Below are 115,343 nucleotides of genomic sequence, written 5' to 3' on the forward strand. Positions count from 1 at the left end.
GCGCATCGTTGTAACGTGCCTGGGCCAAGTGCTCACGTTCGACAAAGACCTTGCCCTGCATCGCCATCATTCCTTCGAGGCTTTTGTACACCTCAAGCTCCGCCGGAATCACGCCCTGCTTGAGCTGCGTCATCGCCTCGTCCGTCGCGCCCTGGCGGATCAACGCCTGCACCTGGACGAACGCCGCCACATAGGCCTCGCGACGCTTTTTCAACTCGGCATACGCGGCCTTGCCTTCAGGCTGATCGAACAGTGGCTCCAGCGTGGCGAAGGCCTGGGTAATCCGTTGTCGGGTGGCGTCGATGGATTGCTGGACTTGCACGTTGTTCTTGTCGATCAACAAATCCCGGGTATTCCTGGCGTTATCGCGCACGCCCGTGGCGATCACCATGATCGGATCGATCTTCGGCCAATCCTGCCTGACGATCTGCTCGGCCTGGTCGCGCAGCATCGCCAGGTCGCTCAAGGCGTAAAGCGCCAAGGCAATCAAGGCCAGTGGCGCGATGGCAAAGCCGATCACGATGCGTTGGGCGGTGGTGAGTCTGGTCATATCAAATGCTCCCTGTTCAACTACCTGCCGGCTGGCAGCGCATTTGAAAACCTTAAAAAAGTGTGGTCCGGTCATCTCGGGCCGCTGTCGGTCGTTCATCTCGGCGCTCGCTCAACTGCGTAAGACGAACGAGGGAAACAGCTCGCGCATGGCGGCCCATAGTTCGGGCTGCAAAGCGTGTGCCGAGACGCTGGAAAGGTGGGGATCGAGCATCCGCGCAGTGCGCACCAGTTGCACGGCGAAACGTGTGACGCCTCGCTCACTCAAGCGTCGGGCCAGGGTCAGCAACCGCTCGGGGTCGAACAGATGCCAGTGCACCGTCGTGCGACATTCATAATCCACGCCGCTGGCCAGCAGGTGGTCGAGGCTGCGCCAGTTGGCGGCGCCGCTGCCTTCGACCCGGGTCACGTCCAGGGCATCCTCGGGCAAGGCCTTGACGTCGAAGCCCACCCAGTCGGCAAGCCCGACCACTTTGGCGAAGGCCGCCGGCTTGATGCCGGCGCTGTGCAGGCCGATGCGAAAGCCCATCTGCCGCACTTCCTCCATGGCCGGCGCCAGGCCATCCTGCAAGGTTGGCTCGCCGCCGCTGAACACCACGGCGTCGAGCAGATCCTGGCGACGTTGCAGGAACGCCAATACCCGGCACCAATCCACCTCCTCGCTGCCGCGCGGCGGGATCAGTTGCGGGTTATGGCAATAACGACAACGCCAGGCACAGCCCTGGCAAAACAGTACGCACGCCAGTTGGCCCGGATAATCGAGGGTGGTCAGGGGCACCATGCCCCCGACCCGTAGCACTCGACTCATGGACGCCCGGCCGCGCGTTCGGTGAAGTGCACCCGCTCGCGATGCTCGGACTGCTTGCCTGGGTTGAAGGCCGCCACCGGGCGGTGATAACCCATCACTCGGGTCCAGACTTCGCAACGTTGACGCTGTGCTTGTGGAAGGCTTTGCGATGCATTCATGGGTGAAGCTCCTTGCGGTCGATGGATCGGATCAGTGAACGCTGCCCTGGCGCTGTTGTTGCAGCAGCAAGGCCTCGTCGCATTTGGGGCAAAACTCGTGTTCGCCGGCCAGGTAGCCGTGCACCGGGCAGATGGAAAAGGTCGGCGTGATGGTCAGGTACGGCAGGCGGAAACGTCCCAGTGCCTTGCGCACCAACTGCTTGCAGGCCTGCGTGGAGGAAATCTGCTCGGCCATGTACAGGTGCAACACGGTGCCGCCGGTGTATTTGCATTGCAGTTCGTCTTGCAGCTCCAGGGCTTCGAACGGATCTTCGGTGAAGCCCACCGGCAGTTGCGACGAGTTGGTGTAGTACGGTGCGACCGGGCTGCCGGCCTGCAAGATATCCGGGTAGCGCTTGAGGTCTTCCTTGGCGAAGCGGTACGTGGTGCCCTCGGCGGGCGTGGCCTCGAGGTTGTAGAGGTGACCGGTTTCTTCCTGGAATCGCAGGAGCGTGGCCCGCACGTGATCCAGCAGCTTCAGGGCAAACTCCCGGCCTTGCTCGGTGTGCAGGCCTTGCTGGTCATCGGTGAAATTGCGCAGCATTTCATGCAGGCCGTTCACGCCGATGGTGGAGAAGTGATTGCGCAACGTGCCCAGGTAGCGCTTGGTGTAGGGGTACAAACCAGCGTCCATGTGATGCTGGATGACCTTGCGCTTGACCTCCAGGCTCTCCATCGCCAGTTCCATCAGCGTATCGATGCGTTGCAGCAACGCGCTGGTGTCGCCCTTGTACAGGTAGCCCAGACGGGCGCAGTTGATGGTCACCACGCCCAGGGAACCGGTCTGCTCCGCCGAACCGAACAAGCCGCCGCCGCGCTTGAGCAACTCGCGCACGTCCAGCTGCAAGCGGCAGCACATCGACCGCACCTGATTGGGTTGCATGTCCGAGTTGAGGAAGTTCTGGAAATACGGCAGGCCGTAACGGGCGGTCATTTCGAACAGCCGGTCGGCGTTCTCGCTGTCCCACGGAAAGTCGTGGGTGATGTTGTAGGTCGGGATCGGGAAAGTGAACACCCGCCCTTTCGCATCGCCGGCCTGCATCACCTCGATGTAGGCGCGGTTGATCAGTTCCATTTCCGCTTGCAGGTCACCGTAGGCGAACGGCATCTCTTCGCCGCCAACGATCGGGATCTGTTCGCGCAAGTCCTGTGGGCAGACCCAGTCGAACGTCAGGTTGGTGAACGGGGTTTGCGTGCCCCAGCGCGACGGTACGTTGAGGTTGTAGATGAACTCCTGCAACGACTGGCGGACCTCGTCGTAGCTGAGCTGGTCCTTGCGCACATAGGGCGCCAGGTAAGTGTCGAACGAACTGAACGCCTGGGCGCCGGCCCATTCGTTCTGCAGGGTGCCGAGGAAGTTCACCATCTGTCCCAGGGCACTGCTCAGATGCTTGGGCGGCCCGGCCTCGACCCGCCCTGGCACGCCATTGAGGCCTTCGTGCAACAGGGTGCGCAAGGACCAGCCGGCACAGTAGCCAGCGAGCATGTCCAGGTCGTGGATATGCAGGTCAGCCTCGCGGTGCGCCTCGCCGATGGCCTGGCTGTAGACCTCGTCGAGCCAGTAGTTGGCGGTGACCTTGCCCGATACGTTGAGGATCAGCCCACCGAGGGAATACCCCTGGTTGGCATTGGCCTGCACGCGCCAGTCTTCGCGGTCCAGGTATTCGTTCATCGACGTGGCGACTTCCACCAGCGTACGGCGATCCCGACGCAGGCGTCCGTGTTGCTCGCGATACACGATGTAGGCGCGCATGGAGAGAAAGAAACCGGCGTCCATCAGTACCCGTTCGACGCGGTCCTGGATCTGCTCGACGTTCAACCGCGTCTGCCCTTCCAACCGCGCCAACACTGCCTCCAGCAACGCCTCGGCCTCGGCTTCGGCGTATTCGCCGGTGGCCTTGCCGGCGGCGATCAGCGCCTGGCGGATCTTGTCCGCATCAAAGGCGACCACACTGCCATCGCGCTTGTGCAAGCGGTTACACCCTACTGAGATCAACGTGCTCTGCATTTTGGCTCCAGACACTACATATAGGCTTTTTGAGATCTTCAAACACAATATGCAGTGGATAGTACGGACAAAAGGCAGGGTTGCAATTGATCGACATCAAGAATCGGGAGCGACCGGCATTCAGGCTCGAAAAGTCATTTTTTCAAGCGCCGCAGATCCCTTGTGGGAGCGAGCTTGCTCGCGATAGCGGTGGGTCAGTTAAGTTTGATGTTGACTGGGCCGCCGTCATCGCGAGCAAGCTCGCTCCCACATTGGTTTCCGGCTGACTGCAGGATCTAGACTCACCACAGCCCCCCTGTGGGAGCGAGCCTGCTCGCGATGAGGCCGGTTCATTCAACATCAAGGGTGCGGGTCAGAATGCTTTGGGTCTGCTGCGCAGCCCAGCGGGAGCAAGCTCCCTCGCCACAGGACCCCGTGCGATCCCTTACCCCCCACTCATGTTCATGAACCGCACAATCTGCACTTCCCCACCCGGGTTGAAGTCATGGCGCAGTGGCTTGCCACGCAACGCCTGGTGCACCGCCTGGATCACCGGTTGGTCTTCCAGCGGATAACGCCGCAGCAAGCCGCGCAAATCAAGGGAGTCTTCTTGCCCCAGGCACAACAGCAAGCGCCCTTCGACGGTCATGCGCACGCGGTTGCAACTGGCGCAGAAGTTGTGGGTGTTGGGTGAAATGAAACCGATCCGAGTATCCGGATGACGCTCCAGGCGCACATAGCGCGCCGGCCCGCCGCTGCTCTCGGCACTGTCGAGCAGGCGATGATGGCGGGCGATCTCGGCCCGCACCTCATCGCTGGAACAGAACGACTCGCCCCGGGAACGCCCGACCTCTCCCAACGGCATCTCCTCGATAAAGCTGATGTCGATGCGTTGGTCGATGGCGTACTGCACCAGCGCCGGAACTTCATCGAAGTTGCGTCCCTTCATGACCACGCAGTTGAGCTTGATCCGCTCGAACCCGGCGACCTTCGCCGCTTCGATGCCGGCCAGCACCTGGTCCAGGTTGCCGTTGCGGGTGATCGCCCGAAAATGTTCGCCGTCCAGGCTGTCGAGGCTGATGTTCATGCGTTTGACCCCAGCCTCGACCAGCGGCTGGGCCAACCGCCCCAGCTGCGAGCCGTTGCTGGTCATCACCAGTTCCCGCAGGCCAGGCAATGCCGCGATCTCGCGACACAGCCCGACGATGCCCGGACGGATCAGCGGCTCGCCACCGGTCAGGCGGATTTTCTTCACCCCCAGGCCGACGAACAGCCGCGCCAGGCGCTGCAACTCCTCCAAGGTCAAGACTTGCTGACGCGGCAGGAAAGTCATGTTTTTCGCCATGCAATACACACAACGAAAATCACAACGATCGGTCACCGACATCCGCAAATAATCGATCTGGCGCCCAAATCCGTCCTGCAACACCGCGTTCATGAGGTTCTCCCGATTGAGCCCGTGCTCACTGCACCAGCGGCGAGTCGGCACCCTGAAGGTGAATGCCGCGAATGTCCGCCGCACCGATCAGGGTTTGCAGGTACTGCACCAGCGCTTTTTGCCACACGCCCTGCTGCAACTGGGTACGAATCGCCGTCGCCACTGCCTCATACGGCAATGGCTGGCCATCGATTCGCTGGTCGATGCTGATCACGTGCCAGCCATAGCGACTTTCCAGCGGTTTACCGGCCAGGCCCGCCGGCAGGGTGAACAACTGGCGCTCCAGTTCCGGCACGGTCTGGCCCTTGCTGATCTGCCCCAGCGAGCCGCCCTGCTCCTTTGAAGGACACGCCGAATGCGTCAGCGCCAACTCGGCAAAGCTGCCCGGGAACTGGTCCAGCCGCTCCAGCAGCAGCTCGGCCTGGACATGGGCCAGGCTGCGCGCCTCGGCATCGTCCGGCGCACATTCGAGCAGGATGTGCCGCACCGCCAGCAACGGCGCACTGTGAAAGCGCGCCCGGTTGTTTTCGTAGTAACGCAGGCAGGTTGCCTCGTCGCACTGTGGCACCAGCACCTCGCGTTCGAGCAACAACCGCGTCGCCGCCTCCTCTTCGTTTTCGCCGGCACCGACCTGCAACGCCAGGCCAAGCTCGGCGATACGCTGCTGGAGCAATTCGCGAATCACCAGCGCCCGAGCGGCCTGGTAGACCGCCTCCTCACGGCTGTCAGCCGGGTGATACTGCAGCTCCTGGGCCATCGCCTGCGGGGTGACCGACACCCCGTTGACGCTGATGATCGGCCACTCCTGTTCACTGCTGGCAATCAACTGCGGCGCTTCATCTTCCGCCACCGGCCCGGCCTGGGCCGGCTCGAACTGCACCGCCCCCGCCGGTTCGGCATCGGCCACCGGCGCGATCACCGGTGCCGCTTTTGCCGAAGAACCACAGCCGCCGCTGCCGCCACCACTACCGCCACATCCGCATCCACTCGCCATGATCTTCTCCTCAAAACTTCTGCCGAACGATTTGATAACGACGCCCCAGGTACCAGACCGGCGCACTGACGATATGGACCAGACGAGTGAACGGGAACAGCACGAACAGGGTCAGGCCCAGCACCACGTGGAGCTTGTAGACCAGGCCCACCGGCGCTATCGAGGTAGCGGCTTCAACCGGACGCAACAGCACGGTGTTCTGGGCCCAGTCGGCCAGCATCACCATCACCGAGCCGTCCATATGGGCGGTCGACGCCACGATGGTCATCAGCCCAAGTACCAGTTGCACCAGCAGCACCACCAGCACGAGGATGTCCGAGGCATTGGAGGTGGCGCGAACCCGTGGGTCGGTCAGGCGACGGTTGAGCAGCATCACCAGGCCGATCAGGCCCAGTACGCCGAAGAACCCGCCGGAGACCATCGCCAGCAACTGCTTGTTCTCGGTGCTCAGCACGTGGTGGTAGATCGCCGAGGGTGTCAGCAGGCCGACGAAGTGGCCGGCCAACACGAACAGCACGCCGATGTGAAACAGGTTGCTGGCCACGCGCATGCCGCGCTTGTTCAGCATCTGGCTGGAACCGGCCTTCCAGGTGTACTGGGACAGATCAAAGCGTGCCCAACTGCCGAGCAGGCAAATCGCCAAGGCGACGTAGGGGTAGACCCCGAACAACAACAGATCCCATTTAGACATTGCCCACCTCCCCGGCTGGCGCTGCGGCCAGCCCTTCATGCTGAAAATCCACCCAGTGCAGCGGCACCGCACTTTCGTCTCGCGCCTTGCCCGGCGCGCTGGGCAGTGAACTGCAACGGTCCTGCTGTTCGGCCTTCATGAAGTCCACCGCCTCTTCTTCCCAGATTTTGTCCAGGGCTTCGAGGGAGTCATCCCGTGGCTCGGCCTTCACTTGCTCACGCAACTCGGCCACGGCCACCTGAGGCTCGGCCCCGGCGATTTGCAGCAAGGCCCGGAAGCAACTGGCGTAGGCGCTTTCACGCTCGTCCAGGCGCGCCGCGAGCAAAGCCAGCAGGTGCGCTACATCGGCCAGGCCCTCGCGGGCCTCGATGTCTTCGCGGGTGGAAAGAAACTCCAGGTACAGCGGGATGTAGTCGGGCAGTTCCTTGACGCCGATGGCGAAACCGGCCTCTTCGTACTGGGCCATCATGTCGACCATGGCCTGGCCCCGGTCGCGGGATTCGCCATGGACATGTTCGAACAGCAGCAGCGACAGCGAACGACCGCGGCCGAACAGCGCACCGTAGTGCTCCTGGCCATCCATCAGGTCCTTGCCGCAGATCACCTCCAGCAACTCGAACAACCCGGCGCGCTGGTTCGGACTGATTTCCCGCGTTTGGAGAATCGCTTGTTCCAGCTCATCCCGACCGGCCACCAGGGTCTCGGTCGGGTAGTCGAGCAGCAACGAAATCACCTTGAGAATGCGCATGCTCATTCCTCCCACAACTGCACGGTTTTGATCACGTCGCGGCGGTTGGCCTTCTTGCCACCGAACATGTTGGTGTCGGAGCTGCCACTGCAACCGCTGCCAAAGCTGAAACCGCAACCGGAGCGCTCGGCGAACGCGTCGCTCATGGCGTCTTCGCGGTGGGCGCTTGGCACGACGAAGCGGTCTTCGTAGTTGGCGATGGCCAGGTAGCGGTACATCTCTTCCACCTGGTTCACGCTCAAGCCGACGTCGGCCAGCACTTGCAGGTCCTGCACGCCGTCGACCTGCTCGGAACGTTTGTAGGCACGCATCGCCAACAAGCGTTTGAGCGCAAGCTTGACCGGTTTTTCATCGCCGGCGGTGAGCATGTTCGCCAGGTAGCGCAGCGGGATACGCAGGCTGTCGACGTCCGGGATCACCCCGTTCATGCCCACGGTGCCAGCCGTGGCGGCGTTCTGGATCGGCGACAGTGGCGGCACGTACCAGACCATTGGCAAGGTGCGGTATTCCGGGTGCAGCGGCAGTGCGAGTTTCCAGTCCACGGCCATTTTGTAGACTGGCGAGCGTTGCGCCGAATCGATCACCGACTGCGGCACGCCATCGGCCAGGGCCTGGCGAATCACCGCCGGGTCGTTCGGGTCGAGGAAGATCTCCAGTTGCTTCTCGTACAGGTCCTGCTCATTGGCGGTGCTTGCCACTTCGCTGATGCGATCGGCGTCATACAGCAGCACGCCGAGGTAACGGATGCGGCCAACGCAGGTTTCAGCGCAGACGGTCGGCATGCCGGCTTCGATTCGCGGGTAGCAGAAGATGCATTTTTCCGACTTGCCGCTCTTCCAGTTGAAGTAGATCTTCTTGTACGGGCAGCCGCTGATGCACATGCGCCAGCCACGGCATTTCTCCTGGTCGATCAGGACGATGCCGTCCTCCTCGCGCTTGTAGATCGCACCGCTCGGGCACGACGCCGCGCACGTCGGGTTCAGGCAGTGCTCGCACAGGCGCGGCAGGTACATCATGAAGGTGTTTTCGTACTCGCCGTAGATGTCCGCCTGGATCTTGTCGAAGTTCTTGTCCTTGCGCCGCTTGGCAAACTCGGTACCAAGGATTTCCTCCCAGTTCGGGCCCCATTCGATTTTCTGCATGCGCTTGCCCGACACCAGCGAACGCGGGCGTGCGGTGGGCTGATGCTCGCCCAGTGGCGCGGTGTGCAGGTGCTGGTAGTCGAAGTCGAACGGTTCGTAGTAATCGTCCAGGCTGGGCAGGTCCGGGTTGGCGAAGATGTTCGCCAGCACGCGGAACTTGCCGCCGATGCGCGGGTTGATCGAACCGTCAGCGTTGCGGATCCAGCCGCCTTTCCACTTGTCCTGGTTTTCCCACTCCTTGGGATAGCCGATGCCAGGCTTGGATTCGACGTTGTTGAACCAGGCGTATTCCATGCCTTCGCGGCTGGTCCAGACGTTCTTGCAAGTGATCGAGCAGGTGTGGCAGCCGATGCATTTGTCCAGGTTCAGGACCATGCCGATTTGTGAGCGAATCTTCATCTCAGTTCTCCTCGATATCAGTCGGCAGTGGACGCGGCAAATCATCGCCACTGGAACCATCGAGCCAATCGACCTTGACCATCTTGCGCACCACGACGAATTCGTCGCGGTTGCAACCGACCGTGCCGTAATAGTTGAAGCCGTAGGCCTGTTGGGCGTAGCCGCCAATCATGTGGGTGGGCTTGAGCACCACGCGGGTCACCGAGTTGTGGTGGCCGCCACGGGTCTTGGTGGTTTCCGAACCCGGCACGTTCACGATCCGTTCCTGGGCGTGATACATCATCACCATGCCTTCCTTGACCCGTTGGCTGACCACCGCACGGGCGGTCAGCGCGCCATTGACGTTGAAGCATTCGATCCAGTCGTTGTCCTCGATACCGGCGCGCTTGGCGTCGATTTCCGAGAGCCAGACAATCGGTCCGCCACGGCTCAAGGTCAGCATCAGCAGGTTGTCGCTGTAGGTGCTGTGGATGCCCCACTTCTGGTGCGGGGTGATCCAGTTCAGGACGATCTCGGTCTCGCCATTGCTGCGCTTGCCCTTCACGCCGGCGATGGTGCGGGTGTTGACCGGTGGCCGATAGCTCATCAGCTGCTCGCCGAACGCCTGCATCCACGGGTGATCCTGGTAGAACTGCTGGCGACCGGTGATGGTGCGCCATGGGATCGACTCATGGACGTTGGTGTAGCCGGCGTTGTAGCTCACGTGATCGTCTTCCAGGCCAGACCAGGTCGGGCTGGAAATGATCTTGCGTGGCTGGGCCTGGATGTCACGGAAGCGAATCGCCTCGTGCTCCTTGGACACCGCCAGGTGGCTGTGGTCGATGCCGGTGAATTCCGACAGCGCTGCCCAGGCTTTCACCGCGACATGGCCGTTGGTTTCCGGCGCCAGGGACAGGATCACTTCGGCAGCGTCGATGGCGCTGTCGATTTTTGGCCGCCCTTGGCTGATACCCGCCTCGACTTCCTTGTGGTTCAGTTCGCCGAGGAATTTAACTTCAGTATCAGTGTTCCAGTTGATGCCCTTGCCGCCGTTGCCGAGTTTTTCCAGCATCGGGCCCAGGGAGGTGAACTGCTTGTAGATGTTCGGGTAGTCGCGTTCCACCACGTGCAGGTTCGGCGCGTTCTTGCCCGGGATCGGCGCCACACCGGCACTTTTCCAGTCGGTGCCGCCAAACGGTTGGGCCAACTCGCCGACGCTGTCGTGCATCAGCGGTACGGTGACCAGGTCTTTCTCGACACCCAGGTGGCCGACCGACATGGCGGAAAACGCCTTGGCGATGCCCTTGTAGATTTCCCAGTCCGAACGCGATTCCCAGGCCGGATCGATGGCGGCCGACAGTGGGTGGATGAACGGATGCATGTCCGAGGTGTTCATGTCGTCTTTTTCGTACCAGGTGGCGGTCGGCAAGACGATGTCGGAATACACGCAGGTCGAGGACATGCGGAAATCCAGGGTGGTCACCAGGTCGAGCTTGCCAATGGCGCCCTCGTCGACCCACTCGGCTTCGGTGGGCTTGCACTCGGTGCCATGGCCGATGTCTTCGTTCATCACGCCGTTCTTGGTGCCGAGCAGGTACTTGAGCATGTACTCGTGGCCCTTGCCCGAGGAGCCCAGCAGGTTGGAACGCCAGATGAACATGTTGCGCGGGAAGTTCACCGGGCTGTCCGGCTGCTCGCAGGCAAAACGCAGGGAACCGTCCTGCAGCGACTTGACCACGTAGTCCTTGGGTTCCATACCCGCGGCGGCGGCGTCCCGGCAGATGTGCAGCGGGTTGGTGTTGAGCTGCGGTGCGCTCGGCAACCAGCCGGCCCGTTCGGCGCGGATGTTGTAGTCCAGGGCGTGCTCGGGGAATTGCGATTTGTCGGCCAGGGGCGAGAGCACATCGTGCATGCTCATCTTCTCGTGGCGCCATTGCGAACTGTGCCCGTAGAAGAAGCTGGTGCCGTTCATTTGCCGTGGCGGACGGTTCCAGTCCAGGCCAAAGGCCAGGGGCAGCCAGCCGCATTGCGGACGGAGTTTTTCCTGGCCGACATAGTGGGCCCAGCCGCCGCCGGTCTGGCCGACACAACCGCAGAGCATGAGCATGTTGATCAGCCCGCGGTAGTTCATGTCCATGTGGTACCAGTGGTTCATCGCCGCACCGACGATGATCATCGAGCGTCCACGGGTTTTGTCGGCGTTGTCGGCAAACTCGCGGGCGATCTGGATCGCCTTCTCGCGGCTTACGCCAGTGATCTGCTCCTGCCAGGCCGGGGTGCCGGGCACCGAAGCGTCGTCATAGTCCTTGGCAACGTTGGCGCCGCCCAGGCCACGGTCGATCGCCAGGTTGGCCGCCGACAGGTCGAATACGGTGGCGACTTTCGCCACGCTGCCATCGGCCAGCACCACGCTGTGCACCGGCACCCGACGGAACTGCACCGCGTCACCGGCCACATGCTGGAAGTACTCCTGGGCTTCGCCGGCGAAGTACGGGAACGCCACCTCGGCGACGTCGCCGCCGATCAGGCTCAGCTTGAGGTCGATCTCACGTCCCTCGCCGCCTTCACGGGGCAGGATGTTCCACTTGCCCTTCTCACCCCAGCGATAGCCGATGGAGCCTTGGGGCGAAACCAGTTCGCCGGCGGCATCCATGGCGATGGTTTTCCATTCCGGGTTGTTGTCCTGGCCGAGGTTGTCGGTCAGGTCGCTGGCCCGCAGGAAACGGTCCGGCTGGTAACCCGCACCCGGCGCAGCGCCGAGCATCGGCTTGAGCATCACCAGTACCGGCAGGTCGGTGTAGCGCTTGGCGTATTCGGTGAAATAGGCGCTCGGCTTGTCCAGGTGGAATTCTTTGAAGATCACATGGTTGAAGGCCTGGGCCAACGCGGCGTCGGTGCCCTGCTTGGGGTTGAGCCACAGGTCGGTGAGCTTGGCGACTTCCGAATAGTCCGGGGTGATCGCCACGGTCTTGGTGCCCTTGTAGCGCACCTCGGTGAAGAAGTGGGCGTCAGGGGTACGGGTCTGCGGGACGTTGGAGCCCCAGGCAATGATGTAGTTGGAGTTGTACCAGTCGGCCGATTCCGGCACGTCGGTCTGCTCGCCCCAGACCATCGGCGAAGCTGGCGGCAAGTCGCAATACCAGTCGTAGAAGCTCAGGCACACGCCACCGATCAACGACAGGTAACGCGAGCCGGCGGCATAGCTGACCATCGACATGGCCGGGATCGGCGAGAAGCCTACCACCCGGTCCGGGCCGTGTTCCTTGACGGTATAGACGTTGGCGGCGGCGATGATCTCGTTGACTTCTTCCCAGTTGGAACGGATGAAGCCGCCCATGCCGCGCTTGCTTTTATAGGAGTCGGCCTTGGCCTTGTCCTCGACGATGCTGGCCCAGGCTTCCACCGGCGGCAGGGTCTGCCGGGCTTCGCGCCACAGCTTGAGCAATGGCTTGCGAATTTTCGGGTACTTGAGCCGGTTGGCACTGTAGATGTACCAGCTGTAGCTCGCGCCGCGAGGGCAGCCGCGTGGCTCGTGGTTGGGCAGATCGTTGCGGGTACGCGGATAGTCGGTCTGCTGGGTTTCCCAGGTGATCAGGCCGTTCTTGACGTAGATTTTCCACGAGCACGAACCGGTGCAGTTCACCCCGTGGGTGGACCGCACGATCTTGTCGTACTGCCAGCGCGAACGATAGACGTTCTCCCAATCGCGGGATTCCTTGCGGGTCTCGCCGTGACCATCGGAAAACTCGCCTTGCTTGCGGTTGAAAAACCGCAGTTGATCCAATAAATGACTCACAGTGTGTTCCTCTCAGGCTTGCTCCGCGGGGTCTGCGCCCCGCCCACGCAATAGTTGAATTCGTCTTAGCAGGGAGTCGCCGCGCCCTTGCGGGCGTACCACCACCAGGTCACCACGATGCAGCTCAGGTAGAAGCCGACGAACATGTAGAAGGCCATCTCCGGGCCGCCGGTCAGGGCCATCGAAGTGCCGAATGATTTGGGAATGAAGAAGGCTCCGAAGGCGCCCATGGCCGAGCTGAAACCCAGCACGGCGGCCGATTCCTTGCCGGCGTTCTTGAGCGCCAACTCGCGTTGTTCGGGCTTTTTGCCCAGGGCGGACTTCTCGTGCAGGGTGCGGAAGATCACCGGGATCATGCGGAAGGTCGAACCGTTGCCCACGCCAGTGGTGATGAACAGCAACATGAACATGCCCAGGAAGCCGTAGAAATTGCCGCCCTGGCCGTTCTGCGGCAGGAAGTGCAGGACCCCGAAGACCATCACGATCATCAACACGAAGTTCCACAAGGTGACCTTCGCGCCACCGAGCTTGTCCGCCAGCCAGCCGCCCAGCGGCCGTACCAGCGCGCCCACCAGTGGACCGAGGAAGGCGAATTTCAGGGCAATGACGTCCGGGAACGAGGTCTTGATCAGCAGTGGGAAGGCGGCGGAAAAACCGATGAACGAACCGAAGGTGGCCAGGTACAACCAGCACATCAGCCAGTTGTGCTTGCGCTTGAAGATCACCGCCTGTTCGCTGAACGAAGCGCGGGCGCTGGACAGGTCGTTCATGCCGAACCAGGCAATCAGGGTCACGGCGAGGATGAACGGTACCCAGATGAAGCCGGCGTTCTGCAACCACAGCGAGCTGCCGTCGGCCAACACCTGCGGCTGGCCGCCCATGAAGCCGAACACACCGAAGGAAATCACCAGCGGCACGCTGAACTGCATCACCGACACGCCCAGGTTACCCAGCCCGGCGTTCAGGCCCAGGGCGGTGCCCTGCTGGGACTTGGGGTAGAAGAAGCTGATGTTGGACATGCTCGAGGCGAAGTTGCCGCCGCCAAAACCGCAAAGCAATGCGATCAGCACGAACACGCTGTAGGGCGTGGCCGAATCCTGCACGGCGAAGCCCATCCACAAAGCCGGTATCAGCAACGACGCCGTGCTCAGCGCGGTCCAGCGGCGCCCGCCGAAGATCGGCACCATGAACGAGTAGAAGATGCGCAAGGTCGCGCCGGACAGCCCCGGCAATGCCGCCAGCCAGAACAACTGGTCGGTGCTGAAGCTGAAGCCGATGGCATTCAGGCGCACGATCACCGTGCTCCAGACCATCCACACCGCGAAGGCCAACAGCAGCGCCGGGATGGAAATCCACAGGTTGCGCCGGGCGGTCAGCTTGCCGCTACTGCCCCAGAAAGCAGGGTCTTCCGGGCGCCAGTCATGAATGACCGGGCCCTTTTCAGGCGTTTGCAGAACGGACATGTTCTTCTCCTTGGGCAATGCTGGAAAACGGGGATTGAGTGGCCGGCGGCTGTTTACCCAGCAGCGGGCGCTTGCGCATTTCGCTGAAGTACATCCAGGCCAGGGAGACCCAGACCACGCCGTACATCAACATGAAGCAGGACGAGCGCACGCCGGTGAGATCCACCAGGGCGCCGAACATGATCGGCAGCACGAACCCGCCCAGGCCGCCGGCCAGGCCGACGATGCCGGACACCGCGCCCATGTTTTTCGGGTAGTCGTTGGCGATGTACTTGAAGACCGAGGCCTTGCCGAACGCGAAGGCGATGCCCATCACGAACAGCAGCACGGTGAACAGCGTGGGGGTGAGACCGATGTGGAAATCGACGATGCCGTTGACGGTCTGCACTTGCAGCTGCGTCTGGGGATAGGAGAGCAGAAACAGGCAGATCCAACTGACCCACAACACCCACCAGGTCACGCTCTGAGCGCCCCAGCGGTCAGACATCCAGCCACCGACGGCCCGCAGCACGCCACCGGGCAAGGAGAAACACGCCGCCAGCAGCGCCGCGCTTTGCAGGCTGAAGCCGTATTCCTGCACGTAGTACTTGGTCATCCACAAGGCCAGGGCCACGTAGCCGCCGAAGACGATCGAGTAGTACTGGCAGTAGCGCCACACGGCCGGCTCTTTCAGGGTTTTCAATTGCTCGCGCAACGTCGCGCCGCCGGTGCCGCTGTGTTCCTTTTTCTCGGTGGTGAGAAACCAGAACAGCAGCGCGGTGATGAACAGGATGGCGCTGAACACTTTCGGCACCAGGTGCCAGGTGCCGAACGCGATCAGCGCCGGAGCGAGGAACTTGGTCACTGCCGCACCGGCGTTGCCGGCGCCGAAGACGCCCATGGCAAACCCCTGGTTCTGCTTGTCGAACCACTTGGCGACGTAAGCGATGCCCACCGAGAACGAGCCACCGGCCAGGCCGACGAACAGGCCCAGCACCAGGAACTGCCAGAAGGCCGTGGCGAGGGTGATCATGTACAGCGGCAATACGCAGACCAGCATCAGCAGGAAGAACACGATCCGTCCGCCAAAGCGGTCGGTCAGAAGCCCCAGGGGCAAGCGCACCAGCGAACCGGTCAACACCGGCGTGGCAGCCAGCAGGCCGAATTGGGTTTCATTGAGGGCCAGCATTTCCTTGATCGGAACGCCGAGCACGGCAAACATCATCCAGACCATGAAGCACACGGTGAAGGCCAGGGTACTCATCCCTAGTACCAGCCCTTGTTGCACTTGCGCTCGCATCACGATGCACTCCGTCAGTTCGATGAGCGCAGCCTAGTGATACGAACCCCGCGAAAACTTGACCTGGATCAACGTGCGCCGGGGCGGTCCAGGCCTATGCTTGGCCCGTCTACCTCCAAGGAGGTAGACCCGGATATTGATACAACCCTTTATTTATCAATATCTTGAACAAGTCTGCCGAAGCTTTTATGGAAATGGAGCGGCCGACAACTCTTTAGAGGTAGTGCGCCCAGGATTGGCTGCTACACCCCCAGGTCCAGGGCGCCCCCTATGCTCGGTTCACAGTTTTGCCCCGCAGGCCCGCGTCGATGATGCGTTGGCTGCGCAGTTCCCTGCCCGCTCGCGCCGGGCTGGCGGTGATCCTGATCGCCATCCTGGCCTTGGCCAGTTCCTTGAGTGCCGGGTTGATCGCCTGGTTCAGCCAGGGCGACGCTGCTGCCATCAACACCGCCGGCTCCGTGCGCATGGAGACCTACCACCTGAGCTGGAAACTGGCGGCGGGGGCCAACGACGACATCCCGGCGATCACCGCCAGCCTGCAACAACGCCTCGACAGCCCAGCCCTGCGCGCCGTGCTGGAAGATGGGCCGGAAACCTCCCTGCACAAGAGCTATCGCGACCTTGTGCAACGCTGGAACCAGACCTTGCGCCCGGCCATCGAGCGTGGTGACTCGGCGTTTTTCCAGGCCAATGCCAATGCCTTCGTCAACCAGTTGGACCGGTTCGTCACCCTGCTGCAACGCCAGAGCGAGCACAAGCAAGGCTGGCAGCAGGTGATCCAGGGCGCGGCGCTGTTCAGCACCATGATCATCCTGCTGATCGGCCTGTATGAATTGCAGTACGGCGTGGTCACGCCCTTGCAGGAGTTGGTGGACGCCACCCAGCGCTTTCGCCGTGGCGAATTCCAGGTGCGAGTCAATCACCAGTCCGAAGATGAACTGGGCCAGTTGGCGACCAGTTTCAACACCATGGCCGAGACCATCGAGCAATCGCACCGCACCCTGGAAAACCAGGTCCGGCAAAAGACCCTGAACCTGCAACAGGCCAACGCCGCCCTGGAGCTGCTGTACCAGAGCAGTCGCAGCCTGGCGACGCGCCAGGCCAATGCCGAAGGGCTGGACGAACTGATCCGGCGCTTCCAGCAGCGCCTGCCGGGCCTGCGCCTGACGCTGTGCCTGCAAGGGCAATTGCAGTCACCGGCCAGGCACTTGCTGGCGTTGCATGGCGCCGACAGCCGCCAGGTCTGCGCCAGCAGCGATTGCGCCAGCTGCCATAAACGCAACGCTGCACGCCCGCAAGCCTTCAGCATCAGCAACCAGGGCAACGAACTGGGTGAGCTCAAGGCCCATTTTGTCGACGGCCACGCCGCGCAGCCCTGGGAAACCGCATTGATCCAGGCCCTGGCCAACCTGATTGGTACGTCGCTGTCGCTCAAGCGCCAGCGCGAACAGGACCATCGTCTGCTGCTGCTCGACGAACGCACGATCATTGCCCGCGAGCTCCACGATTCCCTGGCCCAGGCCTTGTCGTACATGAAGCTGCAAGTCAGCCGCATGCAGACCCTGATGCGTCGGGGCGAACCGGTGCAGACCCTGGAGACCGTCACCGGTGAACTGCGTGAAGGGCTCAACAATGCTTATCGCCAGTTGCGCGAGTTGCTGACCACCTTCCGCTTGCAGATCCACGATGACGGCCTGGTCGAAGAGCTCAAGGACACCGCCGAGGAGTTCTCCAACCGAGGGGACTTCAAGGTGCATCTGTTCGTCGACACCCTGGCCTTCGAGCTGTCGGCCAGCGAGCAGATCCACATCCTGCAGATCACCCGCGAGGCCCTGTCCAACTGCCTGCGCCACGCCCATGCCGAAAACGCCTGGCTCGAACTGCGCCAGGAAGGCGAGACCGTGCAGCTGTCGATCGAAGACGATGGCCGCGGCTTCAGTGGCGAGGTGGACCAGCGCGAACACCATGGCCTGAACATCATGAACGAACGGGCCCGTAGCCTGCGCGGCCAACTGCAGATTCACTCCCGTACACCCCAGGGCACCCGCATCCAGGTGCATTTCCAACCGGAATTCCTGGGCCAACACACCGAAGGCCTCGCAACATGAACGCCCCCCTGCGCCACACCCTGCTACTGGTCGACGATCATCCGATGATGCGTCGCGGGATCCGCCAGATGCTTGAACTCGAAGACGATTTGCAGATCGTTGGCGAAGCCAGCCACGGCGAAGAAGCCCTGACCCTGATCGAACCGCTCAACCCCGACCTGGTGCTACTGGACAACAACATGCCGCAGATGAACGGCATCGAGACCCTGCGCCGGCTGCGCGCCATGCACTACACCGGCAAGGTGCTGCTGTTCACCGTGTCCGATGCCGAGGACGACATCCGCGATGCCCTGCGCCTGGACGCCAACGGTTACCTGCTCAAGGACATGGAGCCGGAGCTGCTGATCCAGTACATCCGCGATGCCCTCAACGGCGCCCTGGTGATCAGCCCGGGCCTGACCCGCGTCATGGCCCAGGCGCTACGCTCGCCACCGCGCCAGGCCGATGTGGAACTGACCGAACGCGAACGCCAGGTCCTCAAGACCATCGCTGGCGGCTACAGCAACAAAGTCATCGGGCACAAGCTGGGCATCACCGAAGGCACGGTCAAGGTGCATGTGAAGAACCTGCTGCACAAGCTCGGCTTGCGCTCACGGGTCGAAGCCGCGGTGTGGGCGATGGAGCATTTGCGCGGGGCGGGCTAGCCCTGGTTGGGGGCCATGAATAAACACACAACCTGTGGCGAGGGAGCTTGCTCCCGCTGGGGCGCGCAGCGGCCCTGTTTTTTTGGGGGCTGCTGCGCAGCCCAGCGGGAGCAGCTCCCTCGCCACAGGATCTGTGTTCTGCAGGCATTGATTTGACTGGCATGGCCGCTCCTCATCCCTCTTCCGAGGTAGGCCTGCCGAGGCATAGGCCGGCGGCGATTTGGGCTCTACCATGACGGCACGCGGAGGTACGCCATGCTGACCCACCCTTCCATCGTTTTACTGTTGCGTCGTCATCACCTGTTCAGCCAACTGCCGGAGCGGGTCTTTGAGGATGTCTGCAGCCTGGCTGTCCTCAAACGCCTGGAATGCAACAGCACGCTCATGCACCAGGGCGATCCGGCCAAGCGGTTTTTCTTGTTGGTCAGTGGTCAGATCAAGCTGTTCCGGGTGACCGGTGAGGGCCAGGAGAACCTGGTGGAAATCATCCAGCCCGGCCAGACCTTCGCCGAGGCCCTGCTGTTCAGCCAGGCCCGCTGCTATCCGGTCAGTGCGTCGGCGATCAAGGACAGCGTGCTGGTGAGTATCGAGGGTACCCATTACCGCAAGGCCCTGGAGGACCAGCCCAAGGTCTGCCTGGCGATCCTGGCGAGCATGAGCATCCATCTGCACCAGCGCCTCAAGGACATCGACAACCTGACCTTGGCCAGCGCCAGCCGGCGGGTGATCAATTTCCTGCTGCAGGAACGCGATCCGCGGGATGGTCAGGTGGTTTTGCAGGTGTCGAAGCGGCTGGTGGCTTCCAAGTTGGGGATTCAGCCGGAGACGTTTTCGCGGATTCTGCATCGGTTGGTGGATGGGGGGTTGATTGCCATGGAGCGGCGTAACATTCGTATCCTGGCTGAAGAAGAACTGGCTGGTTACCAACAGTAACCGGGCCAGTCCCGGATTTGACCATGGTCAAGGCGTATTACTGGCGGCCTCGCACACTGGCAGCGTCCATCAGTGGAGAACCCTCATGTCCGATTCAAGCCTTCCCTTGGTCTACTCCTGCTCCGGTTGCTCGAATGTCGCGCAACTGGCCAATACCCTGGCCTTGCGCCTGGATCGCAGCGGCCTGGCCGAAATGTCCTGCATCGTCGGGGTCGGCGGGCATGTGGCTGCGCTAGTCAATAAAGCGCGCTCGGGACGGCGAATCCTGGCACTGGACGGCTGCCCGCTGCAATGCGTCGAAAGCTGCCTGAACCGGCACGACCTGCACGCCGATGTGCATCTGATCTTCAGCCACCACGGTTTGCGCAAACGCAACGGCGAGGATTGCACCGAGGAGCAGAGTGACGATTTGTTTGAGGAGATCAAGCGGCTGATTGAAAGCCAGATGATCGAAGCCTCCGAGACGGCTTGAGAAGGCGAACAGGTGCTAGTGTCGAACACCAAAACCTGTGGCGAGGGAGCTTGCTCCCGCTGGACCGCGAGCGGTCCTAAAACCTGTAGCCTCCGTATGTCAGTTAGAACGCACTGGCTGATTCAATTTTTTGAAATCAGCTCAACTGATACTGCAAACCTAATCTTGAGATAACGCGCCAAGAACTTAAAGCTTACAGAAATTACTTACAGAAACTTCCAAGACCCGTCCTACGACAGCAATATACCTTTCCTAAGAATCAGTAAGCTCATTCCCACAACCAACACGACTAACATTTCAGAAAACTCGCTACCTCTTCGCGATGATGTAAAGCCGCAACATCTTGAAAGTAATATTCAGTTGGCGCGATCTCCACCACCTGCAAAAAATCATCGTCAACGATATAGCCCGCGCCTGGGGATTACCCGAGTGGCCGACACAACTTGGTTGGACCGTATTGGAATTCCGGTGGATCAAAGGTACGTCAATGAGTGCAAATTTTTCAGGCATTACGTGGGGCTTTCCCGGCATCGACCGGCGTCTTCTGAAAGTGCAATTCAGTTTTTTGTTGATGGTTTTGGGCGGGCGGTGCAATCAACTGGCGGTGGCCTGGTGGGCCTTGCAGGAAACAGGCTCTGCGCTCTATTTCGCCAACATGATTGCCTGTTCCATCGCGACGGAGGTGTTAGCCAAACCCCTGCTGGGATGGCTGGGGGACAAGTACAACAAAATCCTGATCATCAAGCTGGCCTCATGGATCAGCCTGCTGACAGCGCTGTTGATGGTGGTACTGTCCGCCACGGGGTCGTTCAACCCCTGGACGGTGGGCGCGCTGATGATGATCAGCAGTGCGATCGTCGGCGTACGCGACCCTCTCCAGGCTTCGATCATTCCTTTGTTTGCAGACGACGATAAAGTCTCCCTGGCCTTTCGGACCAAAAGCGTGATGTCGTCCTTTTCCATTCTGCTGGGACCGGTACTGGCCAGCGGGTTGATTTACGGATTCGGTATCACGTTCGCCTTTGCCGCCGATTTTTTTGCAATTCTCATCGCCGGGGCGTTGATCGCAACCATCCCAAGCCCCATCGGTGCCACTGGCCAAGGCGAAGAAGCCCCGGGTGCCAGCGGCTTCAGCATGATCTATTCCGGCTTCAAAGTGGTTTACGGAGTGAAAGTCGAATTTTACCTGGCCATCATCGCAATGCTGATCAACTTTGCCCTGTTTCCGTTCTTCACCATCCTGATTCCACTGTATGTAAAGGACGTCATCCAGTACCCGGTCACTTACATCGGTCTTCTGGATTCGTGCTTCGGACTGGGCATTCTGGCGGGCAGTTACAAGATCATCGGCTGGTTATCCGACCGGGTCCCCCGTGACATGTGTGTGTCCGCAGGTTTTGCATTACTGGGGGGCAACCTTGTAGTGGTCGGGACCGTTTCATCGTCGTTCATCGTGCCCGCGGCCTTTTTCTGCGGCGGCGTCGGCCTGATGTTGATTAACATCCCCACTTCCGCTGTGAGGTTGCTGGCAACGCCAAAGCTCCATCGCAACCGGATTTTTGCAACGGTTTCATTTCTGTCTGCGGCGGCCAGCCCCTTGGGCAGTTTCGCGATGAACACCCTGCTCGCCTATCTGGGGGTCGCACTGACAATCACGCTGCTGGGTGTCATGGTGCTGCTGTTGTCTCTGCTGGTCTTTCTGGTACCCGACTTCAAATCTTTCATGCGTTCCCAGGATACGCAGCTCAATGATGCCTATCTGGACAAATACCCTAAAGCGTTTGCGCACTGACGTACCTCGCCGTACCAAGATCAAAAGATCACAGCCGCAGCTCCGCAGGAGATCTGTGTACATCCGCAAGAGACAGGTCGGCTGTCAGGCCGCCATCGCGAGCAAGCTCGGCTCCCACATGGATGGGTTACATCCGCAGGAGCCAGGCCGGCTGTGAGGCCACCTATATCGCAGGCAAGCCATACACTGGATCTGCGTCGATCACAGCAACTCAACCTCTCACCCCGCCGCCAACCCCTTGCCCGCCCGCTCCAGATTGCGCCAGAGCCAAGGCGGCAGGACGTCCGGATCAAGACTGTCGATCAAGTTCTTCAACGCCAGCCCCAACTCGGTATCCCCCTCGATCACCAACCGCCGACGAAAGAACAACGTATCCGGGTCTTCCTGCCGGCTGGCCAGCAACAGGAATTCGCGCCAGTTGCCGCTGATGGTGACCTGGGCCTCGGCCCGTTCGGCAATGCGCAATCCGTCCCGTGCCAAAGTCAGGTACCAGCACAACTTCAAGTCCGGCACGCGCAGGCACAACCAGCGCCCACGCAGCACATCAAACCCGCCATCGCGCAGCGGCTCGGCCAGGCAGCGATTGAGCGCCTGTTGCAACGCCAGTCGCTGCACCACGAACGGCACCTTGCCCACCAGCGGCAGCAAGCGGTCGGCGCCTTTGAGCACCCACTTCTTCGGACTCAACACAGGCCCGCCTCCTCTACCTTCAACATGCCGGCATGGCCGTGCCAGTAACCATTGCAACCGTCCACGAACAGCGGCGGTGCCTCGCCCTGGCGAACTTTGTCGAAGGCCGTGACCACCTCGGCCATGCCTTGGGCACGCGGACTCAGGCGCAGCACATCGGCGCCGCAGGCCATCAACGCGTTGTAGTCGGCCAGCAGGTTCGTCACCTCGCCGGACATCGTCTGGATGCCGTTGAGGGTGAACAACTGTTGGCCTTCCTGACTGCTCAACGCCAGGCCGTCGGGGTAGTTGATGCAGCAGAACTGACAGTCGTCCTTGGGGCGGTTTTCGGCTCGGGCGGTAAAGCAGCGCGCCGAGTACGCCAAGGGCAGATGACCGTAGGCGAAGATCTCCACCTCGGGCACCTCGCGGTCCATGTCCCGCACCTGCTCCAACACATCGCCGATCAGCGCCGCCGAACACTCCACAGGCGGCACCCAACGGATCATGCCGCTGTCGAGCAATTGCCCCAGGGCGTGGCCGTTGTACAAGTTCAGCGCCGGTCCGCCGACGAAAGGCAGCTTGCGTTCGGCCATGAACTGCACCGCGCCCATGTCGTTGGCTTCCACCAACAACTGGCCGTTGTCACACAGGCGTCGCAGCGAGGACAGCTCCGAGGCTGCCTCGATCAGCGTCAGGCTCGACAACACAATCTGTGCCTGGCTGCACGCTTGCAGCTCGCGCGCCAACCCCAGCCACTGATCCAGGGAGAACGCCCGGCGTTTCGAACACACGGTTTCCCCCAGGTAAATCACGTCCAGCGGCAATGCCGACATCTCGGCATAGAAATTCCCCAGTTGCGCTTTGTCCCAGTAAAACAGGACCGGTCCCAGGCTGAGTTTCATCTGGCCTCCCCTCATTGCCATGATCGATGGTAGGCACCCAGGGTGGTCTGGCTGCCTTCGGACAAGCCAGCCAGCACCTGGCGCCATTCTTCCTGCACCCGGAACCGTTGCGGCGCGGCCTTATGGGCATCCAGTGCGGCGCGCCAGACCCGGGTCACTTGCTCAACGTAGGCCGGGCTGCGTTGGCGACCTTCGATCTTCACCGCTTCGACGCCGATGGCCGCCAGCTCCGGCAGCAGGTCGAGGGTGTCGAGGCTGGTGGGTTCTTCCAGCGCATGGAAGCGCTTGCCGCCGACCAGGAAGCGGCCTTTGCACAGGGTCGGATAACCGGCCGGTTCTTCGGGGGTGTAGCGGTCGATCAGCACCTCGCTCAGGCGTGCGCTGAGGCCTTGGGCATCCTCGCTCCAGCGCACCGCCTTGGCGGGCGAGCAGACGCCGCACAGGTTCGGCGATTCGCCGGTGATGTAGGAAGACAAGTGGCAACGGCCTTCAGCCATGATGCACAGGCTGCCGAAACCGAAAACTTCAATCGGCACCGGACTGCCCGCCGCCACCTGTCGCACCTGGGCCAGGGACAGTACCCGCGGCAGCACCGCGCGACGGATGTCATAGCGCTGCGCGTAGAACGCCAGGGCCGCGGCGTGTGTGGCCGAGCCTTGTACGGAAAGGTGCAGCGCCAACCGAGGATGGCGCTGGCTGGCATAGCTGAGCACGCCAGGGTCGGCGGCAATCAGGGCGTCCACGCCGAAATCGGCGGCACGGTCCACCGCCCGTTGCCAGCGTTCCCAGCCCTTGGGCTGCGGGTAAGTATTGACCGCCACGTACAGCTTGCGTTGATGCTGACGGATATGTGCGACAGCCGCGTCGAACTGCTTGTCGTCCATGTTCAGCCCGGCAAAATGCCGGGCATTGGTGTCATCGCGAAAGCCGACATAGACGGCATCGGCGCCTTGGCGCACCGCCGCTTTGAGGGCAGGCAGATTCCCTGCCGGGCAAACCAGTTGCATGGGGCATCCTCATGAGAAAAACTCAAGCGCCGCCAGTCTAGCCAGCCCTCGGCCGGCGACCTTGACGACAATCAATTGCCGTCAATGCATCAGCTCGGCGAATGGCAGGTACAGCACCTTGTCGTGCTTGTGCAGTTGCGCCTCACACTCCACCACCGCCAGCCCATCGGCCCAGCAAGCGGCCGTCAGCATCGCCGAACTTTGCTGAGGGTGCAGTTCCACACACAGGTGGCCGTTGGCATCCGGGACCAACCTGGCCCGCAGGTACTGCCGGCGTCGGTTGCGCTTGAGCCAGTCGAACCCGGCTGGAACCTGCAACGGCACAGGTAACACGTCGCCCATGCCCTGGGCCCGGAACAGGAACGGACGCACGACGATCAGCGCGGTAATCAACGCCGCCGACGGGTTGCCTGGCAGCCCGATCCAAGGCTTGCCTTCCACATCGCCAAAGGCCAGGGGCTTGCCCGGCTGGATGGCGAGGCGCCAGAGGTCGATGCTGCCCAAGGCTTCGATGGCATGCTTGAGGTGGTCTTCTTCACCCACCGAGACACCGCCCGAGGTGATCAGCACATCGCATTCGGCGGCGGCCAGGCGCAACGCTTGTCGACTGGCCAATAGCTGGTCGGGCATGACCCCGAAGTCATGCACCTCGACACCCCAACCGCGCAACAGTGCGGCGAGGCTATGGCGATTGCTGTTGTAGATCTGTCCTGGCGCCAGTGGCTCGCCCGGCTCGCGCAGCTCATCGCCGCTGCTGAGCAAGCCCACTTGCAAGGGGCGATAGACGTCCACCTGGCCGACGCCGGCACCGGCGAGCAAACCCAACTCCTGGGCGCGCAAGCGCGTGCCGGCTTCGAGCAGCCGGTCTCCTCGACGCAGTTCCTCGCCTTCCTTGCGAACATGGTCGCCGCCATTGACCGACGGCAACCAGACCCGCTCGCCATCGACGCGACAGCTTTCCTGCGGCACCACCGTGTCGGCCCCCGGTGGCAGCGGCGCGCCAGTAAAAATCCGCACGACGTGCCCGGCTTGCAACGGCTCGCCCGGTTCTTCACCCGCGGCGATCCGCCCACCCAACAGCAGGTTGCCGCCGTCACCCGGCAGGTCAGCGGCCCGCAGGGCATAGCCGTCCATCGCGCTGTTGTCCCAGGCCGGCAGGTTCATCGGGCACACAATGTCAGTGGCCAGCACACGCGCCAGGGCCTGATCCAGGCCAACCCGTTGCACGGGCGGTGGCGGCGGTGCCTGGTCGAGCAGATGACGGATCGCTTCATCCACCGGCATCAGCACGCCGCTGTCGCACACCCGGCCGCTCACGAGCGGGTCTCGCAAGCCGTTGGGGCGATGCCGTCCTGGGGCTTGAGGTGCGGGGTGAAATTGCACGGGCCAGTGCGGCTGTCCAATTGCCCGGCCAGGATCTGCTCCCACCCGGTCCGGCACGCCCCCGGCGAACCCGGCAAGCAGCACACCAGCACACCATTGCTCATGCCCGCCAAGGCGCGCGATTGCAGGGTGGACATGCCGATCTCCGCCAGCGACACCTGGCGGAACAGCTCGCCGAAACCGTCGACGTGTTTGTCCAGCAGTGGCGCCACCGCTTGGGGGGTGTTGTCGCGCGGGGTGAACCCGGTGCCGCCGGTCATCAACACCACCTGCACCTTGGGGTCGGCGATCCATTGGGAGACCTGGGCGCGGATCTGGTAGATATCGTCTTTCACCAACCCACGGTCGATGAGCACGTGTCCGGCCGTTTGCAACAGGTCCGCCAGGGTTTGGCCCGAGGTGTCGGTGTCGAAGGTGCGGGTATCGCTGATGGTAAGGACCGCGATGTTCAGCGGTTGAAAGAGGCGTTGCGTCAGATGGGCCATGATCAGCCGTCCTGTCAGAAAAGATGGCCCAGCCTGAACCGCAATCGTTGCCGGGCCTATTCCTCGTTGGAGGTACCTCCCTTGGCACCCCATGCAAGAACGATCCTGTCCCAGTAGGAGCTGACGAGCGAAGCGAGGCTGCGATCTTTCCCGGGCCACTTGAGTCTCAAGCAAAAGATCAAAAGATCAAAAGATCGCAGCCTCGCTACGCTCGGCAGCTCCTACAAGGCATCCATTCAGGGTGCCAGGCGGCTGCGCTGCCAGGCGCCATCCTGCAGGCGGTAGTCGAGACGATCGTGCAAACGGTCGGCGCGGCCCTGCCAGAACTCCATCCGTTCAGGCCGCAGGCAATAGCCTCCCCAATGGCCGGGGCGCCGCACGGGTTGATCGGCAAAGCGTTTTTCGGTTTGCGTCAGCAAGGTCTCCAGCGCGGCCCTGTCCTTCAGTGGTCGGCTTTGTGGCGACGCCCAGGCACCCAGGCGACTGGCGACGGAACGGGATTCGAAATAGGCATCCGACAGCGCCGGATCGAGTTTGTCGACCGGCCCTTCGATGCGTACTTGCCGCTCCAGCCCCGGCCAGAAAAACGTCATGGCCGCCCAGGGGTTGCCCGCCAGGTCCTGGCCCTTTGCGCTGTCGTAGTTGCCGAAAAACGAAAAGCCCTGGGCGTCGAAGCCCTTGAGCAACAACACCCGACAGTGAGGCCGGCCCTGCTCGTCCGCCGTCGCCAAGGCCATGCTGTTGGCTTCCACGGGTGGGCTTTCGGTGTCGCGGGCCTGTTGCATCCAGAGCGCGAACAACGCCATGGGGTCGTCGGGGGCCTGGGCTTCATCCAGGCCATCGAGGGTGTACTGGCGGCGCATTTTGGCCAGGGAAAGGGGCATGACGGTGATCTCCACGATGGATTTTGGCCAGTGTGGATTCTGTGGCGGTGGCGGGCCTTGATCGTTGTCAATGGCGGTTCTTGTGGTGGGTTGAAGGGCGCTATCGCGAGCAAGCTCGCTCCCACAGGTGATCTGCTGTGTTCACAAGATCCCTGTGGGAGCGAGCTTGCTCGCGATGAAGGCAACTCGGTCTAGCCGGTCAACGGCTACTTAAGCCCCAACCGCCGCGCCAGCTTATGCAGATTGCTCGGGTCAACCTCCAACAGCCGCGCCGCCCCCGCCCAGTTCTGCCCGCAGCGTTCCAGGGCCTTGAGGATCGCCTGTCGCTGGCAACCGTCGACGGCCTCGCTCAAGGGTTGCACGGGCGCATCCAACGCTTGCAGAGCCTGTTCCGGCAGCGCCTGCGCCGAAGCGGCGCTGGCGTTGACGTCAAGGTCCAGCACCTGGGGTTCCAGGGTCATGATCAGGCTGCGACTGGCGCCGCGGCTCAGCTGTTTCAACGCCGCGCGACTGATCACGTGCTCCAGTTCCCGCACGTTGCCGGGCCAGCTGTACGCCAGCAGCGCCTGTTCAGCCGCCGGTGACAGGCGCAACCCACGCAAGCCCAGGCGCGTGCGGTTCAGTTCGAGAAAGTGCCCGGCCAGCATCAACACATCGTGGCCGCGCTCGCGCAGCGGTGGGATCGGCACCGGATAGACCGAGAGCCGGTGATACAGGTCCGCGCGAAACAGCCCGTCGCGAATGCTGTCGGGCAGGTGCCGGTTGGTGGCGGCGATGATCCGCACATCGACGTGCAGCGGCTTGTCCGCCCCCAGACGCTGGATCTCGCCGTTCTGCAGGGTCCGCAGCAACTTGGCCTGGACGCTCAACGGCAATTCACCAACCTCATCGAGAAACAGCGTGCCGCCATTGGCCGCATCGAAGCGCCCGGCCCGGTCGGCGGTCGCCCCGGAAAACGCGCCCTTGACGTGGCCGAACAACTCGCTTTCGGCCAGGGACTCGGGCAACGCCGCGCAGTTGACCTGGACCAGCGGCTTGTGGCCGCGCCGGGACAGGCGATGCAGCCGCCGGGCGAACAGCTCTTTACCGACGCCGGTTTCGCCCAGCAACAGCACCGGCAGTTCGGAGTCCGCCAGCACATCCAGCTCGTTGAGCAACTGCTGCAACCCCTCGCTGCGCCCGAGGATCTCGCCCTCTTCGGCGGGTAGCCGCAGGTCGGTCTGGTCGCTGCGCGATGCTCGCAGACTACGGTTTTCCTGCTCAAGGCGAGTGACCCGCACCGCCGCCTCGATCTGCAACGTACAGCGTTTGAGCTCCTCGCGGGCACGGCTGTCGAAGGTGCCGGCGTGCAACGCATCCAGGGTGATCGCCCCCCACAGCCGTCCTTCCACGTACAGGCTCACGCCCATGCAGTCATGCACCGGCAGTGGTTCGCCGACGTGGTTGTCGAGCAAGCCGTCATAAGGGTCCGGCAAACGGCTGTCCGGCTCGAACCAGGTGGGTTCGCGCGACGCCATGATCGCCGCCAGGCGCGGGTGCTGGGCAATCACGAAGCGCCGTCCCAGTGCCTCGTGGACCAGGCCCACCGTGGCCACGGGCCTGAGGCTGTCGTCGTCCAAACGCAGCAGCCCCACGGCGCCACTGTTGAAGTATTCGCGCAGGGTCTGCACCAGGCGCTGCAATCGCACCGCATTGGGCAGCTCGACGATCAGGTCGGCGGCCAGGCTTTCACGCAGCATGGTAGTGATGACCCTCCAGGGTTCGTTTGACCCTTCACAATCAGGGTGACAATCACCCTGGCAAAAATTTAATGCTTTGTTTTCAATCGGTTGAAACTGGCACGTCGACTGCAAAGTTCGCTCATCCGTCCCTGCCGGGATTCAACCCAAGGAAACATGATGAGCCTCGATTTGCTGGAACAAAGCCTCGGCCAACTGGCCTGCGACATTCCCGGTGCAACCCGTACCTTCCATCATTACAACCTCGACTTCTGCTGCGGCGGGCGAAAGTCCTTGCGTGAAGCGGCGCTGGGCAAAGGCCTGAACCCGCTGCTGATCGCCGACGCCCTGCGCACCCTGCAAGCCGCCGGGGAGCTGGGCCATGACTGGCGCGACGAGCCCCAGGCGACGTTGATTGCCCACATCCTGGAGCGCTACCACGCACGCCATCGCGAACAGCTGCCGGAACTGATCCGCCTGGCCCGGCGCGTCGAGCAGGTCCACGGTGCGCGCCCCAGTTGCCCGAACGGCCTGGCCGATCACCTGCAGGACATGTACCAGGAACTCGAAGGCCACATGCTCAAGGAAGAACAGGTGCTGTTCCCGATGCTGCAACAAGGCTTGGGCGAACGGGCCTCGGCGCCGATCCAGGTGCTGCGCTACGAACACGACCAGCACGGTGAAGCCCTGGAAACCATGCTCGCCCTGACCGACCAGATCACCCCGCCCTCCGACGCCTGCAACACCTGGCGCGCCCTGTATCGCGGGCTGGTGGAGTTTCGTGATGACCTGATGCAGCACATCCACCTGGAAAACAATGTGTTGTTCGTCAATGCGATGAAGCCAGTACGCTGACCCTCAAACATTGCCCATTACTCCTGTGTGACTCCTGTGGGAGCAAAGCTTGCTCGCGATGGCGTAGTGTCAGTCAATATCAATGTTGACTGATTCACCGCCGTCGCGAGCAAGCTTTGCTCCCACAGGCATTTGCAACTCTCATTTGCCGCCCTCATCCGCAGCTCAAAACTGCCAATAGAACATCGCCTTCGCCAACACCACGATCAGCACCATGTGCCCCAGGATACTGCGGCGCAACCAACAGGCGCGGCCGGGTGTCAGGCGACCGTTCTTGAGCCAGTACGCCAGCCACAAATAATGACCGATGATGCTCAGCGCCAGCAGGATCTTCAGGCTCAGCAGCAGGCCGAAGCTGTTGCTCCACGGCTGGCTCAATGCGCCGCGATGCTGCCAGGCCAGGGCCATGCCGGCGCCGTACAGCACCAGCACGACGCCGTGCAGCACGTGCCGCGAGCGCTGGGCGATGGCCTGGTCGGCAGCGTCCTTGACGCCTTGGGCCAAGGGCCGACGGGCGCTATGCCAGATGAAGACCTCGAAAAACAGCGTGCCAATGAAAGCGATGGCCGCCAACAGGTGGGTAACCAGCAAGACCCCGTACATTATCGATCCCCTCTACCCAACCGGCTCATCCCGGATGCCCATCCACCCGGGCCTTGAGCAGCATCGGCCCATAGCGCCAGGCGTATAGACCGAACGCCAGCGTCCAGCACAGCGCCGCCAGCCACAGCCCGGCCAACGGCAACAGCAGCACCAACAGCACGCGGCTCAGGCACGCCAGGTTCAGCAGGATGAACGCCAGGGTCATGCCCGCCGGCGGCTCGAGGGCGCGCCCGGTATGGCCCAGGCTGACACGGGCAACCATCGCCAGGATCAGCCCGGCCATGGCGCCGATGGTCAGGCCGTGCACCGCCAGGCTCGGGTTCACTGGCACGCCGAAGTGCCACAGCGCCATGCCCAGGCAAGCCACCGCCAGCCAGGCATAGGCCAGGTGCAACGACCACAGCAGCGGCACCCGCCACAAATCCCGATCATGCCAACGCACCAGTCGAATCCCGTGGCCCACCGCCAACGCGGCGAACAACAGGCCGACCCAGACGCTGGCCACCAGCGCCGGACCGAAGGCATACAACAACGCCACCAGCGCCGACCCTGCCAGCAACAGGCGATCAAGCCACGGCCACGGGGCAACGCCCTCGACCCGTCCGAGGCCGCGCTGGGTAAAGAATGGAATCACGCGACCGCCGATCAACCCCATCATTGCCGCCACCAGCCACAGGCCGGTGAGCACGCTCTGGCGCTGCAAGCCCTCGTTGTGCTGCACCAGGCCGTATACGGATAACCCATCGGCGGCGGCCAACAGCAGCAATACCAGCACAATCGGGTAATTGCGCTTCTGCCGCACACGCCACAACATCACGCCCATCAACGCGGCGACCGCCAGGGCAAAACCCAGCTCCAGCAGCGTCAGTAACGGCCAGGGCGCATCGACCAACCAGGCCAGCCGCGCGCCCAACCACAACAACGCCAGGGTTGCCAGGCGCTTGCCGCTCAGGCCCGGGATTCCAGTCCAGGTTTGCACCGCCGTCAGCAGGAACCCGGCAATGATCGCCAGGCCGAAACCGAACAACAGTTCATGCCGATGCCAGGCCAACCAGCCGCCGGCCGGCTGCCAGGCGGACAAGCGCCCGGTGAACGCCGCGAGCCAAAGTGGAACGACCAACAGCGCCAATACACACCCGGCCAAAAAAAACGGCCGGAACGCCAGGCGCCACAACGGCAAAATGGCCATGGCCTTGCGACGGTCAAGCACTTGCATACATCACTCCTTTGCCTCGCTGAACCGCCAGCGAGGTACGACAAACCAGGGTTCGAATGATCGGCTATCGACGCCGGCCGGCCTTGTCTCAGATCAAGCCAGCGCATCGCCTCGAACAGGTACTTGCAAGGGGCTTGCCGAACTGGGTCTAACTGTCTGCTAAAACACCTCGGCCCCCTGTGGGAGCGAGCTTGCTCGCGATGGCGGTGGGTCAGGTGGCATTGATGTTGGGTGTGCTACCGTCATCGCGAGCAAGCTCGCTCCCACAAGGACTATAGCCACAAAGGGTATTTATGACCCTTTCATGGTTATTTTTACCCTTAAACGTCAGGGTCATTTGTACCCACCCCAACCTCAACACCCCAGGAATCAACCCCCGCAGGCATGGCCCGTCTCTTGCTCAGGCACGGCATCACCTTTCTTGTCGGGGTCATCCATGAAATCCGTCGTCCTGCCGCTTACCTGGTTCGTCTTGCTCTCCTGCGTCGTGGCGCTTGCCAGCGGCCTGTCCCTGAGCCTGGTCTGACCCCGTTCACCTCTTTCGCCCTTACAAGGATTCCATGCCATGGTGCTCCACCGCGTCCATCACCAGATTCTGCGCAGCCATCACCTGTTCGAGCCGTTGAACGAAGAAGAGCTCAACGAATTGATGAGCAACAGCCAACTGCTGAACATCGACAGGGGCGATCCGCTGTTCCGCCAGGGAGAACCGGCGCAGGCGTTTTACTTCGTGATTTCCGGCGCCGTGAAAATCTACCGGCTGACCCCGGATGGCCAGGAAAAGGTCTTCGAGGTGATCGGCGAGCGCCAGACCTTCGCCGAAGCCATGATGCTGATGGACACCCCCAACTACGTCGCGTCCGCCGAAGCCGTCGGCCCGACCCAGGTCTACCGGCTGTCCAACGCCACCTACATGCGTCTGCTGCAAAGCAACAGCCGGCTGACCTTCGCCCTGCTCGGCAAGCTCTGTGTGCGCCTGCACCAACGGGTCAACGAGATTGAAACCCTGTCGCTGAAGAACGCCACTCACCGCGTGGTACGCTACCTGCTGACGCAACTGGTGCGCCTGCAAACCGTGGACAGCCAGTTCGAATTGCCGATGGCCAAGCAGTTGATCGCCGGACACTTGTCGATCCAGCCGGAAACCTTCTCGCGGATCATCCGCCGCCTGATCGATGAAAAAATCATCACCCAGGACGGTCGCCAGATCGCCATTCTCGATCGCCTGCGTCTGGAACAATTCGAATGAGCGCGCAGCCCACTTGCCTGTATTGCCAACAGACCCAACCCGGTGATGCAACCGAATGCCGCCAGTGCGGCATGCCCCTGCCAGTCGAGGCGGCAAAGGCCGGCGAGCGCCGGTTGCGGCGCTTCACCTGGTTCTGTGTCGGCTTGACGATCTTCTGCATCGTCATGTTCTTCTGGCTGCCCCGCAGCATCGCCTGAGCCCTCAATCCTGAGTCAACTGCCGGTACAACTGCGGTAAACGCAGCGGCAGTTGCTCGGGCTGGCGAATCAAGGTGTAGCCGTTGGCCCCGAACATGTACGGCAGGTAATCCCCCGCTTCGCGATCGATGGTGATGCAGAACGGCGTCAGCCCTTGGCGCCGGGCTTCCAGCACTGCCTGGCGGGTGTCTTCCACACCGTAGCGTCCTTCATAGAGGTCCAGGTCATTGGGCTTGCCGTCACTGAGCAGCAACAACAATTTGCGCCGCCGCTTGCAGCCCGCCAACCGTTGCGTGGCCTGGCGAATCGCTGCGCCCATGCGCGTGTAGTAACCGGGCTTGAGCCCCTGGATCCGCCCCCGGGTGTGGTCGTCATAGCGCTGGTTGAACGCCTTGAGTTCATGCATGCGCACCTGCTGGCGGCGCAAGGAAGAGAACCCGTACAAGGCAAAATCGTCCCCCAGCACCGACAGGGTTTCGCCGAACAGCAACAGGCTGTCGCGGATCACGTCGATCACCCGGTGCTCGTCGTTGAGGTGGGCATCGGTGGACATCGACAGATCGGCCAGCAGCAGGCAGGCCAGGTCCCGACGAGTCTGACGCTGGTCCATGAACAGTCCGCGTTCGCTGCACTGCCCGTGCTGGCGCTCGACATGAAAGTCCAGCCAGGCTTGCAGGTCCAGTTCCGAGCCTTGGGTTTGCTGGCGCAACCATTGGCGATCGTTGCGCAAGTGTTCGAACTGGCGACGCAAGCGCTGGGCCGAGCTTCGCAGGCGTGCGGGCAACGGCTGGGGCTGGCAATCGCGAGGGGTGAAGGTTTGCAGGCTGACGAAGTCGTCCTGCAGGCGTTGTTTGCGGTAATCCCATTCCGGCAACAGGATGCCTGCGCCCAACGGGATGTCATCCACATCGGCCGGCGGCAGGTCCAGGTGCAGTTTCAAACCACCGCCCTTGCGCAAGCGGGTGCGCGACAGGGTCAACTGATCCAAGTCCTCGGCGACGCGAGCGGCGTCCGGGTCTTCGCTGTCATCCGCCCAGCGATCCAGGTCCACGTGTTCGGTCCAGCTGAACAGGTTTTCCAGGCGCACGATCAGCAGCCCACCGTCACGGGTGGTGTCGTCGATTCGCTCGGCGCGCTTGCGCCCGCCCTGCTGTTCACCGGGCGGCGTCGCCAGGTATTGCTCGGACTCCTCAAGGTTGGCGGCCTGGGGATTGGCCAGGTGTTGGGGTGGGTATAGCCACAGCGGCAACGGCCAGGCCGCCCGCTCGCTGCGTGGAAAATATTCGACACTGCCCGGTTCGCGCAAGGCTTGGCACAACGCCCGCTCCAGGGCGGCTTCGGCCGGGTTGAGCGTGGCCGGATCGGGGCGCAGGGACAGGTGCGCGTCCACCAACCGCCGGTAGCGAGGGCGCAGCGCCGGATAGCGTTTCAACACCGCCAGGGTCCAGCGCTGATTGTCCCGCCCCCAGTGCTTCATCGGCCCCGACTGCGCGGCCAGCAAGGCGAGCCAGCGATACAGCTCTTCGTTGAGCCCGACATCAGGGAACGTCGCCAGGCTCGCCGGCAGCCGCAGGTTATCGCCATCGCAACAGGCCAGGGGCACTTGCTTGCAGGTGCCGGCGATCTGCTGCAACAGGTTGCGCCGCAGCAACAGGTCACGGTCGCTGACCGCCTCCACCCCCAGGTGAGGCGCACCGCCGGTGGCGCGAAATAGCACCTGCAACGCGCGTTGCCGGGGGACCAGCTCGACCCGGGCCTCAGGAAAATCAGCACTGGCCCGGCGGGTGATGAAACGGTGCCAGACACTGCCGACCCATTCTTCCAGCTCCAGGGTGAATGCCATGGTTGTTCTCCTATCGACCCATTGCAGTGAAGAGACTGGCTCATACTGCTTTTGTGGCGAGGGAGCTTGCTCCCACTTGGGTGCGAAGCGCCCATCAAAAAGGGTCTGCTGCGCAGCCCAGCGGGAGCAAGCTCCCTCGCCACAAAAGCTCCTTCGCCACAGTCTCAGTGGTGAGGATTTACGAAGGCACCACCGCCGCCGGTGCACGCAGGGCCGCACGGCCACGTTGACGGAAGCTGAACAGGTAGCAGAGCAACCCGGCCAGGAACCCGACGCCGCTGACCAGTCGCGCCCAGAACAGCGGCTTCAAATGATCCATCGTGGCCATGAATGGCAAGGCACTGCCATCCGTCATCCAGCGTTGCAACCACACCTGGACCACACCGGCTGCGGTGAGGAACAAGGTGATCATCACCATCGACAAGGTCATCAACCAGAAGCCCCAGATCTCCAGGCGCTGCGAGCGTTCATCCGCTGCTTCACCCAACCCACGCAAGCGTGGCATGGCGTAGCTGATCAGCGTCATCACAATCATTGCGTAGGCGCCGTAGAAGGCCAGGTGCCCGTGGGCCGCGGTCAGTTGCGAACCGTGGGTGTAGTAGTTGACCGGTGCCAGGGTGTGCAGGAAACCCCAGACGCCCGCACCGAAGAACGCGGTGACCGTGGTGCCCTTGGCCCACAACGTGGCAGCGCGGTTCGGGTGTTGCCGACGACGGTTTTTCACCATGCTGAAGGCGAAGACCACCATGGCCAGGAACGGTAGCGGTTCCATCGCCGAGAAGATCGAGCCCACCCACAGCCAGACCTCGGGCGCACCGATCCAGAAGAAGTGGTGGCCGGTGCCGATGATCCCGGTGATCAACGCCATGGCGATAATCACGTAGAGCCATTTCTCGACCACTTCGCGGTCCACACCGGTGATCTTGATCAGGACGAAGGCAAGCATCGAACCCATGATCAGTTCCCAGACGCCTTCGACCCAAAGATGCACCACCCACCACCAGTAGAACTTGTCGCGGGCGAGGTTCGAGGGGTTGTAGAAGGAGAACAGGAAGAACACCGCCAGGCCGATCAGCCCAGTCATCATCACCATGCTGACCGTGGTCTTGCGACCTTTGAGCAGGGTCATGCCGATGTTGTAGAGGAACCCCAGGCACACCACCACGATGCCCATCTTGGTGATGGTCGGCTGCTCCAGGAACTCGCGGCCCATGGTCGGCAGCAAGTCGTTGCCGGTGAACTTCGCCAGCGTGGCATAAGGCACCGAGAGGTAGCCCAGGATCGTCGCCACACCCGCGGCGGCGAACACCCAGAACAGCACGATCGCCAGTTTCGGGCTGTGCAGTTCGCGGTCGGCCTCCTCCGGTATCAGGTAATACGCCGCGCCCATGAAGCCGAACAGCAGCCAGACGATCAGCAGGTTGGTGTGGACCATGCGGGCCACGTTGAAAGGGATCAGCGGGAACAGGAAGTCGCCGACCACGTATTGCAGGCCCATGATCAAACCGAACAACACCTGCCCCAGGAACAGCATCAGGGCAAACACGAAGTAGGGTTTGGCGACGGCCTGCGAGGCGAATTTCAGATGCGGATTAGCCATGCTCATCTCTCAGCCCTCCTTGTTTGGCGGCCAGCCATTGGTATTGATTTTCGAGCTCCACTTGAGGAACTCGGCGATGTCGTCGACCTCCTGCTCGCTCAGGTTGAACTGCGGCATGGCCCGACGACCCGGAACGTTCAGCGGCTGCATTTTCATCCAGGCCTGCAGGAACGGCTTGAAGGCTTCATCGCCACCGCGACGGTTGACCACGTTGCCCAGCTCCGGCGCAAAGTACGCGCCCTCGCCCAGCAGGGTATGGCAGCCGATGCAGTTGTTGCGCTCCCAGACGCCCTTGCCGCGTATCACCGATTCCGTCAATTGCGCCTGGTTGCTGCGTTCTGGAAAGGTCTGTTCCGTGTGGTAGGTCAGGGCCAGGAATATCAGGAAAAAGAAGATGCTTCCCCCGAAATAAATATTCCTGGCCATGCCTTTGGTGAAAGTATCTGACATGGTCACTTCCTCATTGCTTGGCGTGTTCATTCTAGGAAGCGAGGGGCGGGAAACCGCTTGATGGCGATCAAGAATCTCCGATGGTTTTGGTGGGTTGTTGCAAGGACACCGCGATGATGGAGAGCAGCTTTTGTGGCGAGGGAGCTTGCTCCCGCTGGCCTGTAGGAGCTGTCGAGCGCAGCGAGGCTGCGATTTTTTGATCTTTCGCTCCAGACCCCGTTTGCAGGGGAAAGATCGCAGCCTCGTTGCACTCGACAGCTCCTACAGCGCAGCCCAGCGGGAGCAAGCTCCCTCGCCACAGGGGGGGGAATGTCGGGCGTCAGAGCGTGAACGAGATCGCAATCGCCAGCAGCGCCGCCCAGCTCAACACCAACCGCCGCCACAATCGCGGCGCGTGACGCAGTTCCATGAAGCCGTCGGCGATCAGCCAGGCCTTGGTCACCGCGACCACCAGGATGGCGATGGACACCAGCTCGGTAGCCGCGATCTGGCCCAGGGCAACGGTGCCGGTGCTCAACACGGCCAGCGTCATCCAGCAAGCAATCAAGACACGGGAAGTCGACATGAGCACCTCCGCTCAATCAAGGATGTAGACAACCGGGAACAGCAGCACCCAGACCAGATCGACCATGTGCCAATACAGCACGCCGGATTCCAGCCCACTGTTGCGCTGCGCCCCATAGCGACGTCGCCGACACCCTTCGGCCAGCCAGGCGAGGATCACCATGCCCAGCAACACATGGAGAAAATGAAACGCGGTGAGGATCCAGTACAAAGTGAAGAACGTGTTGTGCTCCATCCCCAGGCCGTTCGCCAACAGATGGGCGTACTCCGTGAGCTTGATCCCCACATAGCCGCAAGCAAGCAACAACGCCACACACAACAACAGTGCGGCTCGACGCGGCCGGTCCTGCCTGACTTGCTCCTGGGCCAGGGCCGCGAACAGGCCAGCGGTCAGCAGGCTGAGGGTCATCGCCAGGCCCGTGGAGCGGTCCAGCAATTGCCGGCCTTCGCTGAAGGTCTGCGGGTACAACGCCTGGGCGACGGTGAACGTCAGGATCAACAACGCGAACACCGACAACTCGGCGAGGATGAAAAACCACATCGCCAGGTCCCCGGGCAAGCGTCGGGGCACGGCAACGGTTTCAGCCAAAGTGGACATCGACCACATCCATCAGCGCGGCGACGGTCTGCGGGTCGTCACTCAATGGCTCGGCCAGGCACGCCAGGCAGGCTTGGCGCGGGTCCATGCCGGAGCCGATCATGCGCGCGGCGAAAATCAGCAAGCGCGTCGAGGCGACTTCCTCCAGGTCATGCTGATCGAGCCGGCGCAGCGCCTGCCCCAATCGCACCACCTGGGCCGCCAGGGCCAGATCGACCCCGGCCTCGCGGGCGACGATGCGCTCTTCATCGGCCACCGCCGGATAGCCAAAACGCATCGCCACGAAACGCTGGCGAGTGCTGGGCTTCATGCCCTTGAGCAGGTTCTGGTAACCGGGGTTGTACGACACCACCAGCATGAAGGACGGCGGCGCCTGCAGTACTTCGCCGGTGCGTTCCAGGTACAACTGCCGACGATCATCGGCCAGTGGGTGCAACACCACGGCCGTGTCCTGGCGCGCTTCGACCACCTCATCCAGATAACAGATGCCGCCCTCGCGCACCGCCCGGGTCAAGGGCCCGTCCTGCCACCAGGTGCCCTGGGCGCCGATCAGGTGACGCCCCACCAGGTCGGCCGCGCTCAAGTCGTCGTGGCAGGCCACGGTGTACAGCGGCAGCTTCAGGCGGTGGGCCATGTGCTGGACGAAGCGGGTCTTGCCGCAGCCGGTCGGGCCTTTGATCAGCACCGGCATGCCGTGATGCCAGGCCTGTTCGAACATCGCCTGCTCGTTGTCCTGGGGTTGATAAAAGGGTTCGTCGGGGTGCTGCAAAGTGTGGATAGCGTTCATGGCAAGGCCTGATCAGACAACACGATTGCAGGCAACGCTACGGTGCCCTGCGACAACCTGGCAAGGGCTGCGGCCGGCAAACTTGATCGCCGTCAAGCGGCTAACCACCGGCCTGGGCATAGCCTTGCACCGCACCAAGAACCTGCGCGCCGAACGTCAATTACAGCGCAGCGCGGGTCACGCCTGAGGAGAAATGGAATGCTGATCAGCCACAAAAAATCGTGGGCCCTGCGGGTCACGGCGCTGTGTACAGCGCTGGCCGCACCCCACGCCTTCGCCGACCAAACCGCTGCGCCGGAGCAACCCCGCGTAGTCAAGACCGAAGGCGCGCCCGACCTGAGCCAGGCCGACTTCGACACGGCCAAGGAAATCTACTTCCAACGCTGCGCCGGTTGCCACGGCGTGCTTCGCAAAGGCGCCACCGGCAAGCCGCTGACACCCGACATCACCCAATCGCGCGGCCAGGCCTACCTGGAGGCGCTGATCACCTACGGCTCGGCCGCTGGCATGCCGAACTGGGGCACGTCCAATGCCCTGACCAAAGACCAGATCACGGTGATGGCCAAGTTCATCCAGCACACCCCACCGACCCCACCGGAATGGGGCATGGCCGAAACCCGCAAAACCTGGAAGGTCCTGGTCAAGCCCGAGGACCGGCCAACCAAACAACTCAACAGCCTCAACCTGCAGAACCTGTTCTCGGTGACCCTGCGCGACGACGGCAAGATTGCCCTGATCGACGGCGACAGCAAGAAGATCGTCAAGCTGATCGACACCGGTTATGCGGTGCACATCTCGCGCATCTCGGCGTCGGGCCGCTACCTGCTGGTGATCGGCCGGGATGCCAAGATCGACATGATAGACCTGTGGCCGAAAGAGCCGACCAAGGTCGCGGAAATCAAGGTGGGCATCGAGGCCCGCTCGGTGGAAACCTCCAAGTTCAAGGGCTACGAGGACAAATACACCATTGCCGGCTCGTACTGGCCGCCGCAGTTCACCATCATGGACGGCGAGACCCTGGAGCCCAAGCAGATCGTCTCGACCCGCGGCATGACCGTTGACACCCAGCAGTACCATCCCGAGCCTCGGGTCGCGGCCATCATCGCCTCCCACGAATGGCCGGAGTTCATCGTCAACGTCAAGGAAACCGGCAAGGTGATGCTGGTCAATTACCAGGACATCAAGAACCTCACCATCACCAGCATCGACGCCGCGCCGTTCCTGCATGACGGCGGTTGGGACAGCAGCCATCGCTACTTCATGACGGCCGCCAACAACTCCAACAAGGTCGCGGTGATCGACTCCAAGGAACGCAAGCTCACCGCCCTGGTGGACGTTGGCAAGACCCCGCACCCGGGACGCGGCGCCAACTTCAACCACCCTCTCTACGGACCGGTCTGGGCCACCAGCCACTTGGGCGATGCCGGGGTTTCGCTGATCGGCACCGACCCGGTCAATCACCCGCAATACGCCTGGAAACAGGTTGGTTCGCTCCAGGGCCAGGGTGGCGGCTCGCTGTTCATCAAGACTCACCCCGCGTCCCGTCACCTGTATGTCGACACCACCCTCAGCCCTGACGCCAAGCTCAGCCAGTCGGTAGCGGTGTTCAACATCGACAAGCTCGACGCCGGCTACACCGTGCTGCCGATTGCCGAGTACGCCGGTATCAAGAAAGGCGCGCTGCGTGTGGTGCAACCGGAATACAACAAGGCCGGCGACGAGGTCTGGTTCTCGGTCTGGAGTGGCCAGGAAGACGAGTCGGCGCTGGTGGTGATCGACGACAAGACCCTCAAGGTCAAGAACGTGATCAAGGACAAACGCCTGATCACCCCGACCGGGAAATTCAACGTCTACAACACCCAACACGACATCTATTGAGCCCCATCAATAAGAGGAAAAACCATGAAGCCTATTCTGATTGCCCTGGCCCTGACTGCCGCCTACAGCCTGCCGGCGTTGGCCCAAGACGGCCCGACGCTGTTCAAGAGCAAGCCCTGCGCGGCCTGCCACTCCATCGACACCAAGGTGGTTGGCCCGGCGCTCAAGGACGTCGCGGCGAAAAACGCCGGCGTCGCCGGAGCACAGGATTTACTCGCCAAGCACATCAAGGAAGGTACGCAAGGTAACTGGGGACCGATGCCGATGCCGGCCAACCCCGTGACGGAAGAGGAAGCCAAGATCCTGGCTGCGTGGGTCTTGACCCTTAAATAACCACCCAGAAGGGAGGCTTTTAAGAATACCTGTGGCGAGGGAGCTTGCTCCCGCTGGGCTGCGCAGCAGCCCCAATAGCAACCTGACGACTCGGTGTGTCAGGCAAACCCAAGGGGCTGCTTCGCAGCCCAGCGGGAGCAAGCTCCCTCGCCACAAAAGCTGTGCGCGACTTTATTTTCTTATCAGGAGGACGTCATGGAACGACACAGCTCTGCAACCTTGATAACCACCCTCCTCTTTGTTTTCTCCTCCTGCGTGCTGGCCGCTCCCGACAGCCAGCGCCAGGCCCAACTGCAACACCTGTTGGACCAGGATTGTGGCGCCTGCCACGGCCTGTACATGACCGGCGGCCTCGGCCCACCCCTGACCCACGAAGCCCTGGCCGGAAAATCCCGCGACAGCCTCATCGCCACCGTCACCCTCGGACGGCCCGGCAGCGCCATGCCCGGTTGGGCACCGTTGCTTGCGCCCGACGACATTCGCTGGCTGGTGGACCGGCTCCTTCAAGGAAAACCCGCCTCATGATCCGTTCATTGCTCTCCTCCACCGCCATCGCCCTGCTGCTCTGCGGTTGCGCCCAGACACCGTTGCGCGGCACCGGCGATTTGGGCGTGGTGGTGGAGCGCGCCACCGGCAGCCTGCAAATCATTGAAAGCGACACCCGCACCGCCCTGGGCCGCGTCGAAGGCCTGGGCGACTTGTCCCACGCCTCGGTGGTGTTCTCCCGCGACCAACGCTACGCCTACGTGTTCGGGCGCGATGGTGGCCTGAGCAAAGTCGACCTGCTGCGCGCGCGCATCGAGCACCGGATCATCCAGGGCGGCAACAGCATCGGCGGTGCAATCAGCCAGGACGGCAAGCTGATCGCCGTCTCCAACTACGAACCTGGCGGCGTCAAGGTATTCGATGCCCAGACCCTGGAACAGGTCGCCGACATTCCCGCCACGTCGTTGCCCGGCGGACAAAAGCGCTCCCGGGTGGTCGGCTTGGTGGACGCGCCAGGGCAACGCTTCGTGTTCAGCCTGTTCGACACCGGCGAGATCTGGACCGCCGACTTCAGCCACGGCCTCAGCCCGCGCATCGAGCGTTTCACCGCCATCGGCCAGCAACCCTACGACGCCCTGATCACCCCGGACGGGCGTTATTACATGGCCGGGCTGTTCGGTGAAGACGGCATGGCCCAACTCGATCTCTGGCACCCGGAGCGCGGGGTGAAACGGGTACTGGGCCATTACGGGCGCGGCCAGGCGCGGCTCCCGGTGTACAAGATGCCGCATCTGGAGGGCTGGGCCCTGGCCGACCAGCAAGCCTTCGTGCCTGCCGTCGGGCATCACCAGGTATTGGTGATGAACGCCCAGGATTGGCAGCAGACCGACGCCATCGCCGTGGCCGGTCAACCGGTGTTCGTCACGGCGCGACCGGACGGCCGGCAGCTGTGGGTCAACTTCGCCTACCCGGACAACGACCGCGTCCAGGTCATCGACACCCAGACCCACGCCATCGTCGCCGACCTGCGGCCAGGCCCGGCGGTGCTGCACATGGAGTTCACCGCGCGGGGTGACCAGTTGTGGTTGTCCGCCCGGGACGGTGGCGAGGTACAGGTCTGGAACCCGTATCGGCTCGAGCGCCTGGGCAGCCTGCCGGCCCTGAGCCCGAGCGGCATTTTCTTCAGCAGTCGCGCGCACAAGCCGGGGTTCTGACCATGACTTCCAGCTCACTGGCCCGGCGCCTGATCGATCAATTCCAGCATGGCCTGCCGTTGTGCGCCGAGCCCTACCGGGCCATGGCCGAGACCTTGGGCTGCAGCGAAGCCCAGGTCATCGACTGCCTGCAACACCTGCAAGTGGCCGGGACCTTGTCACGGGTCGGCCCAGTGTTCGAACACACCCGGGCCGGGGCCAGCACCCTGGCCGCCCTGGCCGTGCCCGAAGAGCGCTTGCACCAAGTGGCGGCACGCATCAGCCAATACCCGGAAGTCAATCACAACTATGCCCGCGAACATCGCTACAACCTCTGGTTCGTGCTGACCGGCCCCAACCGCGACCACCTGGAAAACATCCTCCAGGAACTGGAGAACGACACCGGTCTCACGCCACTGGACCTGCCCATGCTGACCGCCTACCGCATCGACCTGGGCTTTGCCCTGGAGGCCACCCCATGAAAAACGCCCTGAGCGAACAACAGTCACTGGCACTGCGCCGTTTGCTGGAAACCGGCCTGCCCCTGACATCGCGTCCCTTCCAGGCCCTGGCCGAGCAGATCGAGGCCAGCGAGCAACAGGTACTTGAACAGGTGCAGCATTGGCATGAACAGGGGCTGTTCCGCCGTGTCGGCCTGGTGGTCAACCATCGTGCCTTGGGCTTTGCCGCCAACGCCATGCTGGTGCTGGACGTGCCGGACGCCTTGGTTGATGAAGTCGGCCGACGCCTCGGGCAAACCCCGGGCATCAGCCTTTGCTACCAACGCCCCAGGCGCCTGCCCCAGTGGCAATACAACCTGTTCTGCATGATCCACGGTCGCCAGCGTGACCGTGTCGAGGCCCATGTCCAGGCGCTGCTGGAAGAACACCTGCTGGACGACCTGCCCCACCAGTTGCTGTTCAGCACGCACCTGTTCAAGCAATGCGGCGGACGTTTCGCCGCCCCGGCCGGAGCCCGTATCGATGGATGACCTCGACCGCCGCCTGATCAATCGCCTGCAACTGGGCCTGCCGCTGGTGCGTCACCCTTGGCAGGCCCTGGCCCAGGAACTGGACAGCAGCAGCACCGAATTGCTCGACCGCCTGCATGAGTTGCTCAACGACGGGGTACTCACCCGCTTCGGCCCGATGTTCGACATCGATCGCCTGGGCGGTGCGTTCACCCTGGCGGCGCTGGCAGTGCCCGAGCCGCGCTTCGAGACCATCGCCGAGCTGCTCGCGGACATGCCCGAGGTCGCCCACAACTACCGCCGCGAGCACACCTGGAACATGTGGTTCGTGCTCGCCTGCCCCAGCGAACAGGCGATCAACGACACCCTGCTGCACATCGAACACCTGACCGGCCTGGTGCCGCTGAACCTGCCCAAAGAGGAGACCTACCATGTCGGCCTGTATTTCCCCGTCTGAGTCTTTGTGGCAAGCGCCGCCACGGCTGGATGAAACAGCCTTGGCGCTGCGCCTGGTGGAACTGACCCAGGCCGGCCTGCCCTTGCTCGAAGACCCCTGGGCCTGGCTGGCCGAACAACTGGAACTGAGCGTGGAATCCACCCTCGACCTGCTCAAGCGCCTGCAGGCCGACGGTGCGATCCGCCGCATTGCCGCCGTGCCCAATCACTATCGCCTGGGCTATCGCCACAACGGCATGACGGTCTGGGACGTGGCCGATGCCGATATCTCGCGTCTTGGCGCCCTGCTGGGAGCGCAGCCCTTCGTCAGCCACTGCTACCGGCGCCCGCGCCGGCCCGGCTGGCGCTACAACCTGTTCGCCATGGTCCATGGCCGCAGCCGCGAAGAAATCGACAGCTACCGCGAACACCTGCGCTACCTGCTGGGGGACGCCTGCGCCGCCGATGACATGCTGGTGAGCAGCCGCATCCTGAAAAAAACCGGCCTGCGCCTGACACCTGTGGGAGCAAAGCTTGCTCGCGAAACAGGCGCGTCGGTTTTATGAAGGACCGCACCGGCTTCATCACGGGCAAGCCTTGCTCCCACCAAGCCTTGCTCCCACAACGAAGGATCGCCTTATGTTGAGGATCAGCCATTACCTGCGAGCCCTGGCCGGGCATTGCCCCGCCCCACGTGTCGCGCCACCGGGCAGCAGCCGCCCGCCGGTGGTGATCTGGAACCTGCTCAGGCGCTGTAACCTGACCTGCAAGCACTGCTATGCAACGTCGGCCGACAGCGTGTTTCGCGATGAACTGGACACCCCGGCGGCGCTCCAGGTCATCGACGACCTGCACGATGCCGGCGTGCGCGTGTTGATCCTGTCCGGCGGCGAACCGCTGCTGCGCGAGGATCTGTTTCAACTCAGCACTTATGCCCGCGATAAAGGTTTTTTCCTCGCCTTGTCCACCAACGGCACGCTGATCGACGCTTCCAATATCGAACAGATTGCAGCGGTCAACTTCGATTACGTGGGCATCAGCATCGATGGCCTGGAAGCGACCCACGATGAATTCCGTCAGCTCAAGGGCAGTTTCGCCAGCTCCATGGCGGCCATCCGGCTCTGCCGTGAACAAGACATCCGGGTCGGGTTGCGCACCACCCTCACCCAGCAAAACCATGCCCAGTTGCCGCGCTTGCTGGACTTGATGAATGAGTACGACGTACAGAAATTCTACCTGTCGCACCTCAACTACAGCGGCCGGGGCAAGCGCAGTCGCAAGCTCGATGCCCATCAGCAGATGAGCCGCGAGGCCATGACCCTGATCTTCGAGCGGGCCTGGCACGACATCGTACAAGGCCGCGACAGTGACTTCGTCAGCGGCAACAACGACGCCGACGCAATCCTGTTGCTGCAATGGGTATCCCGGCGCCTGCCTCAACACTACGTCGCACTGGAGCAGATGCTGCGGGCCTGGGGCGGCAACGCCTCGGGTAGTGGTATCGCCAACATCGACAATACCGGCGAGGTTCACCCCGACACGTACTGGTGGCAGCACTCGGTGGGCAATGTCCGCCAGACGCCATTCAAGACACTCTGGCTCGATCGCCCCGAAGCCCTGCTGCTGAAGCTGCGCGAACACCCACGGGCCGTGGGCGGTCGCTGCGGGCAATGCCGCTGGCTGGCGATCTGCAACGGCAATACCCGCACCCGGGCCTGGGCCGACGGCGACCTGTGGGGCCAGGACCCCGGCTGCCATCTCAGCGACGAAGAAATCGGCTTGCACGCGATCCCCAGCGTTGCGATGCCCTGCGCCTGATCTACCGACGGCGAACCTGATACCGAACCAAGGAAGTCCCATGCCTGCCTCCATCGTTTTGCCCGCTGCCCTGCAAGCATCCTTCAGACCGGGTGAAGTCGCCCTGGTCGGCGCCGGCCCCGGTGACCCGGGCCTGCTGACATTGCGCGCCTGGAGCCTGTTGATGCAGGCCGACGCGGTGGTCTACGACCGCTTGATCAGCGCGCAATTGCTCAGCCTGATCCCGCTGACCTGCGCCCGGCACTACGTCGGCAAGGCCGCCGGTTGCCACAGCCTGCCCCAGCCACAGATCAACGAACTGCTGGCCGAACTGGCCGACCAGGGACAGCGGGTGGTGCGACTCAAGGGCGGCGATCCGTTCATCTTCGGTCGCGGCGCCGAGGAGCTGGAGTATCTGCTGGCCCGCGGTATCGATTGCCAAATCGTGCCCGGCATCACCGCCGCGGCCGGTTGCAGCACCTATGCCGGCATTCCCCTGACCCATCGCGACCTGGTCAACTCCTGTCGCTTCATCACCGGTCATTTGCAACGCGAAGGCGACTTGAACCTGCCCTGGCAAAGCCTGGCGGATGACAGCCAGACCCTGGTGTTCTACATGGGCTTGTCCAACCTCGGCACCATCGCCGCACAACTGATCGCGGCGGGCCTGGCGGCTGATACGCCGGCGGCGCTGATCAGCAACGGCACGCGCCCCGACCAGCAGGTCCTGCGCGGCACCCTCCAGCAATTGCCGCAGATGGCGCTGGCCTGCGCCGAAGGCCTGCCGACCTTGACGGTGATCGGCAAAGTGGTCGGTTTGTTTGCCCATCAAGTATTGGAGCATCCGGCCCGCCTGCACCCGGCCCTACCGCTCCAGCCAAGTATCGCGAGGGTCGCCTCATGAGAATCGGCTGGCTTGCCCCATTACTGTGGATCGGTGCTGTCCACGGCGCCACGGCGCCTGAACCGGACCTGGCGTTGGCCGAACAGAACTACCAGCAACACTGCCAGCAATGCCACGGGGTGAATCGCATCGGCGGCGCCGGGCCGGCGCTGTTGCCCCAGAGCCTGAGTCGGATCAAGCCCGACGAAATCCGCCAGGTGATCGAAAATGGCCGCCCGGCCAGCCAGATGGCGGCGTTCGGTGCGGTGCTGGCGCCTGCGCAGATCGATGGCTTGACCCACTATCTCCAGCGTCCACCCGCGGTCGAACCGACCTGGAGCGAGGACGACACGCGCCGCAGTCATCGCTTGCTGGCGGATGTCGCCAGCCTGCCCGATAAACCCCAGCACCACGCCGACCCGCTGAACCTGTTCGTGGTGGTGGAAGCTGGCGATCATCACATCGATATCGTCGACGGCGATCGCTTCGAGGTCCTGGCGCGCTTCGCCTCACATTTCGCGGTACATGGCGGACCGAAGTTTTCGCCGGACGGACGCTTCGTCTATTTCGCCTCCCGGGACGGCTGGATCAGCCTGTATGACTTGCACAACCTCACGCTCATCGCCGAGGTGCGGGCCGGGCTCAATACCCGCAACCTGGCGGTGAGCAAGGATGGGCGCTGGGTGCTGGTGGGCAACACCCTGCCCGGCAACCTGGTGGTGCTGGATGCCCGCGACCTGTCGCTGGTCAAGACCGTAGCAACGGTGGGGCTGGACGGCCAGGCGTCGCGGGTCAGTGCGGTCTATACCGCGCCGCCGCGCAACAGCTTCATCGTCGCCTTGAAAGATGTGAAAGAGGTCTGGGAACTGTCCACCGGCCCGAACCCGGACTTCGTGCCCCGGCGGATCGAGGCCGAGGATTACCTCGATGACTTTTCCTTCTCGCCTGATTACCGGCAATTGCTCGCCACCTCGCGCAAGGCCCAGGGCGGCCAGGTGATCGACCTCGACACGGGGCGGATCGTCACCGACATCGCGCTGCCGGGCATGCCGCACCTGGGCTCGGGGACCTATTGGAAACGCGATGGGCACTGGGTGTTCGCCACACCCAACATCAGCAAGGGGCTGATTTCGGTGATCGACTTCGACACCTGGAAAGTCATCAAGCAGATCCCTACCCTGGGGCCGGGTTTCTTCCTGCGCAGCCACGTCAACTCCCGCTACGCCTGGACCGATGTGTTCTTCGGCCCGGACAACGATGCCATCCACCTGATCGACAAACAGACGCTGGAAATCGCCCACACCCTGCGGCCCATGCCCGGCAAAACCGCCGCCCACGTCGAGTTCACGCGCGACGGCCGCTACCTGCTGCTGAGCATCTGGGACACCGATGGCGCGCTGATCGTCTACGACAGCAACACCCTCAAGGAAATCAAGCGCCTGCCCATGAACAAGCCTTCGGGCAAGTACAACGTCGGCAACAAGATCGAGTTCGCCGAGGGGACGTCACACTGAAAAAAAGGGGGCTGATGCGCAGCCCCAATAGCAATCAGCCCTCAGGGCCGCTTCGCACCCCAGCGGGAGCAAGCTCCCTCGCCACAAAAGCGATCGGACATCCTGTGGGAGCGAGCTTGCTCGCGATAGCGGTGAGTCAGTCAACATCCATGCCGACTGACTTGACCCCATCGCGAGCAAGCTCGCTCCCACAGGGTATGTGCGCAGCCAAGCCAGCTCATCGGCCATGGGGTTGTCCATCCGTGGCGAGGGAGCTTGCTCCCGCTGGGCTGCGCAGCAGCCCCAAAAGCCGACCTGACACACCTCAGTTGAAGGGGGTCACCCTTACCAGGTGAGTACCGCACCCACCGCAAAGGTATCGGTGTCTTCGTTCTGGGCGCTGGTGTCGTGGCCGTTGATTTCGAACTGGTTGTACTCGGCCACGAGCTTGAGGTTGTCGTTGATGTCGTGGAACAGCGCGATGCCACGGGTTTCGTAATCGGCGCCACTGCCCACCACGCCGTTGCCGTCGTCATCGGTCTTGCCGTAGGACAACGCCAGGCGGTTCTTGCCCAGCTTGTAGGAGCCCTGCAACAGGTAGCCCTTGCTGTCGACATTGCGCAGGGTGGCTTCACCGGCGTTGTTGGTGAAGAACGGGTTGATGCCCTTGGCCTGGAACCCCGAGCCGGTCAGTGACAACCCGCCCATCTTCGCCTGCACGCCATACCCCAGGCCCTTGGAAGTGACCGATTCGACAGTGGAGTCGGTGTTGTCCGAGGTCTGGTAGCTGCCGTTGAGCCAGCTGTAGATCTTCGCACCGCCCAGGTCGAACTGGTAGGTGATCTCGCTCTCGGTGCGCGGGTTTTCCTGGTAGGCCTTGCCGGTGGCGCTGTTGTCGTTGGTGTCCACCGGGTCCATGATCCCCACCGCCACGCGCAAGCCCTCCATCACCGGCGTGCGGTAGGTGATCTGCGAGGTCGGGAACGGGTACGGATAACCGCTGCCGATGTTGCCGAACGAAACGCCACCGCCATCCACCAACCCCAGGCTGTCACTGACCTGACCGTAACCGGCGAGTAACTCGTCCAGCAGGATGTTGGAGCGGGCAAACAGGCCGAAGTCCTTGCCGATCAGCACCTCACCCCACTCCGGGTTCGCCACGGTGCCGTAGAACTGGCGCACGTCGATGGCGGTGTCGGTGCCATTGGTTTCACTGTCGTTGATGGTCACCCAGAACGAGGCCCGGGCACCGAGCTTGAGGTCATCGACCTGCTTGCCCATGTTGAAGCCCAGGTAGTTGGGCAAGAAGCCCATCTTGACCCGTGCCTGCCGACGATCGTACTGCTCACCCGCGCGGTCGACGTCGCTGTTGACGTAAAAGGCGTTGATGTAGCCGTCGGTGGAAAAGGTAGTCTGGTCCTTGTCGTACAGCATGATTTCGGCGTTGGCCCAAGGCATCAGGCCCAGGCTCGAAACACCTGCGATGACCGCAGGCAAAAAACGTTGGCGGGTATTTTTATTGTTGTGCATGGCGCGCTCCGCAACAGGGGACGGGATGTCGGAGGCGATTATCGAAAGGCGCCCGGGCGCGTCATACGCTGCCTTGGAGGCAATTGGCGAATGCTTTGGCAGCGCCGACCCGGCGCGGCAGTTTGGGTGTAAGACGGCGAGGCTGGCGGGTGCGGTACTTTGGGTGTGGGCCGCAGGGCGGCCTGGGAGGATCAACCCATTGGGCAGTCATAGGGAGTTGGCTGGTTTGGGGCTGCTGCGCAGCCCAGCGGGAGCAAGCTCCCTCGCCACAGGGGTCGCACCCACACTCAAAATTGAAGTCAAATCCAGCTTTTGTGGCGAGGGAGCTTGCTCCCGCTGGCCTGCGCAGCAGGCCCCTCGCCTTCGGCTCAGAACCGCGGTTTGACGGTCTTCCAGTCCGGCCGGTAGCGCTGCATCTGCCGCACATCGTCGCGCTGGCGGATGCCGCAGCTGAGGAACTGCTCATGCAGCTTGCCCAGTTGATCCCGGTCCAGTTCCAAGCCCAGGCCCGGCGCGCGGGTGATCTTCACGCAGCCGTCGACAATTGGCAGCTTGCCGCCCTTGATCACTTCTTCATCCGGTTCCTGCCACGGGTAATGGGTGTCGCAGGCGTAGTCCAGGTTCGGCACCGCGGCCGCCACGTGGGCCATGGCCATGAGGCTGATGCCCAGGTGCGAGTTCGAATGCATCGACACGCCCAGGCCGAAGGTGCTGCACATTTTCGCCAAGGCCTGGGTGTCGCGCAGGCCGCCCCAGTAATGGTGGTCGGCCAACACGATCTGCACACTGTCCAGCGCCACGCTGCGGCGAAACTCATCGAAATCGGTGACCACCATATTGGTCGCCAGCGGCAACCCCGTACGCTTGTGCAGCTCGGCCATGCCCGCAAGTCCCGGCGTCGGGTCTTCGTAATACTGCAGGTCATCCCCCAGCAGTTCGGCCATGCGAATCGAGGTTTCCAGGGACCAGTTGCCATTGGGATCGATGCGCAACGGATAGCCGGGAAACGCCCGTTTCAGCGCCTTGACGCAGGCGACTTCATGCTCCGGATCGAGGGCACCGGCCTTGAGCTTGATGCTCTTGAAGCCATAGTCCTGGATCATCCGCCGGGCCTGGGCAACTATCTGTTGTTCGTCGAGCGCCTCGCCCCAACTGTCGGGCGGGTACGGCGAATCGATGTGCTGGGCGTACTTGAAAAACAGATAGGCGCTGAACGGAATCTCGTCGCGAATCGCGCCGCCCAGCAGGTCCACCAGCGGCACGTTCAGGTAATGGGCCTGCAAATCCAGGCAAGCCACTTCGAACGCCGAATAGGCATTGCTCACCGCCTTGCTCGCGTGGGAACCCGGTGCCAGTTCGGCACCGGCAACGCTGACCGGTTTCTGCGCGGCGACGGTCGCCTGGACGATGGCCCGCAACTGGTTGAGGTTGAACGGATCCAGGCCGATCAACTGGCTCTGCAACTGCTGCTGGATCGCCAGGGCCGGCGCATCGCCGTAGCTCTCGCCGAGGCCGATGTAACCGTTGTCGCTCTCGATCTCGATGATCGAGCGCAACGCGAACGGCTCATGGATGCCGCTGGCGTTGAGCAAAGGTGGATCGCGAAAAGCGATGGGGGTGACGGTGACGCGTTTGATCTTCATACAGCGGCTCCCGATGGGCCAGGTTTCAAAGCTTGAGAGGTTTGCGACTGATCGGCTTCGGCAACGGTTTCGGGGCGGCCGGACCGTGAGTTCGGGGTATCGCGCTTCGGTGCGGTGCGGGCGAAAAAGATCACCACGGCGGCGACAAGCGAAGTGGCGGCCAACCCATACAAGCCGCCCTCGATGGAGCCGGTGGTCTGCTCCAGGAAACCGAAGGCCGTCGGCGCGACAAAACCACCGAGGTTACCGATGGAGTTGATCAAGGCGATCACCGCCGCCGCGATGCGTGCATCCAGGTAGCCTTGGGGAATCGGCCAGAACAACGCCGACGCTGCCTTGAAACCGATCGCCGCAAAACAGATCGCCACGAAGGCAAAGATCGGCCCGCCCGTGGTGGACATGAACATGCCAAACGCAGCGACCACCAGCGTCACCGCGACCCAGGCCTGCTGGAATTTCCATTTGCCGGCCAGGGCGGCAAAGCCGTACATCGCGATGATGGAAATGATCCATGGAATGGAGTTGAGCAAACCGACCTGGAAGTCCCCCAGGTTGCCCATTTTCTTGATCATGCTCGGTAGCCAGAACGTGGCACCGTAGATGGTCAGGGCAATGGAAAAGTAGATGAAACAGAACAGCGCGATCTGCCGGTCGGCCAGCAATTTGAACATCGACGGTTTGATCACCTGGGCCGCTTCCCGGGCCCGTTGCTCTTCGGCGATGGCGGCGATCAATACGGCTTTCTCTTCAGCGCTCAGCCATTTCGCCTGGCTCGGATGCGACTGCAGCCAGAACCAGACAAACCCGCACAGCACGATGGAGGCGAAACCTTCGATCAGGAACATCCACTGCCAGCCATGCAGGCCCATCCCGCTGACGTTCAACAAGGCGCCGGACACCGGGCCGGAAATCACCGAGGCGATGGCCGAGCCGCTGAGGAAAATCGCCATCGCCTTGCCGCGCTCGTTGGCGGGTAGCCATTGGGTGAAGTAGTAGATGATGCCGGGAAAGAACCCCGCCTCCGCCGCGCCGAGGATGAAGCGCAGCACATAGAAACTGGTCTCGCCGCGCACAAAAGCCATGGCCATGGCCGCCGCGCCCCAGGTGAACATGATGCGCGTCAGCCAGGCCCGCGCGCCGTAGCGTTGCAAGAGCATGTTGGACGGCACTTCAAACAGCGCGTAGCCGACGAAGAACAGCCCGGCACCGAGCCCGTAGGCGGCGGCGCCGATGCCCAGGTCGGTTTCCAGGTGGCTGCGTACGAAGCCGATGTTTACCCGATCGATGTAGTTGACGATGAACATCACCACCACCAACGGCAAGACATGACGTTTGACCTTGGCCGCCGCGAGCGCCAGGGTGCTGTCATGGGTGGAGTCCGTTACGTTATTCAAGGGGTGCCTCCCGATCATTATTTTTGTGGGGAACGGGACGATGATGGACGCGGTGGATTGTTCCCGTCTAATCTAACTTGGCACTTGATTGATACCTGGATTGAATCAATGTTTGAACTGGCCCAGCTGCGCTGCTTCACCACCGTGGCGACCGAACTCAACTTTCGTCGTGCCGCCGAACGCCTGAACATGACCCAGCCACCGCTGAGCCGGCAGATCCAATTGCTGGAGCACCACCTGGGCGTCGAACTGTTCACCCGCAGCACCCGCAGCGTGGCGCTCACGGCCGCCGGCCGGGCGTTTTTCATCGAAGCGCAGAACCTGCTGGAACAGGCGCAACAAGCCGCCATCGCCGCCCGGCGCTTTGCCCAAGGTGACATCGGTTCGGTGACCATCAGCTTCGTCGGCAGCGCGGTGTACGAGTTCTTGCCCAAGGTGATTGCCGAGGCCCGGCTGAAACAGCCCCAGGTCAAAATCGTCCTGGCAGAGATGAACACCTACCAGCAGCACGAAGCGCTGCGCGCTCGGCGCATCGACCTGGGCATCGTTCGCTCGCCCCTGCTGGAGACCGGCTACGCCACCGAATGCCTGGTGCGCGAACCCTTCGTGCTGGCGGTGCCCGCCGGGCATCCGCTGGCCAGCGCCGAGACCGTGAGCGTGCAGGATCTGGACGCCCAACCGTTCCTCATGTACTCCCACGCCGCCTACCCGCCCTTCAACGAACTGCTCACCGGCATGCTGCGCTCGGCCCGGGTCGCGCCGCAATTCGTACAATGGCTGGGGTCGTCGCTGACGATCCTGGCGCTGGTCAACGCCGGCATGGGCCTGGCGCTGGTACCGCGTTGCGCCAGCAGCGTGGTGTTCAAGCAGGTGGTGTTTCGCGAGATCGACCTGGGTGAAGGGGTGCAAAGCGAATTGCACCTGGTGTGGCGCGAGGACAACGACAACCCGGCGTTCACCATGTTGCTGGAAGGGATTCGGGGGGCGGTTCGGGAAGGGTTGTGAAGGCGGAGCAGCAAGACCCATGCGGTTGGCAGTGCCTGACGGAACCCAACGTTCCACCGAGCTTCGTGGACCTAGGTTGTGGGGGCGCTCGCTGCGCCCCCCACAACACTACCTGGCGACTACCCAGGCTTGTAGTTATCCAGTACTCGATTGACCGCTAGCTCACCCAACATGATGACCCGTTGCAGCACCAGCATCGTTTGGCGTCTTGGGCCGTCCGTCAAATCGGTGAGGTCGCTGACCATCACGCTGGCGGATGCCAAGGATTCGCACGCCTCAACGAGTAACGTTTCGTCATCCACCGCTGCGTCGATGGTGAAGATCGTGCTGGGCTTGCGGGGCTGTATCTGCGTTTTCGTTGCCCCGGGGTTCAAGTAGTGCTTGAGCGCGCGGTCTGCCGCCTCTTTCAACTTTTCAGGGTCGAGAGAGTCGCCGTAGAGTACCGAGTCGATATCCGGGGGGTTGGGAGTTACTTTGAACATAAATGACAATTCCTACATTGGAGCTGCAACCGTTCTCGACTAAAAGAAGGGTGGCGGCTGTACGCAGGTTAGTCGACCGGTAGGAATTGGTAAAACCCGGCGCGCCCGAGGGCGCCCTGCGCACAACCACCATTTAGTGCAGGAATATAAATGACCTGACTGAACGATGCTCAAGCACCTTACCAAACCTGATGGGCGACTAAACCCGACCACTGATGGGCAGTGGCAGGTAAACGATAGAGGCCAGGGGCAAAGCGCACAAGCCAGCGGATTCTGACGCATGCGTAAGTAAGGACGCAAGGTCTCGTAGCCTTTGGGGCGTTATGTGGAATGTATTTAAACGTGTCGCGTTGGATATGTTTAGGGAAATTAAACATGGCGACTTTTCTTCGTTATTTCTTGGGGCTGTATGGGTGTAAATACAGTGTCTTACGGGACGCTTTGGCCTCATCGATATTAAACGAGGCCATTCCGTAGATAATACGTTGGCGGATACTTTGGGGAGTTTTCCTACAGCTGACCGGCTATAACTTGTTGCGTTATCAAATGGCACCTTGCCCGATATTGACCTGCGGTTCCTCATAGACCGATTGGACTCACAGGGTAGTGGTGAACGGTAAATCACTACTTGAAAAGTGGCTCAGACTGCAAGTGAAGCGCATCCGCCATGGTTTCAATCTCCTGTCGCATCCACAATTTCTGCAACCAATCGGAGGGAATAGCCTGCACGCCATAAAATGCCCCTGCCACCTGACCGACAATGGCAGCGGTGGTGTCAGCGTCGTCGCCCAGGTTCGTCGCGGCCAGCACCGCATCAGTGAAACTGTCCGTCTGATGAAAGCACCACAGCGCCGCTTCCAAGGACGCCACCGAATAACCAGTGCCTGACACTTCACTACGACCTTTTCCCTGATAGGCCCCTTGGGCGAGCGCTATCACTTTGGCCTCGGTCAGTTGCTCGGACGCCACACGCAACACATCCGCCTTTGAAGCGCCGGTCAATGCGTTGGCAATGACATCAGCCAACACCTGGCAACACTCCACCGCCTCTGTTGCCCCATGGGTTGTGCGTGAACTCAGAGCCGCAAAGTCGCGAATGCGTTCGCGATCCGGATAAAAGAACAGCACGACCGGTGCCAAGCGCATCAGCGAGCCATTGCCAGCCGTATCAGCAGCGGTATCCCCCGCGAATGGGTCGCCATCGGACTGATAGCGTTCCAGTGCACCGCGAACGGTCATACCAATGTCAAAGCAATCACCCGTGGAACTCAGATAACCCCAATGCCACCAATTGAGGTAGCGGCCCATCTGGTCTGCCGCATCAAAACCACGCTTTTGCAACAGGCTCTCAGCCAGACACAAAGCCATCGATGTGTCATCGGTCCATTGGCCAGGCTTGAGACTGAAGGGGCCGCCACCGACCATGTCGGTCACAGGGGTAAAGGAATTCCGTGGCAGGAATTCAACAGTAGTGCCAACGGCGTCACCACACGCCAAGCCCAGTAAGCATCCGCGATAGCGGTCTGAAAGTGTCGGGGACATCCTGATTCCTTCTGTTCCGAATTCGTCCGCGCAGGAGCGGCGCACAACCAGCGAGATGATAGCGGCTGGGCATACCCAAGGAACCTGATCGCAATCTTTTTTATCAAAAACGCAACGTACATTCACTCGGCAGTTTCCCCATCCCGAAACAAGTTATACGATGACAGACGAGCAAGCATCGCTCGCGTTCCTGATACCTACAACAACAAGGAAATCCCCATGAAAAAAGCGACATTGGTCATCAGCTTCTTGTGCCTGTTCAGCGGCTACGCGGCGGCCGCCGCTACATCGCCCGAGCAGGAGGTGGCCCAGGCGGTCGATCATTTGACCCAAGCCATGCTGCACAAAGACATCCCACAACTTCAGGCACTGGCCGCCGAGAACCTGACCTATGGTCACTCCAGCGGCAACATCCAGGACAAGAAGGCCTTCATCGCCGACATCGAAACGGGCAAGAGCGCGTTCAAGACCCTGGAAATGCAGAACCAGAAAATCACCTTGTCGGGTGATGTGGCGCTGGTGCGCAACCACTTCTCGGCCCAGGCGCTCAAGGGCACTGAGGTGGTGCCAACGGAAATCGAGAACTTCCAGATCTGGCAGAAACAGAAGAATGGCAAATGGCTGCTGATCGGTCGTCAGGCGTTTCGGTTCTGACCTGAAAATCTACATGGGCGCCGCTATTTGACTGAACCGCTGGGATTCAATGTGGCGAGGGGATTTATCCCCGCTGGACAGTAGGAGCTGACGAGTGCAACGAGGCTGCGATCTTGTCCCAGATAATTGAGTCGAGAGCGAAAGATCAAGATCAAAAGATCGCAGGCTTCGCCAGCTCCTACAGCGCCAAGCGGGGATAAATCCCCTCGCCACAGATCACAATCACCTCAAATCGCGGCCCACTGCTCCCGGTACTGCAGCAGGAAATCCACAAAAGCGCGCACCCGCTGCGGCACGTACCTGCCGTGGGGATAGAGCAAGGTAAACGGCCGTGAGCGCCCCGCGAACGGCGCAAGCACCTCCACCAACTGCCCGTTGGCCAGCTCCTGTTCCACGATGAATTTGTAAGTCTGGAACAAGCCCGCGCCATGCTTGGCCAGCGTCACGCCGCCGAGCACATCGTCCGAACAGCAATAGCCTCCTTCGCCGAACACTTCCTTTTCCTTGCCCTCGACATTGAACAACCAGGAAATCCGTCGCCCGCTGCTGGGCAATTCGAACTGGATGCACTCGTGGTCGTCCAGGTCTTCAAGGACCTGCGGCGTGCCGGCCTTGCGCAGATAATCCGGGGACGCGACTACCACCAGGTTTGCGTCTTCCAGCAGCCGGGCGATCATCGACGAGTCTGGCTGGGCCCGCACCCGGATGGCGAGGTCATAACCTTCGGCAACGAAATCGATGTTTCGATTGCTCAGGTGCAAGTCCACGCTGACTTGCGGGTACAGCGCCCGGAAGGCCGGCAGCAAGGGCAGGATGCGGTGATGACCGTAGGTGGTGGGCAGGCTGATGCGCAGTTGCCCGGACGGCACCGATTGCGCGCCCATCATTTCCTGTTGCGCCTCGACCAGTTGCGTCAACGCCTGCCGACATTGCTCGAAATAGGTCTTGCCGGCTTCGGTCAGGCGGATGCCGCGGGTAGTGCGCACGAAAAGCCGTGAGCCCAGGCGCTCTTCCAGGCGAAAGATCGAGCGGCTCACCGCCGCCGGGGTAACCCCTGCCAACTGCGCCGCTGCGGTGAAACTGCCCGCCTCCGCCGCCAGGCAGAACAGTTCTATGCTGCCCAACTGCAGGTCTTCGAAATGACGCTTCATGATTCATTACACCGCGTATCAACTGAAGTTTCCAAAGGCCTGTTTATCAGTCTGCAGCGTATAAATACAGTGGCCCCCTCAACGGCGCGGGAATCTTCCTGCGCATTTTCTCAGCAGCAGGAGTGCAACATGCCTTTCGTCAATGTGCGAATTACCCGAGACGGCGTCACCCGTGAACAGAAAGCCCAGGTGATTTCCGAAATCACCGAAACCCTCCAGCGCGTACTGGGCAAGGACCCGCATTTGACCCACATCGTGATCGAGGAAGTCGACACGGATAACTGGGGGTATGCGGGGATGACGACGACGCAGTATCGAAGTCTTCCGAAAGAATAACCCTCCCCCCTTCCGAGCCCGGTCCAATTGACCGGGCTTTTTTCTGCCTGCCAACCGGACAGCCTGACAATCCTGTGGGAGCGAGCAAGCTCGCTCCCACAGGGGATTACTGGCGAACGTGGGTTTTGCGATCAGCACGGAATATTGTGGGAGCGAGCTTGCTCGCGATTGCAGTGTGTCAGTCACCATCAATACCGACTGACCTGACGCCATCGCGAGCAAGCTCGCTCCCACAGGGGGCCACAGGGGGTTATGTGTGGTTCCGGCCATTGATTACATGACGTATCAACTCAAGTACCAGCAGCCTTATTTATCAAACCCTGGCGCATCAATACCCTGAGCTCAACCACCGCCAACACAGGCGCACCGGTTCAACTCAATGTGATCAGGAGTCAATCATGAGTCTCAAAAAAACCGTCATCATCACCGGCGCTTCCAGCGGGATCGGCCTGGGTCTGGTCAAGGCGTTCCTGGGTCGGGGTTATAACGTGGTGGGCAATGCCCGCTCCCCGTCCGGCCTGGAGGCTGCTGCCGCCGACCTCGGCCACCCGGCCGGTTTCATCGGCGTGGCCGGCGACATCGCTGACCCGGCCACTTCAACCGCCCTCATCACTCAAGCCGTCGAGGCGTTTGGCGCCGTTGACGGGCTGGTGAACAACGCCGGTTTCTTCTTGCCAAAACCCTTCGTCGAATACAGCCCCCAAGACCTGGACGCGCTACTGGACACCAACCTCAAGGGTCTGGTCTACGCCAGCCAGGCCGCTGCCGCGCACATGATCGGGCGCCAGCAAGGCTTCATCATCAACATTTCGGCCGCCGTGGCCCTGCAACCGAACATCCAGGTGCCGGCAGCGCTGCCGGTGTTGATCAAGGGCGGCGTCAACCAGATGACCCGCGCCCTGGCCCTGGAACTGTCGCCCCACAACATCAAGGTCAACGCGGTCGCCCCCGGCATCATCGACACGCCGATGCACGACCCGGCGCACCGTGCATTCCTCGACAACCTGGCTCCGGCCGGTCGTGTGGGCACCGTCGAGGAAATCGCCGAAGCGGTGTTGTACCTGGCGGGCGCCGATTTCACGACGGGCGCGATACTGCCGGTGGACGGCGGGATGAGCACAGGCAAGTGGTAATAAAAGAAAAACCCCGAAGGCAGAACCTTCGGGGTTTTCATGAAGCACGGAACTCAGAGCGTGTAGGAGATGCCGGCCTGCACGGTTCGCGGGGCGCCTGGGTAGGCATAGACGCCACCGAATGCACCCTCTTCGTAGTCGGCGTCAAACAGGTTCTTCAGGTCCAGGTTGAGGCGAATCCGCTCGTTGACCTTGTAGTAACCGAGCAGGTCCACGACGGTGTAGCTGTCCATGGTAAAGGTGCTGGCCGCGGTATTGCCGGCCCGCTCATCGATGTACTTGGCGCCCAGGCCCAGGCCGAGACCTTTGAGGCCACCGTCCTGGAACTCGTAGACGTTCAACAGGCTGAAGGAGTTCTTGGGCACGTTGAGCAAGCGGGTGCCGGACGGGATATTGATGTCCTTGGTCACTTCGGCATCCACATACGCGTAGCCACCGATCACGCGCCATTCTGGCGTCAAATTGCCCGCCACGTTCAAGTCAAAGCCACGGCTGCGCACTTCCCCGGCAGCCACGTTGAAGGTGGAATCAAGTGGATCGGGCGTGAGGACGTTGCGCTTTTCAATCTGGTAGATCGCTGCGTCGACGCTCAACTGGCGATCCAGCGCTTCCCACTTGACACCCATTTCGTAGGACTTGCCCTCTTCCGGCTTGAATCCCCCGCCACCTTCGCGACTGGCACCGGTGTTGGGTTTGAACGAGCGTGCGGTATTGGCGTAGACCGCCACGGTGTCGGTCAGGTCGTAGATCACACCCAGGCGCGGAGTGACGGCGCTGTCGGTGACGTCCCAGTTCCGACTACCGGGCGGGTTCTGCGGGACGAAGCTCTCGTACTGATGCTCGAACCGCTCAAACCGCGCCCCGGCCAACAACTTCAAACGCTCAGTCAGCGCCACCTGATCCTGGACGAACACACCAAACGTCTTGAGGTTTTCCTGGTCATCGGTGGGCGTGCGCGTCAATGCCGGGCGTGGCTGGCCATGCACCGGGTCGAAGATATCGATCGGGTAGGCACCGACGGCGCCAGAGGAACGCTGAATGATTGACTGGTAGTCGTAGTCTTCATACTCGATCCCCGTCAACAACGTGTGCTCGAACCCTCCGGTGGAAAAATGCCCGGTGAGGTTGAGCTGGGTGTCGCGGTCGGTCCACTCCAGCTTGCGGTAGTTGAAGTTGCGACTCAGGGTACGCCCATCGGCGCCGATTCTGTTGCCTTCCACGGCATTGCCCTGCAAGGTGCCGTCGAGCCACTGGGTACCACCGGCCAGGGTCCAGTCGTCGTTGAGCATGTGCTCGAAACGCACCTGCAGCATGTTGTTGTCGTTGTGCAACTTGCCGACGTCTTTTTCGCCGAAGAACGTATCGCGCGACGCGGTGCCGCGCTGCCCGGCGTAATGGGTCAAGCCACGGTCCAGCGGCGCGTTGTTGCGCATGAAATCGCCTTCGAAGGTCAGGCGCGTGGTGTCGTTGACCTGCCAGCTCACCACTGGCGCGATGCCGTAGCGCTCGGTCTCGACCTGGTCGCGGAACGTGTCGCCACCCTCGCCGATCACGTTCAGGCGATAAGCCAGGCGCCCTTCTTCGTCCAATGGACCGGAGGCGTCCAGCGTACCGCGACGCATCCCCTGGTCGCTGACCTGGCTGCCCAGGGTCACTGTGCGCTCGGCCAACGGCTGCTTGGACACCACGTTGAAGGTACCGCCCGGGTCGCCACGGCCATAAAGCATGGTGGCCGGGCCGCGCAGGACTTCCAGCCGCTCGATGGTGTTGGCGTCCGGCATGTTCGGGTAGCCACGGTTGATCGGGAAACCGTTGCGGTAGAACTCCCCGGTGGTGAAGCCGCGGACGGTGAAGGTGGTCAGGCCCTGACCGCCGAAGTTGTTGCCCCGGCCTACGCCGCCAGCGTAGTCGAGGGCGTCTTGCAGGCGCGTGGCGCCGAGGTCTTCGACCACGTCGCGAGACACCACGGAAATCGATTGCGGGGTTTCATGGATCGCCGTGTCGGTACGGGTGGCGCTGGCCGAACGGGTGGCGTGATAGCCCTTCACCGGGCCTTGTGCTGATTCATAGTCGGCGTTACCGACGATATCCGTGGCTTGCAACTCAAGGGAGGCCGGCTTGGCAGGGATTGGCTCTTCGGCCCAGGTGGGAATGGAATAAGCCTGGAGCACACACAGTGAAACGAGAATCCGACGCATCGATGCACAATCCTAATGGAAACAAGCCACCCACATCGGGAGGCTGACAAAAATGTGTCGCGAAAGATACAGTAACTCATTGTCGTTTGATATCTATTCCCATTAACACTGGCGTTTTTTGTGACCGGTCAGTCCGTCATCGCGAGCAAGCTCGCTCCCACAGGGGGCCCGGGGCCAACCACAAGGTTTGTACCCACTGAAGATCCAATGTGGGAGCGAGCTTGCTCGCGATGGCGCCAGAACAATCCCCCCATACCCTATTGACCCGCCGCAATCGACTCCTGCTCCACCCGCTGGAAGAACACCTGCGCACGATGATCCTGGGTATAAGCCACGTTCAACCGCAACCAATCGCACGCCTCGCCCTGGGGCAGGAACGTCGAGCCTTGGGACAGTTGGATTTGCAGCTCCCGGGCGATCTGCTGCACCCGTTGTGCCGCCAGCCACCGCGGCCTGGCCCAGACGAACAGGCCCCCCATTGGCTCGGCAAACACCTCCCAGTGGGCCCGGTCCAATTGGCGCAGCGTGCTCGCCATCTGCTTGTTCAGGCGCTGGCGCAAACGCTGGATCAGCTTGCGATAAGCACCGTTGGCCAGCAACGTCGCCACCACGTTTTCCGCCAGCAGCGAACAACCGATGCCGGTAATCATCTTGACTTCGGCCAGGCGCTGGATGATCTCGGGATGGGCGACCACGTAACCGATGCGCAGCGAACTGGACAACGTCTTGGAAAAACTCGCCAGGTAGATCACCCGGTCCAGGGCATCCAGGGAGGCCAGGCGTGAGGTCGGACCGTTCTGGAAATCGGCGTAGATGTCGTCCTCGATGAGGCGAAAGTCATGGGCGGTTGCCAGTTGCAGCAGACGATAGGCCACGCTCGGCGCCAGGCTGGTACCGGTGGGGTTGTGGTACATGCTGTTGATGAAGAAATACGCGGGTTTATGCTCACCGAGAAGCTGTTCCAGGCGGGCGATGTCCGGGCCTTGCGCGGTTCTCGGCACCGCCACGGTCTTGACCCCATGCAGCTTCAGCAGATTGAACAGGTTGTAGTAGCCGGGGCTTTCCACCAGCACCAGGTCACCGGGCTTGAGCAAGGTTCGCACCAGCAGGTCGAGGCCCTGGCTGGCGCCTTGGGTGGTGATGATTTGCGCCGGGTCGACATGAATATCGATCAGGCCCAGGCGCTTTTGAAGGTGCAGGCGCAGATGAGGCGAGCCCAGCGGGGTGCTGTAGTTGAACAACGCGTGGTTGTCGCTGCGCACCACTTGGCGGATCGCCTGGCCCAGGTCGGTGTCGTCGCGCCAGGCATCGGGCAGCCAGCCACACCCCAGCTTGAGCTGCGTCGATTCATTGTCGAACAACCGCCACCGCGCGTTATCCGTTTCGGGCTCCGGCTCCACAGGTCGGGCCAACTGCTGCGCGACAAAAAAACCCGCGCCATGTCGAGACTCCAGCACCCCACTGGCAACCAGTTGGTCATAGGCCTTGATCACGCTCGACAGGCTCAGGCTGTTCTCACGGGCCAGTTGGCGAATGGACGGCATGCGCGCGCCGGGGCGGATGCCATGGGCGTTGATCCAGCCCATGAGGTGCGTCACGAGTTGCCGGATCACGGGCTCGGCAACGTTGCGATCAATCTTCAGGTCCACGGCTGGCACTCTTGGCTAAGTGTTCTCGATTTTCGAGCGAACAGTTAAGCACAAATGGCCTGGGTCTGTTCCTTGTTTGCGCTGTGCCCGGCAGTGATAGTCCCCGGGACTTCATGCACACCCTTTAAGGAACACCCTTGAACCCACAGCATCGACATTCCTGGGGACTGGCTTTCGGCCTTTGCCTGATCACCCTCGCGGTCAACCTGCAGGCGCCGCTGTACACCACCTATGCGCAGTTGTCCGGCTACGGGGCCGGCGCCACGGCGGTGGCGTTTTCCGGTTATGTGCTGGGTGTGTTGCCGGTCCTGCTGGCGTTCGGCGGGCTGGCCGACCGGGTGGGACGCAAGCCGTTGATCCTGGTCGCGCTCGGGCTGTCGATGCTGGCGACGCTGGTGACACTGCTCTGGCCGAGCCTCGAGGCGCTGGGCGTGGCGCGCCTGATGATGGGGGTCGGCACAGGGCTGGCCTCGGCCACATCAACCGCCTATATGGCTGAGCTCATGGCAACCCGCGATCCCCGCTCGCCGGCCAACCGGGTCACCGCCAGCACTTCCCTGGGCTTTGGCCTGGGCGCGGCGTTGACCAGTCTGTTCCTGTTCGTCCATCACAGCGCCACGCCCGGCAGCTTCTGGTTGCAGCTGATGTTGGCTGCCATCGCGATCGTCGTGGTCTGGCGGTTACCGGACCCGGCGCTGAAAATCAAAGACGCACCGTTGCTGCGCCTGCCGTTGTTTCCCGCCGGCAGCCTGCCCTACAGTTTTTCCATGCTGTTGGCCTGGGCGACCTCGGGCCTGGTCATCGCCATATTGCCGTCAGTGCTGGCGACCCACGACTTGCAGCGTTGGTCTGGCCTGTCGACCTTCACGGTCATCAGTTGCGGCCTGCTCTTCCAGCCCTGGGTTCGGCGCATGCAACCGGCCAGGGCCACGGGCTTGGGCTTGTTGATCCTGCCTGCGAGCTACGCGTTGCTGGCCTGGGGCGCGAGCACCGGCTCCCTGCTCGCCGTGTTGCTGGGAGCCTTGGGGGGCAGCAGTGCCTGCTACGGTTTCCTGTACTTGGGTGGTTTGTCCGCCATCACGGCCATGGCCGGGGCGGAGAAAGCCCGGGTCAGCGCCGGGTTCTTCCTGTTCGCCTATGTCGGGTTCAGCATCCCGGTGGTGGTGACCGGGTTGCTGGCTGACGCTTTCGGCGCTGATGTGGCGTTGATCGTGTTCGGCCTGGCGCTGCTGGCCGGGGCGTCTGTTACCGGATGGCGCATCGTCCGGACGCAGGCTTATGTGACCCACCTGTCCCACGGCTGAACTGCCAGGTTGTTGGAACTGTGCAAGAACTGTGTAGGAGCTGTCGAGCGAAGCGAGGCTGCGATCTTTCCACTGCCCATTGAGTCGAGAGCGAAAGATCAGGATCAAAAGATCGCAGGCTTCGCCAGCTCCTACAAAACCTCTCCGGAACACCGCGCTCGGCAAAGTCGTATACCATATCCCCACCTAAGCCGAACGACCCGCCGCCGTGACTTTATCCAAGTTCAACCTGCCTGACCTGGGCAACACCCCTTCCACCTCGGAAATCATCACCCGCCACCTGCGCGATGCCATCGTGGCCGGGCATTTTGCCGAGGACGAGCCGATTCGCCAGGATGATATCGCCCGGCAGTTCAACGTCAGCAAGATCCCCGTGCGCGAAGCCCTCAAGCGTCTGGAGGCCGAGGGCCTGGTGATGTTCCAGCGCAATCGCGGGGCGATGGTGACGCGCATTTCCGAGGCGGAGCTGGCGCAGATGTTCGAGGTGCGGATGCTGCTGGAAGACAAAGTGCTGCGCCTGGCGATTCCCAACATGACCGAAGCCACCTTCGCCCGTGCCGAAAGCATCTGCCGGGAGTTCATCGGTGAAGACGACGTCGGCCGCTGGGCGGAACTGAACTGGCAACTGCATGCCTGCCTCTACGAACCGGCGCAACGGCCCTTCATGGTGGGCTTGATCCGCTCGGTCCACGACAAGCTGGAGCGCTACTTGCGCATGCAAATGAGCCTTTCGGCGGGCAAGGAGCGCGCCGATCACGAGCACCGGGAAATCATCAAGGCCTGCCGCGCCGGTGACGTCGAGCGCGCGGTGATGCTGCTGGACGAGCACATCGCCGGGGTCTGCGAGACCTTGTTCAAGTTCCTGCCTTCCAGCCATTGATGGGCCTGCACTGTGCCGATTTCGTCATCGGCGACAGGTAAAACCATCAAGCCGTCGCCCCCTGGCGCGGGCCACGCTTGCCGTCACTCATCTGAACGGACGTGGCCCTCCCATGAAACGCATCACCGTGATCGACTCCCATACCGGCGGCGAACCGACTCGACTGGTCACCGACGGTTTTCCTGACCTGGGCCAGGGCAGTATGGCCGAGCGCAAGCAACGCCTGGCCACGGAACACGACGCCTGGCGCACCGCCTGCGTGCTCGAACCGCGGGGAAGCGATGTGCTGGTGGGGGCGCTGCTTTGTAAGCCGGTGGACCCCAGCGCCTGTGCCGGCGTGATCTTTTTCAATAACAGCGGCTACCTGGGCATGTGCGGCCACGGCACCATCGGCCTGGTGGCGTCACTGGCCCACCTGGGCAGGATCGGCCCCGGCGTACACAGCATCGAAACCCCGGTAGGCACGGTACAGGCAACCTTGCACGAGGACCGCTCGGTGAGCGTGCGCAACGTGCCGGCCTACCGTTACCGCAATGCCCTGGCCCTGGAGGTGCCCGGCATCGGCCCGGTGGTGGGCGACGTGGCCTGGGGCGGCAATTGGTTTTTCCTGGTCGCCGAACATGGCCAACGCGTGGCCGGCGATAACCTCGACGCGTTGACCGCCTACACCTACGCCGTACAGCAAGCCTTGGAGCAGCAAGGTTTTCGCGGCGAGGACGGCGGCCTGATCGACCACATCGAACTGTTTGCCGACGACCCGCAAGCCGACAGCCGCAACTTCGTGCTCTGCCCGGGCAAGGCCTATGACCGCTCCCCGTGTGGCACCGGCACCAGCGCCAAACTGGCGTGCCTGGCGGCCGATGGAAAGCTGCAACCCGGGCAGATCTGGCGCCAGGCCAGTGTCATTGGCAGCGAGTTCGAGGGCTCCTACGAGCGCTCGGGCGAGCGCATCGTGCCGACCATTCGCGGTCGCGCCTACATCAGCGCCGAAACCACACTGATCATCGAAGCGGATGACCCGTTCGCCTGGGGCATTCGTCCGTGAGCGAGGGCCATGTCGCCGACGTGATCATCATTGGCGCGGGCATCATCGGTGCGGCCTGCGCCCAGGCGCTGGCCCGACGCAACGTCAACGTGTTGGTGCTGGACGCCGGTTGGCACGGCGCCACGGCGGCCGGCATGGGGCACCTGCTGGTGCTCGATGACAACCCGGCGGAACTGGCCCTCAGTCAATATTCCCTGCAACGCTGGCGCGAGCTGGCCCCCGCCCTGCCCGACGGCTGCGCCTGGCGCAACAACGGCACCTTGTGGCTGGCGGCCAATGCCGAAGAAATGGCGGTGGCCCATAGCAAATACCTGAACCTGCTGGCCCATGGCGAAGCCTGTGAACTGATCGGCCACGCCGCGCTGCATCAGCGTGAACCCGAGCTACGCCCAGGCCTGGAAGGTGGGCTGCTGATCAAGGGCGACGGCATCCTCTACGCCCCGGCGGCCGCTCGCTGGATGCTGGACGCGCCCAACATTCGTCAGCAACGGGCGCAGGTCAGCGAAGTCGACGGTCATCGCGTGCGCCTCGACGACGGTCGCTGGTTGAGCGCCGAAGCGGTGGTCCTCGCCAATGGCATCCAGGCCACTGAATTGTGCCCGGAACTGCCGATCGTGCCGAAGAAGGGCCACCTGCTGATCACCGACCGCTACCCCGCCACCGTCACCCACACCCTGGTGGAACTGGGCTACGTCACCAGCGCCCATAACGCCAGCGGACCGTCGGTGGCGTGCAATATCCAACCACGCCCGACCGGACAATTGTTCATCGGCGCCTCGCGGCAGTTCGGCACGCTTGACCCGCAGGTGGAAGGCTGGATGCTGGCGAAGATGCTCAAGCGCGCCGTCGAATACCTGCCAGGATTGGCGCATCTGAACGGCATCCGGGCCTGGACCGGTTTTCGCGCAGCAAGCCCCGACGGCTTGCCCCTGGTGGGCCAACATCCACAGCGCCAGGGACTGTGGCTGGCGGTGGGTCACGAAGGCCTGGGCGTCACAACAGCGCCGGCAACGGCCGACCTGCTCGTCGCGCAACTGTTCGACGAAACCCCACCACTGGCCGCGCAGCCTTACCTGCCGCAGCGTTTTTTGGGAGAACCGGTCCATGCCTGAAGCCCGACACACATACCCTGTGGCGAGGAAGCAAGCTCGCGCTGGGCACCGTAGGAGCTGCCGAAGGCTGCGATCTTTTGATCTTTCGCTTGAGATTCGAGCTATCAGGGAAAAGATCGCAGCCTCGCTCCGCTCGGCAGCTCCTACAGGCCCGGCGGGAGCTTGCTCCCTCGCCACAGGTTCTGGGTGTGCCCAAGGCATCCGCTTAGCCAAGGAGGATTGTCCCCATGCCTGACTTGTTTTTGGACGGCCGCCCACTCTCAGTCGCCAACGGCACCAGCGTCGCAGCGGCATTGGCGTTGGGCGCGGATGGTTGCAGTCGCACCTCGGTCAGCGGCCAGCGCCGTGCGCCGTTGTGCGGCATGGGTATCTGCCAGGAGTGCCGGGTGCTGATCGACGGTCGTCGACGCCTGGCCTGCCAGACCCTGTGCCACGACGGCATGCAGGTGCAGACCCGGCCATGAACGAAACCACCGACCTGCTGATCATCGGCGCCGGCCCTGCGGGCATGGCCGCCGCCCTCGCCGCCGCCAGCAGCGGCGCGCGTATCGTGCTGCTGGACGACAACCCGCTACCCGGTGGGCAGATCTGGCGCGACGGCCCCCAGGCCAACCTGCCCAGCGCCGCCCAACGCCTGCGCGAGCAACTGCACACCTGCGCCAACGTACGTTGCCATGCCGGCACCCGTGTGATCGCCTGCGCGGCGGATAAAACCTTGCTGGTGGAAGATGCCGAGCGCGGCTGGCAGATCAGCTATGAGCGCTTGATTCTCTGCACCGGTGCCCGCGAACGGCTGCTGCCGTTTCCCGGCTGGACACTGCCCGGCGTGACCGGTGCTGGCGGCTTGCAGGCGCTGATCAAGGGTGGCTTGCCGGTGCGTGGCGAACGGCTGGTCATCGCCGGCAGCGGCCCCTTGCTGCTGGCCAGCGCCGCCACGGCAAAGCATCAAGGCGCACAAGTGCTGCGCATCGCCGAGCAGGCCCGGCGCGGCGCCGTCGCCGGTTTCGCCGCACAACTGCCGCGCTGGCCGGGGAAGTTTTTCCAATCGTTCAGCCTGTTCGACCGGCACTACCGCACCGACACCCACGTGGTGGAAGCGCTCGGTCGGGAACGGCTGGAGGGCGTGCGCCTGCATCAGCAAGGCAAGACGATTGAATTGGCCTGCGACCGGCTCGCCTGTGGTTTCGGGCTCATTCCCAATACCCAATTAGGCCAGGCCCTGGGTTGCGCGGTTGAAGACCAGGCGCTTGCGGTTGACGCCTGGCAAGCGACCACTCGCCATGAACATTACGCTGCCGGTGAGTGCACCGGTTTTGGCGGCAGCGAACTGGCGCTGGTGGAAGGCGCCATCGCCGGCCATGCCGCCGTCGGCAATCGCGCAGCTGCCCAGCAGCTATGGCCGCGCCGCGCACGTTGGCAGGGTTTCGCCGGGGCATTGAACAAGGCCTTCGCCCTCGATCCACGGCTCAAGACCTTGGCCCGCAATGACACCCTGGTCTGCCGCTGCGAAGACGTACCGTACGGCGAACTGGTCGGCCATAAAAACTGGCGCGAAGCAAAACTGGCAAGCCGCTGCGGCATGGGCGCCTGCCAGGGCCGAGTGTGCGGCGCCGCCCTGGAACACCTGTTCGGCTGGACACCACCCACACCCCGCCCACCTTTCAGCCCGGCGCGGATCGAAACCTTGCTGAACCTGGAAGAAACCCCACCCACCTGAACCCGACACACATCCCACTCTGACCTGTACTCACCACAAATCCCCTGTGGGAGCTGAGCTTGCTCGCGATAGCGGTGGGTCAGTTGGTAGAGATGCTGCCTGTGCCGCCGTCATCGCGAGCAAGCTCGGCTCCCACAGGGGATTGCCATAACCCCCAGATCTGTGAACACACCGGAACCCTGTGGGAGCGAGCTTGCTCGCGATAGCGGCGTGACAGCCAGCACATTTTCGACTGACACTGCGCCATCGCTCCCACAAAAAAGACGCCGCCGGCCATGTACCCCTCGCTCACTTCCCTAGCCCCCTGCGACCTCGACACCCTGCTGCGCAGCCTGCTGCCCATCGCCCCGCTGCTGGACACCCTCGCGGACGTGGTGTTTTTCATCAAGGACAAGCAAGCCCGCTACGCCTTCGTCAACCAGACCCTGGCCCGGCGCTGCGGTTTCAAACACAGCGGTGACCTGCTCGGCCTCACCGCCGACCAGGTGTTCCCCGAGCGCTTCGGCCCGCTGTACACCGAACAGGACCGCCGGGTGCTGGCCAGCGGGCGGGAGTTGGCCGACCAGCTCGAACTGCATTTGTATTACGGTAACCAGCCCGTCTGGTGCCTGACCCACAAGCTCGCCCTGCACGATCCAGACGGTCAGATCGTCGGCCTGGCCGGTATCTCCCGCGACCTGCAACTGCCGCAATCGAGCCATCCGGCGTTCCACAAACTGGCGGCGGTGGATGCCCATATCAAGCAGCACTTCGCCCGCCCCATCAGCCTTGCCGAGCTGACCGCCATCGCCGAGTTGTCGGTGGCGCAACTGGAGCGGCACTGCAAACGCATCTTCCAACTCACGCCGCGGCAGATGATTCACAAGGCGCGACTGGAAGAGGCCTCGCGGCTGTTACTCGACAAAGACCTGCCGATCACCGAGATCGCCCTGCGCTGCGGTTACACCGATCACAGCGCCTTCAGCCGCCAGTTTCGAGCCCTGACCAGCCTGTCGCCGAGCCAATATCGCGAGAATCAGCGCTGATTCTTGTTCCCTGATGGGGCGTCGGATCCTGTGGCTGCTCCCATCTGTAACACCCCGAATCCAACGTAGCACCCCGCGCTTATGTGTACCGCCCGTCAGGAACGCCTCTAGGTCAGCCCTCCAGCACGATTACTGCGCCGCAAGCAGAAACAGGCACGCCGATTGCTTATCTAATATCGTATACGAAATCCTCAATACGATATCTCACCGCATTTATTCGACAGCGAGGCATTTATGAAAAACCCTGCATTGGCCGTAGCCCTCAGCATTGTCCTCACCCCGCTTTTCATCGCTTCCGCCCACGCCGACAAGCTCGATGACATCATCGGCTCCGGCAAGCTGCGTTGCGCCGTGACCCTGGACTTCCCCCCGATGGGCTTTCGCGACGAAAGCAACAAACCGGCGGGCTTCGACGTGGACTATTGCAACGATCTGGCGAAGGTTCTCGGTGTCGATGCCGAAGTGGTGGAAACCCCATTCTCCGACCGAATCCCCGCGCTGCTGTCCGGCCGCGCCGATGTCATCGTCGCCTCCACCTCCGACACCTTGGAGCGAGCCAAGACCGTGGGCCTGACCGTGCCCTACTTCGCCTTCCAGATGGTCGTGCTGACCCGCGACAACACCGGCATCAACAGCTACGCCGACCTCAAGGGCAAAGCCCTGGGCAACACCAGCAGCACCTACGAAGCCATCGCCCTGGAGAAGGACCAGAAGAGCTGGGGCAGCGGCAGCTTCCGCGCCTACCAGTCGCAGAACGACACCTTGCTGGCCGTCGCCCAGGGGCACATCGATGCCACCGTGGTGACCAACACCGTGGCCGCCGCGACCCTCAAATCGGGCAAGTACAAGGGCCTGAAGATCGCCGGTGACGCGCCCTACGTCATCGACTACGTGTCCCTCGGCGCCAAACGCAGCGAATACGGCCTGCTCAACTACCTCAACCTGTTCGTCAACCAGCAGGTGCGCACGGGTCGCTACAAGGAACTGTTCGTCAAATGGGTCGGCACCGACATCCCGCCGGCCAACCTGACCGTTCCCCAGGTCTATTACTGAGGATCGGCGCATGCCAAGCACGCCTGTCCGTGTGAAAGGCCGCAGCCTGGTGGAGGGTGCCGCCCAGGGCGCCCTGCTGTTCGCCGAGGTGGGGCTGAGTTTCTGGGGCGGGGTCGATCCAGCCAGCGGCGAGGTCATCGACCGCCACCATCCCTTGAGTGGCCAGCGCCTGGCCGGGCGCGTGCTGGCGATCCCCAGCGGACGCGGCTCCTGCACCGGCAGCAGCGTCTTGATGGAGTTGATCAGCAACGGCCACGCGCCCGCGGCCCTGGTGCTCGCCGAAGCCGATGAAATCCTGACCCTGGGTGTGCTGGTGGCGCAGGTGATTTTCCAACGCTCGCTGCCAGTGGTGTGCGTGGGGCACGAGGCCTTCAATGGGCTGCGCGGCCAGGGTTTCGTGCGCCTGGAAGGCGACGTCCTGACACTGTCTGGCCGGCCCCCAAATGACGGTTGGCAAGGTTCTGACCCAGCGCCGCTGCCGCCCACGTCCTCAACCCTGGTGCTGAGCGAACAGGACCGGGCGTTGCTCGACGGCACCTACGGCAAGGCCGCCCAAGTGGCGATGCAAATCGTGCTGCGCATGGCCGAGATCCAGGGCGCCACGCAACTGCTGGACGTGACCCAGGCCCACATCGACGGCTGTATCTACACCGGCCCGGCCAGCCTGCGCTTTGCCGAACAACTGGTGCAGTGGGGGGCAAAGGTTCGCGTACCCACCACCCTCAATTCCATTTCCGTGGACCAACGTCGCTGGCGGGAACTGGGCGTCGATCCGGCCCTGGGCGAGCCGGCCAGTGCCCTGGGCGATGCCTACATGGCAATGGGCGCCCAACTGAGTTTCACCTGCGCGCCCTACCTGCTGGACACCGCGCCAAAGGCCGGCGAACAGATCGTCTGGGCCGAATCCAACGCAGTGGTCTACGCCAACAGCGTGCTGGGGGCGCGCACGCAGAAGTACCCGGACTTCCTCGATATCTGCATCGCCCTGTGCGGACGGGCACCGTTGACCGGCTGCCATCTCGACGACCCGCGCAAGGCCCGGCTGATCGTCGACGTGCCGGCGCTGGGTCAGGTGGATGACAGTTTCTATCCACTGCTGGGCTATCACATCGGCATCCTGGCGGGCCGGCGCATCCCGCTGATACGTGGGCTGGAACACGCCGCGCCCACCCTGGACGACCTCAAGGCCTTTGGTGCCGCGTTCGCCACCACCAGTGCCGCGCCGTTGTTCCACATCGCCGGGGTAACGCCGGAAGCCCTCGACCCGGCCGATGTCCTGGAGAAGGACGTCACCTTGCCGCAGGAAAGCGTCGATGCCGCCGGCCTGCTTGCCAGTTGGCGTGAGCTCAACAGCGCCCGGGACAACTGGGTGGACGTGGTGTCCCTGGGTAACCCGCATTTCTCCCTCAGCGAATTCGCCGCCCTGGCGACCTTGTGCGCGGGCCGGGTCAAGCATCCGTATGTGATGCTGGCGATCACCTGCGGCCGGACAGTGCTGGAGCAGGCCCGCAAAGCCGGGTATCTGACCGCCATCGAGGCGTTCGGCGCGGTGCTGGTGACCGACACCTGCTGGTGCATGTTGGGCGAACCGGTGATTGCGCCCCACGCCACCACGCTGATGACCAACTCCGGTAAATACGCCCACTACGCACCGGGCCTGGTCGGGCGTGGGGTGCACTTTGCCGCCCTCGCCGACTGCGTCGAGGCCGCCTGCACCGCCTCGACCCGCGGCCAGCCGCCGGCATGGCTGCAACCCACCGCCCGCACCGGGAGCCCGACTCATGTTTGACTACAGCTTCCAATGGCGCCCGGCCTTGCGCGCCCTGCCCGACATGCTCGCCGGGGCCTGGGTGACGTTCGAGACCGCCGCGCTGTCGATGATTTTCGGCGTGCTGATCGCCCTGGTACTGACGGTAATGCGCCAGGCCCCGAATCGCTTGCTGCGGGGCGTGGGCAATGGCTGGGTGTCCATCGCCCGCAACACGCCCTCGCTGTTCCAGATCTACATCCTCTACTTCGGCCTCGGCTCCCTCGGCCTGCACGTCAGTTCCTGGCTGGCCTTGCTGGCCGGGATCACCTTCAACAATGCCGGCTACCTGGCGGAAAACTTTCGCGGCGGCCTCAAGGCCGTGCCCAGTACGCAAATGCGCGCCGCCCGCTCCCTGGGGATGAGCGCCTTCCAGGCCTACCGGATGATCATCGTCCCGCAACTGTTGCGCATCGTGTTCTACCCGTTGACCAACCAGATGGTCTGGGCGGTGCTGATGACGTCCCTGGGCGTGGTCGTCGGCCTGAACAACGACCTCACCGGTGTCACCCAGGAATACAACGTCAAGACCTTCCGCACCTTCGAATACTTCGCCCTCGCGGCGGTGCTGTATTACCTGATCGCCAAGCTGATCGTCGGGCTGGCCCGGCTGTTGTCCTGGCGGTTGTTTCGTTATTGAGGAGCGTGGGTCATGTTTTCTACAAGCCTCAGCGTTAACGACCTGCTGTATTTGCTCGAGGGGGCCTGGGTCACGCTGCAACTGACCGTCTGGTCGATCCTTTTGGGCACCCTGGCCGGGTTGCTGTTCGGTCTGCTGCGGGCGTTGTTGCCGCGGGCCAGCCTGCCGTTGGCCTGGTTGCTGGACGTGTTCCGCAGCGTGCCGTTGCTGATCCAGTTCGTGCTGTTCAACTCGCTCAAGAGCATCGCCGGCCTGAACCTCAGCGCCTTTGCCGTCGGTTGCATCGTCCTCGGCGTCTATGCCGCCGCTTACTTCACCGAGATCGTCCGCGGTGGCGTGCTGGCGGTGCCGTTGAGCACCCGTCGGGCCAGTCGGTCACTGGGCCTGAGCTACGTGCAGGACCTGCGGTTCATCGTCCTGCCGATTGCCACGCGGGTGGCCTTTCCCGGCTGGCTGAACCTGGTACTGGGCGTGATGAAAGACACCGCCCTGGTGATGTGGATCGGCATCGTCGAATTGCTGCGGGCATCGCAAACCATCGTCACGCGCATTCAGGAACCCCTGCTGGTGCTGTGCATCGCGGGCCTCATTTACTACGTCATGAGCCTGGTGGTCGCCCGCCTCGGCGCACGCCTGGAAAGAAGGTGGCAGGAAAATGATTGAGATCGAAAACGTGCACAAATCCTTCGGTGACCTGGAAGTGGTCAAGGGTGTGAGCCTGACCGTGGACAAGGGCGAAGTGGTGTCGATCATCGGCGGTTCCGGCTCTGGCAAGTCGACCCTGCTGATGTGCATCAACGGCCTGGAACCGATCCAGAAAGGCTGCATCCGCGTGGACGGCGTCGAGGTCCATGACCGCGCCACCGACCTCAATCGCCTGCGGCAGAAGATCGGCATCGTGTTCCAGCAATGGAACGCCTTCCCCCACTTGACCGTGCTGGAAAACGTGATGCTGGCGCCGCGCAAGGTGCTGGGCAAAAGCAAGCAGGACGCCGAAGCACTGGCGGTGCAACAGCTTGAACATGTGGGCCTGGGGGACAAGCTCAAGGCCTTTCCCGGCAAGCTTTCCGGCGGCCAGCAGCAACGCATGGCCATCGCCCGGGCGCTGGCGATGTCGCCGGACTACATGCTCTTCGACGAAGCCACCTCGGCCCTCGACCCGCAACTGGTGGGCGAAGTGCTGGACACCATGCGCATGCTCGCCGAAGACGGCATGACCATGGTGCTGGTGACCCACGAGATCCGCTTCGCCCGGGACGTGTCCGACCGCGTGGCGTTCTTTTGCAATGGCCGGGTCCATGAGATCGGGCCGCCGGACCAGGTGATTGGCAATCCGGTGCAGCCGCAGACGGCGGCTTTTCTCAAGTCGGTGAAATAGCCGATGGCCTCATCGCGAGCAAGCTCGCTCCCACAGGGCCTTATGTACACCACAGAGCTCTTTGTGGGAGCAAGGCTTGCCCGCGATGAGGCCCGACCAGACAACACAAGGATTTGATCCATGCGCTCATCCAGAATCATCCATGTAGTCAGCTGCCACGCCGAAGGCGAAGTCGGCGATGTGATCGTCGGCGGCGTCGCCCCTCCACCCGGCGCCACGGTGTGGGAACAGTCACGCTGGGTCGCCCAGGACCAGACCCTGCGCAACTTCGTCCTCAACGAGCCCCGCGGCGGTGTGTTCCGCCACGTCAACCTGCTGGTGCCGGCCAAGGACCCGCGGGCGCAAATGGCCTGGATCATCATGGAACCGGCCGACACGCCGCCGATGTCCGGCTCCAACTCGTTGTGCGTTGCCACCGTGCTGCTGGACAGCGGCATCCTGCCAATGACCGAGCCCCAGACCCGCCTGGTGCTCGAAGCGCCGGGCGGCCTGATCGAAGCCGTGGCCGACTGCCGCGACGGCAAGGTACAACGGGTCGAGATCAAGAACGTGCCCTCCTTCGCCGACCGCCTCGATGCCTGGATCGAAGTCGAGGGCCTGGGCTCGTTGCAGGTGGACACGGCCTATGGCGGCGACAGCTTCGTCATCGTCGATGCCCAGCGCCTGGGTTTTGCCATTCGCCCTGACGAAGCCGCCGAACTGGTGGCCGTGGGCTTGAAGATCACCCGCGCCGCCAACGAGCAATTGGGCTTCGTGCACCCGTTGAACCCCGACTGGTCACACATCTCGTTCTGCCAGATCGCCGCGCCCATCGTCCAGGAAAACGGCATCGCCACCGGCGCCAATGCCGTGGTGATCCAGCCCGGCAAGATCGACCGCTCGCCCACCGGCACCGGTTGCTCGGCACGCATGGCGGTGCTGCACGCCAAGGGCCTAATGCAGGTCGGCGAGGGTTTTATCGGCCGTTCGATCATCGGCTCCGAATTCCACTGCCGCATCGACTCACTGACCGACATGGCCGGACGCCCGGCGATTTACCCGTGCATCGCCGGACGGGCGTGGATCACCGGGACCCATCAGCTGTTGCTCGACCCAGCCGATCCGTGGCCCGAGGGCTATCGGCTTTCGGATACCTGGCCGGGCGCATGACTTTCAGATTCACCCAAAACCCTTGTGGCGAGGGAGCTTGCTCCCGCTGGACTGCGAAGCAGTCCTGAAGACTGACAACTCGGTGTGTCAGTCAGATCCTGAGGGCCGCTTCGCGACCCAGCGGGAGCAAGCTCCCTCGCCACAAAAACACTATCAAAAACGGAGACAACCCATGAGCAAACGCATCAACTGGAGCGGCGTCTTCCCTGCCGTCACCACCCAATTCAACGATGACTTTTCCATCAATCTGGAAAAAACCCACCAAGTGATTTCCAACGTCATCCGTGATGGCGTTTCCGGCCTGGTGGTCTGCGGGTCGGTGGGGGAAAACACGTCCTTGAGCGCCGAGGAAAAAATCGCCGTGACCGAAGTCGCGGTAGACGCCTCCCGTGGCCGCGTGCCGGTGATCTGCGGCGTGGCCGAATTCACCAGCGTGCAAGCCGCCAAGGTTGCCAACGCGGTACGCAAGGTCGGCGTCGACGGGGTGATGCTGATGCCGGCGCTGGTCTACGGTTCCAAGCCCTTCGAGACCGCCGAGCATTTCCGCTACGTGGCCCGCCACGCCGACGTGCCGCTGATGGTCTACAACAACCCGCCGATCTACAAGAATGACGTGACGCCGGACATCCTGATTTCCCTGGCCGATTGCGACAACGTGGTGTGTTTCAAGGATTCCTCCGGCGACACCCGGCGCTTTATCGACGTGCGCAACGAAGTCGGCGATCGCTTTGTGTTGTTTGCAGGCCTCGATGACGTGGTGCTGGAAAGCCTCGCCGTGGGGGCCGAAGGCTGGGTCTCGGGCATGTCCAACGTGTTCCCAAAAGAAGGCGAGACCATTTTCCGCCTGGCCCGCGCCGGACGCTTCGCCGAGGCGATGCCAATCTACGAATGGCTGATGCCGATCCTGCACCTGGACGCCCGCGCCGACCTGGTGCAATGCATCAAGCTGTGCGAAGCCATCGCCGGCCGCGGCAGCGCCCTCACCCGCCCACCGCGCCTGGCCCTGCCGGAAGCGGACCGGGTGTATGTGGAGCAGATCATGGCCAAGGCCATGGCCAATCGGCCAGTGTTGCCGGATGTGGGGCTTTGACCCAAGGGCATGGCGCTAACTGGCGGTGATTGGGAGGCCGCCATCGCGAGCAAGCTCGCTCCCACAGGGACCAAGGTGCAAGGAGGATTTGCGGCCCATACAAAATCCCTTGTGGGAGCGAGCTTGCTCGCGATAGTGGTCCGCCAGAGCCGGCTATGCTGGATGTGCCGTCCCCTTCGCGAGCAAGCTCGCTCCCACAAAGTCTTGACGAGGCTTCCCATGAATTATTTCCTGGCCCAGGCCCTGAACAACCGATGGGCCAACCACAGGCTGCTCAGCGCCTGCGCGCAGTTGAGCAAGGCCGAATACGAAGCGCCGCGCACGGGGTTCTTCCCGTCCATGCAAGCCACGCTTTGCCACATCCTGGAAGTTGACCGCTATTACCTCACCGCCCTGGAAGGCGACCGGGATGGGCAGATAAAAGACTTCTCCGAGACCCTGGCCTTTGCCCAACTGAAGCAAAGCCAAACCCAGACCGACCAGCGGCTGGTGGCGTTCTGCGAAGCCCTGCGGAAAAAAGACCTCGCCCGCTGCGTGGAGCTGGTGCGTGTCGACGGTGTGGTGCGCGAGCGCATCGACCGGCTGCTGTTGCACCTGTTCGAACATCAGATCCATCACCGCGGCCAGGTGCATTCGATGCTCAGTGGCACCGGCATCAAGCCACCGCAGCTCGATGAATTCTTCCTCGACTGCGACCGTACGTTTCGGCAAGAAGAAGAGCAGCAACTGCAACTCAACGAAAGGACCGTCTGGCAAGACTATCGGCCGGACTGAACGTCGCCCCTGGCCAAAAAAAAATGCGATGGCCGCTGCCAGCCATCGCCAAATCGCCCACGTCAGGCGCTCTCAGATCCGTGCGGGAGACACGATGATTTTCACGTTGTGCTCCTTGTTATTGACCAATTCCTTGAAGCCCTGGCCGACAATCTGCTCCAGCTGGATGCGACCAGTGACCAGTGGGGAGATGTCCAGGCGTCCATCGGCGATGAAGGCAATCACATCGGCGAATTCACCGTTGTAGGCCAGCGCACCGAGTACCTGTTTTTCGGTTGAAACCAGTTCGAAGAAATTGAATTGGCTGGGTTCCTCGAAAATGCCCACCAACACACACTTGCCGGCCTTGCGGATCAGGTCGATGGCCAGTTTGGCGGTGTGTTTGTTGCCGATGCATTCGAAACTGACATCGGCCCCCAGGCCACTGGTCAGACGGCGGACTTCGGCCAGGGCGTCGCATTCGTTCGGATCGATCACATGGTTGGCCCCGACTTCCAGGGCCTTGGCCTTGCGCGCGCCGGACATTTCCAGGGCAATCACCTGGGCCGCCCCGGCGGCCTTGGCGCACATGATGGTGCACAGGCCGATGGTCCCGGCACCGACCACCACCACGTTCTGGCCCAGCAGGCTGCCGGCCTTTTTCACCGCATGCATGCCCACCGCCAACGGCTCGATCAACGCGCCGGCCTCGGCCGGGAAATCGGCGGGCAGTTTGTAGAGCAGGTTGGCTGGCACATTGACCAGTTCGGCGAACGCACCGTTGTTCATCAGCCCGGTGAAGGCCAGGTTCTCGCAAATGTTGTAGAGCCCGTGGGTGCAGTAATAGCAGGTGCCGCAGTGCTGGCAGGCGTCCGCCGCCACCGGTTCACCAACACTGAAGCCTTCGACGCCGGCGCCCAGTTCGACGATCTCGCCGCAGAACTCATGGCCGAGGATGCACTGGCCCTTGATCCCGGTCAGCGGGTGCGGCGCGTCCACTGGAATGAACACCGGCCCGGCCACGTATTCATGCAGGTCGGAGCCGCAGATGCCGCACCATTGCACGCGGATCTGCACCCAACCGGCGGGCGGCGAAACCGGTAATGGCACGTCTTCGACGCGAATGTCGTTGCGGCCATGCCAGACGGCGGCGCGCATGCTGCGGGTCGGCTTGATTGAAACGTTCATAACGTTGCCTCCAGAATTTGTAGGGACGACGACGCGTGTCGCCGCCCGCTTGATCAGTGCTGCTCGATGAAGCCGAGGATCAGCCGGTTGACCTGCTCGGCCGCTTCCATTTGCACCATGTGGCCCTGGCCGGACAGCACCTCGACCTGGGCACTCAGCCCCTCGCCATGGGCCGCCGGGATGATTGCGTCATCGCTGCCCCAGATCACCAGGGTCGCTACGTCGCCGGCCTGCACCACTTCGCGCAAATCCACCTGTTGGCGGCCGTCGGCGAACAGCGTCGCTGACAGTTGCTGCAGCGCCGCGTCCACGCCCTCCAGGCGCTTGTACTTGAGCATGTCGTCGAGCATTTGGCGGTTGACCAGTTCGGCATTGGAAAACAGTTGCACCAGTTGCGGCTTGAGGGCGTTGCGGTTGGCCGCTTCGACAAAACCTTGCAGGTAGCTGCCGTTGATCTCTGCGCCAAGCCCGGCGCTGCCGATCAAGGTCAGCGACCGGACTCGCCGGGGCATCAGGCGCGCGGCATTCAGTGACACCGCCCCACCCATGGAATGCCCCACCAGATGCACAGCGTTGATGTCCAGGTGATCGAGCAAGGCCAGCACCACGCCGCTCAGTTCGTCCAGGTCGCCGCGTTGCAGGGTTTTCGAAGATTCGCCGTGGCCCGGCAGATCCAGCGCAATGACCCGACGCCCAGCCGCCAACGCCTCATGGTTGAACAACCAGTTGTTCAGGTCGCCGCCGAAACCGTGCACCAGCAACAGCGGCGTGCCGCCCTCGCCCCGCTCGAAATAACGGATCACCCGGCCGTCCAACTCGACTTTCTGCGGTTTCGGCCCACTGTCTTCATCGGCTGCGTCACCGGGGACAAAGGTCGATTGGAACTGCTCGATGACCGCATCGATCTCGGCATCGCTGGCTTCGCCCTCGACCACGATGCCGAGCAAGGCGCCGACCGCCAGGGTTTCGTCCTGCCGGGCAATCTGCCGGCGCAAGATGCCGGAAAACGGCGCTTCGACGCTGCTGGAGATCTTGTCCGTCTCCACGTCCATCACTTCATCGCCCTTGGTGATGGCTTGGCCCTCCTCCTTGAGCCAGGTATCGACCCGGCCCTCGGTCATCGACAGGCCCCACTTGGGCATGGTCAGGGTATGAATCTGGCTCATCAGCGCTTGCTCCACTCGATCACGTTGAGCACGGCTTGTTCGATCTTCGCCGCGTCAGGGATGTACAGGTCTTCCAGCGAGTCGGAGAACGGCACCGGGGTGTGCGGCGCGGTGACCATTTCAATCGGCGCCTTGAGCGCGCCAAAGGCTTTTTGCGCCACCAGCGCCGAAATATCGGTGGCCATGGAACAGCGTGGGTTGGCCTCGTCGATCACCACCAGGCGCCCGGTCTTCTCGACACTTTCCAGGATGCTGTCCTCGTCCAGCGGGCTGGTGGTGCGCAAGTCGATGACTTCGCAGTCGATGCCACGTCCGGCCAGGCTGCGCGCCGCGTCCATGGCGGTGTTGACGGTGCGCCCGTAGGACACGAGGGTCACGTCCTTGCCATCGCGCAGGAAATTGGCCTCGCCAAAGGGAATGGTGTAGAGCTCTTCCGGCACCTCGCCCTGCATGCTGTAGAGCAACTTGTGCTCGCAGAAGATCACCGGGTCGTTGTCGCGGATCGCCTGGATCAGCAGGCCCTTGGCGTCGTAAGGCGATGATGGGCACACCACTTTCAGTCCCGGAATGTGCGTCCACAACGATGTGAGCATCTGCGAATGCTGGGCGGCGGCGCGCAGGCCGGCGCCGACCATGGTGCGGATCACCAGGGGCGTGGAGGCCTTGCCGCCGAACATGTAGCGAAACTTCGCCGCCTGGTTGAGGATCTGGTCCAGGCAACAGCCGGCAAAGTCGACGAACATCAGTTCGCACACCGGGCGCACGCCGCAAGTGGCGGCCCCGACCGCCGCGCCGACGTAACCGATTTCCGACAGCGGCGTGTCCAGCACGCGTCCGGGGAACTGGTCGTAAAGCCCCTTGGTAACGCCGAGCACGCCGCCCCAGGCGTCGTTTTCACCGGGTGCGCCGGCACCACCGGCCACGTCCTCACCCATGATGAAGACGCTGGAGTCGCGGCGCATTTCCTGGGCCAGGGCCTCGTTGATTGCCTGCTGATAGCTGATTTTTCTCGCCATGATGGGATTCTCTATTGTTGTTATTCAGGAGGACGTTCAGGGATAGCTGACGTAGACGTCGGTCAGCAGGTCCGCCGCGGTGGGCTTGGGATCGGATTTGGCCTTGTTCACGGCGTTTTCAATCAGCATGTCCACTTCCTTGTCGATCTGGTCCAACTGCTCGACGGTGAGCAGTCCGGCTCGGGTGGTGCGCTCGCGGAACTGCATCAGGCAATCCTGGTTCTCGCGAAAATGCTTGACCTCGTCGGGCGCCCGATAGGTTTGGGCGTCGCCCTCGAAGTGGCCGTAGTAGCGGGTCAGCTTGACCTCGATCAGCGACGGCCCTTCCCCGGCACGGGCGCGCTCGACAGCGGCCCCGGCGGCCTCATGCACGGCAAAGAAGTCAAAGCCATCCACCGTCACCCCGGGCATGCCGAACCCGGCCGCACGGTCGGCGATGTGATCGCAGGCCACCGACCAATTGGAGGCGGTGGCTTCGGCGTAGCCATTGTTTTCGGCGATGAACAGGCACGGCAGGTTCCACACCGAGGCCATGTTCATGGCTTCGAACACCGCGCCCTCGTTGGAGCCGCCGTCGCCGAAAAACACCACGGCGACACTGTCGGTGCCCTTGAGCCGGGCCGCCAGCGCGGCGCCCACCACCAGCGGCGCGCCGGCACCGACAATGCCATTGGCACCGAGCATGCCCTTCTCGAAATCGGCGATGTGCATCGAACCGCCCTTGCCTTGGCAGACGCCGGTTTTCTTGCCATAGATCTCGGCCATCATCCCGTAGACATCCACGCCCTTGGCGATGCAATGGCCGTGACCACGGTGGTTGGACGCGATGCAATCGTCATCGCCCAGGTGGGCCATGACGCCGGCGGCCGAGGCTTCTTCGCCGGCATACAGGTGGACGAAACCGGGAATCTCGCCCGTGGCGAACTCCACGTGCAGGCGCTCTTCGAAGGCGCGGATGGTGCGCATCACCTGGTAGGCGTGCAGCAGTTGATCGTGGGTGAGCGGTGTCGACATTTTTATTCTCCTGGGGTGTCTTCTTGAAGATTCAGAGGGTGTTGCGGGTGTTCGCGGCCGATGGCCAGCAAACGGTGTTGCGCGGCGTAGGCCAGCACCGCGTTGACGTCGATGCTCAGCGGGCCGCCGGCATCGAGGGTGACCGTGGGTCGGTCCTGCGCGTTGAATTCGATTTCCCGCTCGCCATCCAGGGCCAGGGTGCCGCTGGAGAGCGACAGACCGTGGGCGATACCCGGTTCCAGGGGCCCGGCAGCGAGCACGCCACAGCCTTGCAGCAGCCCTGGCGCGAGCGGCACCAGCAGCGCTTCGGGGGATTGCGGGTCCAGGCGCATCCAGGCGCCACCCGGTGCCTGGCGCGACACCGGAAACCACAAGCCGCACAGCGCCGACAGGCCAATGGATTGCGGTTCGGCGAAGGTCACGAAGACTTCGGCCAGGTCCTGTGCCCGACTGATCGCCCGGGCGCCGACAAACCGCAGCGGCGACACGGCGACGTCCACCAGGGCGACTTCGCGCAAGCCACGTCCGGCATCACAGACCAACAAGCGTTTGTTGCGGCGCAAGCCGATCGAGTCCGGGATCCGGCCACTGGCGTACAACCCACCGGCCAAGCCGGCACTGGTGGCCTCGCGCAGTTCGGGAAAGGCGTTGTTGGTGCCGGTGGACAGGGTCAGCAACGGGATGTCCCCGACTTCGGCGGCCACCGCCTTGTGGGTGCCGTCGCCACCAAGCACGGCGATCAGCGCCACCTCGCGCTCGGCCATCAGGCGTGCGGCCCGGCGGGTGTCTTCGACGGTCTGGCGCAGGGTCAGGTCGAGAAACTCCAGGGCCGGCCAGTGGCTGCTGCGGGCCTGGCGGCCGTGGCTGTTCTTCAGCACGGCGGCGGCCATGCCAATCATGTCGGTGGGCATCAACACCTGTTCGATGCCGGTGGCCCCGAAAGCGGCCAGCAGGCGCTGGATCACCGAGACCTTGTCAGTGCTGGAAAACAGCCCGGCATTGGCGGTCAGGCGCCGCACGTCACGGCCCGATGCGGGGTTGGCGATGATGCCCACGGTCAACGGCCGGCGACTCATGACACCACCGTGGAGGGGGCAGGCACACGGCCTGGGCAGGAAACCATAGACACCTCGTTGTTATTCTTGGATGACCCGTCGAGCGGGCTCCAGAGGTAGAGCAAGGGCGGTGCCAGTTGTGAAAAGAACCTGCTAAAAGCCCGGGCCAGAGCGGCCCCCATGGGATTTTCGATGAAGCGAACCGAGCCCCGGTGAGACGCCCCATGTCAGCCTGCACGAGGTTGCGGCGAGACGCTGAGACGTGGCGTCTCACACCGCCCGCAGAACCCGTCGAGCTTGTCTGCACCCGGCGAACGGCGCTTAATGTGCGCACAACGATAAGAAGCTGAATCGGAGGCCCCTATGCTTTCCGCTCACTCCCGGGCGCACGTGGATTGCGTCAGCCGCGTGGTGAAAAACGCGAACCAATTGCCACAACTGCCCGTCCCGGACCTGATCCTCGACTCCTGGCGCCGGTCCATGGAGCAACATCACCTGGACCCCGGTTCGCTACAGGGCCCGCGCATCCTGTCCCAGGACGTGCTCAAGCAATGCCGTGAGCGCTCCGAGCTGTTCCTCAATATCGCCAGCGAAGAAGTGGCTCGCCTCCATGGCCGGGTCCGCGATGCTGACTACTGCGTGCTACTGACCGATGCCCAAGGCCAGACCATCGACTATCGGGTGGAAACCACGATCCGCAATGACTGCCGCAAGGCCGGGCTGTACCTGGGCACCTGTTGGTCGGAGGGCGAGGAAGGCACCTGCGGCGTGGCGGCGGTGCTCACGGCCAAGGCCCCGGTGACGGTGCACAAGCGCGACCATTTCCGGGCGGCGTTCATTGGCCTGACCTGCTCCGCCGCGCCGGTCTTCGACCCCCAGGGCGAATTGCTCGGGGTGCTGGACGTCTCGGCGGTGCGCTCGCCGGATGATCGGCGCTCGCAGCACCTGATCCGGCAAATGGTGGTGCAGAGCGCCCGGGAGATCGAACAGGCGTTTTTCATGAGCAGCGCCCAGGGTTACTGGGTGCTGCGGGCCCATCGCAACGCCGGCTACGTCGACAGCCAGCCGGACTTCCTGTTCGCCTGGGACGACGACGGTTGCCTGCAAGCCTTGAACCCGGCCGCCCGCCAGTACCTGCTGCAACATTACGGGCAGTTGCCGCAACACATCAGCCAGGTGTTCGACCAGCAGTTGCTGCACCGTGCCCAGGACGAAAGCCTCTGCTCGCTCGACCACGCCATGCACGGGCGCTTGAGCGCGCCACGCCAGCGGGCCAGTTCACGTTCGCGAGTGGCGATGACCCCGTTGGAAATCGATCCACGCCTGGCCGACAGCCTGCGCCTGGCGGTGCGGGTCAAGGATCGCAACCTGCCGGTGCTGATCCAGGGCGAAACCGGTTCCGGCAAGGAAGTGTTCGCCCGTCAGTTGCACCAGGCCAGCCAGCGCCGTGATCGCCCTTTCGTGGCGTTGAACTGCGCCGCTATTCCCGAAAGCCTGATCGAAAGCGAATTGTTCGGCTACGTCGCCGGCGCCTTCACCGGTGCCTCGGCCAAAGGCATGCAGGGCCTGTTGCAACAGGCCGATGGCGGCACCTTGTTCCTGGATGAAATCGGCGACATGCCGCTGGCCTTGCAGACCCGCCTGCTACGCGTATTGGCCGAGGGTGAAGTGGCGCCACTGGGCGGGTCCCGCCGCAAGGCCGTCGACATCCAGGTGATCTGCGCCACCCACCGCGACCTGGAGACCCTGGTAGCCGCCGGCGAGTTTCGCGAGGATTTGTATTTCCGCCTGGGTGGCGCGCGCTTCCAGCTGCCACCGTTGCGCGAGCGCAGCGACCGGCTGGCGTTGATCAATCGAATTCTTGCCGAGGAGTCGGCGCTGTGCGGGGCAACAGTGCAATTGAGCGGCGCGGCCCTGGAATGCCTGCTCGGCTATCACTGGCCAGGCAATGTGCGCCAGTTGCGCCATGTGCTGCGCTACGCGTGCGCGGTGTGCGAAGCCAGCGTGGTCCAGCTCAGCCACCTGCCCGAGTCAATGCACCGCGCGGACGCCGCCGATCACGGGCCGGAGCCGAGCGCCGGCCCGGAACGCCAGGCACTGCTCGATGCCTTGGTGCGCCATCGCTGGAAACCCACCGCCGCCGCCCGGGCCCTGGGCATTTCCCGGGCGACCCTGTATCGACGGGTAAACCTGCATGGCATCGAAATGCCGGGCCGTAGCCCGGCCTGAGGGCCTAGCGTCGCGCCAGTTCGTGACGCACACATTGTTCGTAGTAAGTCTGCTTGACCGCGACCGGTTTGAGGCGCGAAGCGCTGTTGTAGGTCTGCTCGGTAATGCCCAGGGCGGTCATGCGCATCCAGGGCCGGGGAAACTTGCGCACTTGCAGCTTCTTGCGCGCGCCGTACAGGCTGACGCCGGAAAGCTTCGACGCCTGCGCCCCTGCCGCGATATCCGACCCCCAGCGGCACACCGACTGCTGGTTTTGCGTCAGCACCCTGGCCTGGGCCTCAAGCGAAACGGCGGCCAGGAGAAATGTCGCCACGACCCACATAGAAATACGCATAGGTTTGTCGCCCAACTTTCTGAAAGGAAAGAAGTTTGACCTTATGTAACTGAGCAAGGGGCCAGCATTTGCATGCCATTCTCGAATCCGCATGCAACCCTGTGGCGAGGGAGCTTACTCCCGCTGGGCTCTGTAGGAGCTGGCGAAGCCTGCGATCTTTTGATCTTTCGCTTGAGATTCAAGCGTCTTTGGAAAGATCGCAGCCTCGTTGCACTCGACAGCTCCTACACAGCTCCTACACAGCTCCTACAGACCCGGCGGGAGCAAGCTCCCTCGCCACGGGACAGCTTTCCTTCGCCATCTGCGACATTCGTTCGCAAGTGGCGCGCCGAACTAGAAACAAGTTGATAACATAACTACAACATATTGAATTTAAACGATTTAGTTATAAATTTGGCTAACCTTCGCCTCCTGCAACAGTTGCTGGATCACCTGCTCCTGCTCGCCATAGCGTCCTTCGCCAAAATGGCTGTAGCGCACCTGCCCGTTGGCATCGATGAAGTAATGAGCCGGCCAGTACTGATTGTTGAAGGCACGCCAGATCGCATACTGATTGTCGAGCGCCACCGGGTAGTGGATGTCCAGCTTGCGCACCTGCTCGCGGACGTTGTCGATGATTTTCTCGTAGCCGTACTCCGGGGTGTGGACACCGATCACTACCAAGCCGTCCTTTTCATACTTCTTCGCCCAACCGTTCACATAGGGCAAGGTGTGCTGGCAGTTGATGCAGTCGTAGGTCCAGAAGTCCACCAGCACCACCTTGCCCTTGAGTGATTCGCTGCTCAGCGGGGGCGAGTTCAGCCATTGCACCGCGCCGTCCAGCGCAGGCATGGCGCCCTGGGATTCGAGGGCAGGCATGGAACTTGCGCCAGCCTTGCTCACCATATAGTCGATGGCCTTGGGCACGTTCTGCAGCAGGCTTTTTTCCAAGCTGGCCGATTGTTGGGAGGAAGTCGCCGCCAACAAGCGGTCATCCGCCCCGGTGCCAATCGCCACGGCCGCCAGCAATACCGCCACCCCCGTGCCCCGGCGCAGCCAGGTGGTGATCGGCAGCGAGAGTTTCAGGCGTCCGACCAGTCCCCGCCCGGCCAGGATCAGCGTCCCCAGGGACAAGGCACTGCCCAGGCCGTAGGCGAGCAACAGCAGGCTGGTTTGGGTGCTGGCGCCTTGCAGCATGGCCCCGGTCAGGATGACCCCGAGTATCGGTCCGGCGCACGGTGCCCAGAGCAGCCCGGTGGCGACCCCGATCAGCACTGAAGCCACAGGCCCGGCCATCCGCCCGGCGCCGGCGTCCAGGCGATTGCCCAGGCTGACCAGCGGCCGCGCCAACCAGGTGCCGACCCGACTGAAGATCAGCGACAAGGCAAACACCACCATCACCACCAAGGCGACTTGCCGGCCGACGCTGCTGGCACGCAGCACCCACTCGCTGCTGACCACCGCCAGGCTGGAGACCAGGGCAAACGTCAGCACCATGCCGCCGAGGGTCAGCAGCACCGAGCCACGGGAGCGATCGGCCCGGGCGAACAGAAACGGCACCACTGGAAGAATACAGGGGCTGAGGATCGTCAGGATCCCGCCGAGAAAAGCGATCAGAAGCATGGCAACACCTCAAAATAAAAAGCTGACATAGACCCTGTGGCGAGGGAGCTTGCTCCCGCTGGGCTTGTGTAGGAGCTGCCGAAGGCTGCGATCTTTTGATCTTTCGCTTGAGATTCAAGTGTCCTTGGAAAGATCGCAGCCTCGTTGCACTCGACAGCTCCTACACAGCTCCTACACAGCTCCTACACAGTTCCTACGCCCCAGCGGGAGCAAGCTCGCTCGCCACAAAAGCAGGTCAGTTCTGGTTGCTGCAGTTATCGGAAAACTTGCGATAGTCCAACGCCTGCTTGTGGCCTGCCGAATCCAGGTAGGTCATGTGGGCGTTGACCACGCCGCAGGTCGGCTCGGCGTCTTCGCTAAGGGACAGCACCTTCTGGACGTCCAGGTGGGTGCCGTAGGTGTAGGTTTGCGCCGGCACGTTGCTTTCGGCCCGGGCCGACAGCGTGCAAATGTTCAGTGCGGCGAAAAGGCAGGCGGCGTAGATGGCTTTGCTGTTCATGGCGATTCCTCGATTCAATGGGTTTATCTGCCGAGGCCTGTTGTGTCGCCTCGATGGGTGCCATTGAATGCCGCGCAGGTATCGCGCCTGTATCGAGCCAGGTGGCTTTTTGCATCGCTGTGTATCCGTCGCGCGCCAGATACACTGCAATACAAACCGCCGCGAGCCCGGCCGGCCGGCGCCTGTAGACTGCTCACAACGAAACGCCGAGGAGCTGGACACCATGGATCATGTCGATCATGTGTTGATAGTGGATGACGATCGCGAGATCAGAGAACTGGTTGGCAACTACCTGAAAAAGAACGGCCTGCGCACCACTGTCGTTGCCGATGGCCGGCAAATGCGCGCCTTCCTGGAAACCACCCCGGTGGACCTGATCGTGCTGGACATCATGATGCCCGGCGACGACGGCCTGGTGCTGTGCCGGGAGCTGCGTGCCGGCAAGCACAAGGCCACGCCAGTGCTGATGCTCACCGCGCGCAACGACGAAACCGATCGCATCATCGGCCTGGAAATGGGCGCCGACGATTACCTGGTCAAGCCCTTCGCCGCCCGTGAGCTGCTGGCCCGTATCAATGCCGTGCTGCGCCGCACCCGCATGCTGCCGCCCAACCTGGTGGTCACCGAAAGCGGTCGCCTGCTGGCGTTCGGGCGCTGGCGCCTGGACACCACCGCCCGCCACCTGCTGGACACCGACGGCACCATGGTTGCCTTGAGCGGCGCCGAATATCGTTTGTTGCGGGTATTCCTCGACCATCCGCAACGGGTGCTCAACCGCGACCAGTTGCTTAACCTGACCCAGGGCCGGGACGCCGACCTGTTCGATCGCTCCATCGATTTGCTGGTCAGCCGCCTGCGCCAGCGCCTGCTGGACGACGCGCGGGAGCCGGCCTACATCAAGACCGTGCGCAGCGAAGGCTACGTGTTCTCGCTGCCGGTGGAGATCCTCGAGGCCTCGGTATGAGCCTGTCGTTGCGCTGGCCGCGTACGCTGGCCTCGAGGCTGTCGCTGATCTTCCTGATCGGCCTGATCCTGGCCCAGGGCCTGTCCTTTGGCGTCCAGTACTACGAGCGCTACCAGAGTGCCAAGTCGACCATGCTCGGCAACCTGGAAACCGACGTCTCGACCTCCGTGGCGATTCTCGACCGCCTGCCTGCCGCCGAACGCCCGGCCTGGCTGCCGAAACTCGCCCGGCGCAACTACGGCTACCTGCTCGACGAAGGCCTGCCCGGCCAACCGATGGACCTGGCCGACGCGCCGATCTCGGTCAGTTCGATCCAGGAAGCCATCGGCCAGGCCTATGGCCTGACCTTCAAACAGATTCCCGGGCCGAAAATGCACTATCAGGCGCACCTGCGCCTGGCGGACGGCAACCCGCTGACCATCGACGTACGCCCGGCGATGATGCCCCTCTCCCCCTGGCTGCCGATGGTGTTGCTGGGGCAGTTGGCGCTGTTGATCGGCTGCACCTGGCTGGCCGTGCGCCTCGCCGTCGGCCCATTGACCCGACTGGCCGAGGCGGTGGAAACCCTCGATCCTAACGCCCACAGCGTGCGCCTGGACGAGAAAGGCCCGACCGAAGTAGTGCATGCCGCCAAAGCGTTCAACGCCATGCAGGACCGCATCGCTGCCTACCTCAAGGAGCGCATGCAGTTGCTGGCGGCGATTTCCCACGACTTGCAGACCCCCATCACACGCATGAAGCTGCGCGCTGAATTCATGGACGAGGGGATCGAGAAAGACAAGCTGTGGAGCGACTTGAGTGAAATGGAGCACCTGGTGCGTGAAGGCGTGGCCTATGCCCGCAGCATCCACGGCGCCACCGAGGCCAGTTGCCGGATCAGCCTGGATGCGTTCCTCGACAGCCTGGCGTTCGACTACCAGGACACGGGCAAGGACGTGCAATTGACCGGGAAAAACGCCGCGGTCATCGACACCCGTCCCCATGCCCTGCGGCGGGTGCTGGTCAACCTGGTGGACAACGCCCTGAAGTTCGGTGGCGCGGCGCAGATCCATGTGCAACTGGCCGACAACGGGCAATTGGCGATCCAGGTACTGGACCGCGGCCCCGGGATCAACGAGCAGGAACTGGCCGAGGTGCTCAAGCCGTTTTACCGGGTGGAAAGCTCGCGCAACCGGGAAACCGGCGGCACCGGCCTGGGCTTGGCCATCGCCCAGCAACTGGCGATCGCCATGGGCGGCTCACTGACCCTGAGCAACCGCGACGGCGGCGGCTTGTGCGCCGAGTTGCGCCTGGCATTCGCAAGCTGATACGGCCCCTGTGGGAGCGAGCTTGCTCGCGATGGCGGCCTGACTGTCGGCTAGGATGTTGTTGATTGAGTACATATCCATTGCTGCGGTAACGGCTGCTTATGGTTCCGCTCTTACAGCGGGTCACTTTTGGAAGAGCGCCAAAAGTAACCAAAAGCGCTTTGCCCCACCACTCGGCACCTCGCTTAGGCTCGGTGTACCCTCACTCCGGCATTGCTCCGTGGGCCCGCCGCGAAGGGCCATCCATGGCCCAGCGCGGCTAACCCGGCATCCATGCCGGGATACCCACTCCACAATGCCTGCGTTCGGCCAGCGTGGTTAACGGGGCGCCCGAGATCAACGTCCACCGCGAGGCGGCCTAGTAGCCGACCTAGCTCTCCCCGTCGTACACCCATCAGACCTGTTTCAGCAGGATCTGTGGGAGCAAAGCTTGCTCGCGAGGCGGCCTGACAGCCGACCTGGTTCTCCCAGTCGTAAGTTGTGGGAGATTCTATGGTGCGGGGCTACCCCTTAAATGCCTTTCGGTAAGTATTCGCTCTGGTTCTTCAGCAGGGCGAATACCACTCGAGCAAGCTTGCGGGCCAGTGCCACTAATGCTTCGGTTGTGCTGAGTCCCCGGGCCCTCAGTGCCTCATAAAAACCCTTCCATGCCGCTGTGCGCCTCGCCGACATTGCGGCGTTGTGCATCAGTCGACGTGCCTCTGGGTCACCTCGCTTAGACAGGCAGCGGCGGCCCTTCTTTTTCCCTGAATCCGATATACGCAGGTCTAGGCCCAGAAAAGCGATGAAGGCATCGGCGTTTCTGAAATCCCCACGCTGAAACGACGTGAGCAAACGAGCACCGTTCAACAGGCCAATGCCTTCGACTTTCATGCAACGCTTGAGTTGAGCACCCAAGCCCGCTGCTTCCAACTGCGTCTGGATTGTTTTTTCAAGCAAGACCTCCAGTCGTTGCATGGCCTTTATCTGGTTCTCAAAGGCACTTTTGAGCAACGGTTCGTTTGACCAGCTTTGCTTGAGGCTGACACGCGCCTGAACCAAGGCTGCCCGGCGCCGGAAAAGGCTTATAAGCCGGCAATACAGGGGCGATGGCGGGGTCCACGGGTGCAACTGGTGGCCTTCGTTGTTCAAGTAGCGAGCCAACAACCGAGCATCCAGCGCATCGGTTTTAGCGCGAACTTTCACACCTTTGCGGTAATGGCTGAGCTCGTAGCCGCCAATCATGTAGATCACACAACCTTGCGCATAAGCCAGGTCGGCGAATTCCTGGTGATAGATATTGGTGGCTTCGATGGCGACATCCACTGGCGCGGGCAGCTCCTTGAGCCACTTCTTGATCGCAGCTTTGGTGTTGGGGATCGCTTCCAGTCGATCTGTTTCTGCGTGATAAATCACCAACTCATCTTTGGCGACATCAACACCCACGATCGGCTTTGCGACAGAAACCGGCATTGCCATTGAAAATCCTCCGGGCTAAGGTTTGAACACTTGAAGGGTTCACCCAGAGGCGCAGGCTTGTTCCTATCGTCGGTCTAGGCCAGATGCATTCTTTATCGGCGCTTGGGTGAAAGGAGGAGGGGTGAAATCTCCCACGGTCTGTACTGCGCGAACAGTCAGAATCGAGCTTTGTCCCTCTTCCTCCCTTCAAGTCCTACCATACAAGCGAGCTTGCTCGCGATAGCGGTGTGTCTGCCAGCATCCACTCAACTGACCTGACGCCATCGCGAGCAAGCTCGCTCCCACAGGGGTTGGGGGTTGGGGGTTGGGGGTTGGATTTGGATGCGGGTTTGTATGCCAGTGTGTCTGCGGATGATCGGCATACACAAACTTGCACAGGCCTGCATTGCGGACACACCCCGCTTACACCTGCTTGAAAGACTCTCCCCTGTTCCCGGCCGCTGTCACGACCGGGTCTCACCATCCAAGGAGCCTTTACATGCCTATCACAACTGCATCCCCCTTTCGTTATCAGGGCTGGTCGCTATTCAGCCTGCTCGCCGCCCTGGTGCTGTTGATGACCGGGTTGATCCTGGTGCTCAACCCGGACCTGACCGAAGGCGTGCGCAGTGCCATTCGCGCCACGGCGCGCTCGTCTTTTATCTTGTTCCTGCTGGCCTTCACCGCCTCGGCATTCGCGGTGCTGGTGCCTTCGCCCCTGAGCCGGTCCCTGGTGCGCGAACGGCGCTTCATCGGGCTGGCCTTTGCGTTTTCCCATCTGGTCCATGCCGTGCTGATCTACAGCTACGGCCAGCTCAATCCCGAGTTCTGGCCCGGCCGCACCACCCTTGGCAACGTGCCCGGCACCGTGGGCTACGTGTTCATCCTGCTGCTCGCGCTGACCTCGTTCAAAAGCACCACCCGCCTGATCGGTTTCAAGGCCTGGAAGCGCCTGCATGTCACCGGCATGTGGGTGCTGGCGGCGATCTTTGCCTATTCCAATTTCAAACGAATCCCCATGAGCGCCTGGTATGTGCTGCCCTTCGGCCTGATCTGCGCCGCCACCGCCATCCGCCTGGTGGGCAAGCTGGCCCAGGCCACCCAGCGACGCCAACGGCCGCAACACGCGGCTGGTCTGTAGGAGCTGTCGAGCGAAGCGAGGCTGCGATCTTTCCCCAGACACTTGAGTCTCAAGCGAAAGATCAAAAGATCGCAGCCTCGCTTCGCTCGACAGCTCCTACACAGCTCGTACATAGCGCCTGCGCCACAGCGCCTTGGCGTTGAAAAAAACGAAACCTTGGACGGCGTGCACTGGTCAAGTCCTGTATGAACGTCAACCGCTGCACGTCGCACCAAGCGACGGCGGCCTGAAACGAGGGACAGGCATGAGCATGACCGTCGATAGCTTGCGCGCCCTGCTGCCGGGCCAGTGCACGGATAAAGAGTGAGGCACGACGCGATGCCAACCGTTGAGCTGCATCGTCGCTATGAACGGTCCCTACTCCTGGCTTTCTGCGTGGTGTGGGGGTGGCTGGCCATTGCGCCGATAAAACGCAGCGACTGGCTGGCGGAGAACCTGCTGGTCATAGCGTTATTGGTGGTCCTGGTGACCGTTCATCGGCAATTCAGCTTTTCCCGACTGTCCGCCACGCTGTTGTTCGTCTTCCTTTGCATCCATGAAGTCGGCGCCCATTACACCTATGCCAAGGTGCCTTACAACCAGTGGTGGCAGGCCCTGACGGGGGGGCAGTCGCTTGATCAATTCATGGGTTTCCAGCGCAACCAGTTCGACCGACTGGTGCATTTCAGCTACGGCCTGCTGCTGGCCTATCCGCTACGCGAGGCCTTGCTACGGGTTGCGCCAGCAACGGGGTTCAGGGGTTATTTCCTGGCCTGGAGCCTGATTCTTGCGTCGTCGGCGATTTACGAAATCATCGAATGGCTGGGCGGCGCCTACATCGGGGGCGATACCGCCAAGGCCTTTGTCGGCGCCCAGCAGGACCCGTGGGATTCACAAAAAGACATGGCCCTGGCGGCGCTGGCCGCGTTCATGACCCTGCTGGCCGCCGCCGGGGTCAGTTACCTGCGCCAGCGGGACTTCGCCCTCGAATGGACGTTGCGCTTCAAGGCCCGCACGTGACGCAAGCCCCCATATCCGCCAGTTCCTGTGTGATCACGACTAAGTAAATCAGCTCACCAGCCGATATAAGACAGGTGCGGGTGAAATCGCTTTTTGGCTGATGACTTATTTTTATGATTGAAATTGCTGGCAATGACTCAACTGTCCTTTCCCCGGGTTCGCCAACCCGAAGTTTCACCCGTCGCACTTTTCCGGCCATCATGCTCCTGCTGTTTGTCATGTCTGCACTGGCGATCGCCGTGCTGCTCAACATCACCGCGGCCCAGGACCAGCGCGCCCGTGAACAGAGCCTGTTTTTCGCCCAGCGGGCCGTCGAGGGGATCCGCAAAGGTATCGGACGGGACCTGAGCGATTATTCCAAGTGGAGCGACGCCTACCGGCACCTGCATGTCAGCGTCGACAAGGAATGGGCCTATGACCAGGAAAACGTCGGCAGCAGCGTGTATTCGCTCTATGGCTACCAGGCGGTGTTTGTCATTTCGCCGACCGGCCAGACCGTCTATTCGGTGATCGACGGCCAGATGAGTGAGGTCGATGCCGACACCTGGCTGACCGGCGACTTGCGAGCGCTGTTGAAAAAAGCCAACGCCGCGGAAAATCACGACGAAGTGGTCGTCGAGATGCTGCATCACGAGGACGCCCCTGCGTTTGTCGCTGCGTCCGTCATTACCATCGGCACGGACACCAGCGTGCCCGAAATCCCCGGCCCGCCCAGCGTGATGCTCTTCGTCAAGGCCCTTGATCCCGGAGCCCTGGAAAACCTGGCGCGGGACTTCGCCCTGCCCGATGCCCATATCGCCAGGCCCCCGGGCCCAGCCGATACCGCCCAACTGCTGCTCGACAACCTGACCCTGGAAGCCTTGGCCTGGCGGCCGCAGACCCCGGGCCAGGATCTGCGCAAATTCCTCCTGCCGTTGCTGGCCGTGGCGTTACTGGTGCTTGGGGTTCTGGCCCTGGCCGTTCTGCGCCATGCCTTGGCCATGCTCCGCGCCCAGGAACGCCAGTACGCCAGCCTGCTGGCCCACCGCAAGGCGTTGGAGCGCAGTGAAGAACGTTTCCGCGACATTGCCGAAGTGTCCTCCGACTGGTTGTGGGAGGTCGATTCGACCGGCACCCTGACCTATCTGTCGGAACGCTTCGAACAAGTGACCGGTTTCAGTCCCACGGAGTGGCTGGGCAAACCTCTGCACCGGCTGCTTCACCCCCATGGTGGCTCGATCTCGATTGCCCAATGGCTGCTCGGCGGTGCCAACAGTCTCTCCTCGGCGCCGCTGCTGTGCGAGTACACCGCGCGCAACCAGCGCATCCGCACCTGCAAACTCTCGGTGCGGGCCATCGAAGCTGGCACCCTGGGTTTTCGCGGCACGGCCACTGACATCACCGACGAATTACGGGCACTGGCCCAGATCAAGCACCTGTCCCTGCATGATCCACTGACCGGGCTGGCCAACCGCAACCGCTTGTTCGATTGCCTGCGCGAACACCTGGGCCGAGCCGATCGTCCGCCCCTCGCGCTGCTGAACCTGGACATGGACCGTTTCAAGCCGGTCAACGACTCCCTCGGGCATGCCGTCGGCGATAAAGTGCTCAAGGAAGTGGCGCATATTCTCCAACAAAACGTGCGCGGCACCGATCTGGTGGCCCGCCTGGGCGGTGATGAGTTTGTCATTGTCATGCCCGACCCGGGCGATGCCGGCGATCTCGATCAACTCTGTGAACGGCTGATCGATTGCATGCAACGGCCCATGCACCTGGACGGCAATACCCTGTACCTGGGGGTGAGCATCGGCGTTGCCTGGGCGCAGCCCGGCGACGAACGTGCCGATGAACTGTTGCGCCACGCCGACATCGCCTTGTATGCGGCCAAGGCAGCCGGCCGCAACACCTGGCGCGTGTATGTGGAAGCCATGGGCAACCTGGCCCGCGACCGGCGGCAATACGAACAGCAACTGCGCGACGCCATGCAACGGGATCAATTGGAACTGCGCTACTTGCCTCGCTTCGACGTGAGCGCCGAGCAACTGCACGGTTTCGAAGCCCAGACCTTCTGGCACCACCCCGAGAAAGGTGAACTGGGTGGGGCCGACTTCATACCGGTGGCCGAAACCTCGGGCCAGCTTGAAGAGCTGGGCACCTGGATGCTGATCAACGTCTGTGAAGAGGCTGCCACCTGGCCGAGCGCCGTCAGTGTTTCCATCGCGGTTTCACCCCGGTGGTTCAACAGCAGCTTCCTGCTCAACCAAGTGCAAGAGGCCCTCGAAACGAGCGGCCTTGAGCCCCACCGGCTGACCCTGGAAGTGGCCGAAGGGGTCCTGCTGGCCGACCACAAGACCGTCGCCTGCACCCTCCATGCGCTCAAGGACCTCGGCGTGCGGATCAACATCGACAAGTTCGGCACCAGCATCGCCTCCCTGCGCGAGGTACTGGACCAGCCGTTCGATGGCATCCGCTTCGATCGCAACATCCTGACGCAGCTGGGCCTGGAGGATGACAAGGAGGGCGTCCTGGCGATGATCCGATTGAGCCGCAGCGTAGGGCTCATGGTCACCGCCGAAGGCATCGAAAACGCCCGGCAATTCAGCCAACTGCGCAACGTGGCCTGCGACCATGTCCAAGGCCCCTACTTCGGCGCGGCCCTGGCCCGCTCGGAAATGGCCTCGTTCTTCACCACGCCGAGGTGGCTGTAACACACTTCCCCACTGCCATTGCGAGCAAGCTCGCTCCCACCATAGGCCTGCGGTGCATGCAAAACTCATGAACACCTCAAGCCCCCCTGTGGGAGCGAGCTTGCTCGCGATAGCGGCCTGCCAGGCGCTAAACAACTAAAAATTCAGCCACCCGGACTCTGGCGAAAACTCACCGCCAGCCGGTTCCAGCTGTTGATGGTGCTGATCGCCAGGGTCAGGTCCACCAGTTCCTCCTCACTGAAACAGGCCCGGGCCTGGGCATAGACGTCGTCCGGCACCTGGCTCTCAGCCAACAGCGTCACCGCCTCGGTCCAGGCCAGGGCAGCGCGTTCGCGGGCCGTGAAAAAACCGCTGTCGCGCCACACCGCCACCGCGTAGAGCCGACGCTCGGTCTCGCCCTGGCGTCGTGCCTCCACCGAATGCATGTCGGTGCAGAAAGCGCAGCCATTGAGTTGTGAAGCGCGGATCTTGATCAGGTGCAGCAACGCCGCTTCGATACTCAGACGACTGGTCAGGGCTTCCAGGCCGATCATGGCTTTCATCGCCCCAGGCGATGCAGTGTAGTAATCCAGACGCGGGCTCATGGCGGGCTCCGTGGCATTCGAGACCTTCACGGTAGGCCCAGGGACCGGTCAATGACAGGTCCAATTCGGCGAAAAACCCGGAGGCAAGTCCAATGGGCGGGATTTTCCCCACGCAACTTCTATGCAGTCGCACAATGCGGGTAATCTTGCGCCTTTGACGCTGGCCGCCAACAATCGCCCAGGAGCTTGCGGGTATGGAACTTCATGTTGTCATCAACGGCCGCAAGGACCTGTCGAGCCAGTTGTATCAACAATTGCGCAGCGCCATCGAAAGCGGTCGCCTGGCGGCCGGCACGCAACTGCCGCCCAGCCGCCTGCTGGCCGAACAACTGGGGGTCTCGCGCAAGACCGTCTCCGACACCTACGCCCAACTGACCTACGAAAACTTCCTCACCGGTATCATCGGCAAAGGCACCTACGTCAACGCGCGGCCGGCCAGGATCGTACGCAAGCAGAGCCACCGCGAGCTGGCCGGTGCCGATGTCGTCGAGGCCTGGCGCACCATGCCCGACCTGATGCGCCATCCCACCCTCGAAGGGGCGTTGCGCTACGACTTCATCGGTGGCGCCACCGGCAAGGGCCAGTTTCCGCTGGACGACTGGCGGCGCTGCACCGCCCACGCGCTGCGCCAGATCGCCAGTGCCAAGGGCTTCTACAGCCAGCCCGAAGGCCTGCCGTCGCTGCGCAATGCCATTGCCCGGCACATCGCGTTTTCCCGCGGGGTCAATTGCCAGGATGAAGACGTGGTGGTGTGCAACGGCGCGCAGCAGGCCCTGGACCTGATCTCGCGGGTGTTGACCCGCCCCGGCAGCCTGGTGGCCATGGAAGACCCGGGCTATCCGCCGGCGCGGTTGTTGTTCGGCTCCCAGGGCGCCACGGTGGCCGGGGTGCCAGTGGACGAGCAAGGCATGCGGGTCGACCTGATCCCCGACGGCACGCGGTTGATTTATGTGACGCCCTCCCACCAGTTTCCCTTGGGCATGCCCATGAGCCAGGCTCGCCGCGAGGCCTTGCTGGTGCGGGCCTATGAGCTGGGGGCGATCATCATCGAAGACGACTACGACAGCGAATTCCGCTACGAAGGCCGGCCCGCCGATTCGTTGCAGAGCCTGGATGAGCGCGGGATCGTGGCGTACGTCGGCACCTTCTCCAAGACCCTGTTGCCGGAACTGCGGCTCGGCTATGCGATCCTGCCGCCAGCGATTCTTGAAGCGGTGATCCTGGCCAAGCGCCTCACCGACCAGCACACCTCCACCCTGCCCCAGTGGGCGCTGGCGAAGTTCATCGCCGAGGGCTGCCTGCTCAAGCACATCCGCCGCTGCCACACCCTGTATGCCGGTCGTCGCGAGCGAATCCTGGCACGCATGGCCGGGGACTTGTCGCCCTGGTTCGAGGCCGTGCCCACCACCGCGGGTTTTCATATGGCGGTGTTGTGCAAGGTCCCGATGGACCTGGCGCTGGTGATCGAGCTGGCGAAAAAAGCCGAGGTCGGGCTCTACAGACTTGATGGCTTTTTCAACGAGGCCCCGGTGCGGCCGGGCCTGTTCTTCGGTTTCGGCGCTATCGAAACCCTGGACATCGACATCGCCCTGGACCGCTTGCGCGACATTCTCCAGCAAGTGGCCTGAGGGATTGGACTGGGCATTTATCCGCCCATTGGCTGTTTGAGCCTTGCCCCGGTGGGCCTATCCTGCACGGGTGTCATTAATATTGAGCAACCCCCTCGGACTTGATTCAGGAGCCTGAACAATGTCTCGCCAAGTGATCAATACCGTGCAGGTACAAGCCGCCGCCGGTCGCTCGGAAGAACTGGGCCGGCAATTGCAACAAATCGTCGAGACCCTGCGTACGCAGCCGGGCTGCGATGCCTATCTGGTCGACCGTTGCCCGGACGATGGCGACCGCTGGAGCGTCAGTGCCCGCTGGCAGTCGGAAGCGGCCATGCAAGCCCACTTCAACTGCCCGGAAGTGCAAGGCTTCATCAGCCTGATCGACAACCGCCTGGCCCGAAGCGTCGACTTCAACAGCTGACACCCCGCGGCTGTAGGAGCTGCCGAGTGCAACGAGGCTGCGATCTTGCCCAATCCAATTGAGTCTCAAGCGAAAGATCAAAAGATCGCAGCCTTCGGCAGCTCCTACAGAGGGTTACCTTTCAAACTGGATGGATCGCGGTATTGGTCTACCCACCTTCCGAAAGATTGGACGTTTGCTTGCCCCACCGTGGGGCTTAGGGTGAATCCATCGCCGCGACAGCGCGAAATCACTCGAAACCACACAGGCCATACCTTTATGAAAACACTCTGTCTGATCGCCGCCCTGAGCCTGCTGCCCATCACCCAAACCTACGCCCACGAAGCCGCGCCTTCGGAAAAGGTCACGGTGCTGCAGGAGCAATTGCTGAAAAACGTTCCAGGTAAAAAAACCATGATGCTGACCGTCAACTATGCACCCGGCCAAGCGTCCATTGCCCATAAGCATGAGGGCACAGCGATGGCCTACGTACTGGAAGGCGCCATCACTTCCCAGGTCAAGGGTGAGCCGGCGAAGACCTACAAGGCTGGAGAGTTCTGGTATGAAGCGGCGGGGTCCGAGCACCTGGTCTCGAAAAACGCCAGCGCGAGCCAGCCGGCGAAACTGCTGGTGTTCATGGTGATGGGTGAGGATGAGGCGGTGTTGATACCGCTGAAAAACTAACCGCCACAGCACAGCTGTCCCCCTGTGGGAGCGAGCTTGCTCGCGATGGCGGTGGGTCAGCTACATTGAACTTGGCTGATACACCGCCATCGCGAGCAAGCTCGCTCCCACAGGGACTCACAACGAATCTAAAAAAAAAGCCCCGCATCTCTCGATGCGGGGCTTTTTCATTCAACGCCGGATCAGTTGGCCGTCACGACCGCCTGACCGCTCATTGCCACGTCCAACAGCTCGCGGTTGGCGACCGCGTACATGGCGTAGTCGGTACCGCTGGCGGCACGGATGTCCACCAGCATGGCACGCCAGCGCTCGACCATTTCGTGGTGCTGCTCCAGCCACAGCGCCAGGCGAGTTTCCACGTCCTGGGCGCCATCGCCCTCTTGCAGGACCGAGATGGTGATCGCCCGCTGTTGCCAGTCGACATCATCACGGAACGCTTCACGGGCCAGTGCCTGCCAGTTGTTTTCCACCGGCAGTGCGCTGATCTGTTGCAGGTACCAGGTGATGTCCAGGGCGCTGCCCACGGCGAAGTAGGCCTTGGCCACATCGGCGGCGTTCTGGCCAGTGACGTCGGCCGCCTCGATGATCGGCAGCAAGGTGTACAAGTGCGTGGTGCCGGCAACCATGCGCGCCAGCAGTTCCGGCACACCAGCGGCCACGTAGGCCTGGTAGCGGGTCTGCCAGCCTTCGCGGGTCGGACCTTCCAGCAGTTCGTCGAGCTTGAGGCCCAACGCGGCCAGGTGCGGACCGAAGTGCGCGACGTCACGGGCAGCGTTCTGCTCGTTGCGGCGGCTGCGCAGGAACCAGCGCGTGGCGCGACGACCCAGGCGCATCAACTCGTCCATCAGCTCCAGTTGCACGTCGGCCGAGACCTGGTGGTCCAGGGCTTCGATCTGGCGGAACCAGTGCGGGAGGTGGAAGATGTCACGCACAATCACATAAGCGCCAGCCACGTTCGCCGGGCTCATGCCCGTCGACTCCTTGAGCCGCTGAACGAAGGTGATGCCCATGTGGTTGACCAGGTCGTTGGCGATCTGGGTGCTGACGATCTCGCGCTTGAGGCGATGGCGACGCATGGCCTCGGAGAACTGGCTCACCAGCGTCGGCGGGAAAGCCGTCTCCATGTCACGGGTCAGGTAATCATCGTCCGGTACCAGGGAGTTGAGCAGCGCTTCCTTGAGGTCGATCTTGCTGTAGGAGATCAGCACCGACAGTTCGGCACGGGTCAGGCCATGGCCCGCCGCGACGCGCTCGTTGATCGCCTCTTCAGCCGGCAGGAACTCGATGGCGCGATCCAGCTTGCCGCGGCCTTCCAGATCGTTCATCAGGCGCTTGTATTCGGCGATCCGCACGAAGGCACGACGCGCCGCCAGGGACAGGGCCTGGGTCTGCTTGTAGTTGTTGCCCAACACCAGGCTACCGACTTCGTCGGTCATGCTCGCCAGCAACTGGTTGCGTTGCTTGTCGGTCATGTCGCCGGCCTGCACCACTTCGTTGAGCAGGATCTTGATGTTCACTTCGTGGTCGGAGCAGTCCACGCCGCCCGCGTTGTCGATGAAGTCGGTGTTGGAACCGCCGCCATTGAGGCCGAACTCGACGCGACCCAGTTGGGTCATGCCCAGGTTGCCGCCCTCGCCCACGACTTTGCAGCGCAGTTCGTTGCCGTTCACGCGCAGTGCATCGTTGGCCTTGTCGCCGACATCGGCGTGGCTTTCAGTGCTGGCCTTGACGTAGGTGCCGATACCGCCGTTCCACAACAGGTCTACCGGCGCCTTGAGCAAGGCGTTGAGCAGCTCGGTCGGGGTCAGCTTGTCGGCCTTGATGTCGAAGCGTTCTTTCATCTGTGGCGAGATGGCGATGCTTTTCGCGCTGCGCGAGAAGATACCGCCGCCTTCGGACATGATGCTGGCGTCGTAGTCGCTCCAGGCCGAACGCGGCAGGTCGAACAGGCGCTGGCGCTCGGCAAAGCTGCTGGCCGGCTCCGGGTTCGGGTCGATGAAGATGTGCAGGTGGTTGAAGGCCGCGACCAGTTGCAGCTTGTCGGACATCAACAAGCCGTTGCCGAACACGTCGCCGGCCATGTCGCCGACGCCCACCACGGTGATGCTGTCTTCCTGGACATTGATGCCGCGCTCGCGGAAGTGGCGCTGCACGCCGACCCACGCGCCCTTGGCGGTGATGCCCATTTTCTTGTGGTCGTAGCCAGCCGAACCGCCGGAGGCGAACGCATCGCCCAGCCAGAAGCCATAGTCGATGGCGATGCCGTTGGCGATGTCGGAGAAGGTCGCAGTGCCCTTGTCCGCCGCCACCACCAGGTACGGGTCATCGTCGTCATGACGCACGACGTTGGCCGGCGGTACCAGCGCGCCGTCCTTCAGGTTGTCGGTGATGTCCAACAGGCCCGAGATGAAGATGCGGTAGCAGGCGATGCCCTCGGCCGCGATCTCGTCCCGGCTGCCGCCCAACGGCAGGCGACGTGGCAGGAAACCACCCTTGGCGCCCACCGGCACGATCACCGAGTTCTTCACTTGCTGGGCTTTTACCAGGCCCAGCACTTCGGTGCGGTAGTCTTCTTCACGGTCGGACCAGCGCAGGCCGCCGCGGGCAACGTTGCCGAAGCGCAGGTGCACGCCTTCGACCCGTGGCGAATAGACGAAGATCTCGAACTTGGGTACCGGTTTCGGCAGTTCCGGGATCAGGTGCGGGTTGAACTTGAAGCTGAAGTAGGACTTGTTCTGGCCGTTGGCGTCGGTCTGGTAGAAGTTGGTCCGCAGAGTGGCCTTGATCAGGTCCAGGTAGCGACGCAGGATGCGGTCTTCGTTGAGCACCTGGACGTCGTCCAGGGCCGAGAGAATCGCTTGCTCCAGGCGCAGCTGCTTGTCTTCCAGGTCATCGCCAGTGAGTTTGCGCGCCAGGTAGAAGCGGGTCTTGAACAACCGGGTCAACTCGCGAGCGATATCGGTGTGGTTGTTCAGGGTGCTGGCGATGTAACCCAGGTCGAAGCCCAGGCGGATCTGCTTCAGGTAACGGGCGTAGGCACGCAGCAGCGCCACGTCGCGCCATGGCAGGCCGGCGGTCAGCACCAGGCGGTTGAACGCATCGTTCTCGGCATCGCCACGCACGATGTGGACGAAGGCGTCCTGCAAGGTGTCGTTGAGCTGCTGGATGTCGAGGTCCAGGCCTTCGGCGGCAGTGAACGCGAAATCATGAATCCAGAACTCGCGGCCATTGGTGTGGCGCAGACGGTACGGGAACTCGCCCAGCACGCGCAGGCCGAGGTTTTCCAGGATCGGCAGCACGTCGGACAGCGCCAGCGGCGTATCGGCATGATACAGCTTGCAGTGCAGCTCACGCTGGCCGGAGACCTGGCCCAGCGGCTGGTAGAAGCTCATGACCAGCGGATTTTTTTCGTTCAGGCTCAGCAGGTGCTGCATGTCGACCACGGCCGAGTGCGCGGCAAAGCGCTCGCGGTAGCCGGCCGGGAAGCCTTTCGGGAAATCCGACAGCACGTTGGTGCCCTGGGCTTCGCCGAAGCTTTCGACGACCAGGCTGGCGTAGTCGTCCTTCCAGCTGCGGCAGGCCTGCACGACTTCTTTTTCCAGCAAGACCGGATCGATGTCGAGACGGTTCTTCGGGTCCACTCGCAGGATCAACTGCACGCGGGCCAACACGGATTCGGAGAAGAAGGTCCAGAACTCGCAGTCCGAGGCCTTCAGGCGATCCATCAGCACTTGCTGGATCTTCTGGCGCACTTCGGTGGAGTAGATGTCACGTGGCACGTAGGCCAGGCAGTAGCAGAAACGGCCATACGGGTCTTTGCGCAGGAACACGCGGATCTTGTTGCGCTCCTGGATCTGCACGATGGACATGACGGTGCTGAACAGCTCGTCCACCGGGGTCTGGAACAGGTCGTCGCGGGGCAGCACTTCGACCACCTGGGCCAGTTCCTTGCCCAGGTGCGCCTTGGCCTGGAAGCCCGAGCGACGCTCGATTTCCGCGACCTTGCGGCGGATGTACGGGATGACCCGCACGCTCTCGCCATACACCGAAGAGGTGTACAGGCCCATGAAGCGGCATTCCTTGATGACCTTGCCGTCGGCGTCGATTTCACGGATCGACACGTAGTCCGGGTAGGCCGGACGGTGTACGCGGCTCGGGTGCGCGGCCTTGGCGAACGACAGCGGCGTCGGTTCGCGCAGGTAATTGACGGCGTAGTCTTCGATGCGCAGGTCTTCGGCGGTCAGGCCGGCGCGCAGCAATTTGGTCAGGCCCAGGAACGAATCGGGGTTGTACTCGATGTGGCCACCATCGGCCTCATCGCGAACCACGAACTCTTCGTAGCCCAGGAAGGTGAAGTGGTTACCCACCAGCCATTCCAGGAAGCTCTTGATCTCGCTCTTTTCATCAGCGTCGATGGCGTAGGCGCTGCTGTCCAGGCTGTCGAGGATTTCCTGGACCTTGGCTTTCATCGGTTCGAAGTCGGCCACGGCCACGCGCACTTCGCCTAGCACTTGCTCAAGTTCCTTGCTCAGGACGTTGAGTTCGGCGGCGTTGGCGCAGCGGTCGATCTCCAGGTACATCAACGACTCTTGCAGGATGCCGTCGCCCTGGGTGCCTTTTGGCAGGATTTCCAGCAACTCGCCCTTGCTGCCGCGACGCACGCTCAGCACGGTGGTTTGCAGGGTATGGATGCTGTAGCCGCGACGGTTCAGCTCGGTGCGGACCGAGTCCACCAGGAATGGCAGGTCGTGGTGCAGCACTTCCACTGCCGTGTGGGTCGACTGCCAGCCGTGGCGTTCGTAATCAGGGTTGTAGACGCGCACCTGCGGTTGCGTGTGGTCGAAGCGCTCAAGCAGGCGCCAAGCAGACAGGGTGCAGCCGGCAAGGTCGGACAACCGGCGCTGGGTAAGTTCATCGAGGGAAATAATGCCGAAGAATTGTTCAGCGAACAGCGCCACTTGTGGCAGTGCCTGTTCACTGATGTGCTGCGCCAGTGCCGCTTGCAGTTGTTGCTGGAAGTCGGCTTTGCTGGCTGCGGTGAAGAACGCCATCTGTGGTACTCCGCTTGGGCTTGTTATTGATTGAAGCGTCGCGTGCAACCCCTGCGGGGCTGTCGGCCATCCCGTTCCTGATTCTCGGGCAGAGGAAACAGGATGACAGGTGGATGAAGCTGGACAGGACCGGCAGGTCACATCCTTTTCCATGTAATTTCATGTCATGGACACCTGCAAAAACCACTCCAGGGTGGCCTTTGCAGGTGCACATCCGTTGCGCAGCTTAACGAGTGCGACAATGTGCCTGCTTGCAGCGCTGCGACATATTCGGTCATCGGCAAGCTAAACCGGCCCGAGTTCATCGAACAACCCTAGCAGCCCAGGGGCGAAACGGCACCTGGCAGTGTGAAATCGCAGCCCGATTGCGGTAATCCAGCGCAAAGTCCTCCAGGCTGGCAAAATCCACTTTTTTCGGCTCATCGAGCCAGGAGCCATCACCATGCAAATGACCACCACCCTGCTGATCGCCAACCCGTGCGACGACGAAGAAGACAACATGGCCATGCTCTGCTGCCACAGCGCCCAGGGCGAAATGTTCCTGATGACCCGATACCCCGACGAAGACGAACTGGAAATCACCCTCGATGGCGAGCCTTCGACACTGGACGGCGTGAAGGTCACGCTCAGCCCTACCCGCTTGCTGATTGAAATTGCGGCGGCGGATGCCGATGCGCTGAACGGCGACGACGTGCTGGAGATCATCCACGACACCGATGCGGCGGACCTGGCGGAAGTGGAACTGACGTTGCAGAACATCCTCAAGGGGACGGGGACCTATGTAAGCCAGCTCTGAGATCCGGACACGAACACGCTCCTGTGGCATCAGCCACCCCTGATCCAAAGGCACCCCGTGGCGAGGGAGCTTGCTCCCGCTCAACTGTAGGAGCTGCCGAGCGAAGCGAGGCTGCGATCTTTTGATCTTTCGCTTGAGACTCAGGTGACTGGGAAAAGATCGCAGCCTCGCTTCGCTCGACAGCTCCTACACAGTTCCTACACCGCTCCTACGGGCCAGCGGGAGCAAGCTCCCGCGCCACGGGTTCAGCGTAGTTGCCGCTATTGCTCTTTCTTCACGAGATTGCCGTCAGCGTCATAGGCCAGGTACGCGTCACTATTATTCGGGTCCCTCACGTAATAACGGGCCTCATTGCCGTTATCTGGCACCTTCAGGCTGGTGTAGGCACCCAGCTCCTTGATCAGTTTGTTGTTTTGACTGATCAGGACCAGCCCGGAACCGCCACTGGCCCGAATGGCTGCTGCGTACCGAGTCTGGAACGCGTTGAGCTGGCTGTACTCCAGCGGGACTCGTAAGGTGCCCGCCAAGTCGATGGCGCCATAGCTGCCATCGCGTCCGACCACCGCCATGCCGTTGGAAAACGGTTCCACCTCGTCATACGGTAACTTGATGGGCAACCGCGTCCCCTGGCGATTGATAAAAGCAAACTTCCTGCTTTTAGTGTCCTGCACCAACAGCGGTTGCTGCCCGACAAACCGGCCAATCACGTTGTCACCCTGCAGGTTGATCCGTTTGCCTTCCAGGTCGAAAACATCCTGGCGGCTCCGATCGGCAGAGCTGGCGTAGAGCAAACCCGCGCTGTGCTCGATGCCCGAGAATTGCGTCGGCAGGATCTGCTTGCCATCCAGGGTATAGGCACCGTACAGGCCTTCCGTGACATCGGTTCGCATGCCGAGACGGGCGATGAACAGGTTATCGGTCACGGAGGGGTTGACGAACTTCATCGGCAATACGAAACGATGCCCCTTGGCATCGTAGAGCCCATAAGGTCCGTTGGTTTCCCGCTCCACCAACAGCAGGCCATTGCTCAACGCCTCGGCGATGTTTTCGAACGGCAGGTCCACGAGCTTGTTGCTGCCGGCAGGAAAATAGGCGAGCTGGCTGCGCAATGCCTGCCAGTCCGAGTCCGGGTCGCTGGACTTTTCCGGGGAAAACAACGTGTAGGTATCGGCCACCTGGCTATCTTGCACCTGCACCCAACGGGGCTTGATCAACCACTGGCCGGCCTGGTCGATGAAGCCGTAGCGCTCGGCTTTCCGGTCCAGAGCGATGTAATGCGCCTGCTCCGCCAGGACGTTGTCGACCTGGGTGAACTCAACGGTGTTGTCTTCCATCGGATCGAGCACATGAATGACGATGCGTTGCGGGGTGGCCTCGAATTGATAGTCGACCTCGGTGTTTTTCAACGGCCCCACCTGAGCGGTCAGCGCCTGGGTCAGGCGTTCCAACTGCTGTTGCACCGCCTGGCCGGTCTTGAGTTGCTTGAGATCGTCCTTGGTCTGCAGCAGCGCTTTGTAATAGTCATGCAACGCCGCGATATCGCTGTCGGAGGGAAACGCCCGGGAGTTATTGCCGTTGCTATAGAGCGCCTTGCCCGCGTCGTCCAGCCCCTGCACCACGAAGGTCGACATTTTCGGCGTACTCAAGCGCACAGAGGCGCTGCCATCACCCAGGGCAGTGAGCTGGAAGGATTGACCGTCGTCCAGGGTCACTTTCGGGTGATCCTTGTCCAGCACCACTTTCCTGAACGCCGGATAGCTGCGGTAAGCGACCGTCAGGCCGAGACTCGCCAGAGGTTTGTTGACCGCAAGTGCAAAGGCATCATGGGACGCGATCATGTCGTCGGACTCGACCTTGGGCGGCGCCTTGAGATCGGCGAAGAATTTTTCGCTGCCATCGCGAAACCGAAGGCGCTGGGGCATGTACTGCTCGGTCGCCGGCTCATCCGGCGTGGCGGCGCGCTTCCAGAGCGGATCGAGGCTGCTGGTGTCGAGCCTCACTTCGGAACCGTCGGCGAATAACCGCTGGGCAAAACGCAGGCCCTGGATCGACGCCAGTTCGGTTTTCAGTTGCGCGCTGGTGAACGGGACAAACAGCGGCTCGTACTGCAACGGCTGCTCGTCGGCGGGCCCGGTCGGCTCGACGGTCAGGCTCAGTTGCACATCACTGACCAACTCCAGGGACCTGAGGCTTTCACCGGCGTCCTGAATCAAATAATTGAGGCGTTTCTCCACCTCGGGCGGTGCCAGCGTGCCGATGTCTTCCATGCCCCCTTCATTCAGTTGCTCGGCGGCGAAACCTTCATCGGCCGGCGCGCCGCTGTGGCGGAACAGGTAATAGGACGCACAGCCCACCACCAACAGGGTCACACTCAGTATCGACAGCAATCTCACGCGAGGCTGGGAAAAGTTCATGGAGGCTTCGGTCGTCAAAGGGGTTGGGGAAGGCAGGCAGCTAACCACACGGCCTTGCGCGCCGCAAATCGCCTGGAGGGCCTGTTCTGTTACTTCGGCCTGCCGACCTGCCTTGATCGTCGCCATTGTCCGGCTGAAGTGAACCACCGTCGGTCGTGCCTCTGACACGTCGCCCTTGACGTCCGATTGGGTTCTGGTGTTTCCTGAAACCGGTTTCAGAACCGCTAATAACTCCAATAAGCAGGTTTCAATCCGTGACTTCTTTCTCCGCCGCCCAGCGCAACCGCGTGACCATGCTTGACGTCGCCGAACGCGCCGGGGTCTCCAAGGCCAGTGTCTCGCGTTTCATCGGCGAGGACCGCGCCCTGCTCTCCGAGGCCATTGCCAAGCGTATCGAGCAAGCCATCAGCGAGCTGGGCTACCGGCCGAACCAGATGGCCCGCGGCCTCAAGCGCGGGCGCACACGCCTGATCGGCATGCTGGTGGCCGATATCCGCAACCCCTATTCGATCGCCGTGATGCATGGCGTGGAAACCGCCTGTCGTCGCCATGGCTACAGCCTGGTGGTGTGCAACACCGACCGTGATGACGAGCAGGAGCGCCAGCACCTGGCGCTGTTGCGCGCCTACAACATCGAAGGGTTGATCGTGAACACCCTGGGGCATCACCGCGACGAACTGTTTGAACTGCGCAGCGAAATGCCCCTGGTGCTGGTGGATCGCAAGGTTGATCGCCTCGACAGCGACCTGGTCGGGCTGGACAACCCAAAGGCCGTCGAGATGGCCCTCGATCACCTCGAACAACGGGGCTACTGCGATCTGTTGCTGGTGACCGAACCGTTCGATGGCACCAGTTCACGAATCGAACGGGTCGAGAGTTTCAAGGCTGGCATCATGCGACGCCCTGCCCTGACCGGCGCCGTGGTGGAAACCTGCGACCAATTGAGCGCGCGCATCAAGGCTTTCCTGGCCCAACCGGGGCAAGGCCCCAAGGCGCTGTTCTGTGCCAATGGCATTGCCGCGCTGGCCGCCACGACGGTGTTGCGCGAGCTCGGTTGCCACTTGTTCGACGACGTGGGCCTGATTGCCCTCGACGACCTGGATTGGTACCCCTTGGTGGGCAGCGGCATCACCGCCCTGGCCCAACCGACGGCGGAGATCGGCGCCAGTGCGTTCGAATGTCTGCTCAAGCGTTTGCGCGGCGACAACGGGCCAGTGCGGACCCTCGATTTTGCGGCGCGGTTGATCGAGCGTGGGTCGACGCTTGGGGTTTCCCGGTGATCGGCCGGGCCCTATCGCGAGCAAGCTCGCTCCCACAGGGATTTCCAGCGCGACGCGGATCCCCTGTGGGAGCGAGCTTGCTCGCGATGAGGCCCTGAAGCACACCACTTTTTTTTGCACAAAGCTGAAACCGGTTTCAGAGGTATAAGAACAATGCACAACCCACCCGTCTCCATCAGTCTTTCCAGCTACGGCGCCGACCTGGTACGGCAACAAGGCCAAGGCAGTTTCATCGATCTGCTGGCAGCAGCCGGTGCCTCGCGCATCGAATGGCGCGAAGAATTGCTCACCACCGAACAGCCCGCCGAGCTGGCCGCTCGCGCTCGCGCCCAGGGGCTGCAAAGTGTTTTCTCGTCGCCACTGGAGCTGTGGCTCGCCGGGCAGTCCAGGCCCAACCCGGCCCTGGCGCTGACCCTGCAACGGTCCGAGACGTTCGGCTCGGCATGGCTGAAAGTCTCCCTCGGGCATTTCACCGACTCCCATGATCTGTCGGCACTGGCGGATGTGCTCGGCGCAAGCCCGGTGCAGTTGCTGGTGGAAAACGACCAGACCTTGCAAGGCGGACGGATCGAACCGTTGCAACGTTTCTTCACCGCAGCAGAAGCGCACGCAATACCCGTCGGCATGACCTTCGACATCGGCAACTGGCAATGGCAGGACCAATCGGCCGCCGTCGCCGCCCGACAGCTCGGACGGTATGTGGCTTACGTGCATTGCAAGGCAGTGGCCCAGCGCGCCGACGGCAAACTGGTCGCCGTACCTCCGGCCCTGACCGACCTGCACCTGTGGGAGCAACTGCTCAAGCACATGCCCATCGGTGTAATGCGCGCCGCCGAATACCCGCTACAAGGCGAAGACTTGCTGCAATTGACCACTGGACATGTCGCCACGCTGTCCCGTCTAGGACAATCGCGCCGGGAGCCTGCCCATGCCTGAGTTCGATGTGTTGTCGTTCGGCGAAACCATGGCGATGCTGGTGGCTGACCAGCGCGGTGACCTGGCCTGCGTCGACCAGTTCCACAAGCGCATCGCCGGGGCCGACAGCAACGTGGCCATCGGCCTGTCACGGCTGGGCTTCAAGGTGGCGTGGCTGAGCCGGGTCGGCGCCGATTCCCTGGGACGCTTCGTCGTGCAGACCCTGGAAAACGAAGGGCTGGATTGTCGTCACGTGGCGGTCGACCCAACGCACCCCACCGGCTTTCAGTTCAAGTCGCGTACCGACGATGGCAGCGACCCGCAAGTCGAGTATTTCCGTCGTGGCTCGGCGGCCAGTCATCTGTCGATCGATTCCATCGCGCCAGCGCTGCTTGAAGCCCGTCACTTGCACGCCACCGGCATCGTCCCGGCGTTGTCGGTCACGGCCCGCGAGATGTCCTTTGAATTGATGACCCGCATGCGCGAGGCCGGCCGCAGCCTGTCGTTCGATCCCAACCTGAGGCCGAGCCTGTGGACCAGCGAGTCGACGATGATTGCGCAAATCAATCGCCTCGCCGCCCTCGCCCACTGGGTCCTGCCGGGGCTCGGCGAAGGTCGCTTGCTGACCGGTTTCGACGACCCGGCCGACATCGCCGCGTTTTATCTGGACCAAGGCGCCGAAATCGTCGTGATCAAGCTCGGCGCGGACGGCGCCTATTACCGCACGCATCTGGACCAGGGCGTTATCCCTGGCGTGCCCGTCACCCAGGTGGTGGACACCGTGGGCGCCGGCGATGGCTTCGCCGTCGGTCTGATCAGTGCGTTGCTCGAAGGCCGCGCCATCAGCGAGGCCGTGCAGCGCGCCAACTGGATTGGCAGCCGCGCGGTGCAAAGCCGTGGGGACATGGAAGGGTTGCCGACCCGCCTTGAGTTATTGGCTGAATTTAGTGACGCCAATCGCGAGCAGGCTCGCTCCCACAGGTACAACGCAATCCCATGTGGGAGCGAGCCTGCTCGCGATTGAAACCACCACAAAACGCACCTGCTGCAACAAAAACAACAAGCTCAGGAGTCAACGACATGCAAGCGCTCAACCTCGCCACCCGCCGCTGGTGGTACATCATGCCCATTGTGTTCATCACCTACAGCCTGGCCTACCTGGACCGGGCCAACTATGGATTTGCCGCTGCCTCGGGCATGGCCAAGGATCTGATGATCACCCCGGGGCTGTCATCGCTGCTCGGCGCACTGTTTTTCCTCGGCTACTTTTTCTTCCAGGTACCGGGGGCGATCTACGCGCAAAAGCACAGCGTGAAGAAGCTGATCTTCGTCAGCCTGATCCTCTGGGGCTCGCTGGCCACCCTGACGGGCGTGGTCTCCAGTGCCTACTGGCTGATCGTGATCCGCTTCATGCTCGGGGTGGTCGAGGCCGCCGTGATGCCGGCGATGCTGGTGTACCTGTGCCACTGGTTCACCCGGGCCGAACGCTCGCGCGCCAATACCTTCCTGATCCTTGGCAACCCGGTGACCATGCTCTGGATGTCCGTGGTGTCGGGTTACCTGGTGCAACAGTTCGACTGGCGCTGGATGTTCATCATCGAAGGCCTGCCAGCGGTACTCTGGGCCTTTGTGTGGTGGCGCCTGGCCGATGATCGCCCGGCCCAGGCCAAGTGGCTCAGCGACCAGGAGAAGCACGATCTGGAAAGTGCCTTGGCGGCCGAACAAGTCGGCATCAAGGCAGTGAAGAACTACGCCGAGGCCTTTCGCTCGCCCAAGGTGATCATCCTGGCGCTGCAGTTTTTCTGCTGGAGCATCGGGGTCTACGGGTTTGTGTTGTGGTTGCCGTCGATACTCAAGGCCGGCCTGCAGATGAACATGGTCGAGGCCGGGTGGCTGTCGTCCTTGCCTTACCTGGCGGCGGTGATCGGCATGCTGGTGGTGTCCTGGGCGTCGGACAAGGCGCAGAAGCGCAAGCGTTTTGTCTGGCCGCCACTGCTGATCGCCTCCGTCGCGTTCTACGCCTCCTACCTGCTGGGGGCCGAGCATTTCTGGTGGTCCTATGGCTTGCTGGTGGTCGCCGGCGCTTGCATGTATGCGCCGTACGGCCCGTTCTTTGCCATCGTTCCGGAAATCCTTCCGGCCAATGTCGCTGGCGGAGCCATGGCGTTGATCAACAGCATGGGCGCGCTGGGTTCGTTCGGCGGCTCGTACCTGGTGGGCTACCTCAACGGCACCACCGGCTCCCCCGGCATGTCCTTCCTGCTGATGAGCGGCGCGTTGCTGCTGTCGGTGGTACTGACCCTCGCCCTCAAGCCCGGCGCCAGCGACCGGGAAGCCTCCAATACCGCGACGCCACACCCGGCGCCCGCCCGTTCCTGAATCGAGACCCGTCCCATGAGAAAACACGTGGTGTTGTACAAAGCGCTGTCCCCGCAATTGATGGCCCGTCTGCAAGCCCAGGCCCAAGTCACGCTCATCGAGCGCCTCGATGCCCAGGGCCTGGCGCAACTGCGCGACGCCCTCCCCGCCGCCCACGGCCTGCTGGGGGCCAGCCTCAAGCTGGATGCGGCGCTGCTGGACCTGGCGCCGAACCTGCAAGCCATCGCCAGCGTCTCGGTGGGGGTCGACAACTACGACATCGATTACCTGACCGAACGCCAGATCCTGCTCAGCAATACCCCGGACGTGCTGACCGAAACCACCGCGGACACCGGTTTCGCCCTGATCCTGGCGACCGCTCGACGCGTGGTCGAACTGGCCAACCTGGTTCGCGCAGGCGGCTGGCAACAGAGCATCGGTCCCCGGCATTTCGGCACCGACGTCCATGGCAAGACCCTGGGCATCATCGGCATGGGGCGCATCGGCGAAGCCCTGGCCCAGCGCGGGCACTTCGGCTTCGGCATGCCGGTGCTCTACCACAGCCATTCGCCCAAGCCCGCGGTCGAGCAGCGTTTCGGCGCGCGCTATTGCAGCCTCGACACACTGTTGCAGCAGGCGGACTTCATTTGCCTGACCTTACCTTTGACCGCTGAGACCCAAGGACTGATCGGTGCACAAGCGTTCGCGCAGATGCGCCCCGAGAGCATCTTCATCAATATCTCCCGGGGAAAAGTGGTGGATGAAGCAGCACTGATCGACGCCCTGCGCAACAAGCAGATCCGAGGCGCGGGGCTGGATGTGTTCGAGCGCGAACCCTTGAGTGCGGATTCGCCGCTATTGCAAATGGACAACGTGGTCGCGACGCCGCACATGGGCTCGGCCACCTACGAGACACGGGAAGCGATGGCGCGTTGTGCCGTGGACAATTTGCTGATGGCATTGGCGGGGGAGCGGCCGGTGAATCTGGTGAATGCGAGGGCGTGGGTAGGCTGAGCAATCATCCGAACACAGCAGCGCTTCTGTGGCGAGGGAGCTTGCTCCCCTCGCCACGATGGGTTAGCCGAAAAAATACGGCCGACTTTCAGGGTGTGTGGACCGCCTTAAGTTAACCACCTACCAATCCTGCCCTAACAAATGTACATAAAAATCTGCGGCAGACTTTCCTTCAGATACGTCTTACCGATTGTCAGGAAGCCCCCTACGTAAATGTCGGATGTTGCGCTCTAGCTCATCCAGAACTCTACTGCTATTCCTATAACCTAATACGCGCGCCCCTTCGGCACCGCTAACATTCAAGTTAATACCTAAAACGCAACTCCTCACGGACAATCGCATGCTATCCATACAAACACTTATCAAAACCGCATGCAAAAAATATACGTCGCTTCTAATATTAACCGGCGCGACAATCATCGCACTCAAACTCATCACACTTGCCCCGCCACTGCTACTCGGAACCATCATCGACACCCTGCAAGACAACAGAAATCCAGCATCCAGCACCCTGCTCGCACTGACGACAGGCCTGATTGTCGCGGGGTGCATTCATGCCATCATCACTCCTCTGCAGCTCCATGCGCTGTCCAAGCTGGTACAGAGCATTATCATGAACGCTTCCATTGAGTGGATCACCGAACTCATAGGTAAAGAGTTTTCGTTATTCAACTCTTGGAGAATCGGCCATTTCATCAAATCGGTCGAGCGCGGAATTACTGCGCACGAACAACTACTCACTTTCGTTGTTACCATTGCACTTCCCGTACTCTTGGAATTCATAGTTGTTGGGGTTGCTTTTATTTACATAGGTGGCGGTGAAATTTTCTTGAGCATGACGGCGTTCGGAATTATCTATCTGGCTGTCACCCATCAAATTATCAAATGGCGGAGAAAGCACATCGATGCAGTCAATGAACAGGAAGATGAGTTAAGTGCCCACCTCTACAACACCCTCAACGCGGGAAAAACCATAAAGCTGGAAAGTGCCATACCTACTGCCCTGCACCCGTTGAACGCGGCGTTCGGACGTTATGCCAACGCTGCGGTGACTACGGCATCATCTGGCGGCCTGCTGAGCACCGCCAAGATACTGTTCGTAAGCCTTTCCACTGGGGGATTGCTCTACTGGGGCGTCGTGGACCAACTTTCGGGTCATCCCAGTATCAGTGTCGGGCAGCTGGTTGCCATTTTTTCAATCGCGGGGAGTTATCTGCTCAGTATTTCAACCTTGACTGAAGGGTATCGTGTTCTTGATCAGTTCCTTGCAGACCAGCGTCAATTTGAGGGTCTGCTATCACTTCCGGATTTCGATCGCAGCAATCGGCTGGCCTGGGTTGATTTCCAGCGGCCCTCAGTTCTGGAACTCGGCCCCTGCGAAGTGGCAGGAACGGGACCGCTTCGCCTGTCGATCAAGCGCTCCCTGGCATTTGCTCAAGGGCAGTCAGTGGCCGTTACGGGCCCTAGCGGCGCAGGCAAAACCACTTTTCTGGAAGTCCTCGCCGGTCTTGATGCATCAAAGCGAGACCAACTGAGTATCGACTCGGTACCGGTCTCACTTTTGTCCGGTCAAGCTCACTTGGACACCTTGAGATATTGCCCCCAACAACCGCGGTTTCTGGAAGGCTCTTTTGAGCAATCGGTTCTGTTCGGAGGCAGCGCATCGCCGATTTTGTCTAGAGCGATACGGCAATTGGAACTGGATGAGATCGTGACAACACGGCAGGTCAGCGAAAATGCATCGAATATCTCCGGAGGCGAAGCCAAACGCCTATCGCTGCTGCGCCTGATCAACAAGCCCGGGAAATTCAATATGTTCGACGAGCCAAGCGCATCCATCGAACCTAGGCTGACCACGCCTCTTTGGGACCTGTTATTCGACGTTTTTGCCGGGCAGGGGTTGATATGTGTCACCCATGACGTTGACCACCTGCATCGGTTTGACCGGATCATTGTGATGCATGACGGGGCAATCGTGGAGGATGGTCCGTGGCGGGATCTGATCGACAGGCCAGCAATCAGACTGCTG

At 62.4% G+C, this 115,343-nt stretch carries 101 protein-coding genes (2 of these 101 running past the window's edge); 54 read left to right on the plus strand and 47 right to left on the minus strand.

Features of this window, described 5'->3' with window-relative positions; translation table 11 throughout:
- From LOY50_RS15500 to LOY50_RS15555, 12 genes are all read right to left on the minus strand, one after another.
- Positions 1-550: the 5' end (the start) of a methyl-accepting chemotaxis protein gene (locus LOY50_RS15500; protein ID WP_258688240.1), read on the minus strand. The gene continues 1,070 nt to the left of window position 1, outside the view; 550 of the gene's 1,620 nt are visible here — the first part of the coding sequence; it begins with the start codon at positions 548-550; its stop codon lies beyond the left edge, outside the window.
- 111 nt (positions 551-661) lie between these two features.
- Positions 662-1,357, minus strand: a complete 696-nt coding sequence (locus tag LOY50_RS15505) for an anaerobic ribonucleoside-triphosphate reductase activating protein (protein ID WP_258688242.1) — start codon at positions 1,355-1,357, stop codon at positions 662-664.
- A complete protein-coding gene (gene nrdD / locus LOY50_RS15510) occupies positions 1,354-1,515 on the minus strand; it encodes an anaerobic ribonucleoside-triphosphate reductase (protein ID WP_003202433.1) in 162 nt (53 codons plus the stop codon). Before nrdD ends, LOY50_RS15505 begins: the two co-directional genes overlap by 4 nt.
- A 31-nt stretch (positions 1,516-1,546) precedes the next feature.
- Positions 1,547-3,562: a ribonucleoside triphosphate reductase gene (locus LOY50_RS15515; RefSeq protein WP_253475350.1), complete on the minus strand. Its 2,016-nt coding sequence runs from the start codon at positions 3,560-3,562 to the stop codon at positions 1,547-1,549.
- Between the two features lie 424 nt (positions 3,563-3,986).
- Complete coding sequence (moaA, locus tag LOY50_RS15520; protein ID WP_258688243.1) at positions 3,987-4,979, minus strand: GTP 3',8-cyclase MoaA; 993 nt, start codon at positions 4,977-4,979, stop codon at positions 3,987-3,989.
- Positions 4,980-5,004: 25 nt separating this feature from the next.
- Positions 5,005-5,973: a peptidylprolyl isomerase gene (locus LOY50_RS15525; RefSeq protein WP_258688244.1), complete on the minus strand. Its 969-nt coding sequence runs from the start codon at positions 5,971-5,973 to the stop codon at positions 5,005-5,007.
- A gap of 10 nt (positions 5,974-5,983) precedes the next feature.
- The gene (gene narI / locus LOY50_RS15530; RefSeq protein WP_063320860.1) at positions 5,984-6,664 is read right to left on the minus strand and encodes a respiratory nitrate reductase subunit gamma; all 681 of its coding nucleotides are present in this window, start codon (positions 6,662-6,664) and stop codon (positions 5,984-5,986) included.
- Positions 6,657-7,412 carry a nitrate reductase molybdenum cofactor assembly chaperone gene (narJ, locus tag LOY50_RS15535; RefSeq protein ID WP_214510208.1) on the minus strand — a complete coding sequence of 252 codons (756 nt, stop codon included), beginning with the start codon at positions 7,410-7,412 and terminating at the stop codon, positions 6,657-6,659. The genes narI and narJ overlap by 8 nt, the downstream gene beginning before the upstream one ends.
- 2 nt (positions 7,413-7,414) lie before the next feature.
- Entirely contained in the window at positions 7,415-8,953 is a 1,539-nt protein-coding gene (gene narH / locus LOY50_RS15540) for a nitrate reductase subunit beta (RefSeq protein ID WP_253475359.1), read from the minus strand.
- 1 nt (position 8,954) lies between these two features.
- Positions 8,955-12,728: a nitrate reductase subunit alpha gene (locus LOY50_RS15545; protein WP_175360675.1), complete on the minus strand. Its 3,774-nt coding sequence runs from the start codon at positions 12,726-12,728 to the stop codon at positions 8,955-8,957.
- Between the two features lie 65 nt (positions 12,729-12,793).
- Complete coding sequence (locus LOY50_RS15550) at positions 12,794-14,191, minus strand: NarK family nitrate/nitrite MFS transporter (protein ID WP_214510206.1); 1,398 nt, start codon at positions 14,189-14,191, stop codon at positions 12,794-12,796.
- Entirely contained in the window at positions 14,169-15,470 is a 1,302-nt protein-coding gene (locus LOY50_RS15555) for a nitrate/nitrite transporter (protein ID WP_408980867.1), read from the minus strand. Before LOY50_RS15555 ends, LOY50_RS15550 begins: the two co-directional genes overlap by 23 nt.
- A gap of 308 nt (positions 15,471-15,778) precedes the next feature.
- Here LOY50_RS15555 and LOY50_RS15560 point away from each other — a divergent pair, with 308 nt between their 5' ends.
- From LOY50_RS15560 to LOY50_RS15580, 5 genes are all read left to right on the plus strand, one after another.
- Positions 15,779-17,578 (plus strand): HAMP domain-containing protein, encoded by a 1,800-nt coding sequence (locus LOY50_RS15560; protein ID WP_258688249.1) that lies wholly within the window; start codon positions 15,779-15,781, stop codon positions 17,576-17,578.
- Positions 17,575-18,222 (plus strand): two-component system response regulator NarL, encoded by a 648-nt coding sequence (gene narL, locus LOY50_RS15565; RefSeq protein ID WP_024616161.1) that lies wholly within the window; start codon positions 17,575-17,577, stop codon positions 18,220-18,222. The genes LOY50_RS15560 and narL overlap by 4 nt, the downstream gene beginning before the upstream one ends.
- Before the next feature lie 255 nt (positions 18,223-18,477).
- Positions 18,478-19,155 (plus strand): Crp/Fnr family transcriptional regulator, encoded by a 678-nt coding sequence (locus tag LOY50_RS15570; RefSeq protein ID WP_024616162.1) that lies wholly within the window; start codon positions 18,478-18,480, stop codon positions 19,153-19,155.
- Positions 19,156-19,240: 85 nt separating this feature from the next.
- Positions 19,241-19,627, plus strand: coding sequence for a putative zinc-binding protein (locus LOY50_RS15575; protein WP_258688250.1), 387 nt, complete (start codon positions 19,241-19,243; stop codon positions 19,625-19,627).
- 343 nt (positions 19,628-19,970) lie between these two features.
- On the plus strand, positions 19,971-21,419 hold the full coding sequence (locus tag LOY50_RS15580; protein WP_258688251.1) for an MFS transporter: 1,449 nt from the start codon (positions 19,971-19,973) through the stop codon (positions 21,417-21,419).
- Positions 21,420-21,638: 219 nt separating this feature from the next.
- On the opposite strand, the gene LOY50_RS15585 is transcribed toward LOY50_RS15580, so the two are convergent.
- The 7 genes from LOY50_RS15585 to norR all read right to left on the minus strand — a co-directional run bounded on the left by LOY50_RS15585 (position 21,639) and on the right by norR (position 28,491).
- Positions 21,639-22,109, minus strand: coding sequence for an SCP2 domain-containing protein (locus LOY50_RS15585; protein WP_024616165.1), 471 nt, complete (start codon positions 22,107-22,109; stop codon positions 21,639-21,641).
- Positions 22,103-22,993 carry a U32 family peptidase gene (locus tag LOY50_RS15590; RefSeq protein ID WP_003202470.1) on the minus strand — a complete coding sequence of 297 codons (891 nt, stop codon included), beginning with the start codon at positions 22,991-22,993 and terminating at the stop codon, positions 22,103-22,105. The genes LOY50_RS15585 and LOY50_RS15590 overlap by 7 nt, the downstream gene beginning before the upstream one ends.
- 11 nt (positions 22,994-23,004) lie before the next feature.
- The gene (locus LOY50_RS15595; RefSeq protein ID WP_253475376.1) at positions 23,005-24,000 is read right to left on the minus strand and encodes a peptidase U32 family protein; all 996 of its coding nucleotides are present in this window, start codon (positions 23,998-24,000) and stop codon (positions 23,005-23,007) included.
- 81 nt (positions 24,001-24,081) lie between these two features.
- Positions 24,082-25,317: a gephyrin-like molybdotransferase Glp gene (glp, locus tag LOY50_RS15600; protein ID WP_258688253.1), complete on the minus strand. Its 1,236-nt coding sequence runs from the start codon at positions 25,315-25,317 to the stop codon at positions 24,082-24,084.
- The gene (moaB, locus tag LOY50_RS15605; RefSeq protein WP_014339169.1) at positions 25,314-25,868 is read right to left on the minus strand and encodes a molybdenum cofactor biosynthesis protein B; all 555 of its coding nucleotides are present in this window, start codon (positions 25,866-25,868) and stop codon (positions 25,314-25,316) included. The genes glp and moaB overlap by 4 nt, the downstream gene beginning before the upstream one ends.
- Positions 25,869-26,104: 236 nt before the next feature.
- Positions 26,105-26,752 (minus strand): pyridoxamine 5'-phosphate oxidase, encoded by a 648-nt coding sequence (gene pdxH, locus LOY50_RS15610; protein WP_258688255.1) that lies wholly within the window; start codon positions 26,750-26,752, stop codon positions 26,105-26,107.
- 206 nt (positions 26,753-26,958) lie between these two features.
- Positions 26,959-28,491 carry a nitric oxide reductase transcriptional regulator NorR gene (gene norR / locus LOY50_RS15615; protein ID WP_014339167.1) on the minus strand — a complete coding sequence of 511 codons (1,533 nt, stop codon included), beginning with the start codon at positions 28,489-28,491 and terminating at the stop codon, positions 26,959-26,961.
- Positions 28,492-28,650: 159 nt separating this feature from the next.
- Between norR and ytfE the strand changes: the two genes are divergently transcribed.
- Complete coding sequence (gene ytfE, locus LOY50_RS15620; RefSeq protein ID WP_258688256.1) at positions 28,651-29,325, plus strand: iron-sulfur cluster repair protein YtfE; 675 nt, start codon at positions 28,651-28,653, stop codon at positions 29,323-29,325.
- Positions 29,326-29,490: 165 nt separating this feature from the next.
- Here the strand turns inward: ytfE and LOY50_RS15625 are convergent, their stop codons facing one another.
- Entirely contained in the window at positions 29,491-29,928 is a 438-nt protein-coding gene (locus LOY50_RS15625; protein WP_258688258.1) for a hypothetical protein, read from the minus strand.
- Between the two features lie 25 nt (positions 29,929-29,953).
- Positions 29,954-31,144 (minus strand): NnrS family protein, encoded by a 1,191-nt coding sequence (locus tag LOY50_RS15630; protein WP_253475390.1) that lies wholly within the window; start codon positions 31,142-31,144, stop codon positions 29,954-29,956.
- Between the two features lie 565 nt (positions 31,145-31,709).
- Here LOY50_RS15630 and LOY50_RS15635 point away from each other — a divergent pair.
- Positions 31,710-32,393, plus strand: coding sequence for a Crp/Fnr family transcriptional regulator (locus tag LOY50_RS15635; protein WP_003202487.1), 684 nt, complete (start codon positions 31,710-31,712; stop codon positions 32,391-32,393).
- Positions 32,390-32,590, plus strand: coding sequence for a protein DnrP (locus LOY50_RS15640; RefSeq protein WP_258688259.1), 201 nt, complete (start codon positions 32,390-32,392; stop codon positions 32,588-32,590). The genes LOY50_RS15635 and LOY50_RS15640 overlap by 4 nt, the downstream gene beginning before the upstream one ends.
- Before the next feature lie 4 nt (positions 32,591-32,594).
- On the opposite strand, the gene LOY50_RS15645 is transcribed toward LOY50_RS15640, so the two are convergent.
- The 6 genes from LOY50_RS15645 to LOY50_RS15670 all read right to left on the minus strand — a co-directional run bounded on the left by LOY50_RS15645 (position 32,595) and on the right by LOY50_RS15670 (position 38,363).
- Complete coding sequence (locus tag LOY50_RS15645) at positions 32,595-34,433, minus strand: nitric oxide reductase activation protein NorD (RefSeq protein ID WP_258688260.1); 1,839 nt, start codon at positions 34,431-34,433, stop codon at positions 32,595-32,597.
- A gap of 178 nt (positions 34,434-34,611) precedes the next feature.
- On the minus strand, positions 34,612-36,039 hold the full coding sequence (locus tag LOY50_RS15650; RefSeq protein WP_214510190.1) for a cbb3-type cytochrome c oxidase subunit I: 1,428 nt from the start codon (positions 36,037-36,039) through the stop codon (positions 34,612-34,614).
- Between the two features lie 3 nt (positions 36,040-36,042).
- Positions 36,043-36,483, minus strand: a complete 441-nt coding sequence (locus tag LOY50_RS15655) for a cytochrome c (RefSeq protein ID WP_003202495.1) — start codon at positions 36,481-36,483, stop codon at positions 36,043-36,045.
- Positions 36,484-36,802: 319 nt separating this feature from the next.
- Positions 36,803-37,048, minus strand: a complete 246-nt coding sequence (locus tag LOY50_RS15660; protein ID WP_258688262.1) for a cytochrome C oxidase subunit IV family protein — start codon at positions 37,046-37,048, stop codon at positions 36,803-36,805.
- Positions 37,049-37,060: 12 nt separating this feature from the next.
- Complete coding sequence (locus LOY50_RS15665; RefSeq protein ID WP_253475399.1) at positions 37,061-37,645, minus strand: cytochrome c oxidase subunit 3 family protein; 585 nt, start codon at positions 37,643-37,645, stop codon at positions 37,061-37,063.
- Positions 37,629-38,363 carry a CbbQ/NirQ/NorQ/GpvN family protein gene (locus LOY50_RS15670; protein WP_371856181.1) on the minus strand — a complete coding sequence of 245 codons (735 nt, stop codon included), beginning with the start codon at positions 38,361-38,363 and terminating at the stop codon, positions 37,629-37,631. Before LOY50_RS15670 ends, LOY50_RS15665 begins: the two co-directional genes overlap by 17 nt.
- 267 nt (positions 38,364-38,630) lie before the next feature.
- Between LOY50_RS15670 and LOY50_RS15675 the strand changes: the two genes are divergently transcribed.
- The 11 genes from LOY50_RS15675 to LOY50_RS15725 all read left to right on the plus strand — a co-directional run bounded on the left by LOY50_RS15675 (position 38,631) and on the right by LOY50_RS15725 (position 47,921).
- Positions 38,631-40,310, plus strand: a complete 1,680-nt coding sequence (locus LOY50_RS15675) for a cytochrome D1 domain-containing protein (RefSeq protein ID WP_253475406.1) — start codon at positions 38,631-38,633, stop codon at positions 40,308-40,310.
- Between the two features lie 24 nt (positions 40,311-40,334).
- Positions 40,335-40,643 carry a c-type cytochrome gene (locus LOY50_RS15680; protein WP_063320835.1) on the plus strand — a complete coding sequence of 103 codons (309 nt, stop codon included), beginning with the start codon at positions 40,335-40,337 and terminating at the stop codon, positions 40,641-40,643.
- 195 nt (positions 40,644-40,838) lie between these two features.
- Positions 40,839-41,168, plus strand: a complete 330-nt coding sequence (locus LOY50_RS15685; RefSeq protein ID WP_024616180.1) for a cytochrome c — start codon at positions 40,839-40,841, stop codon at positions 41,166-41,168.
- A complete protein-coding gene (locus tag LOY50_RS15690) occupies positions 41,165-42,343 on the plus strand; it encodes a cytochrome D1 domain-containing protein (protein WP_258688263.1) in 1,179 nt (392 codons plus the stop codon). The genes LOY50_RS15685 and LOY50_RS15690 overlap by 4 nt, the downstream gene beginning before the upstream one ends.
- Before the next feature lie 2 nt (positions 42,344-42,345).
- The gene (locus LOY50_RS15695) at positions 42,346-42,804 is read left to right on the plus strand and encodes an Lrp/AsnC family transcriptional regulator (protein ID WP_258688264.1); all 459 of its coding nucleotides are present in this window, start codon (positions 42,346-42,348) and stop codon (positions 42,802-42,804) included.
- Positions 42,801-43,313, plus strand: a complete 513-nt coding sequence (locus LOY50_RS15700; protein ID WP_003202513.1) for an Lrp/AsnC family transcriptional regulator — start codon at positions 42,801-42,803, stop codon at positions 43,311-43,313. The genes LOY50_RS15695 and LOY50_RS15700 overlap by 4 nt, the downstream gene beginning before the upstream one ends.
- Entirely contained in the window at positions 43,306-43,749 is a 444-nt protein-coding gene (locus LOY50_RS15705) for an Lrp/AsnC family transcriptional regulator (RefSeq protein ID WP_214510184.1), read from the plus strand. The genes LOY50_RS15700 and LOY50_RS15705 overlap by 8 nt, the downstream gene beginning before the upstream one ends.
- On the plus strand, positions 43,724-44,293 hold the full coding sequence (locus LOY50_RS15710; protein WP_258688265.1) for an Lrp/AsnC family transcriptional regulator: 570 nt from the start codon (positions 43,724-43,726) through the stop codon (positions 44,291-44,293). Before LOY50_RS15705 ends, LOY50_RS15710 begins: the two co-directional genes overlap by 26 nt.
- Before the next feature lie 73 nt (positions 44,294-44,366).
- A complete protein-coding gene (gene nirJ / locus LOY50_RS15715; protein ID WP_258688267.1) occupies positions 44,367-45,545 on the plus strand; it encodes a heme d1 biosynthesis radical SAM protein NirJ in 1,179 nt (392 codons plus the stop codon).
- A gap of 40 nt (positions 45,546-45,585) precedes the next feature.
- The gene (gene cobA / locus LOY50_RS15720) at positions 45,586-46,428 is read left to right on the plus strand and encodes a uroporphyrinogen-III C-methyltransferase (protein ID WP_253475422.1); all 843 of its coding nucleotides are present in this window, start codon (positions 45,586-45,588) and stop codon (positions 46,426-46,428) included.
- Positions 46,425-47,921, plus strand: a complete 1,497-nt coding sequence (locus LOY50_RS15725; RefSeq protein WP_258688269.1) for a nitrite reductase — start codon at positions 46,425-46,427, stop codon at positions 47,919-47,921. The genes cobA and LOY50_RS15725 overlap by 4 nt, the downstream gene beginning before the upstream one ends.
- Positions 47,922-48,245: 324 nt before the next feature.
- Here the strand turns inward: LOY50_RS15725 and LOY50_RS15730 are convergent, their stop codons facing one another.
- The 3 genes from LOY50_RS15730 to LOY50_RS15740 form a co-directional block, all read right to left on the minus strand.
- On the minus strand, positions 48,246-49,430 hold the full coding sequence (locus tag LOY50_RS15730; RefSeq protein ID WP_258688270.1) for a porin: 1,185 nt from the start codon (positions 49,428-49,430) through the stop codon (positions 48,246-48,248).
- Positions 49,431-49,798: 368 nt separating this feature from the next.
- Positions 49,799-51,073, minus strand: a complete 1,275-nt coding sequence (locus LOY50_RS15735) for a glucarate dehydratase family protein (RefSeq protein ID WP_258688271.1) — start codon at positions 51,071-51,073, stop codon at positions 49,799-49,801.
- Positions 51,070-52,467 (minus strand): MFS transporter, encoded by a 1,398-nt coding sequence (locus tag LOY50_RS15740; protein ID WP_253475434.1) that lies wholly within the window; start codon positions 52,465-52,467, stop codon positions 51,070-51,072. The genes LOY50_RS15735 and LOY50_RS15740 overlap by 4 nt, the downstream gene beginning before the upstream one ends.
- 108 nt (positions 52,468-52,575) lie before the next feature.
- Between LOY50_RS15740 and LOY50_RS15745 the strand changes: the two genes are divergently transcribed.
- Positions 52,576-53,472 (plus strand): LysR substrate-binding domain-containing protein, encoded by an 897-nt coding sequence (locus tag LOY50_RS15745; protein WP_057452151.1) that lies wholly within the window; start codon positions 52,576-52,578, stop codon positions 53,470-53,472.
- Between the two features lie 119 nt (positions 53,473-53,591).
- On the opposite strand, the gene LOY50_RS15750 is transcribed toward LOY50_RS15745, so the two are convergent.
- Entirely contained in the window at positions 53,592-53,954 is a 363-nt protein-coding gene (locus LOY50_RS15750) for a DUF6124 family protein (RefSeq protein WP_258688272.1), read from the minus strand.
- Positions 53,955-54,578: 624 nt separating this feature from the next.
- The gene (locus LOY50_RS15755) at positions 54,579-55,496 is read right to left on the minus strand and encodes an ADP-ribosylglycohydrolase family protein (protein WP_258688273.1); all 918 of its coding nucleotides are present in this window, start codon (positions 55,494-55,496) and stop codon (positions 54,579-54,581) included.
- Between the two features lie 219 nt (positions 55,497-55,715).
- Between LOY50_RS15755 and LOY50_RS15760 the strand changes: the two genes are divergently transcribed.
- On the plus strand, positions 55,716-56,150 hold the full coding sequence (locus tag LOY50_RS15760) for a nuclear transport factor 2 family protein (RefSeq protein WP_053119603.1): 435 nt from the start codon (positions 55,716-55,718) through the stop codon (positions 56,148-56,150).
- Positions 56,151-56,377: 227 nt separating this feature from the next.
- Here LOY50_RS15760 and LOY50_RS15765 read toward each other — a convergent pair whose 3' ends face one another.
- A complete protein-coding gene (locus LOY50_RS15765) occupies positions 56,378-57,301 on the minus strand; it encodes a LysR family transcriptional regulator (RefSeq protein ID WP_258688274.1) in 924 nt (307 codons plus the stop codon).
- 129 nt (positions 57,302-57,430) lie between these two features.
- Between LOY50_RS15765 and LOY50_RS15770 the strand changes: the two genes are divergently transcribed.
- Both LOY50_RS15770 and LOY50_RS15775 read left to right on the plus strand, forming a co-directional pair.
- A complete protein-coding gene (locus LOY50_RS15770; protein WP_003202537.1) occupies positions 57,431-57,637 on the plus strand; it encodes a 4-oxalocrotonate tautomerase family protein in 207 nt (68 codons plus the stop codon).
- Between the two features lie 398 nt (positions 57,638-58,035).
- Positions 58,036-58,770, plus strand: a complete 735-nt coding sequence (locus tag LOY50_RS15775; RefSeq protein ID WP_258688275.1) for an SDR family NAD(P)-dependent oxidoreductase — start codon at positions 58,036-58,038, stop codon at positions 58,768-58,770.
- Positions 58,771-58,823: 53 nt separating this feature from the next.
- On the opposite strand, the gene LOY50_RS15780 is transcribed toward LOY50_RS15775, so the two are convergent.
- Both LOY50_RS15780 and LOY50_RS15785 read right to left on the minus strand, forming a co-directional pair.
- Positions 58,824-60,968 carry a TonB-dependent siderophore receptor gene (locus tag LOY50_RS15780; RefSeq protein WP_258688276.1) on the minus strand — a complete coding sequence of 715 codons (2,145 nt, stop codon included), beginning with the start codon at positions 60,966-60,968 and terminating at the stop codon, positions 58,824-58,826.
- A gap of 257 nt (positions 60,969-61,225) precedes the next feature.
- The gene (locus LOY50_RS15785; RefSeq protein ID WP_258688278.1) at positions 61,226-62,617 is read right to left on the minus strand and encodes a PLP-dependent aminotransferase family protein; all 1,392 of its coding nucleotides are present in this window, start codon (positions 62,615-62,617) and stop codon (positions 61,226-61,228) included.
- Between the two features lie 137 nt (positions 62,618-62,754).
- Between LOY50_RS15785 and LOY50_RS15790 the strand changes: the two genes are divergently transcribed.
- The 15 genes from LOY50_RS15790 to LOY50_RS15860 all read left to right on the plus strand — a co-directional run bounded on the left by LOY50_RS15790 (position 62,755) and on the right by LOY50_RS15860 (position 77,591).
- Positions 62,755-63,921: an MFS transporter gene (locus LOY50_RS15790; protein ID WP_258688280.1), complete on the plus strand. Its 1,167-nt coding sequence runs from the start codon at positions 62,755-62,757 to the stop codon at positions 63,919-63,921.
- Between the two features lie 208 nt (positions 63,922-64,129).
- Positions 64,130-64,801: a GntR family transcriptional regulator gene (locus tag LOY50_RS15795; protein WP_230148840.1), complete on the plus strand. Its 672-nt coding sequence runs from the start codon at positions 64,130-64,132 to the stop codon at positions 64,799-64,801.
- Positions 64,802-64,913: 112 nt separating this feature from the next.
- Positions 64,914-65,846, plus strand: coding sequence for a 4-hydroxyproline epimerase (locus LOY50_RS15800; RefSeq protein WP_258688282.1), 933 nt, complete (start codon positions 64,914-64,916; stop codon positions 65,844-65,846).
- On the plus strand, positions 65,843-66,958 hold the full coding sequence (locus tag LOY50_RS15805; RefSeq protein ID WP_258688284.1) for an FAD-binding oxidoreductase: 1,116 nt from the start codon (positions 65,843-65,845) through the stop codon (positions 66,956-66,958). The genes LOY50_RS15800 and LOY50_RS15805 overlap by 4 nt, the downstream gene beginning before the upstream one ends.
- Positions 66,959-67,185: 227 nt before the next feature.
- Positions 67,186-67,422 (plus strand): 2Fe-2S iron-sulfur cluster-binding protein, encoded by a 237-nt coding sequence (locus LOY50_RS15810; protein ID WP_003202550.1) that lies wholly within the window; start codon positions 67,186-67,188, stop codon positions 67,420-67,422.
- Positions 67,419-68,675: an FAD/NAD(P)-binding oxidoreductase gene (locus tag LOY50_RS15815; RefSeq protein WP_258688285.1), complete on the plus strand. Its 1,257-nt coding sequence runs from the start codon at positions 67,419-67,421 to the stop codon at positions 68,673-68,675. Before LOY50_RS15810 ends, LOY50_RS15815 begins: the two co-directional genes overlap by 4 nt.
- A 275-nt stretch (positions 68,676-68,950) precedes the next feature.
- Positions 68,951-69,700 carry an AraC family transcriptional regulator gene (locus LOY50_RS15820; protein WP_258688286.1) on the plus strand — a complete coding sequence of 250 codons (750 nt, stop codon included), beginning with the start codon at positions 68,951-68,953 and terminating at the stop codon, positions 69,698-69,700.
- 234 nt (positions 69,701-69,934) lie between these two features.
- Positions 69,935-70,753 carry a transporter substrate-binding domain-containing protein gene (locus tag LOY50_RS15825; protein ID WP_258688287.1) on the plus strand — a complete coding sequence of 273 codons (819 nt, stop codon included), beginning with the start codon at positions 69,935-69,937 and terminating at the stop codon, positions 70,751-70,753.
- A 10-nt stretch (positions 70,754-70,763) separates the two neighbouring features.
- Positions 70,764-72,542, plus strand: a complete 1,779-nt coding sequence (locus tag LOY50_RS15830; RefSeq protein ID WP_258688288.1) for an aconitase family protein — start codon at positions 70,764-70,766, stop codon at positions 72,540-72,542.
- Positions 72,535-73,200, plus strand: a complete 666-nt coding sequence (locus tag LOY50_RS15835; RefSeq protein ID WP_013693525.1) for an amino acid ABC transporter permease — start codon at positions 72,535-72,537, stop codon at positions 73,198-73,200. Before LOY50_RS15830 ends, LOY50_RS15835 begins: the two co-directional genes overlap by 8 nt.
- A gap of 12 nt (positions 73,201-73,212) precedes the next feature.
- The gene (locus tag LOY50_RS15840) at positions 73,213-73,863 is read left to right on the plus strand and encodes an amino acid ABC transporter permease (protein ID WP_003202560.1); all 651 of its coding nucleotides are present in this window, start codon (positions 73,213-73,215) and stop codon (positions 73,861-73,863) included.
- On the plus strand, positions 73,856-74,578 hold the full coding sequence (locus LOY50_RS15845) for an amino acid ABC transporter ATP-binding protein (RefSeq protein ID WP_258688289.1): 723 nt from the start codon (positions 73,856-73,858) through the stop codon (positions 74,576-74,578). Before LOY50_RS15840 ends, LOY50_RS15845 begins: the two co-directional genes overlap by 8 nt.
- A 120-nt stretch (positions 74,579-74,698) precedes the next feature.
- Complete coding sequence (locus LOY50_RS15850) at positions 74,699-75,727, plus strand: trans-3-hydroxy-L-proline dehydratase (protein ID WP_258688290.1); 1,029 nt, start codon at positions 74,699-74,701, stop codon at positions 75,725-75,727.
- Positions 75,728-75,899: 172 nt separating this feature from the next.
- Positions 75,900-76,817: a dihydrodipicolinate synthase family protein gene (locus LOY50_RS15855; protein ID WP_253475494.1), complete on the plus strand. Its 918-nt coding sequence runs from the start codon at positions 75,900-75,902 to the stop codon at positions 76,815-76,817.
- A 219-nt stretch (positions 76,818-77,036) separates the two neighbouring features.
- Positions 77,037-77,591 (plus strand): DinB family protein, encoded by a 555-nt coding sequence (locus LOY50_RS15860; protein WP_253475497.1) that lies wholly within the window; start codon positions 77,037-77,039, stop codon positions 77,589-77,591.
- A gap of 72 nt (positions 77,592-77,663) precedes the next feature.
- Here the strand turns inward: LOY50_RS15860 and LOY50_RS15865 are convergent, their stop codons facing one another.
- The 5 genes from LOY50_RS15865 to LOY50_RS15885 form a co-directional block, all read right to left on the minus strand.
- On the minus strand, positions 77,664-78,728 hold the full coding sequence (locus LOY50_RS15865; RefSeq protein ID WP_258691247.1) for a 2,3-butanediol dehydrogenase: 1,065 nt from the start codon (positions 78,726-78,728) through the stop codon (positions 77,664-77,666).
- 83 nt (positions 78,729-78,811) lie between these two features.
- Positions 78,812-79,924, minus strand: coding sequence for an acetoin dehydrogenase dihydrolipoyllysine-residue acetyltransferase subunit (locus LOY50_RS15870; protein WP_258688291.1), 1,113 nt, complete (start codon positions 79,922-79,924; stop codon positions 78,812-78,814).
- On the minus strand, positions 79,924-80,940 hold the full coding sequence (locus LOY50_RS15875) for an alpha-ketoacid dehydrogenase subunit beta (RefSeq protein ID WP_014339122.1): 1,017 nt from the start codon (positions 80,938-80,940) through the stop codon (positions 79,924-79,926). The genes LOY50_RS15870 and LOY50_RS15875 overlap by 1 nt, the downstream gene beginning before the upstream one ends.
- A gap of 36 nt (positions 80,941-80,976) precedes the next feature.
- A complete protein-coding gene (locus LOY50_RS15880; protein WP_003202577.1) occupies positions 80,977-81,954 on the minus strand; it encodes a thiamine pyrophosphate-dependent dehydrogenase E1 component subunit alpha in 978 nt (325 codons plus the stop codon).
- Between the two features lie 2 nt (positions 81,955-81,956).
- Entirely contained in the window at positions 81,957-83,030 is a 1,074-nt protein-coding gene (locus LOY50_RS15885; RefSeq protein WP_258688292.1) for an ATP-NAD kinase family protein, read from the minus strand.
- 342 nt (positions 83,031-83,372) lie between these two features.
- Between LOY50_RS15885 and LOY50_RS15890 the strand changes: the two genes are divergently transcribed.
- Positions 83,373-85,238: a sigma-54-dependent Fis family transcriptional regulator gene (locus LOY50_RS15890; RefSeq protein WP_258688298.1), complete on the plus strand. Its 1,866-nt coding sequence runs from the start codon at positions 83,373-83,375 to the stop codon at positions 85,236-85,238.
- Between the two features lie 4 nt (positions 85,239-85,242).
- Here the strand turns inward: LOY50_RS15890 and LOY50_RS15895 are convergent, their stop codons facing one another.
- From LOY50_RS15895 to LOY50_RS15905, 3 genes are all read right to left on the minus strand, one after another.
- Positions 85,243-85,572 (minus strand): hypothetical protein, encoded by a 330-nt coding sequence (locus LOY50_RS15895; RefSeq protein ID WP_077507050.1) that lies wholly within the window; start codon positions 85,570-85,572, stop codon positions 85,243-85,245.
- 381 nt (positions 85,573-85,953) lie between these two features.
- A complete protein-coding gene (locus LOY50_RS15900) occupies positions 85,954-87,174 on the minus strand; it encodes a cytochrome c biogenesis protein DipZ (protein WP_258688300.1) in 1,221 nt (406 codons plus the stop codon).
- 235 nt (positions 87,175-87,409) lie between these two features.
- Positions 87,410-87,673: a DUF2790 domain-containing protein gene (locus LOY50_RS15905; RefSeq protein ID WP_258688301.1), complete on the minus strand. Its 264-nt coding sequence runs from the start codon at positions 87,671-87,673 to the stop codon at positions 87,410-87,412.
- A gap of 223 nt (positions 87,674-87,896) precedes the next feature.
- Here LOY50_RS15905 and LOY50_RS15910 point away from each other — a divergent pair, with 223 nt between their 5' ends.
- Positions 87,897-88,637, plus strand: coding sequence for a response regulator (locus LOY50_RS15910; RefSeq protein ID WP_003202589.1), 741 nt, complete (start codon positions 87,897-87,899; stop codon positions 88,635-88,637).
- Positions 88,634-89,944, plus strand: a complete 1,311-nt coding sequence (locus LOY50_RS15915; protein ID WP_258688302.1) for an ATP-binding protein — start codon at positions 88,634-88,636, stop codon at positions 89,942-89,944. Before LOY50_RS15910 ends, LOY50_RS15915 begins: the two co-directional genes overlap by 4 nt.
- 510 nt (positions 89,945-90,454) lie before the next feature.
- On the opposite strand, the gene LOY50_RS15920 is transcribed toward LOY50_RS15915, so the two are convergent.
- Entirely contained in the window at positions 90,455-91,402 is a 948-nt protein-coding gene (locus tag LOY50_RS15920; RefSeq protein WP_258688304.1) for an IS110 family transposase, read from the minus strand.
- Between the two features lie 478 nt (positions 91,403-91,880).
- Between LOY50_RS15920 and LOY50_RS15925 the strand changes: the two genes are divergently transcribed.
- The 3 genes from LOY50_RS15925 (at position 91,881) to LOY50_RS15935 (ending at position 96,208) form a co-directional block, all read left to right on the plus strand.
- Positions 91,881-92,522, plus strand: a complete 642-nt coding sequence (locus LOY50_RS15925; RefSeq protein WP_258688306.1) for a ferric reductase-like transmembrane domain-containing protein — start codon at positions 91,881-91,883, stop codon at positions 92,520-92,522.
- Between the two features lie 318 nt (positions 92,523-92,840).
- Positions 92,841-93,521 carry a DUF2238 domain-containing protein gene (locus LOY50_RS15930; RefSeq protein ID WP_258688307.1) on the plus strand — a complete coding sequence of 227 codons (681 nt, stop codon included), beginning with the start codon at positions 92,841-92,843 and terminating at the stop codon, positions 93,519-93,521.
- Between the two features lie 113 nt (positions 93,522-93,634).
- Entirely contained in the window at positions 93,635-96,208 is a 2,574-nt protein-coding gene (locus LOY50_RS15935) for an EAL domain-containing protein (protein ID WP_258688309.1), read from the plus strand.
- A 143-nt stretch (positions 96,209-96,351) separates the two neighbouring features.
- On the opposite strand, the gene LOY50_RS15940 is transcribed toward LOY50_RS15935, so the two are convergent.
- Complete coding sequence (locus LOY50_RS15940) at positions 96,352-96,792, minus strand: carboxymuconolactone decarboxylase family protein (protein ID WP_253475529.1); 441 nt, start codon at positions 96,790-96,792, stop codon at positions 96,352-96,354.
- 194 nt (positions 96,793-96,986) lie between these two features.
- On the opposite strand from LOY50_RS15940, the gene LOY50_RS15945 reads away from it, so the two are divergent.
- The 3 genes from LOY50_RS15945 (at position 96,987) to LOY50_RS15955 (ending at position 99,486) form a co-directional block, all read left to right on the plus strand.
- Positions 96,987-98,420 carry a PLP-dependent aminotransferase family protein gene (locus tag LOY50_RS15945; RefSeq protein WP_258688312.1) on the plus strand — a complete coding sequence of 478 codons (1,434 nt, stop codon included), beginning with the start codon at positions 96,987-96,989 and terminating at the stop codon, positions 98,418-98,420.
- Positions 98,421-98,541: 121 nt separating this feature from the next.
- Positions 98,542-98,823, plus strand: a complete 282-nt coding sequence (locus LOY50_RS15950) for an antibiotic biosynthesis monooxygenase family protein (protein WP_013693545.1) — start codon at positions 98,542-98,544, stop codon at positions 98,821-98,823.
- 258 nt (positions 98,824-99,081) lie between these two features.
- Positions 99,082-99,486 carry a cupin domain-containing protein gene (locus tag LOY50_RS15955; protein WP_258688314.1) on the plus strand — a complete coding sequence of 135 codons (405 nt, stop codon included), beginning with the start codon at positions 99,082-99,084 and terminating at the stop codon, positions 99,484-99,486.
- Positions 99,487-99,668: 182 nt separating this feature from the next.
- Here the strand turns inward: LOY50_RS15955 and LOY50_RS15960 are convergent, their stop codons facing one another.
- Complete coding sequence (locus LOY50_RS15960; protein ID WP_253475538.1) at positions 99,669-104,537, minus strand: NAD-glutamate dehydrogenase; 4,869 nt, start codon at positions 104,535-104,537, stop codon at positions 99,669-99,671.
- 442 nt (positions 104,538-104,979) lie between these two features.
- On the opposite strand from LOY50_RS15960, the gene LOY50_RS15965 reads away from it, so the two are divergent.
- Entirely contained in the window at positions 104,980-105,333 is a 354-nt protein-coding gene (locus LOY50_RS15965) for a hypothetical protein (RefSeq protein WP_258688315.1), read from the plus strand.
- Positions 105,334-105,593: 260 nt separating this feature from the next.
- Here the strand turns inward: LOY50_RS15965 and LOY50_RS15970 are convergent, their stop codons facing one another.
- Positions 105,594-107,747 carry a WG repeat-containing protein gene (locus tag LOY50_RS15970; protein WP_258688316.1) on the minus strand — a complete coding sequence of 718 codons (2,154 nt, stop codon included), beginning with the start codon at positions 107,745-107,747 and terminating at the stop codon, positions 105,594-105,596.
- A 254-nt stretch (positions 107,748-108,001) separates the two neighbouring features.
- Between LOY50_RS15970 and LOY50_RS15975 the strand changes: the two genes are divergently transcribed.
- The 6 genes from LOY50_RS15975 to LOY50_RS16000 all read left to right on the plus strand — a co-directional run.
- Entirely contained in the window at positions 108,002-109,027 is a 1,026-nt protein-coding gene (locus tag LOY50_RS15975; protein WP_309475773.1) for a LacI family DNA-binding transcriptional regulator, read from the plus strand.
- A gap of 153 nt (positions 109,028-109,180) precedes the next feature.
- Positions 109,181-109,963: a sugar phosphate isomerase/epimerase gene (locus tag LOY50_RS15980; protein ID WP_258688317.1), complete on the plus strand. Its 783-nt coding sequence runs from the start codon at positions 109,181-109,183 to the stop codon at positions 109,961-109,963.
- Positions 109,956-110,966, plus strand: a complete 1,011-nt coding sequence (locus LOY50_RS15985) for a sugar kinase (protein WP_258688318.1) — start codon at positions 109,956-109,958, stop codon at positions 110,964-110,966. Before LOY50_RS15980 ends, LOY50_RS15985 begins: the two co-directional genes overlap by 8 nt.
- Positions 110,967-111,022: 56 nt before the next feature.
- Positions 111,023-112,321 carry an MFS transporter gene (locus tag LOY50_RS15990; RefSeq protein WP_258688319.1) on the plus strand — a complete coding sequence of 433 codons (1,299 nt, stop codon included), beginning with the start codon at positions 111,023-111,025 and terminating at the stop codon, positions 112,319-112,321.
- A gap of 15 nt (positions 112,322-112,336) precedes the next feature.
- Positions 112,337-113,314 (plus strand): D-glycerate dehydrogenase, encoded by a 978-nt coding sequence (locus LOY50_RS15995; protein WP_258688320.1) that lies wholly within the window; start codon positions 112,337-112,339, stop codon positions 113,312-113,314.
- 340 nt (positions 113,315-113,654) lie between these two features.
- Positions 113,655-115,343 carry the 5' portion of an ATP-binding cassette domain-containing protein gene (locus tag LOY50_RS16000; RefSeq protein ID WP_258688323.1) on the plus strand. It continues 27 nt past the right edge of the window, so 1,689 of the gene's 1,716 nt are visible here — the first part of the coding sequence; the start codon lies at positions 113,655-113,657; the stop codon falls past the right edge of the window.

It is taken from the genome of Pseudomonas sp. B21-010 (assembly GCF_024749325.1).
GTDB classification, from domain to species: domain Bacteria; phylum Pseudomonadota; class Gammaproteobacteria; order Pseudomonadales; family Pseudomonadaceae; genus Aquipseudomonas; species Aquipseudomonas kilonensis.

Excerpts from the sequence above, each read along its gene's own strand:
- LOY50_RS15505 (WP_258688242.1), bottom strand. The coding sequence starts at position 1,357 with ATGAGTCGAGTGCTACGGGTCGGGGGCATGGTGCCCCTGACCACCCTC.
- LOY50_RS15980 (WP_258688317.1), top strand. The coding sequence starts at position 109,181 with ATGCACAACCCACCCGTCTCCATCAGTCTTTCCAGCTACGGCGCCGAC.
- LOY50_RS15635 (WP_003202487.1), top strand. The coding sequence starts at position 31,710 with ATGGTGCTCCACCGCGTCCATCACCAGATTCTGCGCAGCCATCACCTG.
- LOY50_RS15825 (WP_258688287.1), top strand. The coding sequence starts at position 69,935 with ATGAAAAACCCTGCATTGGCCGTAGCCCTCAGCATTGTCCTCACCCCG.
- LOY50_RS15915 (WP_258688302.1), top strand. The coding sequence starts at position 88,634 with ATGAGCCTGTCGTTGCGCTGGCCGCGTACGCTGGCCTCGAGGCTGTCG.
- LOY50_RS15950 (WP_013693545.1), top strand. The coding sequence starts at position 98,542 with ATGTCTCGCCAAGTGATCAATACCGTGCAGGTACAAGCCGCCGCCGGT.
- LOY50_RS15905 (WP_258688301.1), bottom strand. The coding sequence starts at position 87,673 with ATGAACAGCAAAGCCATCTACGCCGCCTGCCTTTTCGCCGCACTGAAC.
- LOY50_RS15640 (WP_258688259.1), top strand. The coding sequence starts at position 32,390 with ATGAGCGCGCAGCCCACTTGCCTGTATTGCCAACAGACCCAACCCGGT.
- LOY50_RS15700 (WP_003202513.1), top strand. The coding sequence starts at position 42,801 with ATGAAAAACGCCCTGAGCGAACAACAGTCACTGGCACTGCGCCGTTTG.
- LOY50_RS15970 (WP_258688316.1), bottom strand. The coding sequence starts at position 107,747 with ATGAACTTTTCCCAGCCTCGCGTGAGATTGCTGTCGATACTGAGTGTG.
- moaB (WP_014339169.1), bottom strand. The coding sequence starts at position 25,868 with ATGGCCCATCTGACGCAACGCCTCTTTCAACCGCTGAACATCGCGGTC.
- moaA (WP_258688243.1), bottom strand. The coding sequence starts at position 4,979 with ATGAACGCGGTGTTGCAGGACGGATTTGGGCGCCAGATCGATTATTTG.
- LOY50_RS15515 (WP_253475350.1), bottom strand. The coding sequence starts at position 3,562 with ATGCAGAGCACGTTGATCTCAGTAGGGTGTAACCGCTTGCACAAGCGC.
- LOY50_RS15965 (WP_258688315.1), top strand. The coding sequence starts at position 104,980 with ATGCAAATGACCACCACCCTGCTGATCGCCAACCCGTGCGACGACGAA.
- LOY50_RS15890 (WP_258688298.1), top strand. The coding sequence starts at position 83,373 with ATGCTTTCCGCTCACTCCCGGGCGCACGTGGATTGCGTCAGCCGCGTG.
- LOY50_RS15590 (WP_003202470.1), bottom strand. The coding sequence starts at position 22,993 with ATGAAACTCAGCCTGGGACCGGTCCTGTTTTACTGGGACAAAGCGCAA.
- LOY50_RS15945 (WP_258688312.1), top strand. The coding sequence starts at position 96,987 with ATGGAACTTCATGTTGTCATCAACGGCCGCAAGGACCTGTCGAGCCAG.
- LOY50_RS15630 (WP_253475390.1), bottom strand. The coding sequence starts at position 31,144 with ATGCAAGTGCTTGACCGTCGCAAGGCCATGGCCATTTTGCCGTTGTGG.
- LOY50_RS15910 (WP_003202589.1), top strand. The coding sequence starts at position 87,897 with ATGGATCATGTCGATCATGTGTTGATAGTGGATGACGATCGCGAGATC.
- LOY50_RS15830 (WP_258688288.1), top strand. The coding sequence starts at position 70,764 with ATGCCAAGCACGCCTGTCCGTGTGAAAGGCCGCAGCCTGGTGGAGGGT.
- LOY50_RS15815 (WP_258688285.1), top strand. The coding sequence starts at position 67,419 with ATGAACGAAACCACCGACCTGCTGATCATCGGCGCCGGCCCTGCGGGC.
- LOY50_RS15930 (WP_258688307.1), top strand. The coding sequence starts at position 92,841 with ATGCCAACCGTTGAGCTGCATCGTCGCTATGAACGGTCCCTACTCCTG.
- LOY50_RS15835 (WP_013693525.1), top strand. The coding sequence starts at position 72,535 with ATGTTTGACTACAGCTTCCAATGGCGCCCGGCCTTGCGCGCCCTGCCC.
- LOY50_RS15665 (WP_253475399.1), bottom strand. The coding sequence starts at position 37,645 with ATGTCCACTTTGGCTGAAACCGTTGCCGTGCCCCGACGCTTGCCCGGG.
- pdxH (WP_258688255.1), bottom strand. The coding sequence starts at position 26,752 with ATGCCCCTTTCCCTGGCCAAAATGCGCCGCCAGTACACCCTCGATGGC.
- LOY50_RS15675 (WP_253475406.1), top strand. The coding sequence starts at position 38,631 with ATGCTGATCAGCCACAAAAAATCGTGGGCCCTGCGGGTCACGGCGCTG.
- LOY50_RS15645 (WP_258688260.1), bottom strand. The coding sequence starts at position 34,433 with ATGGCATTCACCCTGGAGCTGGAAGAATGGGTCGGCAGTGTCTGGCAC.
- LOY50_RS15625 (WP_258688258.1), bottom strand. The coding sequence starts at position 29,928 with ATGTACGGGGTCTTGCTGGTTACCCACCTGTTGGCGGCCATCGCTTTC.
- LOY50_RS15775 (WP_258688275.1), top strand. The coding sequence starts at position 58,036 with ATGAGTCTCAAAAAAACCGTCATCATCACCGGCGCTTCCAGCGGGATC.
- LOY50_RS15940 (WP_253475529.1), bottom strand. The coding sequence starts at position 96,792 with ATGAGCCCGCGTCTGGATTACTACACTGCATCGCCTGGGGCGATGAAA.
- LOY50_RS15725 (WP_258688269.1), top strand. The coding sequence starts at position 46,425 with ATGAGAATCGGCTGGCTTGCCCCATTACTGTGGATCGGTGCTGTCCAC.
- LOY50_RS15855 (WP_253475494.1), top strand. The coding sequence starts at position 75,900 with ATGAGCAAACGCATCAACTGGAGCGGCGTCTTCCCTGCCGTCACCACC.
- LOY50_RS15550 (WP_214510206.1), bottom strand. The coding sequence starts at position 14,191 with ATGTCCGTTCTGCAAACGCCTGAAAAGGGCCCGGTCATTCATGACTGG.
- LOY50_RS15660 (WP_258688262.1), bottom strand. The coding sequence starts at position 37,048 with ATGTCGACTTCCCGTGTCTTGATTGCTTGCTGGATGACGCTGGCCGTG.
- LOY50_RS15750 (WP_258688272.1), bottom strand. The coding sequence starts at position 53,954 with ATGTTCAAAGTAACTCCCAACCCCCCGGATATCGACTCGGTACTCTAC.
- LOY50_RS15845 (WP_258688289.1), top strand. The coding sequence starts at position 73,856 with ATGATTGAGATCGAAAACGTGCACAAATCCTTCGGTGACCTGGAAGTG.
- LOY50_RS15780 (WP_258688276.1), bottom strand. The coding sequence starts at position 60,968 with ATGCGTCGGATTCTCGTTTCACTGTGTGTGCTCCAGGCTTATTCCATT.
- LOY50_RS15960 (WP_253475538.1), bottom strand. The coding sequence starts at position 104,537 with ATGGCGTTCTTCACCGCAGCCAGCAAAGCCGACTTCCAGCAACAACTG.
- LOY50_RS15850 (WP_258688290.1), top strand. The coding sequence starts at position 74,699 with ATGCGCTCATCCAGAATCATCCATGTAGTCAGCTGCCACGCCGAAGGC.
- LOY50_RS15690 (WP_258688263.1), top strand. The coding sequence starts at position 41,165 with ATGATCCGTTCATTGCTCTCCTCCACCGCCATCGCCCTGCTGCTCTGC.
- LOY50_RS15730 (WP_258688270.1), bottom strand. The coding sequence starts at position 49,430 with ATGCACAACAATAAAAATACCCGCCAACGTTTTTTGCCTGCGGTCATC.
- LOY50_RS15990 (WP_258688319.1), top strand. The coding sequence starts at position 111,023 with ATGCAAGCGCTCAACCTCGCCACCCGCCGCTGGTGGTACATCATGCCC.
- LOY50_RS15770 (WP_003202537.1), top strand. The coding sequence starts at position 57,431 with ATGCCTTTCGTCAATGTGCGAATTACCCGAGACGGCGTCACCCGTGAA.
- LOY50_RS15680 (WP_063320835.1), top strand. The coding sequence starts at position 40,335 with ATGAAGCCTATTCTGATTGCCCTGGCCCTGACTGCCGCCTACAGCCTG.
- narL (WP_024616161.1), top strand. The coding sequence starts at position 17,575 with ATGAACGCCCCCCTGCGCCACACCCTGCTACTGGTCGACGATCATCCG.
- LOY50_RS15880 (WP_003202577.1), bottom strand. The coding sequence starts at position 81,954 with ATGTCGACACCGCTCACCCACGATCAACTGCTGCACGCCTACCAGGTG.
- LOY50_RS15755 (WP_258688273.1), bottom strand. The coding sequence starts at position 55,496 with ATGTCCCCGACACTTTCAGACCGCTATCGCGGATGCTTACTGGGCTTG.
- LOY50_RS15695 (WP_258688264.1), top strand. The coding sequence starts at position 42,346 with ATGACTTCCAGCTCACTGGCCCGGCGCCTGATCGATCAATTCCAGCAT.
- LOY50_RS15655 (WP_003202495.1), bottom strand. The coding sequence starts at position 36,483 with ATGTCAGATACTTTCACCAAAGGCATGGCCAGGAATATTTATTTCGGG.
- LOY50_RS15955 (WP_258688314.1), top strand. The coding sequence starts at position 99,082 with ATGAAAACACTCTGTCTGATCGCCGCCCTGAGCCTGCTGCCCATCACC.
- LOY50_RS15810 (WP_003202550.1), top strand. The coding sequence starts at position 67,186 with ATGCCTGACTTGTTTTTGGACGGCCGCCCACTCTCAGTCGCCAACGGC.
- LOY50_RS15995 (WP_258688320.1), top strand. The coding sequence starts at position 112,337 with ATGAGAAAACACGTGGTGTTGTACAAAGCGCTGTCCCCGCAATTGATG.
- LOY50_RS15760 (WP_053119603.1), top strand. The coding sequence starts at position 55,716 with ATGAAAAAAGCGACATTGGTCATCAGCTTCTTGTGCCTGTTCAGCGGC.
- LOY50_RS15735 (WP_258688271.1), bottom strand. The coding sequence starts at position 51,073 with ATGAAGATCAAACGCGTCACCGTCACCCCCATCGCTTTTCGCGATCCA.
- LOY50_RS15870 (WP_258688291.1), bottom strand. The coding sequence starts at position 79,924 with ATGAGCCAGATTCATACCCTGACCATGCCCAAGTGGGGCCTGTCGATG.
- norR (WP_014339167.1), bottom strand. The coding sequence starts at position 28,491 with ATGCTGCGTGAAAGCCTGGCCGCCGACCTGATCGTCGAGCTGCCCAAT.
- LOY50_RS15595 (WP_253475376.1), bottom strand. The coding sequence starts at position 24,000 with ATGCAACTGGTTTGCCCGGCAGGGAATCTGCCTGCCCTCAAAGCGGCG.
- LOY50_RS15860 (WP_253475497.1), top strand. The coding sequence starts at position 77,037 with ATGAATTATTTCCTGGCCCAGGCCCTGAACAACCGATGGGCCAACCAC.
- narI (WP_063320860.1), bottom strand. The coding sequence starts at position 6,664 with ATGTCTAAATGGGATCTGTTGTTGTTCGGGGTCTACCCCTACGTCGCC.
- LOY50_RS15575 (WP_258688250.1), top strand. The coding sequence starts at position 19,241 with ATGTCCGATTCAAGCCTTCCCTTGGTCTACTCCTGCTCCGGTTGCTCG.
- LOY50_RS15560 (WP_258688249.1), top strand. The coding sequence starts at position 15,779 with ATGATGCGTTGGCTGCGCAGTTCCCTGCCCGCTCGCGCCGGGCTGGCG.
- LOY50_RS15710 (WP_258688265.1), top strand. The coding sequence starts at position 43,724 with ATGTCGGCCTGTATTTCCCCGTCTGAGTCTTTGTGGCAAGCGCCGCCA.
- LOY50_RS15895 (WP_077507050.1), bottom strand. The coding sequence starts at position 85,572 with ATGCGTATTTCTATGTGGGTCGTGGCGACATTTCTCCTGGCCGCCGTT.
- LOY50_RS15935 (WP_258688309.1), top strand. The coding sequence starts at position 93,635 with ATGATTGAAATTGCTGGCAATGACTCAACTGTCCTTTCCCCGGGTTCG.
- cobA (WP_253475422.1), top strand. The coding sequence starts at position 45,586 with ATGCCTGCCTCCATCGTTTTGCCCGCTGCCCTGCAAGCATCCTTCAGA.
- nrdD (WP_003202433.1), bottom strand. The coding sequence starts at position 1,515 with ATGAATGCATCGCAAAGCCTTCCACAAGCACAGCGTCAACGTTGCGAA.
- LOY50_RS15650 (WP_214510190.1), bottom strand. The coding sequence starts at position 36,039 with ATGAGCATGGCTAATCCGCATCTGAAATTCGCCTCGCAGGCCGTCGCC.
- LOY50_RS15525 (WP_258688244.1), bottom strand. The coding sequence starts at position 5,973 with ATGGCGAGTGGATGCGGATGTGGCGGTAGTGGTGGCGGCAGCGGCGGC.
- LOY50_RS15985 (WP_258688318.1), top strand. The coding sequence starts at position 109,956 with ATGCCTGAGTTCGATGTGTTGTCGTTCGGCGAAACCATGGCGATGCTG.
- LOY50_RS15570 (WP_024616162.1), top strand. The coding sequence starts at position 18,478 with ATGCTGACCCACCCTTCCATCGTTTTACTGTTGCGTCGTCATCACCTG.
- narJ (WP_214510208.1), bottom strand. The coding sequence starts at position 7,412 with ATGCGCATTCTCAAGGTGATTTCGTTGCTGCTCGACTACCCGACCGAG.
- LOY50_RS15865 (WP_258691247.1), bottom strand. The coding sequence starts at position 78,728 with ATGCGCGCCGCCGTCTGGCATGGCCGCAACGACATTCGCGTCGAAGAC.
- LOY50_RS15875 (WP_014339122.1), bottom strand. The coding sequence starts at position 80,940 with ATGGCGAGAAAAATCAGCTATCAGCAGGCAATCAACGAGGCCCTGGCC.
- LOY50_RS15670 (WP_371856181.1), bottom strand. The coding sequence starts at position 38,363 with ATGTTCGAACAGGCCTGGCATCACGGCATGCCGGTGCTGATCAAAGGC.
- ytfE (WP_258688256.1), top strand. The coding sequence starts at position 28,651 with ATGAGCCTCGATTTGCTGGAACAAAGCCTCGGCCAACTGGCCTGCGAC.
- LOY50_RS15685 (WP_024616180.1), top strand. The coding sequence starts at position 40,839 with ATGGAACGACACAGCTCTGCAACCTTGATAACCACCCTCCTCTTTGTT.
- LOY50_RS15555 (WP_408980867.1), bottom strand. The coding sequence starts at position 15,470 with ATGCGAGCGCAAGTGCAACAAGGGCTGGTACTAGGGATGAGTACCCTG.
- LOY50_RS15925 (WP_258688306.1), top strand. The coding sequence starts at position 91,881 with ATGCCTATCACAACTGCATCCCCCTTTCGTTATCAGGGCTGGTCGCTA.
- nirJ (WP_258688267.1), top strand. The coding sequence starts at position 44,367 with ATGTTGAGGATCAGCCATTACCTGCGAGCCCTGGCCGGGCATTGCCCC.
- LOY50_RS15885 (WP_258688292.1), bottom strand. The coding sequence starts at position 83,030 with ATGAGTCGCCGGCCGTTGACCGTGGGCATCATCGCCAACCCCGCATCG.
- LOY50_RS15765 (WP_258688274.1), bottom strand. The coding sequence starts at position 57,301 with ATGAAGCGTCATTTCGAAGACCTGCAGTTGGGCAGCATAGAACTGTTC.
- LOY50_RS15900 (WP_258688300.1), bottom strand. The coding sequence starts at position 87,174 with ATGCTTCTGATCGCTTTTCTCGGCGGGATCCTGACGATCCTCAGCCCC.
- LOY50_RS15705 (WP_214510184.1), top strand. The coding sequence starts at position 43,306 with ATGGATGACCTCGACCGCCGCCTGATCAATCGCCTGCAACTGGGCCTG.
- LOY50_RS15800 (WP_258688282.1), top strand. The coding sequence starts at position 64,914 with ATGAAACGCATCACCGTGATCGACTCCCATACCGGCGGCGAACCGACT.
- LOY50_RS15820 (WP_258688286.1), top strand. The coding sequence starts at position 68,951 with ATGTACCCCTCGCTCACTTCCCTAGCCCCCTGCGACCTCGACACCCTG.
- narH (WP_253475359.1), bottom strand. The coding sequence starts at position 8,953 with ATGAAGATTCGCTCACAAATCGGCATGGTCCTGAACCTGGACAAATGC.
- LOY50_RS15840 (WP_003202560.1), top strand. The coding sequence starts at position 73,213 with ATGTTTTCTACAAGCCTCAGCGTTAACGACCTGCTGTATTTGCTCGAG.
- LOY50_RS15920 (WP_258688304.1), bottom strand. The coding sequence starts at position 91,402 with ATGGCAATGCCGGTTTCTGTCGCAAAGCCGATCGTGGGTGTTGATGTC.
- LOY50_RS15745 (WP_057452151.1), top strand. The coding sequence starts at position 52,576 with ATGTTTGAACTGGCCCAGCTGCGCTGCTTCACCACCGTGGCGACCGAA.